Origin of the sequence: Paenibacillus rhizolycopersici, from assembly GCF_014947195.2 — a bacterium.
GTDB classification, from domain to species: Bacteria; Bacillota; Bacilli; order Paenibacillales; family Paenibacillaceae; genus Fontibacillus; species Fontibacillus rhizolycopersici.
In genome coordinates this window covers 1-115,343 of the sequence record NZ_JADCNN020000006.1, presented here as the reverse complement: position 1 = coordinate 115,343, position 115,343 = coordinate 1, and the positions used below count along the sequence as shown (strand labels likewise).

Sequence of the window (115,343 nt, the reverse complement as noted above, 5' to 3'; positions counted from 1 at the left end):
ACCTATGACGGGAACGGCAGCACAGGGGGCACACCTCCCTCATCGACGCCTTATGTGTGCTATAAACAGTTTGTGGTCCCGGATCAAGGTTCGTTAACGAAGGACGGTTATACCTTCAAAGGATGGAATACGATGCCGGATGGAAGCGGGACGAATTACTTCGGCGGCAACTATCCGATTATTTATGGCTTTCCGTACGGGAACTTGACGTTGTATGCCCAGTGGGAGGCGAGTTCCTATCAAGTAACGTTCGATACGAGAGGGGGGACGCCCATCGCGTCCCAAACGGTTGCCTACGGAGAACAAGCAACCGAGCCACCGGTGCCGACGAGGACGGAATATGCCTTTGACGGATGGTATCAGGACATCGTTTACTCGCAGCCTTGGGATTTCGCCCAGGGCACCGTCTTCGGAGATATGACGCTATATGCGAAATGGAAATGGAACGGATCGGCAGCGATCACTTCACTGGAGCTGACGACAGATAACGAGGATGTGACGGGCGGCGATAACCTGACGGTAATCGGCGTGGTGAAAGACGAGAACGACTCGCCTGTTGCGAACGCCGTCGTGAATTTGAATAGTACGATGGGCAAATGGAAACTTACGGATGGCAGCGACGCGTCCGCGACAACGGATGTGAGCGGCAGGTTTACCGCGGAATGGACGGCTCCTTGGGTCACGGATCCTGAATCCGTGACCCTTACGGGGAGCGTAGACGGTACAATCGACGTGATGGACAGCCGGACGCTTCAGGTCGTCCCATCGGAGAAATCCAATGCCCGGTTAAGCGGCTTGTCGCTAGATTCCATGACGCTCAGTCCGGAATTCTCGGGCGACATGTACAATTACACCGTTGCGGACGTCAGCCATGTCGTCACGAGTATCGGCGTGACGGCAAGCACAGCCAGCGATCTGTCCACGCTGAGCATTAACCATATGCCTGCCGCCAGCGGTTCAGCCGTCCGGGTACCGTTGCAAGCCGGGTTGAACTTGATCCCGATCGACGTAACCGCGGGGGACGGACTCCACACGCAGACGTATACGCTGCATGTCCGCAGAGCCGATACGATGACCAGCGGAGATTATACCTACCGTCTGAAAGACGACGGCAGCGGGATTGTGATTACGAGGTACAAAGGAACGGATTCGAATGTGGTCATTCCCGAGACGATCGACGGCTATGTCGTGATGGAGATCGGAGAGGGTGCTTTTGCGAACGAGGAGCTGATGGCGGTGACGCTGCCGGATGGCTTAACTTCCGTAAACAGCCGTGCTTTCGAGAATAATCGGTTAACTTCGATTACGATCCCAAGCGGCGTTACCCAGGTGGATGATTATGCGTTCTATAACAATCTTCTGGAGAATGTAATGTTCGCCGAAGACGGGCTGCAAGAGATTGGGTTCGGCGCGTTCTCCGAGAATCGGTTGTCTTCCATCATTCTGCCGGGGACGACAACTTACTTGGATACGAATGCCTTTAATAATAACAGGCTCACTCAAGTGATCCTGCCTGCGACCTTGAGGCTGGGGGACGAAGTGTTCGGAGGGACGCAGAATGGAGTCAAGCTCATCTTCCCGGCCGTTGGCGACCAAGACATGGTCAATTATGCGACTTCGAACGGGTTCCCTTTTGAATCGAGCGATGTCCGCGTCGAATATGACGGCAACGGGCAAACCGAAGGGGAAGCGCCGGTCGACAATACGCATTACAGTTATTATTCATCGATGGTCATTCAGCCGGGCGGGAGCTTAAAGAGAACGGGATTTACTTTCCAAGGATGGAATACGGGGAACGATGGAAGCGGAAATTTCCATGAGGCGGGTAAAAGCTATAAATTCAAGCTCGTACGCGGAATTGTGAAGCTCTATGCTGAATGGCAACCTGCGCCCGCGCAATATTCCGTTTCGTATGAGACGAACGGGGGAACGGCCATCCCTGCGACGACCGCCAGCGAGGGGGCTAATCTTACTGAGCCGCCGACGCCGGGCAAGGAGGGGTATCGATTTGCCGGTTGGTACAAGGACCCGAGCTATGTGACACCATGGAACTTCGAACAGGATACGGTTGCCGGGGACATGACCTTATACGCCAAGTGGGAGAACAAGCAGCTCGCGATCCAGCTGTTCGCGTTCAGCAATGTGGTGTCAAGCGGCGAGGAAATTCGGGTTACCGGTACGGTTGTAGATGAAGGGAATACGCCTCAAGCGAACGTCTCCGTTCACTTGAGCAGCCCGGACGGAGGCAAGTGGATCCTGTCGGAGACCGACATGGCAACGGTGGTAACCGATGAAAACGGCACTTTCGAAACCATTTGGAAAGCTCCGCAGGTAGCCGAGACAACCATAGTCGAGCTATTGGCGAGCCTTGATGGATCGAGTGCGGAGCCGGCAACGGTATCGATTCGGGTTAAGCCGATGTCTGGCTCAAATCCAAGCTCGGATGCCAACTTAGCGGGCTTGACGCTGAGCGTCGGTGATTTAACGCCTCAGTTCCAAGCGGAGGTTACCAGCTATACGGCCGACGTCGGACATGCGACGAGCAGCGTCACGATCGTGCCTGAAGTATCTGATCTGGCGGCGACTATAACCGTCAACGGGAATATAGTTGAGTCCGGTCATCCTATAGAGGTCCACCTGAATGTGGGCTCCAACCCCGTAACGTTATTCGTAATAGCGGATAATGGAACGACCAAAGCTTACCGGGTTACGATCACGAGGGCTTCGGAACCGATCGTCACGATCCCGGTTTCCAGCATTACGGTGACAAGCGTCACATCTTCCGTTTATGAAGGTGACACGCTGCAAATGACCGTCCGCGTGAATCCGGACGATGCCACGAACAAGCAGGTGTCGTGGTCAATCCAAGGCGGTACCGGTAAGGCGGTCATTGATGAGAATGGATTGCTGAAGGCGGAACATGCCGGTACCGTGACGGTTCAGGCGGCGGCTCAGGATGGCTCCGGGGTCGTCGGAAGCCAAGAAGTCACGATCTACAAGCGTCAATCTGGCGGCGGGGATACCCCAACAACGCCAACGAATCCGACAACGCCGACGAATCCGACAACGCCAACGGGTCCGACAACGCCGACAGCCCCGGCAACACCGACGAGCCCAACGACACCGACGGACCCGACAACGCAGCCGCCAGAGAAGCCTGCGATACTCCATGTCGTTCCCGGCCGACCTCCGATTGACGTGAATGACGCGGGAGCGATTCAGACGATGCTGGCGGCACTTACCGCCAAAATCAACGATCCTCACCATGCGAACGTTCCCGTCTTTCCGGATACGAAAGACCACTGGGCAGCGGACAGCATCCGTTTGTCCGCGAAACTCGGGATTGTTCAAGGATACGACGACGGGACCTTCAAGCCGGACGCCATCATCACGCGAGGAGAATTCGCTTCAATGCTCGTGAGGCTGTTCCCGCTTACCCAAGGTACCGCGGCGACGCCCGGCTTTACCGATCTTGAGGACAGTTGGGCGAGGGATGCAGTCCTTACCCTGGCCAGCAACGGCATCATCAAAGGCTATGAGGACGGCATGTTCCATGCCGATCGAGATATCACGCGTGCCGAGATGATTGCGATCCTCGCAAGGATAATTAATTTGGCGGGGGTGAAGCAAGAGAAGACGGCGAATCTACAGGATCTCGAACATACGTGGGCCAAGGATCAGATTCAGCTTGCCGCGAATGCCGGCATTATCAATGGCCGGAGCGAGAATGTGTTTGACCCGAATAACAGCGCTACCCGAGCCGAAGTTTTGACCGTCCTCTTGCGAGCGATCTCGTTAAGTCCTGAAGTCGAACAACTGTTGGAGGGGATGAACTAAGCCATGGCTGCGAACGAATATTACATGCCGACCCATTGGCGGGTGAAGGGGAACATTTGGGAGATCTATGAGATTTGCTCCGATTTCTTGGACTATCCTCGCTGGTGGCCCGAAGTGTACTTGAAGATTCAATCGGGAGGCACGGACAAAGAGACGGGCAACGAAGTCTATGATATTCTCTCCAGAGGCAAGCTGCCCTACAAGCTTCGCTGGAGGTCATGCAAGACGGCCGAACAAGCGCCGCATTCCATCGCCTTGAAGTCTTCGGGTGACTTGGTCGGTCACGGAACATGGCGGTTCGAGCAAGACGGGGAATACGTGAACGTACGATTCGATTGGTACGTGAACGCCGAGAAGCCCTTGCTCAAACTGTTCTCGCCGGTCTTAAAACCGCTCTTCACCTCGAACCATTTCTGGGCGATGAACCGAGGAAGAGAGAGTCTGGAGAAGGAGCTGATTCGGAGGCGCGAAGCTTGATCTGCCAGATTGCAAAATAGAAAGCAGAACTTTCTCTACTTTCCAAGGTGACTATTGGCTAAGATCACGAATACGATTCCGAAATACCCTTGAACGCATATCGTTCAAGGGTATTTTTCCTAAAAATGCACAGATTAAGGTGGTTGGGGGGGCGACCATCTCAGGAACGGTCAACAATTCAAAGGGCAGCAAAAAGGAGCCCAGTAAAAGAGGAGTCTGTTTAAAAGTGAATTTAAAGTTACAGCTAACCCGCGCCTTTTTTATAAGCCTTCTGAGCGCTTTAGGATTTGGAATCGTAGCCCTGCTGGTATCCGATCAAAAGATAAACCAATTTGACAGCGTAATTACTTCTTTGGTTCAAGGACGAGAAGCACCTGCACTTACGAATATCATGAGATTCTTTACCTTTATCGGCGGAGGAATTCCCGTCGTCGTTCTTACAATAATTGTTCTGTTTTTTCTATATCAAGTTTTACATCACCGTAGAGAGTTGATTTTATTTGCATCTGTCGTCGTCGGTTCAGCTCTTTTAAACGAAACATTAAAGGTTATCTTTCATCGTGCCCGTCCCACATTACATCGAATTGTAAATGCAAACGGGTTTAGTTTTCCCAGCGGACACTCTATGGCTGCTTTTAGTTTGTATGGAATTCTCGCCTATTTACTCTGGCGCCATATATCAACACCCGTTGGCCGTGGATTGTTAATCATAATTAGCATCACGATGATCACCGCAATTGGAGTCAGCCGTATCTATTTAGGCGTACATTATCCAAGTGATGTTCTTGGTGGATTCTTAGCAAGCGGCAGCTGGTTAACGGTTTCCATTTGGTTTTATCAGAGGTATCTGGAAAAAAGGAAACTGAAGGTTTCAGCTGAAAAAACGAGGGAGATAAGGAAATGAGGGTGTTGACGGGAGGGCCTGCAAACCGAAAAAATATCATTGACATAGGGCTGAATATAAAATAACATACGTAATATAACAACTGTTATTTAACGGAAACAAGGAGGAAATCTTATGCCCCCAAAGCCGAAGGTCACGCGGGAAATCGTATTGGATGCGGCGCTGGAGCTGTTGCGTGAAGAGGGAATGGATGCCGTCAATGCGCGAAACGTCGCGAAGAAGCTGGGCACTTCCACGCAGCCGATTTTTAGCCACTTTGCTTCGATGGAAGAATTAAGGGAAGCGATATCCGCCTATGCGGAGCATCTCTACAACACGGCGATGCTGGAGGCGATGCAGGGCGGCGGGAACGGCTTTCTGGAGATGGGTCTCGCGTATATCCGGTTTGCACGGACGGAAAAGAAGCTATTCCAGCTTCTATTTATGTCCAACCGGCTTCAGCAGGAGAAGGTGACCGAGATTGCCGGCTCCACCGAAGGCGACGACCAGGTGATTGCGATGATCGGGAGCATGACCGGACTTTCCCCCGATTTAGCGCGGAGGTTATATGCAGGGATCTGGTATACGACCCACGGGATCGCCTCATTGGTCGCAACGAATAGCAGCACGATGGACGACGCGGAGGCGAGAGACGTATTGGGCAGTGTATTTAAAGGACTGCGAGCTATATTCAAAAAAGAAGGCGAGGAGCTTTAACCATGTCCGAGAAATTCATCACCAAACATCCTTACCTTGCCGCCGTCATCGCGGCCCTGATCTGCACCTTTCTGACCGCTGTCGGCTCTGCGGCAGCCCAAGTCGCCGAATTGGCGGAAGTCCCGTCTTACCTTGTCATGACAGCGTCCGTGGTTTTATCCATCTTGGTGGGCCTGTGGTTGTTGCGCCGTTCCCGGATTTCGGCTGAAGAGATCGGCTTTCGCCGCCCTGCCTCGGGTAGCGTACGCTCCATTTGGTTAGGCGTGCCGTTGTTGCTGTTGGAGGTCATTCCGCTCGTCGCCTACGGTCCCGAAGCGTATACCCGTCCGGGCGCCGAATACGCCGTGCTGGCTCTGTTCACCGTGGTGGTTGGCTTTAACGAGGAGCTTTATTTTCGAGGATTGGCCTTTTCCTTCCTGTCGCGAAGAAGCCGTAAACAGGCCGTGATCGGCTCGTCCGTAGTGTTTGGCGTGCTTCATGCCGCTAACGCCCTAAGCGGAACCACCCCTGTGGAGGTTCTCCTGCAGATCGTCTTTGCTTTTCTCGTCGGAATCGTGCTTGCACTCATCGTCAGTATTACCCGCAGTCTTTGGATCGGTATCGTGTGGCATGCGGTCCATAACTTCCTCTCCTTTAGCACGGAGGTTGTCTTCGACCAAACAGCGTTGGTGGTGGTTTCGGCCCAGGTATTGATTTTGTTGATCTGCGCGGTCGGTTTGTGGAAACGAGGAACGGCCGCAGCCTGACGCGAACTAAGGCGATGCAAGTTACGGTTTATCAAGCACCTTTTTGGGTGCTTTTTTTATTTGTTCAGCAAGAGTAAATGTCTATGCATATGATTTCTTTCTGACATAGGATGTCTTGATATTGATAAGGAGGATGTCTATGGCGGCACATGGGAAGGTAAGTCCTCAATTCAGAAGACTGTGTAACCAATTCGGCAAAATCTTGGGCGGCGAATCCGAGATCGAAGAAGGTCCGGTCTGTTTTGTCACGCGGATGACGAAACTGCGCGAGTCGATCTTGAGAAGAAGAACGCGGTCTCCTTTGGTTCAGATGCAGATGTTTTCGTTTGAATCGCTGGATAAGTCGGGGCGTGCGCTTTGTCTGGGGGAGACGGCCTTGCATCAGAATCAGGTCAACCGTTTGATCACGAACCTCCGGAAGCGGGGGATCAAAGTGACAGCCGTTCATAACCACTGGCTAAAGGAAAATCCACGGTTGATGTATATCCACTGGGAGGCTGTCTCGGATCCTATTGAGTTTGCTAGAAAAACCAAAGCTTCAATTGCCTTTTTGGGTTAGTCCGGCTTTGTCTCGTGATGATGATTATCGGATGAATGGAAAGGATGAATGCAATGGCGGCACAAGTGAAGGCAAGTCCTCGTTTTCGAAGACTGTGTAACGAGTTTTCTAGCATTTTAGGTGGAACGGAGCATGAAATCACCAAAGGGCCCGTTTGTTTTGTCAGCCGAAATCGAAGAATTAATGCTGCAATATTGGGGAGAAAAACGACTTCCCCGTTGATCCGTTATCAACTGTTCTCGTTTGAGTCATTGGATCGCTCAGGTCGTGCCCTTTGTTTGGGGGAAACGGCTCTCTTCCAAAGCCAGGTTAATCGGTTGTTAACCAATTTGCGCAAAAACGGGATTAAAGTAACGGCGGTTCACAATCACTGGCTCTTTGATAGTCCGCGGCTGATGTATGTTCACTGGGAATCCATCGATGATCCGATTGATTTTGCCAAAAAAGTAAAGCGCTCTATCGCATTCTTGGGCTAATTGCACGGCGGCGGATGGTGGATTTCAGTTCCACGGTTCGCCTCTTTTATTTTCGAATCGCCCTAGCCTAAAGTCTAGCTTCCAAACACCACCTAAGACGGTTATATCGCGCCAATACGGTAGTTATAATGGGTTTATAAACTTTGCGCGTGACTGATGAAGGTAAAGGAGTGTTTGAAAGTGAAAGCAGTAGAAGCGACGAATGTGGCGAAAGTGGGGAAGGTGAATTGGGCGCTGTTTAATCCCAAGACCTATGCAACGATGCTCTATCTCTTGCTCTCTCTCCCGTTGGGGATTATTTATTTGACGGTAGCGATCACGGGGCTGGCCCTTTCCATTGCGTTGATTCCGGTGTTTATCGGGATCCCGATGTTTTTTGGAATGGCCAAGCTGTTGAATGGGATTGTGAGCTTTGAGCAAAGTCTGATTCGGCATATTTTAAGGTTGCCGGTTCCGCCCGCGGCGGTTCCAAACTACGCACAAGCAGAGGCTGGACAAAATTGGTTTATGCGTATGGTGAAGGGGTTTGACGGGGAGTTGTTCTTCCGAAATCTGATGCTCGTGATCCTTCGTTTCATCACCGGCATCGTCTTCTTTGCGGTGATGGTTACGGCCCTTGCCCTAGGGATCGGCTTTATTGCCCTTCCCGTCGTGCATATCATTCTGATGAATGAAATGAAGCTGGATATTTTGGAAAACACCCTATTCACGTATTTCCATATCGATTGGACCTATAATCAGCAGTATCTGCTCTCCGAAGGCATTGGCCTGGTGTTGTTCTGGGTCGCGCTTCGCGTCGTGAATGGATTGATGCAGGTTCAACGCAGAATCATGTATGTGGACGAGGCTTATCTGCAGCCGACGCCAGAGCCGGCTCCAACTCAATTCCATGCGCCCGTTCAGCCGCAATATGAGGAGTACCTCGAAGAGCAGCCTACGCAAGAGAAGTTGTGGCTGGCTTAGATATGGCTTGGATATCCCCTTGATACACAAGAAGAGTTATCGGATCACTTCCGATAACTCTTCTTTGTTTATTGATCATCGGCCATTCCCAGACCGCCGTTATCATATAAGGAATATGGATAACGTGGTAGAAGAAGGGGGAAAATACTCAAAGAAAATGGGGGGCTAAATAATGACAAGAGAAAACTATCAGAACAATTTTATTGAAGAAACTTTTGTTGTCGATTGGATGGCTGTTGCAGGATGGATTGCAGCAGGAATTGTTAGCAAATTGGCCGGAGATACGATTGGAGTAGAACTAGAAAAACTACTTGGCATTGAATCATCTACTGATCAATTAATACGAAGTTCGGTTGATGAAATCTGCCAACGGATTGATCAAATCGTAAATCAACAATTTATTGAGGAATGGTCTGCCGATCTTGAGGCCGTAAGAAAAGACATTCTAATGTATTTACCCAAGCAAGATACGGATATGATCAAACAACTTGAAGGAAAGGTTCATATTTTGGCGGAGCGTTTTATCATGGAGGGCACTAAAACTTTAGGACCTTTCATGATCTCTGCAAGTATGGATTTAGTATGTCTAAGATATCTATCGAGTACCAATGGAGCTTTTGTTCAAGATTTGACGAGTCGTGCAAAGGAATACGCAGATTGGGCGGAGGCAAAATCAACGGAGATTATAGAATTGGCAAAAACCTTTGTCTCTTCATCCTGTAGCAGCGGTAGAGGCTTGCCCGTAGGAGATATGGACCCTCAAAATTATGCCTATTACACTTCACAGTGGGGCAAAAAAAAACATAGATGGAGTGGATCTGAGAATTTATCTGTCTATAAGGGAAGATGTGAAGAGAATCGACTGAATCATTACAATAATACTGTGGTTCCGGCCCTGGAAAGACATAACCAGATCATCGATTGTGTTAAATTGTGGAGAAGTATACCCGCAAATACATCGATTGTATTTAGAGATGTGGAAAATTTACTTCAATATAGATGCAAAAACCATTCTTTGGAAAGTGGTGTAATTGTCCAAGGGAATGATCGAGACGGACAGTACAGCAATCCGAGTATCCACTATGATTTAATGAATTTGCCAGAAAATACAACGATCCATTTTTATTCAAAAACTCGGGCGGATAAAGAGATAAATAGAATTGGTGAAATTGTGATATGGGAACTTGGTTCTGAAAATGTTCCTGTTAGTTCAGGTCAATTTAAGGTGTCGATCGATTGGAACGTAAATAAAGTTGTCGCCATAAAGAAAGAATCAAACTCGAACATTAGATGCGAGATCTATTGGCATGATAATGAGGAAGTAAACACAATTGTAGATGTCCAGGAAACGAGAATTGAAATTATTTAGACCCTGGATTTCCCGACAGGGTTTTGTCATTCGTGAAAATGCATGCAGAGCCCTTTTTTTGCTATATAGGAGCGTTCATCCCCCCTTCTATAACCGAATCTATAACCGCAGTTAGATTCGATAGCCGATGAGATCTTTTATAATTTTAGAATGATTATTATTCGGCGAAAGAGAGAAGGAAGGGTTGAACGGAATGAAGCGTTTTTTCATAGGGTTGATGGTACTGTCGTTGGTGTTGGGTGTCCCGCCAATGGCCGTTTTCGCGGATTCGGAAGGATTGGCGATGGCGGGAAACGGGACGGCGGGGGATCCCTTTATCGTCACGACGCTGGATCAGCTTGATGAAGTACGGGGCAACTTGACGGCCCACTATCGGCTTGGCGCGGATATCGATGCGTCGGCGACGGAAGTTTGGGACGGCGGAGCGGGCTGGATGCCGATTGGGGAAAGAGACAGCGGGGACAGCTCCAAGCAGTTCACGGGGGTGTTCGACGGGGCAGGTCATGTCATCCGTAACCTGACGATCAATCGGCCGTCTCAGGATGGGGTGGGGCTGTTTGGAATGATTGGCACGGGAGGCATGGTTCGAGATCTAGGGATGGAGGGCGGTACCATCACGGGCGGCACCTCTACCGGCGCACTGGCAGGGAACAATAACGGGACGATCGAGCAGTCCCATGCCGGGGTCGATGTATGGGGATCTGGAGTGGTTGGGGGGCTGGTTGGTTACGAATACGGCCAGATTCTCGCCTCGTACGCTACGGGGAATGTCAGCGGAACGAATAATGTCGGAGGATTGGTAGGACGCAGCGATGGAACGGTAACGGAATCGTATGCGACCGGTCATGTGGAAGGAAATGACACGGTTGGCGGACTTATCGGGCTGAAGGAAGGGGGGGAGTTAAGTCGATCCTATTTTGCCGGCACGGTTCATGGAAGTGGTAATTACATAGGCGGTTTGGCGGGGTATCTGTCCGGTGGAATCTTAAGCACATCCTATAACATTGGGTCTGTCAGCGGAGACAAAATCGTTGGCGGACTGGTCGGCATGGCGGTAGATGGCTATATCGGTAAGTCCCATGCCTCCGGTCAGGTTACTGCTCCCGCAGGTGATGTCGGCGGCGTGCTTGGTTCCAATAACGGCACCTTTATGGAAGGTAACTACTGGGATGAAGAGACTTCAGGGCAGGCGGACGGGTGCGGCTACTTTAATGATGCTTACGAGAAGGTTTCTTGTGACGCGACAAGCCTAACAACCGCACAAGCGCTGAGCCAGGCGAGCTACACCGGGTTGGATTTCACGGCGGACTGGTTCATGATGGAAGGTTCAACGCGGCCTTTCCTTCGGGCGGAACGGTCACAGGTTGTCGGCAACGCCCATCAACTACAATTGATGGCGATGGATCTGACGGCGGATTATACGCTGGTAAGCGATATGGATTTCGGCACGGTGTTCACGGACGATAGCCGGGCCGATATGTGGGCCACGAGCGACGAGGATGGGGCGGGCTTCGCGCCAATTGGCGATGCGACGCTCGGACCCTTCACCGGGCAGCTCGATGGCCAAGGGCATGCGGTTCGCGGCTTATTCATCAACCGCCCGGGAACCGTCCAGGTCGGGTTGATTGGGAGTCTCGGCGTTGGAGGCCGCGTGCACGGCATTGGGGTAGAGGGCGGCCGCATCAACGGAGGATACTCCAGCGGCGGCTTAATCGGGGATATGAGCGGGGGGACCGTCGAGTTGTCCTATTCGACAGCCAGCGTAAGCGGCATTGAGAAAGTCGGGGGCCTGGTGGGTAATATGTATCCCGGCGTCATCACGAAATCGTTCGCGGGAGGCGATGTCTCCGGCTGGATGGTGGTTGGCGGCCTGGTGGGCCGTGCCGATCTGGGGAGTTTAATTGAAGATGCTTATGCCACCGGTTCCGTTGCGGGGAGCTCCGAAACCGGCGGTCTGATCGGACGACATGTCGGAACGGTCAACCGGGCATATGCCGCAGGGAATGTCCCAGGCTCCGGTTCCGAAATCGGAGGGTTGGTAGGCCGGGATTTCAGCCCGACTTCCAGCGTCACCGCGGGATATTATGATGCTGCAACAACGGGCCATGGAGGCGGGAAGCCGACTGCAGCGATGAAGAGCAAATCCACGTTCGAGACGTGGGATTTTAATGGGACCTGGACGATCGAGGAAGGGAAATCGTATCCGGCCTTGCAAGGCATTGCCGCGAATCTCGGCATTGACACCGCTCCCCCGGCGATCGTGAACCTACGAGTCGAAGCTCCAAATCACCTCGTGGTGACTTTGGATGAAGAGGTAAACCTGCTTGCAACGGGAGGGTTTTTCGTATCCGCAGACGGTGTTGGAATTGGGGTTCTTGATACCGTAAAAACCGGAGCGAAAACCTTAGAGTTGACGGTCGGCGAGGAGCTGCATAGCGGACAGGACATCCAGCTGTCCTATGACGCGAATGTGGGAAATGTCTCCGATCTGGCGGGTCATCCGCTGCTCAGTGTGGCAGATCAACCTTGGCCGCCGGAGATTACGATTACGATGACCACGTCAAATGGGGACGAATATCTAGACGGAACGTGGACGAACCAGCCTGTGACGGTGAGCGCCTCGGTTTATGGAGATTCTGCAGACGTCACCGAGTTTGTTTATTCATTGGATGACGGGGATACCTGGACGGCGTACACGTCGAGCCTTGAGCTTCGGGATGACGGCGTACATGTCCTCGATTTCAAGGCGGTTAATTCGGCGGGGATGGAAACGACGATACGGCGTACGGTGAAAATCAGCGCCAGCGGGCTGACCTTGACCCCGGAGATGGTTCAAGCGGATGGCAGTCCTTATGGGGAAGGGGACTGGACGAACCAGAGCGTTACCGCCAGTGTGTACGCTGCGGCGGGATTCGGCGAGATCGTTTCCTTTACCTATACGATGGATGGCGGGTCGCCGCAAGCGTATGCGAATGGGACGCCAATCGAAATCACCGGGGATGGGGATCATCGAGTTGTTTTCGAAGCGGAGGATGAAGCTGGACATCGTCTGTCCGAAGAGATGAAGGTGAGGATCGATCAAACGCCTCCTACTATCGATTTCTCCCCGAACGGTCGGGAAGTCGCGGAGGGTTCGGCTTCAACCCGGACGACGGTAGGGGATACCGGAAGCGGAGTCGATGCTTCATCGCTCCAATATGTATGGACAACGGATCCCGCTTCGCCAACGGATGGCTGGGTACCGTTCGTTAGTGGCGCTAATTTGACGAAGAGCGGAGCGGACGGCGATTGGTACCTGCATGTGAGAGCGGCAGATCAGACGGGGAACGAGAAGACGGCAACGTCCCAGCGGTTCCGGCTGATCCAGAGAAGCAGTAACCCGGCGCCATCGCCGGGCGGCAATACGTCCTCCAACAGCGGGGCTCCGTCCTTGCCGAATAACGTATATCCGATCGGAGCTGCTGGCGGCACAGCGAAGTTCACTGGAGGGGAAATCCGGTTTCCGGCAGGTGCGCTGGATCGCCCGTTCCAGGTGACGATCGAAGAGATCACAGATACGAGTGCCCTGCCGTTGTCCGATCAGGAACGTCTGGTTAGCCGGGTACTCGATTTTAAGAAGAATGTACCGGGGAAATTCCTTGTCCCTGTGACCATCCAACTGCGTCTGAACGCCGACGTGAAGCAGGAGGATGGCAAACAGATCCTGCTAGTTTGGCTGAACGAGGAGACGGGGGAATGGGTTGCGTTGAACGATCTGCTCGTTGACTACGAAAACGGCATCGTCAGCGGCACAACCGATCATTTTACGAAATTTGCGGCCCTCTCCCGAACGGTTGAGATCCAAGAGCCAGCGGTCGTACTGACGGATATCCAAGGCCACTACGCTGAGGAAACGATCCGGCATCTTACGGAGAGCGGGATCGTCAGCGGGTATCCGGACGGCACCTTCCGGCCGAACCGTCCGATTACGCGGGCAGAGTTCGTTTCGATCTTGAACTCGGCGATGGCATGGAAAGCGGCAGGGGATAAAACGTTTGCCGACACGGAGAAGCATTGGGCACGGTCGGCAATCTCCATCGCCTACGCCAACGGGGTCATCCGGGGGATTGACGACACACTCTTTGCACCGGACCAGCCGATTACGAGGGAGCAGATGGCCGTGATAGCGGCAAACGCCTTGCATTTAGAGAAGCCGAAGAGCGTTCTGTCCTTCGCGGACGGGGAACGGATCTCGAGTTGGGCGAAGGATGCCGTCCAAGCCGTGACGGAGCAGGGGATCTTCTCCGGATATCCAGACCGCACCATACACCCCCAAGACCAGGCAACCCGGGCGGAGGCGGTGATGGTCATTGGTAGAATGATAAAAATGGTAGAAGGATAACCCACACTTGTCGATTCTCCTTCGAATTCCCAGCCTTCATGCAATTTCAAAAGCGAGCGACCTGCAAAGGTCGCTTTTCTGTTTTTAAGAGGGAGGAAGCCCCTAAGAGAAATCGTAATTGACGCTATAATTTTTGTGCTATATGTTATGATGAATATATTATATATAATTGAAATAGGAATATCATTTTGGGAGGGATAAAATTGAAGAATACAACCGCTCGTGCGGATCGGGATTGGGCATCGTACGTCAATACCAATATCGGGACATTGTCCTACAAAACGTGGTCCACGTCTCCAACCGTTCAGCTTCCTCATGGGATGATGGAGATTGATCCGGTCACCACGCCGGGTATCGGAGACAAGTATTTGACGGACAAAAATTTCGGATTCTCCTTCGGACCAGCATCGGTGACGGTTTCCGGCAGCCCTTTGTCCGATCGACTGGAAGCGCTTGCTTCTGCCTTCGATCATGATTTGGAGGAGACTCGGCCTTACAAGTACCGTGTCTTCCTGGAGGATCCTGAGATCAATGCCGAGATGACGGTGGCTCAGCGCAGTGCTTATTTTCGCTTTCACGCCGACGGGCCGCTCCATATCATCCTCAACGGCGGCGAGACGACGCAAATCCATAAACACGATGGCCGTGTGATCGAAGGGCAGCGCGCCAATAAAGGACAGGTTTGCTATTTCAGCTTGGAAATGAGAGAGGCCGCGTTGTCATGTGGCTCCATCAAAAACAGCCCCGCCATCTATTTGACCTATGAGCCGCAGCAACAGGAACAAACGATAGAGTTCAAGGTAGGGATCTCCTATATCAGCTTGGAGCAAGCCCGGAAGAACCAACAGCAGGAGCTGCCGGATTGGGACTTCGAGGCTGCCGTTTCCCGAGCCCGGGACGCTTGGAACCGCGCGCTTTCGGCAATCGAGGTGGAAGGCGGGACGGAGGAAGAGCGGACGATTTTCTATACGGCGATGTACCGTACGCTGCAACGGATGCGGAATATGACGGAAGATGGCCAATATTACAGCGGCTTTGACGGAAAAGTCCACAAGACGGAAGGCCGGGACTTCTACACGCATGACCAGCTTTGGGATACGTATCGCTGTGCCCGTCCTTTGCAGAGCCTTATCGAACCCCGCGTCTTCGAAGATATGGTGTACTCGTTGGTCCGCATGTACGAACAAGGCGGGTTGCTGCCCAAATTCCCTCATCCGGGCGGAGATCACGCGGTGATGATTGGCCATCATGCCGCTTCGCTCATCGCGGATGCCTGTGCGAAAGGGCTGGATGATATTCAGGTCGAGAAGGCCTATGAAGGAATGGTCAAGGATGCCACGGAAATGTCTCTGATCCCTTGGCGGACGGTGCCGGCTACGGAATTGGACCAGGTGTACTACGAAAAAGGCTGGTTCCCTGCGCTCCCTGTTAGGGAGGAGGCGAAAGTCGCCGACCCGGACGAGTGGAGAAAAAAGTTATGGAATCTCGTCATGGAGAAGATGCCAAATCAGATTACCTGGGTGCCTGAAGTTGGCGTTGACGAATGGGTGCCCGAGGTCGATCCTTGGCACCGCCGGCAATCCGTGTCCGTGACTCTGGAGCGGGCTTATGACGATTGGTGCGTCGCCCAAGTGGCCCGTAAACTGGGGCGGGAAGAGGAAGCCGAGCTTTTTCTTCAACGCGCGAGCAACTATCGCCACCTATTCCGCTCGGACCTCGGGCTGATGGCTCCCAGGACGGCGGAAGGGGAATGGGTCGAACCGTTTGATCCGAAGCTGTCCGGCGGATTTGCCGGGGAGGGGTATTTTGCCGAAGTGAACAGCTGGATTTATACCTTCCATGTCCAGCACGATGTGGAGGGATTAATCCGCCTGATGGGCGGGAGAGAGGCTTTCGTTCAAAAGCTCGACGCTTTGTTTACGGAGCAATACACGATGGAGAAGCCATGGTTTCTCGGGCAATTCCCCGATATGTCGGGACTGATCGGGATGTATGCGCATGGCAACGAACCCGGCTTTCATATCCCGTACTTATACAATTATGCCGGAGCCCCTTGGAAAACCCAGCGGCGCGTACGCGATATCCAGCACCTGATGTACAACGCTGGGCCGGCGGGTCTGTGCGGAGACGATGACATCGGTTCGCTTTCTTCCTGGTATGTATTCAGCGCGATGGGCTTCTATCCGGTGTGCCCGGGGCGGCCCGTGTATGATATAGGGAGCCCTATCTTCGAGAAGACGATCCTCCGTGTCGGGGAGGGCCAAACGTTTGTCATTGAAGCGAATCATGTCTCCAAGGCAAACAAGTACATCCAATCCGCCGTCTTGAACGGGCAACCGCATTCGCGGCCTTGGCTGACCCATCAGGAATTGATGAACGGGGGACGGCTTGTGCTGGAGATGGGGCCGCGGCCGAACAAGGAATGGGGAAGCTCCCCGGAGGATGCCCCGCCTTCGATGACTTCGCATTAGGATCCCAGTGAAACGGAGGATTGTGACATGACCCTAGGCAAGCCTATTTATCATTTTACCCCGCCTGCGAATTGGATGAACGATCCGAACGGGCTCGTGGTTCACGAAGGTCAATATCATTTGTTCTATCAATACAACCCATATGGGGATCAGTGGGGGACGATCCACTGGGGGCACGCGGTGAGCACGGATCTGGTGCATTGGCAGCATTTGCCGGTCGCGCTGGCACCGTCCACCGAACTTGGCGAGGTGCATTGCTACTCCGGCTGTGCGGTGATCGATGATCAGGGCGTGCCGACCCTGTTCTATACCAGTGTAGGTGAGGGCGAGCGGAATGCCGAGACCGGCGCGGAGCAATGGATGGCCACCAGCCCCGATGGGCTGCGGACCTGGGTGAAGCCTGAAGAAAACCCGGTGTTAACCTCGGATATTCACGGCAAGGATCTGACCGTAAGGGACTGGCGGGACCCTTATGTATGGAAGGAGGGGGACCGGTGGCTGATGGTGCTGGGAGGAAGCGTCCAAGGCAAAGGCTGCGCACTATTATACGAATCAGCAAACCTGCGGGATTGGTCGTTTCTGCATCTCCTGGATACGGGGGAGGAAAGCCTGTGGGAATGTCCGAACGTATTCCGCCTGAAAGACAAATGGGTCCTGATTTACTCACCAAGCGACAAGGTGAAGTATCTTGTGGGTTCGATGGGAGACGATCTGCAATTTGTGAAGGAGCGGGAGGGCTTCGTGGATCATGGCAGCTGGGAAGGGTATTATGCACCGCAATCCATGTTGGCTCCGGACGGCCGCCGAATTTTGTGGGGCTGGCTCCCCGACAACGCGCGCGGCGAAATGACGGAGATTCAGGGATGGTCGGGGGTGCAGTCGATCCCGAGAACCGTGGAGCTTCACCCAGCCAAGAACACGCTGATCTTCAAACCGGTTGCGGAGCTTCAGATGTTGAGGGAGAACCCATTTGAGCTTCCAAAAACCGTCCTTCCTCAAGGGGAACATGAGCTGGGGATCCAAGGCAAAGCCGTCGAAATCAAAGCGGAGTTTGAGCTGACCGGTTCGGAAACGTTGTTTGGCTTCGAGGTATTCCGTTCGCCGGACGGGAAAGAACAAACCACGCTGAAGTTCGATGTATCGGGAGGACGGATCGTACTGGACCGCTCCCGATCCAGTCAAGCGGCGGGCGTTCATACTTGGGAACTCGTTGCCCCTTACGAAATGCGGCATCTTGACCAGCTTCGAGTTTACCTCTTCATCGACCACTCCATTGTTGAGGTGTTCGTCAATGAAGAGCTTTGCTTGACGGGCCGGGTTTACCCTCTACGGGAGGACAGCGAGGGGATTCGGTTATTTGTACAGGGACCCAGCGTGACGATGAGTTCCCTTTCCGCATGGAATTTACGCGGGATTTAGTGAAGACTTGGCAGCTGACGAGAGGCTCTCGGTTCAGCTGCTTTTTTTCTTAGGTTGATGCTGTCACAGAATGAATCGCCTCGTCGTTATATTTACGTGCTTGATCAAAAAGGGAGGTAGATGAACAATGACGCAACGCATCAATTATATGCAACAATCCCCGGAGTTCTTCAACCGATTGATGGATTTCAGCGGGGCTGAGAAGGGAAGCTCCATTGAGGAGAAGATTCGCCACCTCGTTCACATCCGAGCCTCGCAACTCAATGGATGCGGATTTTGCTTCGATATGCATGTGAAGGAGGCGAAAATCCACGGCGAAAGCGAGCTGCGCCTGTACCACATTTCGATTTGGCGGGAATCAACGCTGTTTAGCCCGCGCGAACGGGCGGCCCTTGCCTGGACCGAGATTCTGACCCATTTACCGGAGCATGGCGTGCCGGATGAGGTCTACAACCGCGTACGCGAGCAATTTTCCGAAAAAGAGGTTTCCGATCTCACGTTCTCGATCATGACGATCAATGCCTGGAACCGAGTTAACGTTGCCTTCAAGACCGTACCGGGTTCGGCCGACGCCGCCTTCGGATTGACGAAAGCCGGACTGAGCTAAGCGATAACCCTCGAAGTAAAAAATACAGAAGCACCAAGAATCCCCTGAGGGCTCTTGGTGCTTCGTTTCATTCCCCGACATGCTGTAATTTATCCGGGTTTCTAACCAGATAGATGTTGCGAATTTGCTGGTTCTCCACATGAAAAATTCCGACGGAATGAATCCCTTCCTCCGATCGAATCCGAAATGCCGGCTGCCCGTTCATCCGAATAACCTCGAAATGGATTCCATCGATCGTGGTGGCTTGCCGGAACGGACCCAGCAAGAATTTGGCAACGAACTCTCTTGTGATGATCGGTTTGGCAGCGGCCAAGACTTTGCCCCCTCCATCGGCGACAAGGACAACCTCTTGATCCAGAATGGATAAGATTTGATCGAGGTTCCCTTGTTTGAGTGCGTTAAGGAATTGGTGGACGAGTTCGGGAGCGGTTCCCTCCTGGGGAACGAGTTGATCCGCAGTCACCCCCATTTTTGCGTGGGCCCGACTGAGCAGTTTGCGACAGTTCACTTCGCTCTTCTCCACCAGTTCGGCGATTTCCGGGTAGTCAAAGCCAAGTGCCTCTCGAAGCACAAAAACGACACGTTCCGTTGGAGATAACCTTTCAAGCAGAACCAGCATTGCATAGGACAGCAGGTCATCGCGGACGACGGCTTCCATCGCATCGTCATGCAGGCTGTGCAGAGGCTCCGGAAGCCATTCCCCATAGTATTGCTCCCGTTTTCGGCGTGCTGATTTATACAAATCTCGGCAACGGTTGGTGACCATCTTGCAAAGATAAGCTTTGGGTTCCGTCAGCTTCTCCGGCGGCACATCGGCGATTTTCAGAAATACGTCCTGCACCACATCCTCCGCATCCGTGACGGATCCGGTCAGTTGATAAGCAAGTTTAAAGAGCAGTCTATGATATTTCTCGTACAGTTCCTTCATGGTTTCACTTCCTATCGTTTCTCGGTTTCATAACCTATTCATACTAGGCCTTAATCATAAGACGAGGTACGGGGTGTTTTTGTGACAAAGGAACGAGGGAAGATTCCGTTGGTTCTCCCTATAGATGTTCGAATTTTGAAAGCCAATGCTCGATTTATGAATGTAGTCATCGCCCTGCTCTCCCTAAAATAGGGATGAAACTCATTTTCCATTAAGGGAGGTTAATTATGAAAGCGCTTCTAAATCTGGCGGTAAGGGGGTGTGTTGGCTGAAGGGCGTTGGTAACGGCGAAAGTATCGTATGAAAACAGAGGAACCACCCAGAACCCATGACCGGTTGAAGGAGGAGAACTTGTTGAAGAGAAGAACGAAGCTGTTCCTGCAATCCTTTATGATGATGTTGATCGGCGTATCCTTGGTGTTTGCGAATGCTCCAGGTTCGTGGACTGAGGTTTCCGCGGCACCGAATCCAGGCAAGCCTGCACCGGGAGACAAGAGCGGGCTGGATGCCCAGGGCAGAATGGCGGCCCCCTTCGGCTCGCCCGTGATTGACGGCGACATCGACAAAGCCTGGAGCAAAGTGCAAACGGTTACACCTAAATTTCCGTCGGATCAAGCGAAGGCTTCCGCCACATTAAAGACTTTGTGGGATGACCGCGCCCTGTATATCCTGGTTGAAGTCAAGGATCAGCATCTTTCTACCGAATCGGTAACTCCTTACATGCAGGATTCCTTGGAGATCTTCCTGGACGAGAATCACGACAAGACGCAGGAATACGGACTAGACGACTTGCATTTTCGCGTCAATGTTGAGAATGCCCAATCCGTGGACAACGGTAAAATCGAGCGGTTCTACACCGCTTCGAAACGAGTGGACGGCGGATATGTCATCGAAGCCCGGGTTGCCCTCCAATCCAAACCCGAGAACGGAAAGGTAATGGGCCTCGAATTGCAAATCAACGACGCGAAGGATGCAAATCGAATCGGGACCTTGAATCTATTCGATTCAACGGGCAGCGCCTGGAACGATACGAGCAAATTCGGCGAAATCGTGCTCATGGGCAAGGCCAAGGGGGATGTCAGCGGAGTTAATCCCTACGACCTTCTGAATCTGATCAAGAGCACGCTGAAGCTGGATTTCACGCTTTATAAAAACTCTGGCGTGGTGACAGATGCTCTGATGAAGGTAGTGGCCGCCAATGTATTGAACGACAAAAAGGCCACTCAACCCCAACTCGATGAGCAATACGCGGCGATCCAGGCTGCGGTTAGCAAGCTGGAGATGACGGAGGAAGCCGCAAACGAGAAATATTTCAAGGAAGTTCCGGACGCCTACCGAACCGAGAGCGCCAAACCGGGGACGATCGAGAGCTTAACGTACAAGACGCCGAACTTAACCGGCGGAATGGATGAGAAGAAGCTGAACGTTTATCTTCCGTACGGTTACGACGCGTCCGATTCCACGAAGCAGTATAATGTGCTTTATCTGATGCACGGCGGCGGGGAAAATGAGAATCTCATCTTCGGCGGCCCCGGCCAAAGCAAGGAATTGAAGAAAATCATCGACCATATGATCGCAAACGGCGACATTGAACCGATGATCGTGGTAACCCCAACCTTCTACGGCGGGAAAAACGATACGGCTCTCTTCCACGAGGAATTAATCCAGACCATTGTGCCGTTGGTGGAAACGAATTATCATACCTATGCGAAATCCGCCAGCTTGGACGATTTGAAGGCCTCCCGCGCGCATCGGGCGTTTGGCGGGTTCTCTATGGGCTCGGTGACGACATGGTATACCTTCATCCATAACCTCGACTATTTCAAGTATTACCTGCCGTTAAGCGGGGATAGCTGGGCGTTGGGCCAAGGAGGCGGAGGCAGCAAACCGAAGGAAACGGCGGAATACCTAGCCAAAGTCGTCAAGGACGCAGGGTATCAACCGCAGGATTACTATATCTTCAGCGCCACGGGCAGTTTGGATATCGCTTATCCGAACTTGAAGCCTCAGATCGATGCGATGAAGCAACTCACCGATACCTTCATTTATTCGTCGGATACGACCAAGGGGAATTTCTACTTTATTGTAGGCGATGGCGGCACGCACGCCTGGAACTGGGTGAACCAGTACATCTACGATATTCTGCCGGACCTGTTCCAATAGATTCCTAACGAAAGGCGTAACTGTTGAGCCAAGAGGCCTCTTGTCCTGGTGTGACAGGAGGCCTCTTGGCCGCATCGTCTAACCTTTTCCCTACTTCCGGTTGTGTTTTCAAATTGTTTGGCTGGGCCATCAATCGATATAATGAAGGTTGTGGGATTCTAAGGCACAAGAAGCGGAGGACCGGACAGTGAAAACGCGGTTGGTGGAGAGCATACGATCTTTAAGTTACGGCAAGCCGAAAAAGCTAGCTTTCAAGATTCCGTTTGCTTATTTTCTCGTGATCTTGTTTACAGTGGGTCTAAGTTATATGGTGCTGGACCAAATGGCAGCCAATTCGGCCCAGAAGAAAATCAATGAAGCCTCGCTGCAAACGGTGACGTCCATAAGGACAAACGTAGATTTAATGATTGAGAACGTCAACAACTATTCGAAAATGATCTTCTCGGATCGCAATTTGCAGAACTTGCTCCGGCAGGGAGACGTATATGCGAACCTGCAAACCCAGTCGAAAGTCAGCTCTTATCTGTACAATCTTATGCAAGCGGTTCCGATCATCGATTCCGTGCACATTTATGACCATGCCGGGCATCGCTTCACCGTCGCAACTCAAGAATTGCCAACGTACATGGAGGTGGATATCAAGGATGCCCCTTGGTATGACCAAGTGGTGAGCAACAAAGGGAAATATATTCTGAGGCTGGATAATCGACGAGGGCCTGCGGACTCCGTCGACGGCAATATCGTCTCTTTTATACGCTTGATTCGCGACATCGACAATACGGCCCCTCTCGGGGTGTTGGTCATAGATATCAAGGACGACGCCTTGGTTCAGGCTTATTCAAATCTCCAAAATGGGAGCTCCTTACAAATCGCCATTTTGGATGAGAACAATCAGACCATTGTGGCGGATGCTACGGACGAGCAAGGCAGCGCCGTTCTGCATGAACTGCTCGATACGAACAAGGCGATGTTGGAGGAACAATTTCAGCAAAAGGACTCAGGCTCCCTATCCATGAATTTGGGTTCCCGGAAATATACCGTGACCTATCTGTCGGGCGGGGCCTATAACTGGAAGTTTGTGAGCATTTCGCCGCATGACAGCATGGAGTCGCGCAACCAATCGCTGGTGGTGTTGACGCTGGTTCTGCTGATTATTAACGGCACCATCTTCTTTGTCAGCTCCTTCGTGATTTCACGCAGTATCATTAAACCGATTCAGAAGCTGCTTCGGGCGATGAATAAAGCGCCTAGCGGCAATTTCATGAAGGTCACTACGGAGCCGAGCAGCTTCGAGCTGGAGCAGCTATATAACGGCTATAATCGGATGATCGAACAGATTGATCAGCTGGTGAAGCGCGTCATTGAAGAGCAGAAGACGATACGCAAAGCAGAGTTAAATGCGCTTCAATCCCAAATCAAGCCCCATTTCTTGTATAACACGCTAGACTCGATCACATCGCTTGCGCTCTCAGGAGAGAACGAACAGGTATGTGAGTTGATCGAGGCGCTGGGGAGCTATTATCGGTTGAGTGTGAGCAAAGGGCAAGACGTCATCACCGTTGGGGAAGAAATCGAGATCGTACGGAATTACTTAATCATCCAGAGCGTGCGTTATCCGGACGTATTTGAGGCCCGGTTCGAGGTGGAGGAGGGTTGCGACCCAATCCCGATTCCGAAGCTGGTGCTTCAGCCGTTGGTAGAGAACTCGCTCTACCATGGCATTCGACCTAAAGGGATGAAAGGAACCATACGGATTACCGCCAAGCAAGTGGAAGAATCTGTGATCCTCTCGATTTCCGACGATGGCATCGGCATGTCGCGGGAGGAGATCGAGCAAATCCTGTTCACGGAAAGACAAGGTCAAATCAAGAGCTTTGGCTTATGGGGAACGATGGAGCGCTTGCGCATTTTTTATGAGGATAAAGACGTATTCCACATCGAAAGTGAACCGGGGTCAGGGACAACGATCACACTAATTCTACCGAATGGAGTAGATGCGCCATGGAAAAGTTGAAGGTTCTCATCGTTGACGACGAGCATTTGATCCGGAATTTGATTCGTATGCGCATGGATTGGGAACAGGAAGGCTTCGAGATCGTTGGGGAAGCTCCGAATGCCCAGGAGGCGATGGAGTTGGTGGAGCAGGTGAAACCGGATGTTATCCTCACTGACATTTATATGCCGAATATCGACGGGATCGAGTTTAGCCGAAGCGTCCTGGAGAAGTACCCGCAGATCAAAATCGTCGTCGTAAGCGGCCATGATGAGTTTGAATATGCGCAGCAGAGCATCAAAATCGGGGTGTTCGATTTCCTGCTCAAACCGATTCGGGCGGCGGACCTGCTGCATGTCACCGGCAAGCTGAAACGGAAGATCGAGGAGGAACGATCCCGGGAAGGGGAACTTGCGAGACTGAAGGAAGAGTTGGCGCGGAATCTACCTTATCTCCGGGAGAAGTTCCTGCTGCAGTGGTTACAGGGGACGCTTTCCCGGGAGGAAATCCGGGAACAGGCCGAGTATTTTCAGCTGCCCGCCTTCCGGCAGGAAGCTCCCTACCAAATTGCCGTTGTCGAAATTACCCCGATAGCGGAGAAACACACCGAGGAGCAGTTGATTTTGCTTGGGATGGCGTGCAAGCGGAAGTTGGAGCTGTTCTTTCAGGGAGATCCCTTCGTTACCATGCTGTTGGATACTCGAAACCAGTTTGTCTTGATTTCTTTTCGTCCAGAGGGAGATCTAGCCGGGATCTGTGAAGCGTTGCTCGACCGATTGATCCATGCTCCGAAAGGCATAGTCAACATTGGAGTCGGGCGGAAGCGCCATAGCTTGCAGGAGGGACATCTGGGATACGCGGAGGCCTGCAACGCGATCCGTTATAAAGCGTTCGTTGGGAATAACCAGGTGATTTGTTATGAGGATATGGTAGATAACAGAGAGGAAACGTACCGATCAAACCCGGAGCTATTGAGGCAACTGCAATTTTACATCAGCGTCGGTTCGTCCGATCGCGCCGTGGAGTTGCTTCAGGCTATCTTTGACGTTTCCTTCTCAAGCGTGTCCCAGTTTCGGATGGCGGCGATGGACGTGATTCATGAATGCCAACACGCGGCGATGGAGCAGCAGCTTGAGGGTGAACAGGGGCTAGACACAGAAACGCTGGTGTCGATCATCACGGCTGATAATTTGCCGGAGTTGGTTCAAGCGTTGGAGCCTTACGTCCTTCATGTTGCCAAGGCGATTTCTACGAAAAGGCAAGCCAAGGAAGGGAACCTGATCTATCAAGTGCAGGCGTATCTGGAACAGAACCTGGGCGATCCCGGGGTCGGATTGGCGAGTACCGCGGCGGCTTTTTTCGTCAGTCCGGGCCATCTGGGCCGGCTCATGAAGAAGGAAACGGGTCAGACCTTCGTAGAGTACTTGACCAACTTGCGAATGAAGAAAGCGGAATGTCTCTTAAAAACCACGGATTTCAAAGGTTACGAGATTGGCGAACGGGTAGGCATCACGGATCCGCATTATTTCAGCATCCTCTTCAAGAAGGCGACCGGACGATCCATGAATGAGTACCGCAACGCATGATGACGAGTGAGGAATGCTTGAATTTTAAAAGGGGATGCAGGTTTTATGAATGGAGGTCCCGGGAGATCTTTCCTAAAATAACGGTAGATGCATCGAATCTAGTTGGGAGGTCAAAGAGATGAAAGCGTTGTTAAAAAGATCCATGAGTATCGTCCTTGCGTTAGGTCTAGCTGGTAGCTTGGCAGCCTGTTCGTCCAATTCTTCCGAAGGGAAGTCTTCGGACGGAAGTGGAAGCGGTTCCATCAAACTGACGCTATGGGACCAATCTGTAGGGAACACGGACCCGTCGGCGAAATTGCTGCCGCAAATCATCGAGAAGTGGAACAGCGAGCATCCCGACGTGCAAATTGAACGGACCGGAACAACCGGCGAACAGTATAAGACAAAAATCAAAACGTCACTGGCGGCTAACGAAGCGCCAGACCTCTTCTACGGCATGGGCGGCGGAAGCTTTATGCAGCCTTATATCGAATCCGAAAACGTGCTGGAAATCTCCAGCTATCTGACCGATGAGATCAAATCGAAGATGGCGCCGGGGATGGCGGAAGCCATTGAAACCGACGGCAAAATCTATACCCTGCCCGTTTACACCCATATTGCCAACCTTTACGTAAACACCGAGTTGTTCGAGAAGGCGGGAGCCAAAATCCCGACGACGTACACGGAGCTGTTGGATGCGGTGGAGAAGCTGAAAGCGGCGGGAATTACGCCGGCGCTGATCGGCGAGAAAGACCGCTGGCCGGGCATGTACTGGTACGACATGATTGCCATGCGCCAGGCCGGACATGACGCGGTGATCGAGGCCTTCAAGGATCCGGCCAAATGGGATTCGCCGGATTTCGTTGCCGCCGCGGCCAAGATGCAGGAACTGGCGAAGGTAGGCGCGTTTAACAGCAGTATGCTGAGCATGAGCTACGATGAGATGCTGGGCGCCTTTAATGCAGGCAGCGGCGCCATGATGTTCCAAGCGAACTGGGTGAATGCCGGGATCGAAGATCCTTCCTCGGCAACCAAAGGCAAGGTTCAAGTCATTCCATTCCCGGTATTTGAAGACGGGAAGGGCAAAGCTACGGAAATCTTCGGCGGGGCCGTAGACGGGTTCTATGTCAGCAGCACGACGAAGCATCCGAAAGAAGCGGTTGATTTCCTGATGTATCTAAGCGAGCAGTTGGGTACGCAGGGTTATCTGGCCGGCGCAGGCCTTCCAAGCTGGAACATCGATGGGCTGGATACCTCGAGCCTGTCCTCGCTGGACCAATCGGCCGCCGACATTATGAAGACCGCAACCTCGTTTATTACCTGGTGGGATAACATTCTTCCGGCCGAGTCTGCGGAAACGCATAAGAACCTGATTGCCTCGCTCCTGGCTGGCGATATTACGCCAGAGGAGTTCTGTAAACAGATGGCGCAGCTCAAACCGACGGAACTTACGCTCTAATCCTTGAATCATCTCAAACCAGACGTGGTCAGGGGAAACCCTGACCACGATCTTTGAGAGGAGAACTTACGATGAATTCAGTGTTTTCGAACAAGACCGCGATTGCGATATTCGTTCTTCCTACCCTTCTCATTTTTTGCGGAATTGTATTGGTTCCGATTTTCGTCTCGAGTTATTACAGCGTGTTGGATTGGAATGGCGTCGGTAAAGGCACTTTTATCGGACTGGATAACTACGTGGAGATGTTCACCGATGCCAGGGCTCTGCATTCCATCCGCAATTCCTTCCTGTTCGCGGCAGCATCCATCTTCATTCAATTGCCGATTTCTCTGCTGCTTGCCTTAATCCTGGCTTCCTCGGTGAAAGGTGAAGGCTTTTATCGGACGGTGTATTTTATTCCGGTGTTGATCTCCACCGTGGTGATCGCGCAATTATGGTCCAAAATCTACAATGCGGATTACGGCCTTTTAAATACATTGCTGGATAACATCGGCCTCTCGGGATTGGCCCAAGATTGGCTAGGTCAGAAAAAAACCGCCCTCGTGGCGTCGTTCATTCCAACCCTGTGGCAATACGTCGGATATCATATGCTACTGATGTATGCCGGGGCGAAGTCGATCTCGCAGGATATTCTCGAAGCGGCCAAAATTGACGGGGCTTCCCGGGTACGGACCGCCTTCTCGATTACCATCCCGCTAATGAAGCCGATTCTCAAAGTCTGTCTCGTTTTCTCGGTCATTGGCGCCTTCAAAGTCTTTGATCTGGTGTATGTCCTCACGGGCGGCGGTCCTTTGTTCGCGACCGAGGTGCCAAGCACCTTGATGTACACGACGATCTTCAATACGTACCGGTATGGTTACGGCAGTGCGGTATCCGTCTTTATTATTCTGGAATGCTTGATCTTCACGGTGCTGATCAATAAATTCTTCAAGACCGAATAGGGGTGAGTTTGATGAATACTGTAGAAGCAAGGTTGCCCAAAAAGCCGTCATTCCTTGGGAAGGTCCTGTTGCAATTGTTTTTGGTCCTCGTGGCGATTGTTCAAGTGTATCCCCTGATTTGGCTCGCGTTCTTCTCCCTGAAAGACAACAGCGAGATCTTCAGCGGCGATGTAGCGGGATTTCCGAAGAAGCTCCTTTGGAGCAACTATGCCAAGGCATTATCGGACGGCAACGTCATGAGCTACTTCGTGAATAGCGTGTGGGTCACGGCGGCTTCCATCATCCTGGTATTGATCTTGTCCTCGATGGCGGCCTATGCCATCACGAGAATGAACTGGAAGCTGAGCAATTTGACGATGACGCTGATCCTCCTCGGGATGATGGTCCCGATTCATGCGGCGCTGTTGCCGTTGTTTATGGTTCTAAAAAACCTGCATTTGCTGAACACCTACTGGTCGTTGATTATTCCTTACGTCGCGTTCGGCATTCCGATGGCCGTATTCATTCTCGGCAGCTTCTTCAAGGGGGTTCCCCGCGAGATGGAGGAATCCGCGGTGATCGACGGATGCGGCATTTACAGAACCTTCTTTCATATCATTCTGCCGTTGATTCGTCCCGCGATCGCTACCGTAGCGATCTTCACCTTCCTCTCCTGTTGGAACGAGCTGATGTTTGCGGTGACCTTCATCAATGACGCGCATTATCAGACGCTGACGGTCGGGATGATGTCGATGGTCGGAACGTACATTACGCAGTGGGGAATCATAGGGGCTGGGCTGATGATCACGACCGTCCCTACGGTGGTCATTTATTTATTGTTGAACAAGCAAGTCCAACAAAGCATGATTGCAGGGGCAGTCAAAGGTTAGAAATGAAGGGAGAACAGAGGATGGTTGCCAAAATCACGGTCAATGCCGATCAATCGGTTGGAACGATCAGCCGCCATATTTACGGGCACTTCGCCGAGCATCTCGGCCGCTGTATCTACGAAGGAATATGGGTGGGCGAGGATTCGCCGATTCCGAACACCCGCGGCATTCGAAACGACGTACTCGCAGCACTGCGGGGACTGAACATCCCGGTGCTGCGCTGGCCGGGCGGCTGTTTTGCTGACGAGTACCATTGGAAGGACGGCGTGGGTCCGCGGGAACAACGCAAACGGATGGTGAATACGCATTGGGGCGGCGTCGTGGAGAATAATCACTTTGGTACGCATGAATTTTTTGATCTCTGCGAGCTGCTGGGCACGGAGCCGTACATTTGCGGGAACGTCGGCAGCGGAACCGTGCAGGAGATGCAGGAATGGGTCGAATACATGACCTTTGACGGCGAATCCCCGATGGCCAACTGGCGGCAGGCGAACGGACGGGAGAAGCCTTGGCGCCTGAAGTATTTCGGTGTCGGCAACGAGAACTGGGGCTGCGGCGGGAACATGCGGGCGGAATATTACGCCGACGAGTACCGCAGATACCAGACGTACGTCCGAAATTACGGCGAGAACCGGCTTTATAAAATCGCCGGCGGCGCCAATGTCGATGACTACCACTGGACGGAGACGCTGATGCGCCAAGCCGGCGCGTACATGGACGGACTCAGCCTGCATAACTACACGGTGCCGGGAGGTTTTGAAGTCAAACGTCCAGCGCTGGGCTTCGATGAAGCGGAGTGGTTCGAGACGATGAAGCTAGCGCTTCATATGGACGAGTTGATTAAGCGGCATTCGGCGATCATGGACCAATACGATCCGCAGAAACGGGTCGGCCTAATCGTGGACGAGTGGGGGAACTGGTTCCAAGTGGAACCGGGGACGAATCCAGGTTTCCTGTATCAGCAAAATTCCATGCGGGATGCGCTGGTTGCCGGTTTGCATTTTCATATCTTCCACCGTCACTGCGACCGCGTCCATATGGCAAATATTGCGCAGACCGTCAACGTGCTGCAGGCGATGATTCTGACCGAAGGCGAGAAGATGCTGTTGACCCCAACCTATCATGTCTTCGAGATGTTTAAGGTTCACCAGGACGCCGAGGCGCTTGCCCTTCATCTGGACGCAGACGTTTACAGCTTGGGCGAGGATTCGATTCCTCAGATCAGCGGTTCGGCTTCAAAACGGGCGAACGGCACGATCGATATTAGCCTGTGCAACGTTGATCCGCAGCAGGAAGCTTCCGTAACTCTGCAATTGCGCGGATTAGCGGCGGGCAAGAAGGTCACCGGGCGAGTGTTGACGCATGCCGATAGGAATGCGCATAATACCTTCGAGCAGCCAGAGACAGTGAAACCGCACGTATTTGAAGGAGTTACGAAGGTAAGTGAAAACGGCTTGTCGGCAACGCTGCCGCCGATGTCTGTCGTCGTGCTGACGCTGGTCTAGGCTAGCTGGCATCTTAAATGAATCGGAGGGGTCTCATGATGGCCAAGGGTTCGTTGGTACACCGGGTGCCGACCGGGGAGAAGGCGGTCGCCTTTACGTTTGACGACGGGCCGCATCCCGTTTATACGGAACAAGTGCTGGAGATTTTTCGGAAGGTGAACGGGAAGGCCACCTTTTGCATGATTGGGCAGGAGATCGATCGGTTTGGAGACATCGCGGCCAAGGTACATGCCGCCGGACATGAGATTGCCAATCACACTTACTCACATCCGGATTTGACCCGTTTGACGCTGGAGGAGGCACGGGCCGAAATCCTGCTGGGAGACGAGCGGATCCGCCAGGTGACCGGAAAGCCGGCATTCAGCTTCCGGCCGCCGTATTTTGCCGTGAATGAGGTTATCTTATCGCTTGCCGAGGAGTTCGGGTATTATTCGATCGGGTGCGTTAACGGTGAGGCAAAGGATTGGGAGCAGCCCCAACCCGGCGTGGATTTTATCTTGGAGCATACGCGCCGGTCGGTGGCGAACGGCAGTATCTTCCTGTTCCATGACGGATATGGTGACCGGGCACAGACGATCGAGGCGGTTCGGGTGCTAACCGAGGAGCTGACTGCCGATGGATATCGGTTGGTGACGGTCAGTGAGCTTATGACGATGACGAATGAACAAGTATCTCATAACACCTAAACCTCCCATGAACTCCCACCCATAAGTCATGCATGCTCAAATTTAAATAAGAGACCCTATATCTTACAACTATTGAATAGATGAGGGTTGCGGTATGAAGGTAGCTATTATGGGGGCGGGGTTATCGGGCCTAGCTTGCGCGATTACGTTGGAGCGTAACGGCATCGAACCGGTCATCTTTGAGAAAAGGAGTCGAGTCGGCGACCGGTTCGTGAATGCGGAGGCGCTTCTTTCGATATTTTCGCGGCCGGTTCAGGATGTCATTGCTAAGTTTTCCGAAGAATACGGACTGTTCCTTCACCCGACTGCGAGCATTGAACAGATGACGATTCAATCCAAGCGGGAGAAGGCTGTCCTGGAGGGACCGTTAGGCTTCCTCAATATCCGCGGGAGAGAAGAAGATTCGTTCGAAGCCCAGCTCAGCCGGCAAGTGAAATCGCCAATCCATTTTCATTCGGAGAAAACCTATGAGCAGCTGCTTGCGGACTATACGCATGTGGTCATGGCCACAGGGGACGCGGGTTACGCGAAAAAAACCCGAAACTTTCGGGAAGACCTCTCTGTATCCTTGATGGGGGCTACCGTCGAAGGTCAATTTGATCGCTACGCAGTCAAGACCTGGTTCGATTACGACCTTGCTCCGAGAGGGTACGGGTATCTCCTTCCTTTTTCGGAGAAAGAAGCGAACCTGGTCATCGGCATCCCCGATATCCCCGCGAATGAGGGAGTCAAACTTCAGGACCTCTGGGAACCGTTCCACCAAACCGTTCGAACCGAACTAGGGCAGACTCTTCCCATGACGGATGAATTTCATATCACGCATTACCTGATGGGGATCTGCGAAAGGGCCCGGATCGGCAACACCTTCTATGTTGGAAATTGCTTTGGCAGCATGATGCCGTTCTTGGGATTTGGGCAATATAGTGCACTTTTGACCGGAGTTTATGCGGCTTACGATCTATGCGGTCTAGGCAAGTATGAGGAGTTGACTGCCCCCCTACGTCAAAGCTATGAGCATTCGCTGGTTCTGCGTCGGGTGATGGAACAGCTCGACAATGCCGATTTGGATCGGATCGTACGGGTGCTGGATGGTCCTCTGGCGAACAAGCTGTATTTTGCCAAACGGATCAATCCCTTGAAAGTAGCCAGTTATTTGATGCGTCCTTATGTGAAAATCAAACAAGGAGTGACCTCCTGATCAAATCCTAGGAGGGGATCAGCGTGATCACCGTATTGAATATGGATGGCCGAGAGCTAACCCCGTGCACGCTGGATCGCGCTTGGCGGGAAGTAAACCGGGAACGGGCTGTCTGGCTGGACGAGCAGACCATCCAATTGCTCTACAACCCGTTCTTATTCCGAGATTATCGGAAGATCGCCCTAAGGCGAGACCGCTACACCTGCTTATGGTGCGGTGCTCCTGCAACGACGGTAGACCATCTCATTCCCTCAAGCAAGGGCGGTTCGGATCTACCCCATAACCTGATTGCCTCGTGCAGCGAATGTAATTCGAGACGGGGGAACCGTGCGGCCTTTAGTTATTTGAGAGAAAACGGGTGGAATGCACCCTATCCCTTCAAGCTCCGTTACCGTATCATCAGAGCGATGATCGGTCCGTACCTTCTGTCCAAACGGAAACGAAGGGGGGAATCGTAAAAAAGGCTTCCGACCGAACCTCCGGTCCGAGGCCTTTTAGGTTTGCGCCCCCTGATCCTATTCATCCTTTCTAGTAAGCTCTAAAAGTCGAGTGGATTCCTCTGAAAGCCGTGTGATTAATTTGTGAAAGTTACAAAGCAAACGATTAGTTTCAACGGATGAGGGTATATTAATTGTGAAGACTTGGTGAAGTAGATTGACGTTGAGAATGGTTCGCATATAATAATTAATATAAATAACAGTCAAACCATAGCCAAAAGGAGAGTTAAATCATGTCATTGATTGGAAAAGAAGTATTGCCTTTTAAAGCTCAAGCTTATCACAACGGGAAATTCATCGATGTTTCCGATGCCGACTTTAAAGGGAAATGGAGCGTTGTGTGCTTCTATCCAGCGGACTTCACGTTCGTATGCCCTACGGAGCTGGAAGACTTGCAGGATCAATATGCTACCTTGAAAGATCTTGGCGTTGAGGTCTACTCTGTATCGACCGACTCCCACTTCGTGCATAAAGCTTGGCACGATAGCTCCGAAGCGATCGGCAAGGTTACTTACATTATGATCGGCGACCCCTCCCACACGATTTCCCGCAACTTCGACGTTCTGATCGAAGAAGAAGGCGTGGCGGATCGGGGTACCTTTATCATCGACCCGAACGGCGTGATCCAAGCTATCGAAATCACGGCTGGCGGGATTGGACGGGATGCAAGCACCCTGATCGACAAGATCAAAGCAGCTCAATACGTTCATAACCATCCAGGTGAAGTTTGCCCGGCGAAATGGAAAGAAGGAGCCGCAACCTTGAAACCAAGCCTTGACTTGGTTGGCAAGATCTAAGGAGAGAGAATCATGAAACTGGATGCAGACATCAAACAACAATTAGAGCAATATCTTCAGCTCCTTGAAGGGAATGTTCTGCTGAAAGTCAGTGCCGGAACCGACTCGGTTTCGAACGATATGCTGGACCTCGTTCACGAGTTGTCCAGCATGTCGGATAAAATTACCGTCGAACAAACGACTTTACCCAGAACCCCTAGCTTCAGCGTGAATCGCGTAGGGGAAGAGACCGGCATCACCTTTGCCGGTGTCCCACTGGGCCATGAGTTTACTTCCCTGGTACTGGCTTTGTTACAAGTCAGCGGAAGACCTCCGAAGGTTGAACAGCATATTATTGATCAAATCAAGGGGATTCGAGGCGAATACCGCTTCGAAACCTACGTCAGCTTGACCTGCCATAACTGCCCGGACGTCGTTCAGGCGTTGAACCTGCTGAGCGTTCTGAATCCTGGCATTTCCCATACGATGATCGACGGCGCGGCTTTCAAGGATGAAGTCGAGAGCAAAGAGATCATGGCGGTGCCAACCGTATTCCTGAACGGGGAGCTGTTCGGTAACGGCCGGATGTCCGTCGAGGACATTCTGGGCAAGCTGGGCTCGTCGGATACGACGGCATTTGAAGGCAAAGAGCCTTACGACGTGCTTGTCGTAGGGGGCGGACCTGCCGGAGCCAGCGCGGCGATTTATGCAGCACGCAAAGGCATTCGTACCGGGATCGTTGCTGAACGCTTCGGCGGACAAGTGAACGACACCCTTGGCATTGAGAACTTAATCGGCGTGAAGTATACGGAAGGGCCTAAGCTTGCGGCCAATCTGGAAGAGCACGCGAAGGAATACAATATCGACATCATGATGTCGCAGCGGGCGAAGGGCCTTCAGAAGAAGGACCTGATCGAAGTGGAGCTGGAGAACGGTGCGGTGCTGAAGAGCAAAACGGTTATCCTGTCCACCGGGGCACGCTGGCGCAACATGAATGTACCGGGCGAAGCGGAATTTAAGAATAAGGGCGTGGCGTATTGCCCGCACTGTGACGGTCCGTTGTTCGCAGGGAAACGTGTCGCTGTCGTCGGGGGAGGCAACTCCGGCGTTGAGGCAGCCATCGACCTGGCGGGCGTGGCATCGCATGTGACCGTACTTGAATTCATGCCTGAGCTGAAAGCCGACTCTGTCTTGCAGGATCGTCTGAACAGCTTGCCGAACACCACCGTAATCAAGAACGCGCAAGTGAAGGAAGTTACGGGGGACAGCAAGGTGAACGGAGTGACCTACATCGAGCGGGAAAGCGGTGAAGAGAAGCATCTCGAGCTGGAAGGCGTATTCGTTCAAATCGGCCTTGTGCCGAATACGGAATGGCTGGAAGGCACGCTGGAACGTACCCGGATGGGCGAGATTATCGTCGACAACCGTGGGGCAACGACTCTTCCAGGCGTATTTGCGGCCGGCGACTGCACCAACTCGGCTTACAAGCAAATCATTATTTCGATGGGTTCAGGCGCGACAGCGGCCTTGGGCGCCTTCGATTACATGATCCGCAATCAATAACATCATAGGTATGACATCAAGCCCGCTCATCGAGAGCGGGCTATTTTTGTGTACAAATCTAAAGTTTGTTGACTATAGTATCAAGTTTATGGTCTGGATGTAAGCGCTGTATTCCCGATAAAATGAGAGTAGACAGAGCAGTACACGCTGAAGGAAAGAGGTGACGGAACATGAAGTCGAAGGAAAACAGAAAGCGCTTACACACGCGTTGGCGCAAACAAGACACGGAGCTGACGTTATTGGCCTTGCCAACGACCCTTTGGTATATTCTGTTCAGTTTCCTGCCGATGTTCGGCATCATTATCGCCTTTAAGAATTTCAAAATAACCGGTGGGTTTCTGAGCAATGTATTCAACAGCCCCTGGGCAGGCCTCAAAAACTTTGAATTCCTCTTCAAGTCGAACGATGCCTGGATCATTATTCGGAACACCATCGGGTACAACTTGATCTTTATCGTCCTTGGGATTGTGATCCCCGTGGCTTTAGCCTTGATGATCGGGATGATCCACAACCGCCGGGCCGGGAAAGCCTATCAAACGATGATGTTCCTGCCCTATTTTCTCTCCTGGGTTGTAGTCTCCGCAGTGGGTTGGGCGTTCTTAAGTTTCGATAAGGGGATTCTCAATCAAATGTTGGTGAATTGGGGAAATGAGCCGGTCAACTGGTACATGGAACCGAAATATTGGCCTTACTTCTTGATCTTCATGAATATCTGGAAGGGGCTAGGTTATGGAATGGTCGTCTATTTGGCGACAATCGCCGGGATTGATAAGACCTACTATGAAGCGGCCGTGATCGATGGCGCTACGCTCTGGCAGCAAACCCGGTTTATCACGCTGCCGCTGATGAAGCTGGTTATCGTGATGATGTTCATCTTAGCGGTGGGACGGATCTTCTACACGGACTTCGGGTTATTCTTCCAAGTTCCGCGGGACTCCAACTCCCTGTTTAATGTAGCCACGACCATTGATGTCTTGGTTTACAAGCAGCTCAAAACGGCAACTGTCGGCATGGCTTCGGCTGCGGCTTTTGTACAATCGGTTCTCGGCTGTCTGATGATTCTAGCGGCGAACTGGACGGTTCGCAAAATCGATTCGGATAGCGCGATGATCTAAGGAGGTGCGTTTATGGCAACAAGAACGGTTTACGAGAGCGGCTTGGATCGCTTTAATCGTCCAAGCAAAGGGGTGAATGTACTCCTCCATCTCCTCTTCTTCTTCCTTGCGGTGATTTGTGTTGTGCCTATGCTGGTGGTCTTATCCATCTCGCTGTCCAGTGAAGACTCGATTCGGGAGAACGGCTATCACCTGATCCCAACGGCCTTCTCGGGGGATGCCTACGGGTATATCGCGAAGCAGGGAACGATGATTTTGCAGGCCTTGGGGATCTCCGTCTTTGTCACGATCGTCGGAACCGTGTTGGGGATTCTGCTCACCACCTCGATGGGGTACGTTCTCTCTCGGCCGAATTATAAGCTGAAGGGGTTCCTGACGTGGGTCGTATTTATTCCAATGGTGTTCAACGGCGGGTTGGTCTCGAGCTACTATATCAATGCCAATTTACTGGGGCTGAAAGATACGGTTTGGTCGCTGATCCTGCCGCTGGCGGTCTCCTCATTTAACGTCATTATTTGTAAGACCTTCTTTAAAAGCACGATTCCGGACGGATTAATCGAATCCGCAGAAATCGATGGAGCCGGCCAGTTGCGCATTTTCTTCTCGATCATTTTACCGATCTCCTTACCGGTCATCGCAACGATAGGTTTGTTCCTATGTTTTGGTTACTGGAATGACTGGTTCCAATCGATGTTGTACATCAACAATCAGGACCTGTATTCGTTGCAGGCACTGTTGAATAACTTGATGAGCAATGTGGACGCGCTGGCAAGGAATGCTTCTAGTCTGGGGATTAGTTACGCGGAGCTGGTTGCCACGATGCCTAAAGAATCCGCCCGCATGGCGGTGGCTGTCGTGATTGTGCTCCCGGTCGCCTTTGCGTATCCCTTCTTCCAGCGATACTTCATCTCCGGCTTGACTGTAGGCGCAGTCAAAGGATAATCCGAAATAAACTGGGCTTGTCTCAGTTTATGTATATTAAGAACACAAAAGGGAGGAAATATCTATGACAAGGTCTTTGAAGCTCATCTCTACCCTATGTATTATGATGCTTCTCATGTCCGTTCTTGCCGCATGCGGTTCGAAGTCGAATTCTTCGTCGGCGAACAACTCGCCAGACTCTTCGACGAACACTTCTACAGAAACACCGACAACTTCGGGGGAGATCCCGACGTTGGTATGGTGGACGATCGGCGGTCAGGTTCCGGATAACTTCGAGAAGGCCATCGAAGCCATGAACGAATACACAGCCGAGAAAATCGGTGTGAAGATCGACATTAAAGTGGCAAGCTGGGGCGATTGGGATACGAAAATTAACACGATCGTAAACACGGGTGAACCTTTCGATATCCTCTTCACCAACGTTTCCAAATACAATCAGCAAGTGACCATCGGGGCGCTCGCAGACATCACCGATTTGGTGCAAAGCGAGACACCGGAACTGTATAAGTTCATTCCAGAGAAGGTATGGGATGGGACGAGAATTGGCGGCAAGCTTTATTCCGTGCCAACCTATAAGGACTCCTCACTAACCCAATATTGGGTGTTCGATCATAAGTATGTTGAGAAATACGGCATTGACTTGAACAACATCAAAACCCTGAAGGATCTGGATAAACCGTTCCACGACATGAAAGCCGGAGAGGGCAAGAGCTTCTATCCATTGCCGATGACGCAAGGTGACGGATTTAACGGATTCTTTAACCGGTATGACGATCTTGCGCTGGGATTCCCTCCGATTGGGGTGTCGGTGGATGACGCTTCCCGCAAGGTGGTATCCGTTCTGGAACAACAGGATGTCATGGACGAATTGAAGATTCTGCACCAATGGTATAAGGATGGCATTATCAATCCCGATGCTCCAACCAAGCCGGAAGCGGACAAAGGCCGCGCGTTCTTCAGTGCTCAAGGCTTCCCAGGGGCGGACATTACTTGGCAAATCAACGAGGGCGTCGAGAAGTACGACATGACGCAGGTTTACGGACCGCTCTACACGACGGCAACGATTCAAGGTTCCCTCAACGGAATCTCGGCCAATTCCAAGTATAAGAAGGAAGCTTTGAAATACCTGGAGCTGGTGAATACCGATCCGAAGCTTCGCAACATGCTGGCCTTTGGTGAAGAGGGCGTCGACTACGTGAAAGTGGACGGCGAGAAAGTCATTGAACGTATTTCCGATACTTGGCCGCTGGCTGGATATACGCAAGGGACCTTCTTCAATATGGCGACAACCAAAGGAGCTCCGGAAGATCAATGGGTACAAGTTCAGAAGCTGAATGAACAAGCGACCGCTTCGTCCTTGCTCGGTTTCTCACTCGACACGACCAATCTGACTACCGAAGTAGCGAACGTGAAAGCGACGTGGGATAAGTACCGTTATGAATTGCTCACAGGCGCATCCGATCCGGAGAAGAGGGTGCCACAGATCATCGAAGAACTGAAAAAGGCCGGAATGGATACCATCATGAAAGCTGCACAAGAGCAGATCGATGCCTTCTTTAAATAAGAGCTAAGGCTTCACTCGATTGGCCCGGACGGTAGATTTATCTACCGTTCGGGCTTTTCAATATGATGGTATAATGAGGACAGAGGATGGCATTGGAATCAGCGCCGTAAGACACAAGGCAAAGGAGGCGCCGAATGGGCTCCTTTTGGCAGATTAAAATATACCGAAGTAAATTCATTGCCTATACGATATCTGTTGTGACCATCGGTTTGGCGCTGGGCATCATGACCTGTGCAGTTCTCATGTATCAGTGGATCGAGGGTGCTCGAGCTGAGGCAATCAGCACGTTTGCTCGAATCGAGAACGAGCTGCAGTATGATACCGATCGAATTGAAGCTTATATGCAGCGAATTTACTCTAATGATCGCCTGATGACGGATGTTCGTTTCTTTCTTGGGAACACCGCGGAAGGTTACCAGACGAGCAGGCTGCAGAATAGCCAATACAATGAACCGCTGGTCTCTTTCCCGGAAGATATGAGGGCTTTCTTACACAGTTCCATGAAGGGAGATCTGACCCAAGTCAGTCTGCATACCGATTCTGATAGCAACGTGGTGCGGTTTGATGACAATGGCAATCCTAGCTTTCTGTTTCGCGTGCCGAACACGGATGAGATCTTTCGCGAGTCTATGGAGAAGGGATTTGTGTACCGTAAGAAATTGTCCGACCCCAACCAGATTTCTCGTCAAATCGGAGAGTTCCGCTTCTTGATCGGCAGCGATCCGTTGTTCAGGAAAGTACAAGGTTATAAGTTGGACATCGCCGCGGCCATTAGCGATTCGGGTGAAGTGTATATGATCTCCGGCATGGACCATGGGACCAAGGAGATGGCGCTCAAAGCCACGGAGGAGAAACGAAGCAGCGGGTATTCCTCCTTAGGGGGGATGAAGAATGTCTTCTTCATGACCTTTACCTCCACCAAGTTTGATTACCGATTTGTGTTTCTCGTGGATTTGTCTCACCTGATGCATCAAAAGGCGGGCATCCTATTTGCTGTCGTAGGTATTGTTCTGTTGGCCATGATTAGCGTATTGCTGCTTATCGCTTACAATATGCGTGACGATGCGAGATTCCTAAGGCACATCATCCACTCCATCAAGCGAGTGAAGACGGCGGATTTCACGTCGAGTTTCCCCGCTCCCTATCGGCGCAACGAATACGGCATGATTGCCCGCGAATTGGATGATATGGTGCATGAGCTCGATAAACATATTCGCACCGAGTATTTGCTGAAATTGAAGCAGCAGGAAACCGAAATGAAAGCGCTTCAGCATCAGATCAACCCCCATTTTCTGTACAATACCCTGGAGTCGATTCGCTCCACGGCTTTGCTTCACCGTGACGTGGATACGGCGGATGCCATTGCGACCTTAGGTTCTCTCTATCGCGATATCGTTCACAAAGACAATATTATTTCGATCGGGGAAGAGCTGGAACTGTTGCAGAAGTTTCTGAGCATTATGGAGCTGAAGTATCCGGGACGGTTCTATTATCAGATCAATGTGGATGAGGCGCTATTGCGTCTCCAGACGGTCAAATTCTGGATGCAACCGCTGGCCGAGAACTTCTTCGTTCATGGGTTCAATTCAAGCAGTGAATTCAATTTACTCGTCGTGAACGGTTGGGAAGAGGACGGACGGTTCATCCTGGAATTTATGGATAACGGGAAATGTATACCCGAAGCGCGTCTGGAAGAAGTGAGGCAACATCTGATCTGTCGTGATGATACGCCTGTACGCAGTATTGGACTGCGTAACGTGCATACCCGGCTGCATTTTTTCTATGGTGAGGCCTTAGCGATGGAAATTGAGAATAATGAGGAAGCGGGAGTCAAGATTACCGTGAGGATCACAAAGGGGTGACTTCAGCATGTATAAGCTTCTGATCGTAGATGACGAACCGCAGATTCTGGAGGGCATGAAGCGAACCTTGGATTGGGGGGAATACGGCTTTCACCAAATCGAAACGAGCGAAACGAAAGAAGACGCGATCGCCAAATCCGTGGATTTATTGCCGGATATCGCCATCTTTGATGTATGTATCGGCCCTGATCTTGGGTATGAGATCATCCATCAGCTCAATGAACTGCGTCTCCCTACCAAATATATTATTATGAGCGGTTACAGTGAATTCGAATATGCCCAAGCGGCGATTCGCTGCGGCGTGAAGGACTATCTGCTAAAGCCCGTTGAGCGTTCCAAGCTGCAGAAGGTGATTGAGAAGATCATTGTGGAGGATTTGCAGGGGACTTTAAATGGGATCAGCAGGAAAGATAACACTACGGATCCGATCCTGGGAATTCCCTATGAGGAGTTATCCAAACTGACCAACCGCATCCTGCTTATGGTGAAGGCGGAGTTTGCCCAGAACATCACGTTGAAATCGGTGGCGGAGCGTTTTCGCATGAATAGTACGTACCTTGGACAGTTGTTCTTAAAAGAAACCCGCATGAAATTTTCGGAATATTTGATGGCGTACCGTATGCTTCTTGCGAAGGAGCGCATTCTCGCTACGAACGAGAAGATCGCCAACATCGCCCAGTCCGTGGGCTACGCGAATTTGAATTACTTTTACACGCATTTTCAAGGATATTATGGCATGTCCCCTTCGGATCTTCGAAAAAAAAGCTAGTGCTCCACAGGCGGAAAGGAGGATGGGATGCAGCGACGTTCGTTGTTCAATCGTGTGGCCCTTTGCTTGGCATTAACCGGCATGTTATCCCTACTTGTCATGGGCTGTTCGCCTTCCTCTGACAAAGGGGAAACGATACCGCGTAAGGACATGGTCAATTTGGTCTACTATACGATCGGGGAGCCGGATCCGGACCTGAAGAAGGTGAATGACAAGATCAATGAAGTATTGGCTAAGAAGATCGGAATCACCATTACTTATATCAAGGTCGGATGGCAGGAATACGATAATCGCCTCAACACGATGTTATCGGCGGGAACGCCCTTCGATATCGCTTATGCCCCGGAGTTCACCACTTACGTGAAGCGTGGAGCTTGGCTGCGGCTGGATGACTATCTGTCCAGTACGGGCAAGGATATGTACGATGTCATTGACCCCATGTTTTGGCAGGGCGTACGGATGGACGATGGGGGGATTTATGGCGTGCCCACCAATAAGGAATTAGCGGTCCGCCAACAGTGGATGTATCCGGAAGAGCTGGTGAAGAAGTATAACATCGATATTACGAAGTACAATACCCTGGAATCGCTGGAACCCTTGATGCAGATGATCAAGCAGAAGGAATTCGATTATTTGCCGATGGAGCTGGACAAGGATTCCCATAACTTCTTCGCTTTATATGGGTACGAGTACGTGATTGATAAGGAACTCCCATTAATGCTGCGGTCTTTAGATTCCCGTTCTCGGGTCGTGAGTATTTTCGAAACCGAGGAGGCTCGGCGGGTGCTGGATACGCTTCGGCGTTATTATCAGGCAGGCTACATCAACGAAGATGCGGCTTTACGGGAGAGTCAGGAGCTGGAGAGAGGGAAGAAAGTGTTCTGGAAGGCCTCAAGCGGCGGTCCCCTCTCCGAGAATAGCTGGAGTAAGGATCGCGGCTACAAGGTCGTTGCGCATCCCGTCACGACGGAGGTGGTCACAACCGAAGATGTGCGGGGAGGCGTCATGGCGGTCAGTTCGGATACGAAGTATCCGGTCGAATGTATCAAGTTCTTGAACCTGCTCAATACCGACCCGGAGGTACGAAACCTATTTAACTATGGGATCGAAGGCGTGCATTACACCTTGGACAAGAAGGGTCAAGTCGTGCTGATCCCTCCGAAGGATGCAGACGGACACCCTGTATCCGACGTTTCGTCCAACTACATTGGAGTTACGTTTACCCAAGGCAACTGGTTTATCTTAAAGACGATGGGCGGCGAGAATCCGGAACCGATAAATAAATGGGAGGAATTTCGCGCTTCCAACGCAAGAGCCGTGAAATCTAGTACGTTTGGGTTTACGCCGGATTTATCCATGATGCCGATCCAGATGCAGAACATCAAGATGGTCTGGCAGAAATATTATCCGAGCCTTATGACCGGCAGCGTGGACGTAGATACCGAACTTCCGAAGTTCAATGAGGAACTGAAGCAGGCGGGCCTCTACGAGGTGCAGGCCGAGGTGCAAAAACAGCTGGATGCTTGGCGTGCTTCGAGTAAGCGATGACGACGGAATAGAAAACGGCGGTGCAGGGAGAATCCCTGTCACCGCCGTTTTTGCTGTTACTTCTTCTTCCCCTTCGGGACTTGGACCGTGGTCTTGGCTGTCGCTTTATTGCCCGCCTTGTCGGTAGCTTCGTAGGTGATCGTGTAAATTCTTCCGTTTCCTTTCCCCGATCGCTCCGCCCGTAGCTGGAACTCTTTATCAGCTGTTCCGATATCGGCGCCTTGAATATCGTTCGCTTTGTCGCCATCGCCCAGCCCGTTGTCGCTTTCGTTGCTGGTGATCGAAACTAACTTAATCGAGGCAATACCGGAATCCTTATCGGAGGCCTTCCATGTGATCCGGATCGGAACCATCTTGTGGTTTGGTGTCGAGAGAACGGCGGGACTGGCGGTAATCTTCAAAACGGGCGGCGTCGTATCGACGTTGCCTTTTCCCGTCAAGGTCAAGATGCCGTAGACAGAGGTGTCTTGATATCCGTTGCCGGTCGTGTCGTTCCAGGCGGCCACGCTTTGGCGCGCGCCGTCTTTGGCATCGTTGATCTGCGTGTCGAAGCCGATTTTTACATTATTCGCCGGTGTAACCGATTGAAACGGAATCTTCATTTCGACCGTATAGTTCGTGCCGTCGACCTTGGTCGCCGATACGAAGCCTGTGGCGAGCTTCTCTGGATTAAAGCTAGCCTCATTCGCATAGTTCACACGGAATTGTCCATCGTCGTCTTGATAGAACGAGGTCTTGGCATTATTCTCGTCCAGGAACACCTCAACCGAATCCTGCTCCCATGCGTTTGGACTGTTCTTATCCAACTGCGCGTCGCTGACTTGAATCAAAACGTACAGGTTATGGTCGTCCCAGAGTGCTTTAGCCGTGCCGGATGCGCCTTGCCAAGCCGTTTGGTAACGCTGGATCGGCATCGCCGGGGTTTTGCTCCAAACGGAATCCGCCGCCCCATCTACGGTAGGCGTACCATAGAAAGCGGTAGACTGGCTCGCTTCCGACACATCCGGCTGGTGTTCTTCAATGAACTTGGCGGGGTTAATCACGCCGTAATAAGCCGGTTTGGCCTGAAGATTCTTGTCAAACAGCAGCGGGTTAGACGAGGAGCGCCAGCTGGTGCCGTCATCCAATCCCCAGAAGGTGACGCGGGCGATGTGGTCGGCATGCGCCTTGAAGATTTGCATCAATTGCGCGTACAAATAACCTTGCGCATTCGCCAGCTTCTCGGACAGCTGGTAGTTGCTGCCGGCTTGAATGTCTAGCTCCGTGATGCTGACTTCCACGCCCAAGGAGATGAATTTCTCCAGGGATAGTCGAACGTTCTCCGGATTCGTGTTAACGCTATAGTGCGCTTGCATGCCGACGCCGTCGATCAGCTTTTTGCCCGGATGGGTCAGCGCATATTTGTCGTTCAACGCTTTGACCATGTTATAGATGGCTTGAGCTTTGTTCTGGTTATCTTCGTTGTAATCGTTGTAATACAACTTGATATCCCATTCCGGATGCCGGTCGAGCACTTCTCTGGCTGCGAGGAACGCCTGCTCAACGTAGTCATCGCCGATCGCGGTCTTCCACGGGGCTTGCCGCAAGGACGCTTGCCAATCCGCCGGGTTCCCCGGGTTATCGTTCATCGCTTCGTTGACAACGTCCCAAGAAATCACCGTGTTGCCGAAATGCTCCATGACGGTTTGAATGTGAGTCCGCAAGTTAGCCAAGGCCTCTTCCCGGCTCAATGGGACCGAGTTTCCTTGCGCATCGGTGGCCGTATTCATCCAAGCCGGCGATTGCTGGTGCCAGACCAAGACATGGCCGTGCATTTGCATCCCTTCTGCCCGGACCTTATCGACCATGGCATCCACCGCGGTAAACGTAAAATTGCCTTTTGTCGGCTGTAGCCCGTCAGGCTTCATGGCGTTGCCGGCTGTGGCGACGTTGTGGTGCATGTCGAGCAGCTCCAATCGTACGCCTTCCAAATCCTCGGCCGAGATGGCGTTACCGATCAAGAAGTCGCTTTGGTAAGCGGTTTTCAGCGGGATCAGATCTTTTTGGATGGCAATTGGGCCGGATCCAGTGCTTTCAAAACTCACGTCGTCGATGTAAAAAGAAGCGGTCGCGTTATTCGAACTTTCCACGTAAATCGTCAAAAATTCGCCGCCCACGCTGTTATAACGGTAGGTTCCTTCAAACTGAACCCAATTGTCCCCGGTACTTAGGGTCTTGGGGGATAGGGCCACGTAATTCGCGCTGCTGCCTTCGCCGATTTGAGTAGACAGCTGGATTTGCGAGCTGGCGGGATCGATCAGCTTGACCCAGGCCGAAATCTTGTATTCGGCGCCTTGGTCCACGTATTTCTCTACGCGCAGCGTTGGCCCGTGCCAGGTGTCGGTACGGCCTTCAACCTTGAGCGCATAGGAACCGCCTGGCGTATGGTTCGCCTCGTTCGTCACGGTCAACGTTTCGGTACCTGCTCGGCCCGCGAAGCCGCCGGATTTTTGATCCTCAAAGGTGATCGTAGAGAAAGGCAATGCCGGGTCTCTAGGCGGCTGCTCACCACCGCCGGAGCTGGCTTGCTCCGTGATGCGAATGTCTCCGATGTAGAAAGGAACCGCAGCACCTGCAGCATTCGAGTTGATGCGCAGCGCCTTGTCTGCGCTTGTATCCACGGTAAACTCCTTCGTTAATGTCACGGCTTGGCCGGCGAGGTATGCCGCTTCGGCATAATTGCCGTAGCTGTCCACGGTTTGAAGGGCAGCTTTGGCGTCAGCGGGTACGCTAACGGCGGCGTCCACGTATACGGTAACTTGGGCCGTATAGGTTTTGCCGTTCACCAAGCCGATGTCGCTAAACCGGAAGTCGGCCGCGTCCCAGTTGTTTACCCGGTTACTGACGTATAATGCGCCGCCGTCCTCGTTGCCGGTAAACGTCTTGCCAGTGACCTGCGTCAGGGTCGCCCCTCCTGATTGGACCGCTTTGCCGATTCCATTTGCGAAGTCCTCATGGTACACCGTGACCGTGCCGTCCGGAGCCGAGGTGTCGGCTTTGGTTACCGAGGCCGGCCATCCTGCAGGCAGCAGCAAGACTGCGGCGATCAGCAGCATGAGGACACGTTTCATCGATTGATTCATTCGATCACTCCCCTTTGATATTGAATATGGCAGTTAAGCGCTTACATTTTGTTGGAAGGCTCCTCCTTTCCTGCCTCAAATGATACCACCCCATTGGGAAGCCTGGCTTTCTCGAAATTAAAGATTCATTCTTGGTTATTATAGGAAATTCGGGGGTACCCTAACCAATCAAGGAGCTACGTCCTTAACCATCATTGTCGTACAGGAGCGTGATATGTAATGAAAGTGGCCAAGTTATGGATCAGCCTGGGGCTCGTGATTGCGATTTCCTTTGCGGTCTTGGGTTATTACGGCGGGGAGATCTACCATTCCATGCCTCCTATTCCGAAGCAAGTGGTATCTACTGACGGCACGGTGCTGATGACCGAACAGGATATTTTGGACGGTCAGAATGTCTGGCAGTCGATGGGCGGCCAGGAAATCGGAAGCGTCTGGGGGCACGGGGCCTATGTCGCTCCCGACTGGTCGGCGGATTGGCTGCACCGGGAATCGGAAATGCTGCTCCATCGATGGGCGCAAACCGAAACCGGAAATTCGTATGACCGCTTGAACGATGATCAACAGGCGCTGCTACTCAGTAGGTTAAAAAAAGAAATGCGCACGAATACATACGATTCCGGTAGCGGGCAAATCACCCTATCGCCGGACCGTGCCCAAACGTTTACCGAGTTAAGCCGGTATTATGCGGGCTTGTTCGGTCATGACCCTCAATTCGACAAGCTGCGTGACGATTACGCCATTCCAAGCAATGCCCTGAAGGATCCCGCCAGAGCTAAGGCGCTGAATGCGTTCTTCTTCTGGGCGGCTTGGTCCTGCGCGGCGGAACGGCCCGGAGAGAACGTCAGCTATACGAACAATTGGCCGCATGAGCCGCTGGTAGGCAATACATTAACCGGCTCCATGGTCATTTGGTCGGTGGTCAGCTTTGTACTGCTGTTGGCGGGCATTGGAGCTCTGGCATGGTATTACGCTACCCAGAAGCATACAGAAGGGGAGGAGCGTTTTCCTGAGAAGGACCCCTTGTTGGCTTTGTCACCTACCCCATCAATGAAAGCGACCTTGAAATACTTCTGGGTGGTCACCGCGTTGGTGGTGGTCCAGGCGGCATTGGGAGCGATCACGGCTCACTACCAGGTAGAGGGGAGCAGCTTCTACGGCATTCCTATAGCAGACTGGATCCCTTACTCGGTGACGCGAACATGGCACACGCAGCTCGGCATCTTCTGGATCGCCACGGCTTGGTTGGCCACCGGACTGTTCGTAGCGCCGGCCGTTTCCGGACATGAACCGAATCTGCAGAGAGCGGGAGTCAACTTCCTGTTCGTCTGCTTGTTAATAATCGTTGTCGGATCGATGGTCGGACAATGGTTCGCGATCCAGCAAAGACTCGGTTTCACGGCGAACTTCTGGTTTGGACATCAGGGGTATGAATATGTCGATCTGGGCCGGTTCTGGCAGATTTTCCTTACCGTCGGATTGTTCCTTTGGCTGTTCCTGATGGCCCGGGCGATCTGGCCCGCGCTGAAAAAAGGCAGTGAAACGCGTAACCTGCTGGTCTTGTTCTTGCTGGCCTCCACCGCGATTCCGCTGTTCTACGTCCCTGGCCTGATGTGGGGGCAGCATACCCATTTGGCGATCGCCGAATATTGGCGCTGGTGGGTTGTCCATCTCTGGGTCGAAGGCTTCTTCGAGGTGTTCGCCACGGTGGTTATGGCCTTCCTGTTCACCCGCATGGGCTTGCTGCGAGTCCGAGTGGCCACCGGTTCGGTACTCTTCTCGACGATCATCTTTCTGTTCGGCGGGATCATCGGCACGTTCCACCATCTATATTTCAGCGGCACGCCCATTGGGGTGCTGGCCTTCGGTGCGGCATTCAGCGCTTTGGAGGTCGTTCCGCTCTGCTTGATTGGATTCGAAGCCTATGAGAACCTGACTTTGACGAGAGCCCGTCCGTGGGTCAAAGCCTACAAATGGCCGATTTACTTCTTCGTGGCCGTGGCTTTCTGGAACCTCGTTGGTGCGGGGCTGTTCGGCTTCTTCATCAACCCGCCGGTGGCCTTGTACTATATGCAGGGCTTGAATACAACGCCAGTGCATGGGCATACCGCTTTGTTCGGCGTGTACGGTACCTTGGGAATCGGGTTGATGTTGTTCTGTTTGCGCGGCTTGACCACCAATTTTGAATGGAAAACGGGGGCGCTCCGCTTCTCCTTCTGGGCCATCAACATCGGGTTGTTGCTGATGGTGCTTCTGAGCCTTCTGCCGATCGGGCTCATGCAGACCTGGGCCAGCGTGGAACATGGTTACTGGTACGCCCGTTCGGCGGAATTCATGACCCGGGGGATCATCCACAATTTCGTCTGGCTGCGAGTCATCGGCGACTCCATTTTCACGTTAGGGCTGCTTGCCCTAGGCTGGTTCATCCTCGGTTTGAAGACGGGATGGTCGCTCAAAGGCGAACGCGTTCCGTATCTATCGGACAAACCGAAGGCCAAAGCAGTTTCTTCGCGGAAGTAAGTGTATAAGATAGCAAACCAATAGCCCGCTCATTTGAGCGGGCTATTCTCGTTATTTCTCGTACACTCGGACCTCGATCAGCTCCGCATGCCGCGACCCGTTTGTCTCTTCCACGACAAGCCGGATGGCTTTGACCGGAACGGCGGTTTCCAGGCGATGTACCTGCTTGCGCCGTCGGTTGCCGGTTTCCGAGACCAGAGCGATCCAATTTCCGGCGGGCTCCTGCGCTTCGAGCCGGTAGCTCTTTACCAACTCAGGGATGATTTCGAACGGTGTGCGGTGATGGTGCAGGTTGATCAAGTCCTCGTTGACGTCGTCGTTAAAAATCACATGAATTTCGCGGACGGTTTGCTCGTTCTCCCAGGCGAGCTCGATCCAAGGTTGGGTATCCTGCGCCATCGGCTTCGACAGCCAAAGATGCGGGCCGCCGTAAGGCCGCTTATAACCGTCCAGGATATGCTCAGGGCGATAGGCGTCGGTGGTGAGGTCTGCGCGGAAGCAGAACGTTTTGCGCGCCAGACGCTTCATGCTCCATTCCACCACCGGCTGGGAATCGTCATGATCCTCGAGATCCTTGGAGACGCGAGCCGCTGCGCCCCGTTCGAAGGCCAGTAGTCCCGTCAGCGGCGTATGGGACAAGTAGAGTCGGATTGATGGATTATTACGGATGATGACAAAAGCGTTCTGCGGCTTTTCCGGCGTCCAGTCAAACCGGACGGGAATCCACTGTCCCTCGCCCTGGGGTATAGCCACGGTCGCCTTGTATTCGAGAGTGGCGGGGACGTAGTTTTCCGGTCTTCCGGTGCTCCACACCTCGACGGTAAGCTCCGTGTCCTGCGCCGCGTCCAGCCGCCATTCGATCGTGCCGGCGAGGCCGGGATCGGCCGGAAGCAGCAGGGCGACATCGCGTTCCAGCGGGTACGTCTCGTCGGCCGATTCCGCCGCCAGGCGGGACAGGAAGGAGGAGGCGCTCAGCTTCGCGCTCCGGGCCAAGTCCGCGGCGTCTTCGTTCGCGACGCCCAGCACGGAGGCATCCTGCCGCAGCAGCGTTTGCCGCAGCAGCGGGGTGTGCTGGCGCGACAGCTCCCGCGGCGTCGCGCCCAGCTCCGCGCATAGCGCCGCGGCGGTCCCAGCGGCTTCGCCGATCGTGGCGCAGGTCGCCATGACCCGCGTCGTGCCGAACGCGACGTGCGTCGCGCTGATGTTGCGGCCCGCGAACAGCAGGTTGGACACGTTCGCGGAGTAGAGCGAGCGGAACGGGATATGGTAGTTCCCGTCCGCGTGCAGATGCTTCGAGCCGCTTTCCTCGGCGTACATCCCTTGCGGCGGATGCAGGTCGATCGACCAGCCGCCAAACGCGACCCGGTCCTCGAACGGCTCCTGCGCCAGAATGTCGTTCTGGGTCAGCGTGTAGTCGCCGAGAAAGCGGCGGTATTCCCGCTTGCCGGGGATCGAGCCGACCCATTCCAGGGTCATGCGGTCGGCGTCGAACTGTCCGGAATTTTTAATGTAATCCCAAATTCCGTAGATAACGGCCGACAACTCGTCGCGGATGCGCTCGTTGTCATGCACGGTGTCCAGCTCGCCGCCCCATTCGATCCACCAGTAATGGCAACCCGAGTCGCCGCTGCGGATAACGCGCCTTAGCGGGATCGGGGTCTGTGTAATATCCTTGGCGAAGGATGGCGGTACGAATTTCACCGGGTGCCCGGCGTCCTTCGTGTAGAACAGCAGCGTGCTGCCGAGCGTGATGTCGTCGGCGACCTCGGGCGCCCAGGCTTCGCCGAATTCGCACCGGGCCTCCCGGCCGAGCCGGTACTTGGCGCCGGCCAGGAACCCGACGAGCCCGTCCCCGGTGCAGTCGAGGAAGATCGGGCTCTCAAAGCGGATGCGCCGCTCCGAGCCCATCATCCAGCCGGTGACGGATCGGATCTGCCGCGCCTCCTCTTCGCCGTCCGCCTCGACCTCGTGCACGTCGGTGTTCAGGTATAACGAGAGGTTCGGCTCAGCCAGTACCGTTTCTAACACGACCATATCCCACAGATAGGGATTGCCGTCGGGATTGCGGTACTGGTTCTCCACGAACATTTCGCCCATGATCCCGGTCTCGCGGGCGTACCGGTTCGTGCCGTGCGCGGTCGCTCCGCAGACCCAGACGCGCACCTCGCTGCTGGAATTTCCGCCGAGCACCGGGCGGTTCTGCACGAGCGCCACCTTGCGCCCGAGCCTGGCCGCCGCCACGGCGGCGCAAACGCCGGCGAGTCCTCCGCCGACGACCGTAATGTCGCTACGTACCGTTTCGTTTCTCATTGGTTTGTAAACCCCTTTCGTTTGACTGAGTGAGTTGAAGGAGATGCCGAATTGATGATTCGGCGAGTCAAAAGTGCGAATGTCGAGCCAGAAATGCGAGTGTCGAGCCAAAAATGCGAGTGGCAAGCAATATAGGCGAAAAACCGAATACAATTCGTCGCTTTTGGCGATTTTGGCGGATTGTATATGAAATTTCATATATAATCAGCGCTCAGGATGTCGGGAGCTGGGAATCTGTATGAAAAATCGAATACAATTCGCATTTTGGCTCTCGTTAGCGACGAATTGTGTTCGAAAAACCGAATACAATTCAGCGTTTGATAGGTAACTAGTGAACTTGTAACAACGCTCCTACCCGTGGGTCGCACCTAAATGCTGCATTTGATGCGACATTCAATTCGACCAGCCGCACGCTTTTACCCCTTCACCGCCGAACTCGATACGCCTTGAATAATGTATTTCTGACCGATCAGGAAGACGAGAATCATCGGGATAATCCCCGCGGTGGCCGCCGCCATCATGCCGTTGTAATCGACGGTATTCTCCAGGATGAAGTTTTGCAGGCCAAGCGGCACCGTGAACAGATCCTGGTCGATCAGGAACACCAGGGCGTTCTCGTAATCGTTCCAGTGCCAGGAGAAGTCGATGATCGCCAGCGTGGCTAGCGCCGGCTTGGCTAGCGGCAGGATTAGCCGGAAGAAGATGCGGAAATGGCCGGCGCCGTCGATAAAGGCGGCTTCGGAGATTTCCTGCGGTACGGTGAGGAAGAACTGCCGCATCATAAACACGCCGAAGATCGTAAACATCCCGGGCAGAATCAGCGCCCAATGCGTGTTGTAAATCCCCGCCCAGTCGAACATGATGAACTTCGGCACAAACAGCACCTGCGGCGGAACCATCATCATCGACAGGTACACCATGAACATCGCGTTCCGCCCCTTGAACTCGATCCGCGAGAACCCGTACGCGGCCAGTGAAGACAGCAACACGGCGCCGGTGACGCTGATCAGCGATATTTTCAGAGAGTTTAAGTAGTAGTGAGTGAAGCTGTTCTTGCCGGTCCACACCTTGATATGATGCTCCCAGTTGAAGTCGGCGGGAATCCACTTGATCGGAAACTGAAATACCTCCGCCGGCGTTTTGAACGAGGTGCTGATCATCCATAGGAACGGAACGATCATAAGTACCCCGAACAAGAGCATGACGCACGTGGTGACGATTTTGGTGACGGAAGTCGATGGCATGCTTTTTTCCTCCTTAAAAGTGCTAGTATTGCTGCTTTTGATCTGGGACCGGAGACACCTTATCAACATAGCGGAACTTTATGGCCTTATTCTCCACAAAGTGGTACGAAATACGGCCAACTCCCGTTGACTCGCCGAAATAGCACCATTTTGTACCCTTATCTCATCGATCCGCCCAGCGATTTTGCCAATAAACTACTCGTTCTAGTAGTGAACCCAGCGTTTTTGGCCGACCCATTGAATCATCGTGAAGATCAGGATGACCAGGAACAGCGCCCAGGAAATCGCCGAAGCGTAGCCCATCTCGTAATAACGGAAGGCGTTCTGGTAGATGAACAGCGACAGGACGGTTGTGCTGTTCCCGGGTCCGCCCTGCGTGATCGCCTGGATGATCCCAAACTGCTTGATCGACATGATCAAGCCGGTGACGAGCAGCAGGAAGGTGGTCGGACTGACGAGCGGCCAGACGACGCTACGGATCGTTTGCCAGGTGCGGGCCCCGTCGATCTTGGCGGCTTCCAGGAGCTCCCCGGAGATTTCCTGCAGGGCGGCCAGGTAGATGATCATGTTATAGCCGAGCATAAACCAGATCCAGATGATGTCGATGGCGTACATCGACGTCTCCGTGGTCGACAGCCATCCCGGCGGGTTGGCGATGCCAATCGCCCGCAGCAGTCCGTTGATTGGCCCGTTCGTCGGCTGGAACAACAACATCCACACGAAAGCGACGGCGACGCCGCTGGTGATGTAAGGCATGAAGTATAAGGCGCGCAGCAGCTTTTTCATATGCACGGAGCGGTTCAAGACCACCGCCACGACAAAAGCCAACCCGATCGACACCGGCACTGATAGCAGGAAGATCAGGGTGTTTTTTAGCGCGATATAGAAGACTTCGTCCCCCAGCATGCGTTGGATATTGGCGAGTCCGATGAACCGGGTGCCCGGCTTCATGAACTTGTAATCCGTGAACATCAGGTAAAACGAATAAATGGCCGGTAAAATAAAAAACAGCAGCACGCCGATCATGTTCGGTCCGATAAACACGTATCCCAGCAATTGCTGCCTTTTCATCCACGATGTTTTCACATGGCTCCACTCCTCTTGGGCTTGAAAGTTCGGTTATGTCCTCAGCATAGCAGGAGGGGGCGGGCCGTTATAAGGAACAAAACCACCGACCTCATGCTACAGAAATACGCATTTCTCAGGCGGTCTGCAGGACGGCGTGGGGGAGATGTAGATATGTTCTATTTCGCAAAAAAAGAAAAGCCCGGCTGCACCCAGCCGGACCTTCTCTAAACTTGCTATTTGTTTTGTTTCAGGTACTCATTATGACGTTTGACCATCGCCTGCACCGTTTGCTCGGCGGTTTGGTTGTCGAGGAAGAATTTCTCGTATTCCTGCGAGCGCATGTCCACCATTTCCTGTGGAAGCTTGCGGACGAAGGTTGGAGTTTGGTTTCCGTATAGGACGAATTCCAGCGATTCCTGGTCATAGGTGTCCGCATATTCGCCGAGCAGGCTTTGGATCGCGGCGTCTTGATCGACCGCGGACGAGGCAGGCAACCGTCCTCCGGCAGCCATCGGCATCATGCCTTCGTCGGCGTACCATTTGAGGAACTCCCAAGCCGCTTCCGTGTTCTTCGAGTTGGCATTAATTGAGATAAAGTCGCCTACACCGCCGCTGGTGATGAAATCGGCTTCGTTCTCCGCCAGTCGGGGGACGGGAGCAAACGCGATTTTGAAGTCGCGAGGGAAGTCCTTCATGTTATTGGAGCTGCGCAGCAGCCATTCTCCGATGTTGATCATCGCGGCTTCACCGCCGAGGAACATGTTTTCCACCGGCATTTTGGACGTCAGTTGCTCGCCAAGCGGCGGCGTGGTTTGGTCGTCCTTCATCATGGCGTTCATCGTTTCCAGCCATTTCAGCACGAGCGGGTGGTCCATGTTGGAGCCGCCGTCCTCTTTGACGTAGCCGTTCTTCTCCAGAACCGAATCCATCGGATCGGCGAACGGTTCCATATGCTGCACCAGCCCGTATTTAAAGCCGGCAGCTTTCAGCTTTTTGGCGTATTCCCGGGCTTCGTCCCAGGTCCAAGCTTTCGGCACCGTGAGTCCCGCAGCGTCCAATGCATCCTTGTTTAAAGCGAAGAACTGAACGTTTTTCTTAGTGGGGATGCCGTAATACTTGCCGTCGATTTTCCAGGTGGCTGCGTTGGAGCCAATCTTCTCGTCAATATTGTAGTCGGAAAAAGAGCTCAAATCGAGCACCGTGCCGGACTCGACCCGTTTGGCCGCCTGCGTCACCGAGTAGTTCACGTAGAGATCGACCGCTTGCCCCGTGGCGAGCGCGGTATCGAGCTTCAGGTTCCCGTCGTCGTCATTCACGAACCGTACGTATTCGACCTGCACGTCGGGGTGCGCGGCGTTCCACGCGTCTACTACAGCTTGCGGACCGGCTTCCGGCGGAACCCCGCCCCACATCGTCAGTTTGATCGGTTCGCCCGATGAAGGCGCTTTCGAATCTGGGGTTGCCGCTCCCGAATTTCCCTTCGCCCCATTACTGTTATTGCCGCCGCAGCCAGCCAGCAGGCCGATCAGCAGCGTGCAGAGCAGCAGTGCGGCCCATCCTTTTTTGTTTCTCACGGGTAAAGACCTCCCTATATCGTTGATGGTTGAATCCCCCTCATCGTAGCAGGGGACGGGAGCGGAATTGAACCTACATATCCCTTCAGTTCACGGAACAAAACGATGCAATTGCGCGTCCGGAAACGGGGGATTTGCGCCATCGATTTCTTCTATTCGGCGGTTTTGTTCCATTGCCGGTATTTGCTGGGCGTCTGCTGGGTGAGGCGTTTGAAGATCTTGATGAAGTAGTTGTCATTGATGAAGCCCACCCGTTGACCAATCTCGTGAACGGGCAGATCGGTGTGCAGCAGATATTCCTGCGCTTTCTCCACCCGGATGCGGTGCAGGTAGTGGATCAGCGTTTGTCCGGTTTTTTTCTTGAACAAGGCGCTAACGTAGTTCTCGCCCATCATGACGTATTGGGCCATCGATTTGACCGTGATGTCCTGCGCGTAATGCTCGGCGATGTAATCGATAATTTTGCACACCTCGGGATGGGAGATGCTTACTGCGGTTCCGGCCAGACTGAGGTTTGAAGCGGCCGAAGCAGATGCCGCTGCCAATTCCATTGCAGATGCCGATACCGCCTGCGGATTCGCCTCGCCGATCTCCTGAGTTGCCGGCTCCGCGCCGCCGTCCCTAGCGAGTTCCGTGCTCACTTTGCGCAGCGTATCCCGCAGCGAGTTAACGCTCATCGACAGCTTCAGAATATAATTGGAAGCGCCGTATTCCATCGCCTGCCGTACATATTCAAATTCGCCGATGCAGGTCAGCATGATGAAGCGAGAATGATAACCCTCTTCCCGAGTGCGGCGGAGCAGCTCTACGCCGTCCATCTCCGGCATGACGATGTCTGCGAGCACCAGATCAGGCGGGTCGCGCCGGATCATCTCGAGCGCCTCACCGCCGTTGCCGGCTTCACCTGCCACCGTAAATCCGAGCTCTTCCCAAGCGATGATTTCACGAACCGATTCGCGAACGAACACTTCGTCTTCGACCAGCAGCACTTTCCACATGTTATTGACCTCCTCTCGGATCGTTGGCCGCGGCATCCCCCGGCGGCAGCGTCAGGGGATGTCCTTCCTTCGCCAGCGCTGCTTCTTGGTGGCTTTTCGCATAAGGCGTTGATAGCAATAAAGGAATCGTAAACCGAACCCGCGTCCCTTGATCCGAGGACGCCACATCCATGCGCCCTTCTTCCTTAAACAGCAGCCGCAGCCGCTCCCGAACGTTGTCCAGGCCGATGCCCGGCCGCTTCCGCGTCTTCTTGATTTGGGCCGAACGCGCCATACCGATCCCGTTATCTTCGATTTCGACGGTCAGTTGGGCTAGCCCCTCGCGTCGGACGCGAATCTCAATCCGGCCCGGACCGGTCAGATGGCTAACTCCGTGCATGATGGCGTTCTCGACGAGCGGCTGCAGGCTCAGCTTCGGCACCAGCGCAAAGACGACTTCGTCCTCCAACGTGTAAGCAACCTCGAACCGGTGATTGTAGCGAACCTGCTGAATATGCACATAGGCCTGTACCAGCTCGATTTCGTCCTGGAGATGGACTAGGTCTTTTTCCGAATTCAGACTGGCTTCCAGTAACTTACCTAAGGATAGGGTGATCTCAGTAATGTCTTCGTTTCCCTGGCGAATAGCACTCCATTTGATCGTATTTAACGTATTCAGCAGGAAGTGCGGGTTCATCTGCGCCAGCAGCATATGAAAATGAACGGCCTCCTTCTGCCGCTCCTCCGTCTTCAGGCGTTGGATCAACGCGTCCATATCATCGAGCATCGTATTGAAGGTCCGGGTTAAGTCCAGGATCTCCCCGCGGAATTTTTGTTCCGGCAGCCGGATTTTCAAATTTTTGCGGACGACCGCCATCATTTTGTTCTGCAAATGGGACAACGGACGGGTGATCGTCGCAGCGATCGCGAAGGTCATGACCAGAAAAGCCCCCATCAGCATGAAAAACGTCGTGAAATACTGCCGTTTCAACGCGTCAATCTCATTAAACAGGATCGGCAGCGGAATCCGGTTCACGATGTACCAGTCTAATGATTCCACATAGATGTAATTGACCAGGGAGTTGGAGTCCTTGTCGATGAAGTATTGCCGGTCCGGCTGCTTGGCGATTTCCGCCATCACCTTCTCGGGCAGCACCGCATCCGGCACCGACTTGGAGATTTCCTCTCCTGCGCGCGTAATCAGGAAATACTGTTGCTGCAGATCCGATTGATTATGGACGGAGCGCAGCCAAGAGGAATAGTCGATGCTGATGCGGGCCATGCCGTAAGGCCGGTTCGGGTTATCGCCTAAATAGGCGTATAAGGACAGCAAATAGGTGCTGGTCGAGACGTCCCGCAGCACATAGTTCGGGTCGTTTGGGACCCAATGGTACGCGTTGGCGTTCATCGCCTGCCGGTCGAAGCCGGGGTGTTCTCTAAGCTTGTCGTAGACCAGGGCATCCCGGGGCGGGTAAGAAGTGTATACGCTTTCATTCATATCCAAAATCATGAAGTAGACGGAAGGGTTGTACAAGAAGAAGCTGTTGTTCAGGTTCATGAAAATATTCTCCATGATCCGTTTATTTTCCATCCCGTCGTGTTGCTCCGGATTTCGAAGCACGGATTTCACGGAGTCGTCCTGCTTCAGAAAGATTAGCGTCTTGAAGGCGATGCCCATCTGGTCCTCCAAGGTCCGGTACATCTGCTCCAATTGGGAGTGGCTTTGCTGGCTGATTTTTTGCTGAACCAGGGTCTCGATGCGCTGGTAGTTGTACAAATTCAAGGCGCAGAAGGGTAGAAGAATCAAGCAAACAAACGCCATGAACAGGCGATATTTCAACTTCTGGGGGATCAGGTAACGCGTAAATCCAGCCATGCGGCATGCCTCCTGTGCGGTCGCAGGTGTCTTTTCCTCAAATTATAGCATAGGACCAAAGTCCGCAGAGGCGTTGCCGGAAAATGCGTGGATTTGTTGCAAAAGGGCGGCTTTGGGGGAGGGGATGTGTAGATTTGTTCTATTCCTCTTTTGGTGCTCCATTCCTTTTCCATGTGAATGAACTAGAGAAGTAATGTGTTAAAGTCATCTTGACTTTCCAAATCCGAATCGCTACGATGTTCTGGTTGTTAAGATAGAGATGTGGTGGAGAGAGGATTAGAGTAGAGATGAAGAAGAGAATTGCGGATATCGCTATTATTATTGTGGGGGCCTTTCTGTTTGCGCTGGCCGTCAATTTGTTTATTATTCCGAACGACTTCGGCGAGGGGGGCGTCACGGGGGTCACGATTATTTTGTACTACCTGTATCAGTGGTCGCCGTCGGTGGTCAATATCGTGATTAATGGCGTGCTGCTTATCGTCGGGTATAAATTTCTGGATCGGCGGACGACGATTTATACGGTGATTGCCGTCGCTTTTAACTCGTTGTTCCTGCATTTGACGGAAAACTGGCGGATCGATTCGAACGAGCCGACCATCAATGCGGTGTTCGCCGGCGTGATCGTGGGGGTTGGCATCGGTCTGATCGTACGGGTTGGCGGGACGACAGCAGGAACCGTCATCCTGGCCCGGATCGCCAATAAATATCTCGATTGGAATATCAGCTATGCGCTGCTGTTTTTCGATCTGATCGTAGCATTCTCCTCCTATTTCATCATTGGCGCGGAGAAGCTGATGCTGACGATCGTAATCTTATATGTAGGCACGAAAGTGATGGACTTCATGATCGAGGGTCTGAATCCCAAGAAAGCCGTCACGATTATCTCCGAGAAGCAAAACGACATCGCCGAGAGGGTCATCACCCAAATGGACCGCGGCGTAACCGTCTTGTCGGGCCACGGCTACTATACGAAGAACCCGAAGGAAGTCCTGTACATCGTCATCAGCAAGCAAGAGGTGTCCACGCTAAAAAGAATCGTCCGCTCCATCGACCAAGCCGCGTTCCTTACGATCCATGATGTGCGGGATGTATTTGGGGAGGGGTTTTTGGATATTTCGAAGTGAGGGGGCAATCGATTTCTACGATCACAAACGATTGCCCATCTGCTCCTAGCCTTATCCCTTGAGTGACTTGACCGTGTCACGCAGGACGAGGCTGGTGGGTAACATGACTTTCTTATTCCCGTAGGATGTCCCTTCGGTAATTTCAAACAGCAACTTGGCACTCTCGTAACCAATGGTATCGAAGTATTGCTTAACGGTGCTCAAGGCAACCTTGGCGAATTTGGAGCTCTCAAAATCGTCAAATCCCATGAGGGACACTTGTTCTGGGATACGAATGCCAAGCAATGTAAGCTGCTCAAGGGCTTCAAGTGCTCGCTTGTCATTGGCGCAGAACAGGGCGGTCATTTCCCCGTTTCGGATGAGACTCGCCATCATTGTGTAGTCTATATCTTTATTCAGGAATAAGAGGGATTCGGGAATCGGAAGGGATGCATTTGTCATGGCATTCCGATAACCGTGATATCTGTCAACCTCGGGGCTAAGATAGTAATCGTAAGCTGCAAATCCAATACGTCGATGCCCCTGCTTAATCAAGTATTCGACGGCTTCATAGGCTCCATCGTGGTTGTTGCAGGTGACGACGTTCACCGGATAGCCGGAAGGGGAGCGGTCCAACATGACGAACGGAATTCCCCTTTTCCGAATTTCCCCAAGGTAGCCCTTCGCAGCTTCCGGATCGGAGGAATAAATCAAAATCCCTCTTAGCTCCGTCTGAATTAACCCCAGGATAAGTTCCCGTTCTTGTTCGAAATCATTCTCCACAAATTCGATAATCAGCTTGCAGCCTTGCTTGCCTAGAAAAGACTGGATCCCTCTCATGATTTGCAAATACGAACTATCGTACAGTTCAATGCCGGAAATGACGAAGGCAACCAGATTGGAGGTCTTGTCTGGAACGGCTGCTGCTTGGCTGGCGACAAAGCTTCCCTTCCCTCTGACACGATAGATGACCCCCTCGTTTACCAACTCTGAAAGAGCCTTTCGGACTGTAATCGAGCTGACATCCAACAGCTTGGAGAATTCGGACTCGCTTGGAATCCGTTCATCCTCCGTAAATTCCTGGTTTTCGATTTGGGATAAGACATAGTCTTTCACCATTTGGTACTTTGGCAGGGCCAGGTCCTTCTTGCTCAATTAGGTTCACCTCATATCAGCATTTCTTTAATTATAGCCCAATCCGTTTTAAAAAGTATACGTACTTAAACTGAAACAACTGAAGATTCTTGTCGAATCTAAGCGTAAATTTAAGAAATCTAGCTAGATTCCAGCAAATTCTTAGAGAAGGATTGAATTTACAGAAGGTTTATATTACGATGTGGTCGTATAAAGGTATGTGTTTTGATTTACTTATTATAATAACTTTCGGAGAGGTGGATTTGCAATAGTGGATGGTATTGTCTTTACCATGTTATAAAAAAAGCCGCTGGCATAACCAGCAGCTTAAGGATGGGGAAATTCATTTAGAAGGTTATGATGGCGCCTTCCTTTTCGAAGGGGTAGTCGATCACGATGCGGGCGGCTTCGGTGTCCCCGATGCCGCTGTACAAATTGACCTTACCGTCTGGACGCATTTCGATCCCTGCGGTAAATGCACAGTCGGTGAGATGCGGCTTCTTGGCGGGGCCTTCGGGATAGCATGGACGTGTGCCGATGATTTTTAGGTCCGAAAATTGATTCGTCTGCGGATCTAGAACAAACGCCATGTTCATATAGGTGGATCGGTCCTCCTGAGCATAGCAGATATGGCCGATTACGCCGATCTTCCCGCTCTCAAGCAAGTACGCCTGATTGCAACCGCCCCACTCATCCTTTTGAAACAACCCGCTGATATTCTCGGCGCTCTCGATAACTTCCGGAGACAGTTCGTCGAGGTGGTTAATGATCGTGAATCCCACTAAGGATTCGCTCCCGAACTGCTTACGTACCTTTTCGCTGCGCGGACGCGAGAAGACGCCAATCCTTCCGTCCTGAAGCTCCACCAGCCGAATATCCTTCATGTATTCAGGGCCCGTCGTGAAATAGAAGAGATCATGCAGGTCATAGCCCTTATAGAAATAACCGTAAAAGGTATCGAGACGTCCTTGCTTGTAACGAACGTGCGTACCGCCTAATACGAGCTGTTTATGGATCACGCTGATATAAGGATCTTCAAGTTGATAAATCATCGTATCCGGCACAACCGTCCATTCGTCCGGGCCGCTTTCTTCAAACAGGCGAACCCATGACCTCGCCCACTCGTGACGCTTCTCCATGCGTCCAAAAATATAACGCTTGCCATTCCACTCAAATGGAATGGAAGGATTATAGACATCGTAACCTTGAACGCCGTGGAAGATCAGTTTGGCGCTCTCAAAGACGCGCTTGGTAGCTTCGAATTGCTTACGCAGATCTAATAAATTCATCTGAGAAATTCTCCTTCCGGGGTTTCGATAACAACTTTATCCTAATCGAAAGTTTGGCGCTAAATCTTGCTCCATTTTGGATTGTTTTATGGTGTTTTGACATCAGAGGGTTAAGTCAGGGTCCATATTGATAGATGAACAAGGGGGAGTTCATAATGCTAAAGCTTCTGGCGGTAGACGGTATTGATGCTGAAATTCAGGCGCATTATCGATTGATTGCATCGGTGAAAGATACCATCGGGATGCATACTCATGACTTCTTTGAGCTGTTTCTGATCCTGAAGGGAAGCGTTGTACACGTTATTAACGGCAACCGACAGTTGCTGCAGGAGAATACTCTCGTCTTCATACGCGATCGGGATGTTCATTACTATGAGCAAACGGATGGCGATTGCCAGTTTATCAATTTGTCGTTTCACCGGGAGGTGCTGGACGAACTGATCGCCTTTTTGGGAGAAGGGTTTCCCAGCGATTGGCTGCTTGTGCCTGACATGCCGCCTTCGACCTTGCTGTCCAAGACAGAGAAGGAATATGTGCGATATCGGCTCGATCAGCTCAGTTTGATCCCGCAGGAAAAGAAGCTGTCCGTCAAGGCGGAAGTCAGAGCCATATTGACTGACCTGTTCTCCAGGTACATCAAGGCCAAAGATGATCCCGTTGATTTAACCGGACAACCGGAATGGTTTAGGACCCTATGCAAAGAAGCCAGAAAGAAGGAGCACTTCACTCGGGGAACGGCGGCCCTTGTTCAATTGTCCGGGAAGTCGCATGCCTATGTATGCCGAATGTTCAAGCAATGTCTCGGCATGTCTCCGACCCAGTATATCAATGAATTAAGATTGTCCTACGCCGAGAATTTACTCCTTAACACGGATATGGACATTTTGGAGATCAGCATGGAGATCGGGCTCGATAATGTCAGTTACTTCTACGACTTGTTTAAACGAAAGCATGGCCTCACGCCCCATAGGTATCGCCAGTTTGGATCAGCACATAGATAACATACTAACTTTGGTAAATGTATAATAAATACTTTTGTTGACGTGTTAAATAGTATGTGTTATTTTCTACTTAGCATAATAACTTATTCTCTTAATGATAGTCATATCTGTGGGGAAGAAGCCGGTAACCTAGGCATCTTGCCGTTATTGGCTATCTAAGGGTTTGCTCTGGGGGTGAAATGTATGCGCTTACAAATGGGGAGATATAGGCGATTCGGTTTACGTTTCTCGGTGAGACTTCATCAACGCACTATCTGTCACAACATTTTAACAGTCAGGAGGTGTTCGTTGTGCAGACAATCAATAACAGGCTGATGTCCAGGATCATAAAGCACCGGTATCTCTACCTTATGGTGCTTCCAGGCTTTCTGACGCTGTTAATCTTTCACTATTTTCCGTTGTACGGAATTCTAATCGCTTTCAAGGACTTTAATGCTTCTAAAGGAATTTGGGGAAGTGAGTGGGTGGGGTTTAAATACTTCACATCCTTTTTTAATGACCCCATGGCTTTCCGGGTATTAAAGAATACCTTACTTCTCGGTTTGTATACGTTATTTTGGTCGTTTCCAGCACCGATTATATTGGCTTTGCTGTTTAACGAACTAAAGAAAAAGGGATTTAAGAAGTTTGTACAGACGGTATCTTATTTCCCTCACTTTATTTCGGTTGTTATTGTAGCGGGAATGCTAAAGGAATTTACGGCAAGGGATGGCTTGTTTAACCATATTTTGACCTTTTTTGGTGGAGATCCGGTGATGTTTCTTCTGGAGCCGGACTATTTTCGAACCATATTTATCTCTTCCGGCATATGGCAAGGCGTAGGCTTTGGCACAATTATCTACCTTGCTGCATTAAGCGGCATTGATCCAACCCTCTATGACGTAGCCGAGGTAGATGGGGCTGGGCGTTGGAAGAAGGTCGTGCATATCACTTGGCCTTCGCTGAAACCAACGACGATTATCCTATTGATTTTTGCCGTGGGCGGGATTCTCGGGAGCGATTTTCAGAAGATCATTTTACTTTACTCACCCGAGACGTACGAAGTCGCGGATGTTATTGGATCCTATGTTTATCGCCAAGGGATCTTGGGGGCTCAGTATGAATACACGACGGCCATTGGGTTATTCATGTCGCTGATCTCGTTCATTATTCTTTATTTTACCAATTGGTTCAGCCGGAAGATGTCAGAGACGAGTTTGTTCTAGGTGGTGGGAAAATGAAAAAGGTTAGCTTCGGTTCAAGAGCTTTCGATGTGATCAATATCGTTATCATGCTGTTCATTTTAATTGTCGTGTTGTACCCGATTTTACATATCATCGCAACCTCGCTAAGCAGCACGCGATTTATTTCTTCCGGAAGCGTCACCGTTTGGCCTAAAGGATTTAATCTGGAGGCTTACTCGACCGTATTTCAAGATCCGTACATTTTCAAAGGATATTTGAACTCGATCATCTACGCAGCTGGTTCTACGGGCATTATGCTGTTGTTTACGGCGTTGATGGCATATCCTCTCACGATTCCCGGGTTTGCCGGTAAGAAGTCTCTTACACTGTTCCTCATGGTTACGATGTTCTTCGGCGGCGGCCTGATCCCGACCTATCTGCTGATGCGGAGTCTAAATCTGCTGGATACGATATGGGTCATGATACTTCCTGGTGCGGTCAGCGCCTACAACGTGTTTCTATTTCGCACCTTCTTTTTGAACATCCCGTCGGAACTGAAAGACTCAGCTTATATCGATGGGGCTAATGACGTGGTTGTCCTATTCAGAATCATCCTGCCGCTGTCCAAGGCGCTCATCGCAACCTTTGCGCTGTTTGGTCTGGTGGGAAGCTGGAACAGCTGGTTCGAAGCCTTGATCTATCTGCGAGACCAAGATAAGTATCCTTTGCAGATGGTATTAAGAAACTATTTGTTTACGTTAGATACCACCGCCATTCAGGGACGGGTGGGGGGCGGTGCAGTTGCCATCAATGCCCCAGGGGAAGCGCTTGATCCGAAGGCGGTACGTATGAGCGTCATCATCATCACGATGTTTCCGATCATGTGTATTTACCCGATCTTCCAGAAGCATTTTACCAAAGGGATTTTCGTGGGTTCCATTAAGGGTTAAGCGGTCTATTTGTCAAATTAGGGGGAAATCAAATGAGTAAATGGATGAAAGTAATGGTTCTTGGATTGGTTACGCTGCTGGCTTTGTCCGGATGTTCAAGTGGTTCCAAAAATGTTGCTACCAACGAAGACGAGCAAGAGGTGATGCGATTCTCGGTAACGTTGCCGTCGAACGGCGTAGATAATCCCAACAGTATGGTGGGCAAAGAATGGCATAAACGGATGGAAGCTTATATGGGCAAGAAGGTAGAGATCGACTATAACTATATTCCGTCTTCCGAGTATGACGAGAAGGTCAAACTCATGATCGCAAGCGATGATCTGACGGACTTCTTCGTAACACCTTTATTCTATGACACTACTGAGATGGCCAAACAAGGCCAGCTTCTGGAGTTAGCTCAATATAAAGACTTAATGCCAAACTATATGAACTACATTAGCAAAGTAAAGAACGGGATGAAGCGGGTAACGGATGCCGAAGGCAAGATGTATACCTTTAAGGAAACCTCCACCCCCCGTTTCCCGGAGGATCGCGGCATGCTGATTCAGAATACGTCCGCTTATCGCTACGACGTGTTTAAGGAAAATAATATCAAAATCCCGGAAACCCTGGATGAATTTTATGACGCGGCCAAGAAGCTCAAAGCGCTTTACCCCGACAAATTTCCCGTCGCTACAAAATGGAATAGCTTGAGATCTCTCTTCTCGGCGAATCACATTCGGGACGACATCTTCTGGGATGGCGAGAAATATGTATACGGAGTTTTGGATGAAGGCTATAAAGAAGCGCTCCAATATGCGAATAAGCTGTATTCAGAAAAGCTGTTGGATCCGGAGTACACGATTGATACGGACGATACGTTGAAAAGAAAAGCATTGAACGGCGACAACCTCATGTGGCTGACCCAATGGTTCACCACCCCAGGCGAGTACACCAGAACTGCCAATGACGGCAAGATTTTTGCTGTGTCGATCTACCCTGAAAATCCGAAATACGGAAAAGCCTGGCAGGAGGTCGTCAACGGCAATTCCCCGGATTTGGGCTGGGGAGCTTACGGTGTAAGTTCGAAAGTGAAAAATCCGGAGGAATTGATCAAATTCATTGATTATCAATATACGGATGAAATGATTGAACTGATCACTTGGGGGATTAAAGGCACGACCTATACCATTGGGGAAGACGGTGTTCCGACCTTTGTCGATTCGTTGAAAACGGCCAAGGACCCTTGGTTAGAGGGAGATAAATACGGCATGCGGGCAAGTCGAAATTATAACCCTGGTTTGCAAATGGTGAGCGACGCAAGGGCGTTCGTGGACTTTGCCGCGACGGATTATACGGTATTTGACGGCAAATACGAAGAGGTGCCTATCGAGAAGGCTAAGTTTCTGACAAGTCTGCCAATGCCTGAGAACGAGTATGTTCCTTCTTGGCTGAGTGAGCCGTCGATTCAACTTACGAGTGACGAAAGTCAGCGAATCTCGGAGATCATGAACCCGGTCAAAACGTTCGTAACGGAAGAACAGGCCAAATTTGTAGCAGGGAAGAACAGTTTCGACAATTGGCAGGCGTTCATCGATAAGATTCATAAAATGGGCAACATCGATGAGGTGCTACAAATCTATAACGATGCCGCTAAAAGAGCCATTTCCAACTAAGCGATCTTACTACAGAAACCATAGGATGTGAGAAGAAACATGAGTGACAAGAAAGAGATTTTATTTCATGTTGAAAAGCTTTTGAATAAAAAGGATCAATTTATGATCACGAAGGTCTCGCCCATCGATTTTTCCGGTTTTACGACGAGAGAACAGTTGTTCATTCATGAGATGGACGGACAACCGTTCCAGAGTATGGACACGGGCCAACGTTGGGGAGATAACTGGGAATATGGATGGTTTCGAGGAACCGCCGTTGTTCCTAAGGAAGCGGAAGGTAAACGGCTAGTGGCCATGTTTGATTTTGGTTCCGAAGCGACCGTGTATATAAACGGGATTGTTAGCGGTGCTAAGGACTTGAACCATCATTACGTTACATTGACGCGTTCGGCGAAAGCGGGGGAGTGCTTCGATATTGTTGCAGAAGCCTATGCCGGCCATTCGGATACGCAGCCTGTGTTCGGAGAGTCGCAGCTCTGTATTTTTGAAGAGGAAGTGTATCAATTTTTTATCGATTTGGAGTGCTTATATGATCTGCGCAATCATCTCGATGCCAAATCCCTTCGCGTAGCGGAAATCGACCGTTGCCTAACCCGGGTGTTTGCCACAATCGATCTCACTTTACGTCAAGAATCGCTGGAAGAGAATGCAAAGCAGTGCCGGCAAATCATGAAGCCGCTCTTGGCCTGCGTGAACGGTTCAACGGTGCCTACCCTATACCTTATGGGTCAGTCCCACTTAGATGTCGCCTGGTTATGGCCGATAGAAGAGACGAAACGGAAGATTGCACGAACGATGTCCAATCAGCTTGCGCTCATCGACGAATATCCGGAATATCGATACACCCAGAGTCAGCCGTATTTATTCCAGTTGGTCAAGACGTTATATCCGGAGTTGTATGCGCGCATCAAACAAGCGGTGAAGGAAGGGAAGATCATCCCCGAGGGTTCCATGTGGGTAGAGCCCGATACGAATTTGCCTGGCGGGGAAAGCTTGATCCGCCAGGCCATGCACGGAAAGCGCTTCTTTAAGGAAGAGTTTGGCGTGGATAATGAGATGCTATGGCTGCCTGACGTGTTCGGCTATTCCGGGAATCTGCCGCAAATTATGAAGGGCTGCGGAATCAAGTATTTCGGCTCCGTGAAATTGTTCGGTACCTATGATAATGTTGCGGATCCGTTCCCGCATAATACGTTCCTGTGGGAAGGGATTGACGGTTCTCAAGTCCTGACGCATTTGCTTAACTACGGCGACGACTACCCGATTCGGATCAAGCCGTCTTTCTTAATCCATCAGTGGAGCGATCGCGTCCAGCTTGAAGGGATCTCTACTCGGCTCACCCAGTTCGGACACGGGGATGGAGGCGGCGGCTCCAATCGGGACGATCTCGAGTTTATGCGCAGGCTGGGCAACTTGGAAGGCGTTCCCAAGACGAAACACGGATCACCGATCGAATATTTCGAGGATCAGATCGAGAAAGGCATCCCTGACGTCAAATACGTCGGTGAACTCTATTATCCTGCTCACCGCGGGACTTATACGACTCAAGCGATCATCAAGAAGCTGAACCGGAAGGCGGAAATCGGCTTCCGCGAAGCGGAGTTATGGGGGGTGGCAGGGGAGCTGCTTCAGAAGAGGGCTTACCCTCAAGGGGATCTGGCTCAATTGTGGAAGATTCTTCTGCTGCACCAATTCCACGATATTCTACCGGGATCATCCATTCATCGCGTCCATGAAGAGGCGCAGCTTGCTCTGACGGAACTGAATACGAACGTGTACGGATTGGCTTCAACGGCAAGAGAGGCGATTACGGACGACGATGCTTCCCGGGTTACCGTCTTTAACTCGCTATCTTGGCCCAGAAGGGACCTGGTCGCATTGCCCGCCGGCGTCCATGGATTATCGGACGGGAACGGAGCCGCTCTGCCGGTCCAATCGTACGAAGGCGCATGGTATGCCGAGGTGGAGGCTCCTTCCATGGGATGGTCGACGTACCAGGTCGAAACGGAAGCGGCGGAAGCGCCTGCAGCGCCTGCAGTCATTGCGACGGAATCGCATCTGGAGAACGAATGGATCGCGCTCGAAATGAACGAACAGGGCGAGATCACGCGTATTTTTGACAAAGAGACCGGGACGGATTGGGCGGCGGAAAACTGTAATGTCATGCGGATGTATCGGGATCAGAATTCGGATTTCGATGCTTGGGAGATTGATCGGCGCTACCGCTTGGCACCGATCGAGTTAAATCAAAATGCCAAGGTATCCGTTACCGCGAACGGCCCGCTCTTCGCGAATATCCGGGTGGAACGCCAAATAAACCAATCGACCCTGATCCAAGATATCCGGCTGCGCGCCGGCAGCCGCCGGGTTGAATTCCATACGACGGTCCATTGGCAAGAGAAGAATAAGCTGCTGAAAGTCGACTTCCCGGTTCGAGTTCATGCGAATGAGTCGCTGCAGGAAATTCAATTCGGATACGTCAAGAGACCCAATCATGCTTCGCGTCCACATGATGCAGACCGTTATGAGGTCGTCCAGCATAAGTGGTCGGCGCTTGCAGAGGCGAACCGCGGCTTTGCACTGTTGAACGACTGCAAATACGGGATATCCGTCGACGATAACACCATGAGTTTAACGCTGCTTCGGGCTCCGACCTGGCCGGATGAGACGTCCGATCAAGGGGTACATCAATTTACTTACGGATTCACCTTCTGGAATGGTCCGTTCCTCGATGGCCCCGTGGTAAAGGAAGCCTACGAGTTAAATTTTCCGGTTAGTCTCGTGGCCGGAGGATGCCATGAAACGCAGTCCTTGCTCGCCATCGATAAGGCAAATGTGGTCGCAGAAACGGTGAAGCTTGCCGAAGACGGTTCGGGCGACTGGATCGTGCGCCTATACGAGAGCAAGGGGGCTTCTGTAGCGTGCGGGCTTCGCTTCGGGCTGCCCATTGCGGCGGTATATGAGACAAATATGCTGGAGGAGAAATTGGCGGATTTACCGCACGAGGGCGAAGAGGTATCGCTTCAGTTCCGTCCTTTCGAGGTGAAGACGATCAGGGTCCGGCCGAATGGGAGGAAGAAAGGATAAAGACGCCATGAACAAACTCAAATACGTGAACCCGCTGCAGGGGGCGGCCTCGACCTTCTCGTATTCAAGCGGCAATACGCTGCCGCTCATCACGCGCCCGTTCGGGATGGCGTCGTGGAGCCCGCAGACGAATGAAGCATCGGGCGGCTGGTTTTTTCATCCGGATCATCGCACTTTCGAAGGGCTTAGGCTGACGCATCAACCGAGTCCCTGGATCGGCGACTACGGCCATCTCGCGGTCATGCCGCAGTCCGGGCCGCTCTATCTGGCGGCGGATCGCCGCGCATCCTCTTTTCGTCCGGAAGATCGGATCGTGAAACCGGACTATGTCCGGTACGAGCTTTTGAGGTACGGAATCGAGTTGGAGTTGACGCCAGCGATTCGGGGCGCCTGTATGCGGCTGCGATTCAAGCGAAAGGAGGAAGCGGCAAGGCTGATCCTTGCGCCGTTCAACCGCGAGTCCCGGATGGAGATCCTTCCGGAGAAGAGACGCATTGTCGGCTTTACAAGGGGTAACGTCGGCGGCGCGCCGGACAACTTCGCCATGTACTTTGTCATCGATTTCGACTGTTCCATCGATGAAACTCAGAGCGGCGTGTTCGACGGTTCCTACACGTCGTATGAGGAATTGACCCGAATCGGTGAACGGACAGGTGCATTCGTTGGTCTGGAACTGCCTGAATCTGGAACGGTGAATGTAAAAATAGGTACTTCCTTTATCAGCGTGGAGCAAGCGATCCGCAATTTGCGTATCGAGATCGCCGCGAAGTCGTTCGAGGAAATTCGCGACGAAGCGACAGCGGAATGGGAGCGTTATTTGGGCCGGATCGAGGTCGAAGACGAGGATGAGGAGAAACTGCGTACGTTCTACTCCTGCTTGTACCGTACTGGTCTGTTCCCGCGAATCTGGCATGAGTTTGATGAAGAAGGGCGTAAGGTTCACTACAGTCCTTACACAGGGAAAGTTCACGAGGGACCGATGTATTCGGATAACGGCTTCTGGGATACGTACAGAACGGAGTACCCTCTGCTCGCGCTACTAGCCCCGACGATTCTGAGCGAAATCCTTCAGTCCTGGGTGAATGTATACCGGGAGAGCGGTTGGATGCCGAAGTGGGTGTCTCCGGGCGAGCGGAGCGGGATGCCGGGGACGTTAATCGATGCCGTCTTTGCCGATGCCTTCGTGAAGGGAATTCGGAATTTCGATGTGGAACTTGCCTATGAAGGCCTTCGCAAGCATGCATTGGAGCAAGCGCCGCAGCCGCATCTAGGGCGTAAAGGCTTCTCGGACTACGCGGCGCTTGGGTATCTCCCGAGCGACCGATACCACGAGAGCGTGAACAATACACTGGATTACATTTACGGCGATTTTTGCATCGCGCAGATGGCGCGGGGGCTGGGCAAACAGGAGGATTATAAGCTTCTGATGGCGCGCGCGCGCGGATATTCGAAGCTGTTCGACCCGACCGTTGGCTTTATGCGCCCGCTGAAGGAAGACGGGAGTCGCGAGGAGCCGTTCGACCCGCTCGCATGGGGCGGCGCTTATTGCGAAGGAGGTCCTTGGCAATGCAGCTGGGCGGTTCAGCATGATGTTCTGGGGCTTGCGCAGGCGGCGGGCGGACGAGAGCTGTTCAAGGCCAAGCTGGATGAATTGATGACGATGGCGCCAACATTCCGGATCGGCTCTTATCCGATAGAAATCCATGAAATGTCGGAGATGGCTGCGGTCGACTTTGGTCAGTTCGCCATCAGCAACCAACCGAGCTTCCACATTCCGTATTTGTATACGGCCATCGGCTATCCGGCTGAAGCCCAATACTGGGTGAGGAGAGCTGCGGAGGAACTGTTCAGCGCAAAGCCGGACGGCTTCCCGGGCGACGAGGACAACGGAAGCATGGGCGCATGGTATGTTTTTGCCGCGTTGGGTCTTTATCCGTTATGTCCGGGCGTGCCGGAATATGTACTGGGTAGCCCTATGTTCACGCGGGCAACGCTACATCTGGAGAATGGCAACAATATCTCGCTTCGAACAGAAGGTCATCAACCGGCGAACCGGTACGTTAAGAAGTTGCTGTTGAACGGTGAGCCGATCAGCAGGCTATATGTAACGCATCAGGAGCTAACCCGCGGTGCGGAGTTGAGGTTCGTCATGAGTGGCGATCCTGCCGCCAAGGCTCATTATGACGAAACGGACCTGCCCTATTCGCTCAGCGGCGTGGCGCGGTATCAATAAGCAGGGAGGTGATGTGTGGGGAAAGTACGTGATCAGAGGTAAGTACAGATGATATTCGACAGCGTGGCGATTTCATTCTATCAAATCGACAAAGGTCGGGAGGTAAACGAAATGAAATTGAGACCGTGGAAAAGTGCGGGAATATGGGCATGCGTCATGTTGATGGTTATGACGGCACCGGGTGCCGCGATGGCAATGCAGGCGGGGGATAGCAGCGCCGATCTAAATGTGAGCAGCAAAAAGAAAATGGTCCAGGAGCCGTTCATGATCAAGGTCGTGGATGCCGAGACCGGCCGGGGCATTCCTCTTGTCCAACTGAAGACGACGAACAATGTGCTGTATTACACGGACAGTGCTGGTGTCGTGGCATTCGATGAGCCCGGGCTAATGGATCAGACGGTATTCTTCCATCTATCGAGTGACGGCTACGACATCCCAGCCGACATGTTCGGTAACCGGGGGTATGCCGTACAGATTGCACCCGGGGGCATGATGACGGTCGAGATGAATCGGGTTAACATCGCCGAACGCCTGTACCGGATTACGGGCCAAGGCATCTATCGCGACAGCGTACTGCTTGGTCAGGAGGCACCGATTCAGGAGCCGCTGATCAACGGCCTGGTCATGGGGCAGGATTCCGTGCAAACTATCGAGTATAACGATAAGCTGTACTGGTTCTGGGGCGATACCGACAGACCGGCTTATCCGCTGGGGAACTTCCGCGTGACGGGAGCGACTTCCGAACTGCCGCATAAGGGCGGATTGGATCCGGATGTCGGCGTGAATCTGAACTATTTTACGAAAGAGGACGGTTTCGTCAAAAGCTTGGTGCCACAACTTCCCGATGGCGCAGGTATAGCCTGGGTATTCGGTCTGATGACTGCCAAGGACAGCACCGGACAGGAGCGTCTGCTCGCCGGCTATAGCACGCACAATCCCGAGCTCAGCGCTTTCGGCATTCTTGCCTTTAACGACACGAAGAAGGAGTTCGAACAGGTCGTCCAATTCCCCTCCAAAGACGATTGGCGCCATCCGGGCGGCCAGGCGAGCTATTACGAGGAGGACGGGAAGGGATACTGGCTCTTTACCGAGCACCGGATGCCGAATTTGCGCGTTGCGGCCAGCTATGACGCCATCATCGATTACACTCAATACGAATCATTTACATGCCTTACGCCAGGAACGACTTACAAAGGGGCTCAAACCTCGCTCGAACGCGACGAGAACGGCAACCTGGTATGGGGCTGGAAAAAGGATACCCCGCCGCTCACCCAGGATCAAGAGAAGGAATTGACCCAGCTTGGACTGCTCAAAGCTGACGATCCGCAATATTATCAACTGAAAGATGCCGATACTGGCGAAGCGGTTCGAATCGCCTCAAGCTCCATCGAATGGAACGATTACCGGCAGCGTTATGTGATGATCGGGCAACAGATCGAAGGCAAGACATCGGTACTCGGGGAAATCTGGTATGCGGAAGCTCCATCGCCCCAAGGCCCTTGGACCAAGGCCAAGAAAATCGTAACGCATAACAACTATACTTTTTATAACGTGGCTCAGCATAAATACTTCAACAAGGACGGCGGCCGGGTCATTTACTTCGAAGGGACTTATACGAATACCTTCACAGATCATGTACCAACACCACGGTATAACTACAATCAAGTGATGTACAAGCTTGATTTGGCAAATCCGAAGCTCGGGCTTGAGCCTGTACAAGGAACGGCCCATCATCCAGAGTGAGCGCATAATTGTTGATAACGGAACAAGGACCTTTCCGATAAAAGCCCATGGGGCTTCCGGAGAGGTCCTCTTCGGCTTGGGCGGCAATATCTTTACCAGGAACTTCTAGCTTCGACATCCCCATGAATTTCCCGGAACTGCTTTGGAGTAAGGTTTGTGAACTTCTTGAATACGGCGAAAAAATGTCCTTTAGAGATGAATCCGCATTGATCTGCGATCTCCAGCACCGAGAGTTGGCTGGATACCAGCTTCTCTTTCACTCTCTCAATTCGTTCTTGGAGGATATACTCGGACAAGGACACGTTATTAATCTCCTTAAATAGTTGTCGTATATAACTTACGGAGAAAGAGAAATTATCGGCGACCTGCTCGATCGATAATTGCGTATCTTGCAGGTGGTTATCCACGTATTCCTTGATCTCCAAGACGATTTCTTCTTTGCGGCTCGAAGATTTCGGAGCTATGGTCTCGGACGCCAGCATTGTGACGATGCTTTCCAGCCAAGCTTGATACTCGGACAACGTACTGAAACGTTCGAGCAATTGATGGATGCTGCTAATCTCATGCAGAACGCTGAACTTGTTGAAATTTTTGAGCAGATCATAGGTAAAATAGGTCAGATAAAGCTTACAGTCGCGATAGGGCAGCTCATGAATGTGCTTCATCTGCCGGTGAAGCATCGCAACAGCGGTCTCAGGACGGCCGCAGCGGATCGACTTGATGATCTCATTTGTTTCTAGCGCCTCGGTCGCCGAAGGATACCCTGCCATAAACTCTTCATAATCGCTCTCTAGGAAAATCTGTCTTTCCCCATTAAGAAATCGCAGCATCGTCAATTCGTAGATATGATCGTATACGTTTCGGAAATTAGCGCCGAAGTCATAGGCATTGCTGACCGCAACGGTTGTATCGATGCTGAGAATGCGCGCGACCTGATGTTGCGTCTCCTCCAGAAGGCGTTGCAGATGAAATTCGCCCCGCTCATGACCGCCGATAATCAAGATGAGATGGTCGCCGCCCATATCCAAGCCCTCGGCCGCATAAGGGCCGTTACAGATCACTTCTTCGCTGATGTTGCGGATGGCGTATTTTATTAATTTACGGGAAGGGAAATCGTAACGTTCACAGAAGGCCTTATAGGCTTCGATCCGTAGAACGGCCATAAACAGAACTTCGCAGGAAGTCAGTTTGGTCCGGGACCGAATATATTCATAGCTCCTGGTGCCTGGCGAGCCGTGCAGCACCCACTGAGCTAGGAACTCCGTTCGGACGAGCTCGGATTGGTTTCGCATGGAGGCATGGAGCTGCTCCACGTTGTTCAGCAGCAAATCGATACCGTCGTTGATCCATTGGATATCGGCTTTAGCGTCTGACGCGGGGTTCGCGAATGCAACCTTCTTCTTCAACTTTTCCGACAAAAAGGTGATGGAACGCAAGGAGCGATGCGAGCTCCAGAAGAACAAAGACGAGACGATTCCTAATAGCAGCAATGTATACGCTATCAATTTTTGCTGGAACAAAGCGATATGGCGGGTCAAGATGTGATACTCGGTTGAATAGTAGACCGACCAATCTTCAGTCGTCAGTTTGGCGGTATTGACGTACCATCTCTGATTCGGAAGCCGGACTTGAAAACTGTTGTCCTGATGATCCTGCTTCGCTTGAAAAAGCTGTTCGTTCAACGCAGCCGAATTGGACGTGCCCAATAGGACGAACCCATTCTCGTCGAGGATTCGAATGTCTTGCTCCGAGGTGACTGTTTCGCCGAAGATCAGCTTGTTCAACAGCGGTTTATCGATCAGAAGCACGAGATAGAAGTCAGACGGCTTCTCCGGAGTTGCTGGCAGAACAAGGGCCAGGCAGTTCGAACCATCCAGCGAATGGCTGAAGAAGCGCAAGTATTGGCTTTGAAATGATTTCACCCGCTCCAGCATGTCCTGGTCGGCAAAGGAGTCATTACGTACGATTCCGGCTTTGGAATCGACGACAAGACCGTGCTTTACATTCATCAGATAAGATCGCTGGATGAGGGGTTCGGTCGACATGAAGTTGGATTGGGCGACAAGTGCAGCATGGTCGATAAGTGGATCTTGGCTTGTATTGAAGAACCAGTTCTGAATGTTTTGATCGGCGTACATGCTGAGCCCGTACGCTTTCAAGTTGCCAAGAATCATGTCGGCTTTCGAAGCTAGGTTGTTGACTTCATTTTGCGAATTGCTGCGCACCTCTAGCATGGTGTACTTCGAGAATTCCGCAGATAGGAAGTAGACAAATGGAATCATGGAGCAGATCAGAACAGTGGTTAGCAATAGAAAAGTACGAAAATAGGTCTTCTGCAAAAAGGGTTTGATCTTCATCTCATTCCTGCACCCCGTGACTCATAAGTTGACTGTTAACTGTTCCTTCATCATAGCCGTAACCCGACTTCCGTGTGAAGTCCTCATTTTGACACAGTACGAATTAAGATGATTCACGAAGCCGAATGACCGTACGATACTTAAATTCAACACCCTTTGTGACGCAATGAGGACTATGCTTTGGAACTCCCCTCCGCTCATAATTAACACTGTCAGGATATGGCCACATCGGACAGACCAGCTAGAATGGAGTGATACTACCAATTGAGCATGTTGAAGGAGCTTGTGAAGAACCGGAACTTGTATACGATGGCGATACCGGGCCTCGTCTTTCTCGTCGTTTTCTCCTATATTCCTCTGGCTGGACATCTGCTGGCGTTCAAGGACTTTCAGATCAGCAAAGGCATATGGGGCAGCGATTGGGTGGGGCTGGACAACTTCCGCTTTTTTTTCTCCAATCGGGATTGGATCCAAGTTACGGTCAATACGTTGTATTTGAATGCGTTGTTCATTATTTGCGAGATGGTCTTTGCAATGCTCATCGCGCTCTTCTTGAATGAGATTCGCTTGAGATGGTTTAAACGTACGATCCAATCCGTTGTTTTTCTGCCTTATTTTATCTCATGGGTCGTCGTAGGTTATATGACATTCATTCTTTTTAACAATACGGATGGTCTATTTAACCGCATTCTTAGTGCCGGTGGGCTTCAACCCGTCGACTGGTACCAAACCCCGTGGGTGTGGCCGATCATTTTGACTTTAACTCGAATTTGGAAAAGCGCCGGGTACTACTCCATTATTCTGATTGCGGCCATTACCGGTTTCTCGGCCGATTATTATGAGAGTGCCCGGCTGGACGGAGCTACCCGGATGCAGCAGATGAGGTACATTACGCTGCCCTTGCTGAAGCCGCAAATCATCATCCTTGTCCTTTTGGGAGTCGGACGGATTTTCTACGGGGATTTCGGCATGATCTACGGGATTATCGGGGACAACGGCATTCTATTCCCTACGACGGATGTCATCGATACTTATTCTTATCGGGCGCTAAGGCAGCTTGGCAATTTCAGCATGTCGTCGGCCGTCGTATTTTATCAGTCTATCATGGGACTTATCGCTGTTGTTTCGTTTAATGCGCTTATCCGGAAGATCGATAAGGACTCCAGGTTATTTTAGTTTTTTTGAGCACAGACTTTTATTCTCGATTTTGAGGGAGGTGAACTTCATATGAATCGCCCGGTTGCTTTGGTCCGGTCCGCCCAAGTCCGGCGGATAAGCGGTATCTCCGACAAAATTGCGTTAGGACTGTTTGGGTTGTTTTTGACCCTATTTGCACTGGTTTGTTTGTTCCCCTTCTGGCTGATGGTCGTTAATTCGTTCGCCAGCACCCGAAGCTTGGCTCTGAACGGATACGCCGTATGGCCGAACGAGTTCACTTTGGAATCCTATCGTTTCCTGCTTCAAGGCAAGCAAATGTTCACCAGTTATGGCATCACGTTTACCGTGACGGCGATCGGAACGGTGATTGGCCTCGTCGTCACCATGCTTTATGCTTACGTTCTGGCCCATCCGAAGAACCGGTATGGCGGATTTCTCTCGTTCATGACCTACGTGCCGATGGTATTCGGCTCAGGGCTCGTCGGCTTCTATCTTCTGGTCGTTCAGTGGCTGCACCTGAAAGATACGCTGTGGGCGCTAGTGCTTCCCTATGTCATGAATCCGTTCTTTGCGTTTATCTTGGTCTCGTTCTATCGCTCGTTGCCTTATGAGTTGAACGAATCGGCTACCATCGACGGTGCGGGAGAGTGGACGATCTTCTTCAAAATTATCCGGCCGATCTCAACGCCGGTGATTGCGACGATCAGCTTATTCTACGCCCTGCAATATTGGAACGATTGGTGGCTGTCGCTTTTGTTCATTGATAACAGCGATATGTATCCGCTTCAGTTGCTTCTGCGGCAGCTCATGTCGCAGATGCAGCTTTCGTCGCTGAACCACGGCAATGTACTGACGCTGCCGCCGGCAGAGGGGGTCAAGCTGGCTACCGTTTGCCTGACGATCGGCCCGATTATTTTGGTGTATCCGATGGTCCAGAAATATTTCGTCAAAGGCTTGACCCTCGGCTCGGTAAAAGGCTAGTGGGCTTGCCTGCGAAAATATAAGATAAGTTAGAAGGGAGTTATTTATATGGCTGCAAAACGCAAATTTTGGGGGACGGCGCTGCTCGGACTAGCCCTCGCTTTATCCGGGTGTTCCGGATCCGGCGGGAACGCATCCGCACCGGAAAGTTCAGGGGGAACCAACGCTTCATCCCTTGACCCGGTCACTCTGGAGGTTGTCGTTCCGGGGGCGAAGGGAGCCAACTTTGATGAGGTGCTGACGGAAGTCAACAAACGGTTAAAAGCCGAGTTAAACACACAGGTTAAATTTACAGTCATCGATTTCGCCGATCTTAGCCAGAAGACCAACGTCATGTTGGCTTCGGGAGAGAGCGTGGATCTGATCTTCGATGCTCCCTGGCTGCATCTGGACACGATGGCTTCTCAGGGATTTTACGAGGAATTGAGCGGACTTCTGGACGAATACGGCCCGAATGTACTAAAGACGAGACCGCAGCAAATGTGGGATGCGAACAAAATCAACGACAAAATCTACGGCGTCCCCTTAGGCAGCGCCTACACCCAGCAAAGATCGGTCTTCATCCGAAAAGACTTACGAGAGCAATTAAACCTGCCGCCCGTGAAGACGTATGAGGATCTGAAAGCTTATCTCTACGCCGTTCGCGACAATATGCCCGATATCACGCCGTTGCTCGCAGGTGCGGACGACGTCACCTACAGCTGGGTGAACTGGCTGATTCGGGACGATACCAGCGTGAATATTCGCCCGACGAATTTTGCAGGTGCCAGCTTGATGTTGTATTACAAGGGTAACGATGGGAAAGTCTACAATTTCTTTGAAACCAAGGAACCAAAGATTTGGTCCAATATCCAGGATGTCCGCAAGTTGTTCGTTGACAAGGTTATGTCGCAGGATGTCTTGACAAATAAAAGCGGCCCGATGGAAATGCAGCTCCAGAACAAAGTCGCGGCTACGCCCCAAATGGTCTTTGGTGTTCCCGAATCGTTCAATGACCAGTTGAAGCAGGTCGTGCCCAACGGCGAGTTGGAAGCGGTTCGCCTGTTTGACCTCACTCCGGGGAAGAACATATCCAATTTTAAGATGGATAACTTCATCTGTATTGTAAAGACAAGTAAGCATAAGGACCGTGCGATGATGTTTCTGGACTGGGCGAATCGGCAGGAGAATTACGACCTGTTGGAGCGCGGCATTGAAGGCGTGAACTGGAAAGCCGTCGGCGAGCATCAATACGAAACTTTGAACAATGATGGCGGTATTGTTTCGTTTCAGCTCATGCTGAACCCGACGTTAGAGCGGGAGTGGGCCGGCACGGACGATGAGAATTTGAAGTACAATCAATTTATTACTCAGGCCGACAATTTCACCAAGGACGTCCTAACCGGATTTACTTTCGATCCGACTCCTGTGAAGAACGAAGTGGCCCAGTTTTCGACCATTCAAGCGAAATATTATAACGGTTTGTTTAACGGCGCGCTTGATCCGGACGAATACTTCGCCAAGTTTAAAGAGGAGGGCGAAGCGGTGCTGGGGAAAATCCAGAATGAACTGCAGAAGCAGGTCGACGCTTTCTTGGCGAAGAATTAAGTGGAGTATCAGGGGCTGCCTTCCGGCAGCCCCATTGCATAATCAATATGAAACCGCTTACTTATCTGGAAAGGGAGCAGTGCCATGGACAAAATTGATCGCCTGCGGTGTGAGTATACGAACAACCCCGTTGGTGTGCAAACAAAATGGCCACGCTTTAGTTGGGAGATCAGCGCCTCTAAACGCAACCGAAGACAGATGGCCTATCAGATTATCGTGTCGGAAGAGGAAAGACACGTGCTTACCGGGATCGGGGAATTATGGGACTCCGGCAAAGTCGAATCCGTGGATACCTATCACATTGCCTATGCAGGCAAGCCGCTGGTCAGCGGACAACGCTGTTACTGGACCGTCAGATGCTGGGATCAAGATGGAGGGCAATACGAGGCTGACGCGGTTGCTTTTTTTGAAATGGGGATTCTTAGCCCGGATGAATGGACCGCTCAGTGGATCGGGGCCGACGAGACGTTCGCGGCTCCGTTATTTAGAAAAACTTTTCCAATTGAGAAGACGGTGAAGCACGCTGTTCTGGCTATATCCGGCCTTGGCTATTTTGAGCTTTATCTGAATGGCAATCCGATAGGGGAGCATGTCCTTGTCCCCAATTGGACGAATTATGACGACCGGCATATCGAAGGTTTGCTGTATCCTTTCGATGATCAAACTTCCAAACGGGTCCATTATATTCAGCATTCCTTGACCGGCCATCTTCGGCAGGGAGAAAATACGATTGGCGTCATGCTGGGGAACGGGTTCTACAACCAGACGGAGAGAACCGTTGAAGGAAACATGAGGTATGGCGCTCCCAAGTTGATTTTGCAGCTGGTCATCACGTATGAGGATGGTGCAGTGGACTGCATTCGGACCGACAATAGTTGGAAATGCAGCTTCGGGCCGATTGTGTTCAATAACGTCTTCTATGGAGAGATCTATGATGCTCGGCTTGAACAGCCTGGTTGGACGGGAAACAGCTTCGATGATTCTTCGTGGGACCCTGCCCGCTTGGTTCGTTCGCCGATCGGGCAGTTGATGGCTCAATTGTCTCCCCCGGATCAAAAAATCGGTACGATCGCCCCTGTCTCCCGCGTCGAAGTACAGCCTAATGTATATGTATTTGATTTCGGTCAAAACATCTCGGGATGGGTACGCATTCGCATGCAAGGAAACGCCGGGCAGCGGATCACGATGAGATTTGCTGAAAACCATGGGGCTGACGGTGCACTTGATATGGGGAGCTGCGGAGGCGACGGACAAATACAGGCCGATACCTACATTATGAACGGACAAGGAACGGAGCAATATGAGCCTCGATTCGTTTGGCATGGCTTTCGTTACGTGGAGATATCCGGATATCCCGGTGTACCGGATTTATCGGATCTCGAAGGCGTTGTCGTGCATGCGTCTGTCGAGCACATCGGTCAGTTCACCTGCTCTGAACCGTTGCTGAATCAGGTGCAAGATGCTTATCATTGGTCACAGCTGACCAATCTGCACGGCGGCGTGCCTAGCGATTGTCCGCATCGCGAGCGGCTTGGATACACAGGGGATGGCCATGTAGCCGCCCAAGCGGCGGTTTACAATTTTGATATGGCTGCTTTCTATGCCAAGTGGATCAGCGATATTGGCGATTCTCAGAATAAAAGCACGGGTTTTGTCCCGCACACGGCCCCGTTCAATGGGGGCGGAGGCGGGGTTGCCTGGGGTTCCGCTTATGTGATCATACCGTGGATCATGTACCGAATATATGGGGATCGGCGACTGTTGGCCGAACATTATGAAGGCATGAGAAGCTGGATTGATTATTTGGGTACTCGTAATCGGGGAGGTCATCTGGTTGAATTCGAAGAGCCGGGCAGTTGGTTTTTGGGGGACTGGGGCGTCCCGGGAGAGAACGAACTTCCTCCCGAACTGGTGAGCACCTTCTATTATGCCTATACGGCAGGCATGATGTCCAAGGTTGCCGGGGTCCTCGGTTATGAAGAGGATCGCAAGCGGTTTGCGGAGCTGTATCGTCTCGTGTGCGAATCGTTTAACGAGGCGTTTTTCAGTCCTGAAACGGCTAGTTATTCCATCGGACGGCAAGGCGCGGATTTGTTTCCGTTCGTTCTAGGCTGCGTCCCCGACGGCTATGCCGATCAAGTATGGCAGCGAGTATTGCGGCATTATCGGGATCACCTGAGCGGGCACCTAGACACCGGCATATTCGGCACTTCCTTTTTGTTCGACCTGCTCAGTGAACGGGGAGAGACGGAGTTAGCTTTAGAAATGGTGTTATCAAAAGAATGTCCCGGTTACGGGTATATGATCAACAATGGCGCTACTACGCTGTGGGAATCCTGGGACGGACACGATTCCCATAATCACCCGATGTTCGGTAGCGTTAGCGCCTGGTTCTACAAGCATGTGGCCGGGATCTCTCCGCATCCTGAAGCTATTGCCTTCGGGCAAGCTGTCTTCAAGCCGTTTCGCGCAGGGGGCCTGAGCCATGCGTCTGCTACGACTCATACGATTCGCGGGCCGTATGCAGTACGTTGGTCCAAGGAAAATAGCGTAACCTGGGAATGCGAGATTCAGATACCACCCAATTGCAGCGCAGAAGTGTATTTTCCATTACAAAGTCAGGATGCCCTTTTATCTTCGATTTCCGAGCAAAGAAACAATCAGATCCTCTGGCCTCGTTCCGACGGGGAGCCTCTATCTGATTCACTCCAATTAAGGAAGGATATTCATGATTTGGTTGTTGTTCTTGGTTCGGGAAGTTACGAGTTTAAAGTGGCCGTTAGGCCGAAGTAATTTGTACATCTTCGATATGTGGACTCAAGATCAAGAGGAAAAAGAGACAGCCCCCTCCTATGAACCTAATGAGAGCGGCTGTCTTTTTTCAAAGAGTCCCTTTTTGCCGATTGTTGATGTTGCTACTATCTGCGGGAATTTGGACGAGGCAAGGAACAAATCTCATTGATTGTTCCGGCTAACTGTTCGGCCATCTGCCGATGCTTCTTGACGGAAGGATGCCCGCAGCCTCCCATACCGTCTTCCGGCCGTTTGATCAACGGAAACTCCACGAAGTGAATATTCTCGTCGCCTTCTTCGTTGAGACTTTCTACAAGCGCCTTCAAATAGGGACTTGGACCAAGGGTCATCGGACCGATGGCGCAGAACAATGGAGCAGAGTGATATCTGCCCCGAATAAAACCGACCAGTTTGCGATATTGTTCGATGTAATCCGAAGGCTCGATAGGTGCCGACCAATCGTTGGTCCCGAGATTAACGACGATCATTTCCGGATCAAAGGGATCCATGGCTTCTTGATCGAGATAAGGACAGATGGTTTCCATAAAATAATCCGACATGCGGCCTTCTTTGGCACCGCCGAAATTCTGGTAGCAGCCCGTACCGGAAGCGCCGACGATTAAAGTTTCGGCATTCAATAGTTGACCGGTCAGCGAGCTGTAAGCAAGCGCGATATTTTCGCGCGAAGCATCGCAATCGCAGGGAATCTGTGCCTCGTTGCCGAAACCGCACGTGATCGAATCGCCGATGATGAGCATCCGGTGGGGGAGAGGGGCCGGTGGGCTCAGAAAAGTTCCTTTCTCTGTTGTCAAATCGGTAAATTTGATGCTGCCGAATGCCGCCTCCGTACGTTTCTGCAGCGTTAAGGTATGAGGTATGTCCTCCAGGTCGTCCGCAAGCTGGTACAGTCGGTTATCCGGATCTATTCTCATCACCCGAACCGGGAGATCGTCGATATAGACGTTAACCCAGCTTTTTCCCTCTCCGTTGACATCCTCAATTTCGGCGGTAATTTCCCGTCCTTGAAATCGCACGGTTATCGCGCTACCGGGAAGAAAACAGGAGATTCCATCCTGCTCTTGATGGAAGAGCCCGTGTCGAAGGCTCAAGTTCAAAAAGTCGAATTTCATATCGCATGACTTCCTTTCAAGGATCTATTTGAGTTAAGCATTATGCGTAAGGGTTCTCGCTGGTAGACTCCCGGATCACCAGAGTGACACCTGACAATATCTTCGTGTTGCTGCTATGAGTTTTGCCTCGAATAACCTGGTTCAGTAAATTTGCGGCGTTTCTGCCGATTTCTTCGAAGTTTTGCCGGACGGTAGACAACCCGATGGACAGGTTGCTGGAATGGTCCCAATCGTCGAATCCGATAATGGAAACATCCTGCGGGATTTTGAGGCCGCGGCCGGTCAGTTGTCCGATGATCTCAATGGCAATCTTGTCATTGGAGCAAAACAAAGCGGTAACCTCCCGCTTCAAAATACTGTCGGCCAGTCCATCATAATCAATGCGGGTCAATAAATCTTCGTCGGTTACCGTTAGCCCAGCCTGACGCATGGCGCTGCAATAGCCGGCGAATCGCTCCTGCTCGGAATGAAGGAAGAAGTGGTAGCTCGCGAATTTTATTTTGGTGTGCTTCAGGCGGATCAGTTCCCGGGTAGCCAGGATCGCCCCGTCGTAATTGTCGCATCCGGAAAAATAGCTGGGATGATCCACGTTGTACCGGTCTACCAACAGGTAGGGGATGCTGTTTTGTTCGATGAGCTGATAGTTATCCTTGCTTCGGACCGGATCGAACGGATAAATCAGAAAGCCGTCGACCTTCCGGTCCAGCATTTTTTGAATGGATGCTTGTTCGACGGCCAAATTTTCGTTACTCCATTCCACGATTAAGGAGTAATTAAATTCGGCTGCCGCTTGTTGCGCGCCTTTGATGATCTTCATATACGATACGTCGAAGTTGTCTTCTGCCGATAAAATGAACGCGATCAAATGGCTCGAATGGTCCGCGGGTTGAGTTCCGTTTACAAAAGAGCCCTTTCTTTTGATCCGCGTGATCACGCCCTCGTCGGCCAGTTCCGTCAGCGCTTTTCGTATCGTTATTCCGCTTACCTTAAATTGTTTCATAAGATCTTCTTCATGCGGCAGTTTATCGCCGGGTTGTAGTTTGCCGGCTTGAATCTGTTGCTGCAGCGCTTGTTTTACCGTTTCGTACTTTGGCTCGGTCACAAAAATTCTCCTCTTTTACAGCCTCCTGAATGATTCTTGGCATGATGTTAATTTAATAAAAGTATACTTTAATATTACAGCATATTCAAGCATCTGTATCTAGAATACATGTTATATGTATATGATATAACAGGATATCTGGTTTTTAATTGACCGAACGAATATAAAATGATACTATAAATATAGTTTTATTACATAATAAAGTATACTTTATTTTGAATGGTAATACGTTAAGGGGATTCGATAATTCTATGCTAAAACTAAAGGGGGAGTTACTTTGGAGTTTAGCTTTACCCAATATGCCAGACTGATGGGGAGATTTGATCTTGCCAAGAAAGAAAACCCGAAATGCGGATGGGTCAACAGCGCCGTTTTTGTTGCCTTCCGTGGTACGGCCATCTCGATGACGGCTGAGGATTCCGACGGCCAGGATTACGTTGAAATCGTAGTGGACGGCGTCGCCCGGAATTGGATCAATCTGAAGAAGGGGATCCATAACTACGTAATTGAACAGGGGCTGCCGGAGGGCGAGCACACTTTAGAGATCCATAAGCGGACGGGAATTCTGACTGGAAGTATTGTGTTTCACCATTTTTCTTTGCCTGATGGCGGAAGCTTCCTTGCTCCACCCACGGCCAAACCGCTCCGGCTTGAATACTTTGGCGATTCCATCACGGATGGAGCGGGAATCGGGCATCCGCATGAGGTCGGTGATGCTCCGGACCTGGACGACGGATACATGTCCTATGTCGGAATCAGTGCCAGAATGTTGAACGCGGAATATCATACGATGGCCATTTGCGGGATTGGCGCTTGGCAGGATGCGATAGGGAACAAGCAAGGCTTGCCGGAACATTTTTACGGGACGCTCGGCAAAGGGACGGCGCCATGGGACTTTTCCCTGTATATTCCCGAAGGAGTCGTCATTAATTTGGGCCAAAACGATTATTCTACGCCCATTAATGATGAAGAGTATATTACGGCTTATATCGGATTCATCCGGGCGATCCTGGAGAAATATAACGACCCCTATGTCTTTTGCTGTGTCGGAACCATGAATAACAACTATCTGGCCAGCGTGAATAAGGTAGTGTCCCATTTCAATGAGAACGGAAACGCTAAAGTATTTGTGGTGGATCTGGGATTGATTCATCCCGAGGTGGAAGGATGGGGCGGACGGTATCATCCTGGCTATCAGACGCACTACCGGATGGGCTTAGAGCTAGCCTCTTTTATCAGCACCAAAACCGGCTGGGAATTGCTTAAGCGTCCGACGATCGCCACGGAATGCGTGTTCTGAAATCAATTGACGCATGCTTAAAGAACCGAAGGAACATTTAGAATCATGTGAATGGATTCCTTATGTTCCTTCGTTTATGAATTGACGTATCTCTCCCCAAATTTGTACCTAGGTCACTTACTCGAATATCACTTCTTTATTCTTATTATAGATTTGAACCGACAACCTTCCTTGGTCTGCCTCATCATAGTCTCCTAGCACAATATAGTTCCTTCTTGAAGAATCCATTTTGATTCTATGCCAATTGTCTTGATTGAAAGAAGCCTGAATAAAGCTGCCATCCTGAAGAAGCTGATCATCATGGATTCGAATCATGAGGTAAGGATAACCAGTTTGAATGCCGAACACCTGAACAGGCTTGCGGTCATCCTCGTTAAGCATGAGATCCATGTCATAATCCAGCTTCTGATTAATTACTCTAACGGCACACGCCCCTATTTTAACGCCTCTTTTGTAAAAAACATAAGCAAACGGCTTGTCCACTTCATTATTCATCTTAACGTCCAGGATTTCGATATTCTCTTTTTCTTGCAGTTGCTGAATATGGAGGTCGGATATTGGGCTGTAGAATTCTCGCTGAGTAAGGTAGACCAGAAGAGTAAGCGATAACAGAAGAAGTAGTAAGAGTCCGCGGATAAGCCATGTCTTATGGATCATAGATATACCTCGCATTTTCACAACTTTCTCACTATGGGGAGACTAATTATCTTTTTGTGTATTATAACAAAGTTATTGAATTACTAGGGCAAGTTTTCTGAAATTCATAATGATGATTGAACATGTCGACGATTAAATCTTCACCTGCCTTTTGGTCCATGATAAAGCTAGAGCCGTTCAGCCGCAAAAAGATAGCCAGGGCGGTAAATGCGGTTCTTTTGTTTGCGTTATGAAGAGGCTAAAAGGGGAGGATTGAGGGCGAAATACCGCTGACTCCAATTGGCCTCTAATTTTGCTATGCTTTTGGTAAAAAGAAGGCGAACCCATGCGGGTTTAAATTGGGGGTAGGATTCTTGATCGAAGTTCTCATTGGGAGCGGGCCGGAGGGGGGGGGGCATGAACCCAAGGCAACGACCGGCCGAGTAAAGCAAGGCATCGCAATAGGAAACCTCGCTACAACAAGATTTATTTCCGATGATCTTCCTTTGGATCACCCCAAGCATTTCCCCAGCGCAACCCCATAAGCTACCATTAGTAGCTCAGTTACTTCACTTTCCTACCACAGCCCCTCCCTAAAACACCCTCAAAACCACCCACAACCCCACCAACGTCGCAAACAAAATCGGGATCGTGAGCACGATGCCGACCTTGAAGTACGTCCCCCAGGAGATGCGGACGCCCTTCTTGGCGAGGACGTGGAGCCAGACGAGGGTGGCGAGCGAGCCGATCGGCGTAATCTTCGGGCCGAGGTCGGCGCCGATGACATTGGCGTAGATCAGCGATTCGCGGACCGTGCCGGAAGTGGCGGTTTCGGCGATGCCGAGCACGCCGGTCATGACGGCCGGGAGGTTGTTCATGATCGACGACAGGAACGCCGAGATATAGCCCATGGCCATCGTGGACACGAACAGGCCTTGATCCGCCGCCGCTTGGATGAGATCCGCCAAAACATCGGTCAGCCCGGCATTGCCGAGGCCATACACAACGACGTACATCCCGATCGAAAAAACGACGATGTTCCACGGAGCGCCTTTCATGACGGCCTTCGTGTCGACCGCTTGGCTCCGGCGGGCAATCCCCCAGAAGATCAGGGCTACCGCATCGGCAAGCAAGGACACTGGGAGGTGAAGAAACTCGCTCACCAGGTATCCGACCAGCAGGATCCCCATCACCACCCAGGACAAGCGGAATAAGCGCGGGTCTTTGATCGCCTCAGCCGGTGCTTTAAGCTTGGACGGGTCATAGGTACGAGGGATGCTTTTGCGAAAATAAAGCAGCAGCACGGCGATCGTCGCCGCCAGCGAGAACAGATTCGGTAGAATCATCCGGGCGGCATACTGCGCGAAGCCAATCCCGAAATAGTCCGCCGATACGATGTTCACCAGGTTGCTCACGACCAGCGGCAGCGAGGTGGTGTCCGCGATAAACCCGCTCGCCATGATGAACGGGAAGATCATTTTCTCCTCGAAATTTAAATGCCGGACCATCGCCAGCACAATCGGCGTGAGGATCAAGGCCGCCCCATCATTGGCAAAAAATGCTGAAACAACCGCCCCCAGCAAACTGACGTAAACGAACATGCGGATACCGCTGCGTTGTGCGGCCCGGGCCATGTGCAGCGCCGCCCATTCAAATAGGCCGATCTCGTCCAAGATCAGCGAAATGATAATGATCGCGATAAACGTTAAGGTGGCGTTCCACGTGATTTGTACGACTTCCCCTACGTCGCTGAAACCGACGACGCCGGCCAGCAAGGCCAGTACCGCACCACCGCAGGCGGACCACCCAATATTCAGCCCCTTCGGCTGCCATATAACAAAAGTTAAAGTAATCACAAAAATCAACGATGCCGCTAAGATGTCAAATTCCATCGGATTCTCTTTTTCCCCCAAACATTCTCTATAAATCTCTTTCTATTAACAAGCCGTTTATCATTGTCTCACTGCTTGCTTTGTTTGTACATAAATTTAAATATTCCTTTACAGGAATATTCTTAATAGTGTATATTGTTATCATAAAACCTAAATCTCTAATCCCAATGAGGAGGATTTGTCGATGTCGAATCAAACGATGGTTCACCGCGTGGAAAATGAAACGGTACTGGTACTGGAACGGGTGTTTAACGCGCCGAAAGAGCTGGTGTTCTCCATGTTTAAAGAAGCGGAGCATCTGAAACACTGGTGGGGACCGAGGGGATTTGAGGTTACGGTGTGCACGGTCGATTTCCGGCCAGGCGGCATCTGGCATTACTGTATGAAGTGCATGGACCCGCAGATGGGGGATTTTTACGGAACGGAATCCTGGGGCAAAGCCGTATACAAGGAAATTGACGAGCCAGACGGGTTCGTTTATACCGATTACTTCTCGGATGCCGAGGGGAACGTCAACGCTTCGTTGCCAGCCACCGTCATTACAATGGAGTTCATTGATCTGGGCGGCGGCCAAACGAAGCTAGTCAGCCGGGGGGAATACGTTTCTTCGGAATCGCTCAAAACCGTTATGGATATGGGCATGCTGCAAGGCATTACCGAAACGTGGGATCGCCTGGAAGAGCGCCTGAGCGAAGTGAAATAAGCAAGAATCAAGAACAGCTGTCGGCTTGAAGTGCCGGCGGCTGTTTTCTTTTTGCCTAAGAAGCCTAAAGGCGCTAACTAATGAATCCATCCAAACGTAATTCCGATAGTACGGAACCTTGTGAAAGGTGGCCTCAAAAAAGAACCAAGGAAGGCGGATCTACAGGATGGATTCAAAGTTTGATCGAAGACGGGGCATCAACCTCAGCCAAGCCAGAACAAGCCGTTGGCTGCAGGCTCTCTTTTACTTGTTATTTAGCGCATATGGTTTATTCACGCTTCAGGTGATTTTGTTTAAGACGGTTCCTTTTGCGGCGATTTTCTACCATGCGGGAGAGCGGTCGATAAGAAGCATCAATTGGATTCCTTTTTATACGATCGCAGAGTTCTTCACGAGCCCCAATATGGGTATGGGAAGAGCATTGCTTAATGTAGGGGGGAATATCGCGTTGTTCGTCCCTTTGGGGATCTTGGCGGCCCATGCAGGGAAAGGAAGGTCTATTCGTCTGCAATCGCTCTGGCTGCTGGTTACCTCGCTCCTGCTTGAGATCATTCAATATGTCCTGGCTTTGGGCAGCAGCGATATCGACGATATTCTATTGAATACTTTGGGTGGGGTGATCGGGATCGGGATCTATCGTTGGTTCCGAAAAAAAACCTCTTCGACGAATCGCCTCCTGACGGTCTTGATTGTCCTCTTTATGCTGGTTGGCTTAGCCGGAGTCGCTTCCGCCAGAATGCTGGGTTATGACAGCCTTTTGCCATTCTCCAATACAAGGGTTGGTTTTGTCGACGAGAATAAAGAGGTGATGGCAGGTTGGGATGAAGCTCGGGCCGATGTGTTTGGGAGTTTGACCGCTGTGGGAACACAAGAAGTGACGGTGCAGATGAACCTGAAACATAGGGGAACTTCGGCTCCAGAAGAAGCGGAGGGCGAGGAGGTTCGGTTCCCAATCACAGACGCAACGCAATTCTTCGTCAGCCACATCCGTTCCCATCAACATACCGTGATCAGCAACTATCAGAAGGCATCCAGATCCGAAGTCGTTTCTTTGTTGGAAACGAGGGAGATGGCTCCCCCAGTGAAAGTCTGGCTATCCGATGAGGATCGGCAAGCGGCCGAAACGGTGTTGGTTAGCGTGGTTGAGTAAAGCGTACAGGAATGCTGCATGCTTCGTTGGAGCGATCTGTACGCACGGAAATAAGGGTAAAAAAGGGCCTTATTTTCCTCCCGATTGGCGGTTGACTCGAAATAGCGGACTTTTTTGGCCTTATTTTGCATGGATAGGCCGGGAAGATGCGGTTTTGGCCGGCGCCCGGATCGATAAGGCCATAAAAGTCCCTTATTTTCGGCGAAAGAGCCAAATTAACAAAAATAAGGCCCCAAAAGGGCCTTATTTGCATGCGTGGAGCTGCAGAGGGAGGAGGCTACGAGGCTACAAGAAGTGACGAGGCGAGGCTCATCCGCTATTCCCCTGGTCACAACAAGAGCCAAGCGACCAACGGCGCCAGCACGGAGCCGAACACAGCGCTAAAGGTCAGAGCCACCGTGCTGGTCGAGACGACGGTCGGTCCGAACTCCGCGGCTTTGCCCGTGCCTAGCGCATGGGAGGCGGCCCCGAAGCCAATGCCCCTCCCGTTGTCGTTAGTAATCCCAAAGCATTTGAAGACGATAGGGCCCAGAATGACACCCGTAAGCCCCGCGAGCATCACCAGGGCGGAGGTAATGGATGCGTTCCCTCCCAAGCTGCTGGAGATTTCCATCGCAACCGGTGTTGTAATCGATTTGGGCAAGATGGACACGATCAGTTCACGGGGATACCCTGCCCATAGGGCAAATCCGATGCCGCTGATCATTCCAGCCGCAATGCCGACGATCGTGCCGGCGAGGACCGCTCTCCATTCTCTGAGCAACGCGTCGAGTTCTTTGTACATCGGGTAGGCGAGCGCGACGACGGCGGGACCAAGACCGTATTGTAGCCAACGTCCGCCTCTCATGAAATCGCCGTAGGAAGTCCCCGTCGTCATCAACAAGCCGATCACGAGTGCGGAACAGGTGAGGACCGGAACGAGAATGGCCCATTTCAACTTGCGATACAATCCGCTCATCAGGAGGTATAAGAGGACTACGCCCAGCACTATGCCTGCTTCGTAAAGGATTTCACGCATGGGATCGCCTCCTCTTGAGGTTTCGAGGTCCGTTGGGCTACCCATTGCGTAGTCAACCCTGCCAATATCATGGTTAAAAGCGTGCTGAGCACAACGATTAGAATCAGCCATTGTCCGCCCGCAGTGAACACCTGGAAATAGTCCATGACGCCAACCGTGGCCGGTACCAGGAATAACGGGATCAACTTTTGCATAAATCCGGCCCCTTGTTCCATCCACCTCGCAGGAACAATCCGCAGTTTAAGAGCCAGGAACAACAGCACGAGGCCGAAGATGCTCCCGGGAATCGGTGCCTTGCTTACCGTCTGAAGCAACAACCCTGCACCGTAAAACCCCGTGAGCAGGGCAATCTGGAAGAAGAAATGAATGACTTTCATAGATGTGGAAGAGTGTCCTCTTCATTGCGCCTCCTTGCTGCCGAAAAATGTCAAAGTAATCTTATCCCTTCCGGAACGCACTTTACAAGGGCGAAAATCCGAACAAATCATCCGCCTCCGATTTAATAAACTTCACCATTTCCATTAATCCAGCGCAAACAGTCAAAACCTATACTCTACTTGGGTCGGAATCAACAGAAATACATAGCGAACCCACAATAATCCACAGGGAGTGCATGAAAACCATGAAATTCGGGTTAAAGAAGCAATTCACGCTGGGTCTGGTTTTATCCTTGTTTGTATTGATGCTTGCGGCATGTGGTGCGGGAGGCAACGGCGGCAACGCGGCCGCAACGGACACGAGCCAGGCGGCGCAGGCCGAGGAGCTCTCGCTGGCCGATCTGGAAGCGAAGGCGAAAGAGGAAGGTTCCGTCGTGAGCGTCGGCATGCCGGATACGTGGGCGAACTGGAAAGATACATGGGCGGATCTGAAAACGAAGTATTCGCTGGACCACACGGATACGGATATGTCGAGTGCCGATGAAATCGCCAAATTCGAAGCGGAGAAGGATAAACCAACCGCAGACATCGGCGACGTGGGAATCGCGTTTGGTCCGGTTGCAGTCGACAAGGGCGTGACCCAACCGTTCAAAACCTCATATTGGGACGAGATCCCGGGTTGGGCCAAGGATAAGGACGGCCACTGGATCGTAGGGTACCAAGGGTCCATTGCCTTTTTCACGAACACGGAGCTGGTCCAACAGCCGCCGCAAAGCTGGGAAGATCTGAAGAACGGCGACTATAAAATCATCGTCGGCGACGTGACCAAAGCCGCGCAAGCGCAAATGGCCGTCTTGGCCGCCGCCATCGCTTACGGCGGGGACGAAACGAACATCGAGCCGGGGATCGCATACTTTGAGGATTTGGCGAAAAAAGGCCGCTTGTCCAGTGCGGAAGCCTCGCTAGCGAACATCGAGAAAGGCGAAGTGCAAGTGACCTTGTTCTGGGACTTCAATGCCCTGAACTACCGCGATCAATTGGGTGGCGCGGAGAAGTTTAACGTGGCGATTCCGAAGGAAGGCAGCGTGGTCAGCGGTTACGCCACGATCATCAACAAATACGCGCCGCATCCGCATGCAGCCAAGCTGGCGCGCGAGTACATCTTGAGCGATGCCGGCCAAATCAACCTGGCGAAGGGTTATGCCCGTCCAATCCGCGAAAGCGTGCAGCTTCCCGAGGAGGTTGCCTCCAAGCTGTTGCCCGCCGAAGCGTATGCCAACGTGAAGCCGGTCGGCGACTACAAGGCCTGGGAAGAAACGACGAAGAAGCTGCCGCAGCTGTGGCAGGAGCGCGTGCTTGTTCATATGAACTAATCGGTCGAATCACGAGTCCGAGTTCAACCATTTGAAGCGGTGCGTCAGACGTCTTGGACGGAGGGCGCCCCTTTTTTCCAATAAGGAGGATGTGGCGTGAAGCGGAAAAATCGCTGGTATTTGCTTGGGCTGCTTCCTTTCGTCGTCATGGTTGCCCTGTTCCAGCTGGTGCCGATCGTGTCGATGTTAACGGGAAGCGTCCGTCCGGAGGACGGCGCCGGTATGACGTTCGGGTATTACGCCCGAATTTTTCAAAGCGATTATTATCTTAAAGCCATTCAGAACAGCTTGCTGATTTCGGTCTTCTCGAGCGTGATCGGGATCGTCGTCGGATTGGCGTGCGCCTACTCCGTGACTCGGTTCGCGCCGAGGATGCGGGACCGTTTGATCATGGTGTCCAATATGACCTCGAATTTCGCCGGCGTGCCGCTCGCCTTCGCATACATTATCCTTCTGGGCAGCAACGGGGTTTTTACCTTGCTCTTTAAGCAGTGGGGCTGGGACGTGTTCGCCGGTTTCAACTTATATAGCTGGTCGGGGCTGGTCCTGGTGTATGTGTATTTTCAGGTTCCCCTGGCTTTGTTGCTGCTGTACCCTTCGTTTTACGGGATTCGGGAGCAGTGGAAGGAAGCGGCGTCCCTGCTGGGCGCGAGCCATTGGCAGTTTTGGAGAACGATCGGGATTCCGGTGCTGATGCCGGCCGTGTTCGGTACGCTGGGGATTTTATTCGCCAATGCGATGGGCGCTTACGCAACGGCTTATGCCCTCGTCGGCAGCAATTTCAACTTGCTTGCCGTGCGGATCGGGAACTTGGTCTCGGGCGACGTCGTGACCGAGCCGCAGTTGGGGAATGCGCTGGCGGTCATTCTAGGCCTGTCGACGCTGCTGGCGGTGTACCTGAACCATAAGATGACCCAGCGTTTGCACCGGTTCCAACCCGGCTCGGTGGAGCGGAAGGTCCGCGGCCGGCGGAAATGGCCGAAGCTGAAGTCGCCTGCGCTGAAGGAGGAATTGTGATGCAGACGCCAAGCAAGAAGGCGGGCTGGGCTCCGCGTTCCCTGATGCTGCTGATGATGGTTTACTTGCTGCTTCCTCTGCTGGCGACGATGATTTACGCGTTCGCGAAGGAGTGGCAAGCCACGATTTTGCCGGAGAGCTGGACGCTGGAATGGTTCGGCGGGATGTTTCAGGATGCGCGTTTTCTGGACGCGTTGTGGAAATCGCTGTACCTTTGCGCGATCAGCATCGTGCTTAGCCTGGCCGTCATGCTGCCGGCCGTATTCATCATCACCGTCTATTTGCCCCGGCTGGAGAGCTTCATGAAAGGGATCGTCGTGCTCCCTTATGCCGTGCCCGGCGTCGTTGCTGCGGTGGGGTTGATCCGCACATATTCCACCGGTCCAATCAACATTTCGGGCACCGCCTATATTTTGATCGGCGCGTATTTCATCATCGTGCTGCCTTATATGTACCAGGGCATCCGCAACAGCCTGTTGACCGTATCGGCGCCGGAGCTGCTGAATGCCGCGGAAATGCTGGGTGCCGGCCGCATGAAAGCGTTCGTGACCGTGATTTTGCCGAACATTTGGCCGGGCGTGGTGACGTCGACGCTGTTGTCTTTTTCCGTGCTATTCGGGGAATTCGTCATGACCAATATGCTGGTTGGGGGACATATTCAGACCATCCAAGTGTACTTGTCCCGGCGCATGAATGAAAGCGGGCATTTGGCCAGCGCGATCGCGATTTCGTATTTCTTGTTTATCCTGGCGTTGTCCATGATCTTGATGAAACTCGGCAAAAAAGTAAACAGGGGGATTTCAGAATGAAGCCATATCTGAAGCTGGAAGGGATCCGTAAGCAATTCGGAACGACGACGGTGCTGAATCAGGTGAATTTGGACATTCGCGAGGGGGAACTCGTCACGCTGTTAGGTCCATCCGGATGTGGAAAAAGCACGCTTCTGCGCTGCATTGCCGGTCTGACGGAGATCAACGAAGGGCGGATTTGGCTGGATGACAAGGACATCGTCAACCTGCCCCCTCGCAGCCGAGAGATCGGCATGGTGTTCCAATCGTACGCTTTGTTCCCGAATCTGACGGTCAGCGAGAATATCGAATACGGGATGCGGATGCGCGGGATGACCAAGGAAGCCCGTCGCCAAAGATCCAACGAACTCTTGGAGCTCATTGACTTGACCGATAAGCGGGAAGCCTATCCCGCACAACTGTCGGGAGGCCAGCAGCAGCGGGTGGCGCTCGCCCGTTCGCTTGCCGTCCGGCCCAAGGTGCTTCTGCTGGATGAGCCGCTGAGCGCGCTGGATGCGAAAATCCGCAAAAACCTGCGGACGGAAATCCGCGAGATTCAAAAGCAATTCAACATGACCACGATCTTCGTCACGCATGATCAGGAAGAAGCGCTAACTTTATCCGACCGGGTCTGCCTGATGAATCAAGGGAATATCGTACAACAAGGGACGCCGGAGGAATTGTACGGCAAGCCTGTCACCGAGTTCGTCGCGCGGTTCATGGGCAGCTACAACGTGCTGACGCGGGCTGAAGCGATGCGGCTGTTCGGCACGGTCCCCGGCGACGGGGAGAGTTATGCCATCCGGCCGGAGGCGCTTTCGCTGGTCGGCGAACAGGATCAAGAGATTGACCTGATCCATGCGGGCAAACCGATCGTGGAAGGAACCGTTCATTCGGCGTCGATCCTCGGCAACGTGATCCGTTACGCCATCGATGCCGCCGGCATCCGGCTGACGGTAGATGCCTTAAATGACGGGCGAAGCCGTCGGTTGGAGGAGGACCGCAAGGTCGCCCTGGCTTTGGATCGCGCGCAATTGCTGCAGCTAGAGAAGGAAGGGGCCTAAGCAAGTTGTCCATTTCATCCGAGGAACGCAAACGATTCATCATGGAGCAGTTGAAGCAGGAGGGACAGGTGAAGGTACCGGAGCTCTCGCAACGCTTCACCGTATCGGAAGAGACCGTACGCCGCGACTTGATCCTGCTGGAGAAAGAAGGTTTGGCCAAAAGAGTGTACGGCGGCGCGGTCCTGACTAAGCTGACCAGCTACGAACCGCCGTATTTGCAGCGTCAGAAGGTCAAGGCGGAGGAGAAGGAGCGAATCGGCCGCGCTGCCGCCGAGCTGATCGAATCCGGCGATACGATCGCCATCGATATCGGCACGACGACACTGGAGATGGCCAAGGCGATTGCCGGGCGGGAGCGGCTTACGATCCTGACGAACTCGCTGGCCGTGGCGTATCACTTGATGGAATCGCTGAACGGCGGGAGGTTTTCCGGGAAGATATTTGTGGTAGGCGGGGAATTAAATCCGGAGCAACAGTCGATGTCGGGAACGATCGGCGAAAGCATATTGTCGCAGTTTCGGGTCGATAAGGCGTTTATCTCCATCGGGGGGATCTCCTTGGAACGCGGAATCAGCGATTACGATGTTGACGAGACGGGGATGTCGCGCCGGATGATCGAAGCGGCGTCCCGCACGATCGTGCTGGCCGATGCGTCCAAGCTGGGCAAGGAAGCTTTCGTGGAGATCGCGCCGCTTGGGCAGGTTCACGCCATTGTCAGCGACGCCGCCGCACCAAAGGAGTGGATGCAGACGCTCCGCAGTCATCGGATCCAATGGATGGAAGCCACCAATTAAAGGGGGAGAAACGAATGTCATCAGCAGAAGCCAAGAAGCTCGTCGTGGTAGTACTGGACGGGTTAAGATATGATGCTGCCCGCAAGTATCTCGGGTACATGGAGCATCTCGTGGAGCAGGGGGAGGTTACCTGTTATCAAGTGCAGTCGCAACTTCCGAGCTTGTCGCGCCCGCTCTACGAAGTGCTGTTGACCGGTACGCCCGTTGCGAGAAACGGCATCACGGCGAATCACATTGCGCGGCTCAGCCGGGAGCAAAGCGTGTTCCATCTCGCCGTAGCCGCGGGACTAAGAACGGCCGCCGCTGCGTATCATTGGGTCGGCGAACTGTATAACCGGGCACCGTTTAATCCGGTCACCGACCGGCATCAGCATGAGGAAAACCAGCCGATTCAGCACGGAATCTTTTACTTTGAAGACCACTATCCGGATAGCCATCTGTTCCTTGATGCGGAGCATTTGCGAACGACGTACGATCCGAGCTTCCTTTATATCCACTCGATGAACATCGACGATATGGGGCATAAGCACGGCGGGGAAAGCAAGCAGTACGAAGGCGCCGTCCGCGCGGTGGATGGGATGCTGGCTACCCTTGTGCCGCTGTGGCGGTCGCAAGGGTATGAGATTATCGTCACCTCCGATCACGGGATGAATGCGGCGGGACAACATGGAGGAACCGAGCCAGAGGAGCGAAACGTTCCGCTGTATGTATTTGGCGAGTTACCGATTCCGTCGCCGAAGCTCCAGGGCGATCAGGGATTGTCCCAACTCTATTTGGCTCCGCTGATGTGCCATTATCTCGGGATCAAGCCTTCCGGGGCCATGGTGAAATGGGAGTAGACAAGGAGGGAGTTTGCGGGTGAAGGTTGACATGCATTTTCATCTGGAAGAAGGCCCGTATTCTTTGCGCTGGCTATCGCGTACCTTACAAGGATTGGCTGCGACCGAGCCGGGGCCGGATCCAGCGCTGGGGCATCACACGATCGAGTATGCCGAAGAAATGAAACAGCTGTTGTCTCGGCGTATGGAGCAGGGAGCCTATAGCGAAGAATGGTTGGATCGCTACTTGATTCGGGGGCGCGAACGCGGCATTCAGGAGTTTGGCGTCGTCGATCATCTGTACCGGTTCCGGGAATGCCGCCCGTATTACGAGAAACATATGCTGTTGGATGACAGTCGGGTTGGCAAGCTGCAGCGGACCTGGTTGGACCAAGTATGCGTGGCATCGATCGCGGATTTCGTGAACTTCGTCACGGAGGCGAAGAAGACTCGGCCGGATTTGGCCCTCGGCATCGAGGCGGATTTCTTCCCCGGGTGCGAAGCGGAATTGGGTGAGATTTTGTCCGGCTATGATTGGGATTACGTGATCGGCTCGGTACATTTTCTGGAAGGCTGGGGTTTCGACAATCCGGAGGCGAAGACCGGCTTTGACGGCCGGGATCCCGTGCAAACCTACGCGGATTATTACGAATTGCTGCGACAGGCTAGCGTCTCGGGGTTGTTCCAGATTATCGCCCATCCGGACAACCTGAAGGTGTTTGGCTTCCGGCCGGCTAATGAGAAGAAGCTGCTGCCGTATTACCGGAGCATCGCCAAGGAAATGGCCCGTAGCGGCGTCGCTACGGAGATCAATACCGGCCTCGCCTACCGCTATCCCATCGCCGAGAGCTGCCCGAGTCCTTTGTTCCTGTCGGTATTGGCCCATTACCGGGTTCCGCTGACGTTATCCTCCGATGCTCACTTTCCGGACGATATCGGCACCCTGCTCGATACGGCCTTGGCCGACATGGTCAAGCTCGGATATAAGGAGCTGGCGGTGTTTCGGGACGGGGAGCGGCGGATGGTGCCGATTTTTAAGAATAACCATGCGGCAGCGAAGTAAAGTTTATGGCCCCGCTGCTGCATATAACGACTCCTTTCCGCGCAAAGTTATCTTAAAACTAGGGAGGAGTGTAGCGTTATGCAACAAGATTACGAATTCACGGATTTGGAGGACCGGGCGTCGCTGGTTCAGGAGATTCGGAGGCTCGAGGAGAAGATCGAGCAAACCCTCGGGGAGAAGGTCAACCTGATCGCGTACTCCGAGAAAAAGGAAGACTCTGACCAATAAACCGTGTATGCGCCCCTTTGGGGGCGTTTTTATTTTTGCCATTCCTTCATCGCCGACATTGAAACCAACGGATCGGATTTGATGTATTATGAAGTAAATAACGGATCTGAAGGAGGGATGAGAAGTGGGAATCTTAGCGAGGTTTCGGGACGTGATGCGGTCCAATCTCTCAGCATTATTGAAGAGTTCACCGGATCCGGCGGCGGCGGTGGATGCCTACATGCGCCAATTGAGGCTGGATGCAGGGCAAGTGAAGGCGGAGGCGACGGCGGTACAGGTGGAGGAAGACCGGGCGAAGCGCGCGCTGGATGAATGCGCCGAGGAGGTTCGGAAGCTGCAGCGGTATGCGGAGAAAGCGGTGGAATCGGGAGACGAGTCTTCCGCGCTGAAGTTTCTGGAGCGGAAGGCGAAGCTGGCGGAGCGGCTGAATGGACTGCAGGCAGCCTACGAGCAAGCCGCGGACAATTCGTCCAAAATGAAGCAGATGCAGGATAAGCTGGGTTCCGAACTGCAGGGGCTGGAGATGCGGCAAGCCGAGCTGAAGCGCAAACTGGCGGAGGCCGAAACGCTGAGCCGGACACAGGCTTCCGGTGGAAAGGAGACTCTTCGCGAGCTGGAGGCGAAGGCCGATCAAGCGCTGAACGAAGCGCTGGCATTGGCCGAGCTGCGAGCTGGGACGCGGGAAGACGATCTGGATGCTATCTTCGCGGAGCTGGAGAAGGGCAACAACACGGCCAGAGAGGAGTCGGGTACTCTTACGGTAACTACTCCGGAGGACGAACTCGCGGCGCTTAAAGCGAAAATAAACAAGCAAAATTCCTGAATTCTTATTCGGATGGATCGAGGTGAACGATTTGCCGGTCATTGAATACAAATGTCCGAGCTGCGGCAGCGGCATGACTTTCGATAGTACGACGGGCATGTTATCTTGCCCAAGCTGCGGCCGCAAAGACAATATCGAGCAAATTCCCGACCCGTTAAAGCAGGAGGTATTCGCGGAGGATGAGGTCCGGGAGTATCACTGCGAAAGCTGCGGCGCGGTGATCGTGACGGAACCGGAGACCAGTGCGACGACCTGCAGCTTCTGCGGCTCCGCCGTGGTGTTGAGCGATCGCCTGACCGGAAAGCTGGCCCCGCAACAGGTGATCCCTTTTGCGATCAGCAAGGAAGAAGCGATGGCGGCCTTCAAGAAATGGTGTCGGAAAGGGCTGCTCACGCCCCGCGGCTTCATGACCGCGGACCGCATCCAGAACATCACCGGGATGTACGTGCCGTTCTGGTTGTACGACTTACTTCATAATGTGGATGTCCGCGGCCAAGGGACCCAGGTGAGAAGCTATCGGAGAGGCGATTACCAATACACGGAAACGGATTATTACGAGTTCTACCGGAGAATCCGTCTCAATTATGTGCGGCTGCCGATCGATGCCTCGGCGAAAATGGACGATCAACTGATGGATAAGCTGGAGCCTTTTCCCTACGATCAATTGAAGACGTTTAAGACGCCTTATCTCGCAGGCTATATCGCCGAAAAGTATAACTTTAACAGCGAGCAACTCACCCCGAGAGCTCGGGAGAAAACCATGCCTTATATCGAATCCTATATATCTTCGACTGTTGCTGAATATGCTACGGTAAGTTATTCCGACAAGCAAATCGATACGACCGTCAAGCAGTCCGATTATACGCTGCTTCCGGTGTGGATGGTTTATTACAACTACAAGGGGAAACAATACACGTTTGCGATGAACGGGCAGACGGGGAAAGTGGTAGGGAAACCGCCGCTTAGCAAGGGGAAAATGGCGGCATGGTTCGCCGGCGTTTCGGCTGTATCTTTCCTGGGGCTCAAAATCGTGGCCTGGATGTTGGGAGGCGGCTTCATATGAACAAGCGAGGGGTAACCACGTTTTTGTTGCTAACGCTGGTCGCGTTATGGATGCTGACTCCGTTGACGGCTTGGGCAGAACAAACACCAACCGAGAAGAAGCTGATTTACGACGAAGCCGATATCCTGTATCCGGAATATATCGAGGATTTGAACGCATTGGCTAATGAATATGGGCCGAAGCGGGAGACGGACTTTATCGTCTTTACGACGGATAATCCCGAAGATGAGGACGTCGTCAAGTTGACGGAGGATTTCTATGACGAGCGAGCTCCGGGGTACGACAAAGCCCATGGCAATGCCGTGATTTTGACGTTGGATATGCGCAACCGGGATTTATATTTGGCGGGTTTCTATAAAGGTGAGAAATACCTGGATGACAGCCGTTTGGATAAGATTCGCAATAAGATTGCCCCGCTCCTAACGGCAGGCGATTATCATGGCGCCTTCGCAGAATACATACGCACATCCTACCGGTATATGGGGTTCCGACCGGGAGTGAATCCGGATAACCTCCTGTTCAATACCGCCATTCAACTCGTGATCGCACTCGTCATCGGGGGAGTGGTTGTCGGTATAATGGCGTTCCGGAGCGGTGGCAGGGTCACGGTGAACAATCGTACCTACGAGGATTCAGGTGACTCCGGCGTTATATGGCGGCAAGACAACTATCTCCGTACCACGGTAACGAAAACGAAGATCGAGAGCAGCAGCAGTGGGGGCGGAGGCGGCAGCAGTGGCGGTGGAGGCGGAGGAACGACCGGCGGCGGACACTCGCATAGCGGGAGCCGGGGATCATTTTAACGGAAGGGGCCGGGGAGCCTATGAGTTTTTTCAAGAGCCAATTTGCCAATGTCGTGGAATGGGAAGAGTTCCGGGACGACATGATTTTCTGGAAATGGAATAACCGAGAGATCAAAAAAGGGAGTAAGCTGATCATCCGCTCGGGGCAGGATGCCGTCTTTATCAATAACGGGAAAATCGAGGGGATTTTCAAGGAGGAAGGCGAATATAACGTTGCCTCGGAAATCGTGCCGTTCCTGTCTACGCTGAAAGGGTTTAAGTTCGGTTTCAACAGCGGCATGCGGGTTGAGGTGTTGTTCGTGAACACGAAGGAGTTTACGGTCCGGTGGGGCACGCAAAATCCGGTGTTAATTCCGACGCCCCAGCTCCCCGGCGGGATGCCGATTCGTGCGAACGGTACGTTTAATTTCAAGGTCAATGACTATGTGACGTTAATTGATAAGGTTGCGGGAGTCAAGCAAAGTTATTTGGTGGAGGACGTCAGACTTCGCATTACCTCCGTACTCGACCAATTGCTGATGAAGTGGATTAGCCGAGAGGGCAAAGACATGTTTAATCTGCAGGCCAACGCCGTGGATATCGCACGCGGCATTAAAGAAGATCTAGATATGCAGGTGATGGACGACGGTCTGGCGATTACGGGATTCCAGGTCATGAGCTTCAGCTATCCGAAGGAAATCCAGGATATGATCACCAAGACCGCGTCGCATGAAATGATCGGCAATCTGCCGAAATACCAGCAGGTCAGCATGACCGACGGTCTCGCCTCGGGCAAGGTGCAAGGCGGCGGGGCCGCTTCGGACATGGCGGGCATGATGATGGGCATGAACCTGGCCAAGGAAATGATGAAGAACCTGAATTCGGAACCAGACCACGGGAAGGATCATTCGCAGCCGCAGTCGCCGAACCCAGGGACGAGTCAGCCGCCGCAACCCTCGGCGCCTTCCGCCGCAGGAGCAGGTTCCAAGCGCCCTAATTTCTGCCCGAACTGCGGGGCCAAGAACGATGGCGCGAATTTCTGCCCGAATTGCGGGCAGAAGCTGGCGTAAGGGATTCTGTTCTAACCATTGCTAGCTTCGCGAGTATTCGACAGATGGAAAACAAACACCGTTCACTACCGAAAAGGTAGAACGGTGTTTGTTTTTGTTTAGAGTCAGTTGAAACAGGGTTGATTAACTTGTTAATTAACATAACGAAAAACCGAATCCGGGAGTGAATTTTGATTGAATAACGAAATACATGTCATTATACCTAACATAAAAACGTGAATATTGACTTTATTCTCAAATGAAATGCCAAAAATAAATTTTCTTTGTAATATAAGTTGACATAAAAGTTGGGTGGTGCTACTATTTTGAATAACAAATTAAATAGATAGTTAATTATTTTTAATCAACTAATTAAATGCATAGTGTGGTGATGAGGATTGACTTACATCAAGGTGAGCGATGTCAGTAAATGGTTTAAGCGCCGGGGTCATATGACCGAAGCACTGCGGGACATTCATCTGGAGTTGGAACAAGGCACGTTCGTCAGTCTGATCGGTCCAAGCGGATGCGGCAAGTCAACCCTGCTCCGCATCGTAGGCGGACTTGCCGAGGTGGATCGGGGCGAGGTTACGATCGGGGGGCTGAGCCCGCTCGACGCGCAGAGCCGGAAGCAATTCGGTTTCGTTCCTCAATCTCCGGCTTTGTTTCCTTGGCGAACCGTCTTGGAGAACATGAATCTTCCGTTTGAGGTGAACGTAAGGGGAACCGCCGCCGTTAAGGTGGTAGAACGGGAAGATCCTGTAGAATTGCTGAAATCCGTCGGGCTTGGCGATTTCGTGAATGCCTACGCGAAGGAATTGTCCGGGGGCATGCAGCAAAGGGTAGGAATCGCCAGGGCGTTCGGCTCCGGAGCGCCTATTCTTCTCATGGATGAACCTTTTTCTGCTTTGGATGAGATCACTCGGGAGAAAATTAGCTATCAATTGCTAGACATCTGGGAATCGCATCAGAAAACGGTGCTGTTTGTGACGCACAGCTTGAGGGAAGCCGTTTTATTGTCCGACAAGGTGGTGGTGATGTCGGCTAGACCGGGGCGTATAGCGGCGGTAATCGACATTGGCTTGCCAAGGCCGAGACGTGGCCCGGTTGAGGACACAGAAGAGTTCCATCGGTATGTTGCCGAGATCCGGGGTTACTTGCGGGATGAATGGAAGTCGAATTGATAGATCTAGAAAGGAAGTGGTTCTGTCATGAGAAGTGCTGCTAGAGAAGGCGTAATCAGGGTCGCTTCGAAGCCGGGGAAACAGAAAGAGGCGTCCGTCCTAAGCAGAGTAAAGTCCCGGGTGGTTTCCTCACCATACTTACCGCCCCTTGCCGCGTTCGTTGCCTTGTTTCTGGCTTGGGAACTTGCGGTGCGCCTGTTCAAGATTCAGCCGGTCACCTTGCCGGCCCCGTCATCGGTGTTATATGAGTTTGCAACTTCCATTGGATTTTATTTGCCTCACGCCGGGGTGACGTTATTCGAAGCTTTGGCAGGATTCTTCCTAGGTATGGCGGTCGCGATTGTTGCCGGGATATTTATGGCCCATTCCCCTTTGCTGGAGCGAACCCTGCTGCCGATCGCGGTTCTTGCCAACGTCACGCCGATTATAGCCATTGCCCCTTTGTTTATCCTCTGGTTCGGTTTCGATGCGCTGCCGAAAATACTCATCGCTGCGATTATCACGTTTTTCCCGATGTTGATTAATTCGATCACGGGATTTCGCTCGATTGATGGAAATCACTTGGAATACATTCAATCTCTTCATGCGAGTAAATGGGAAATATTCTTCAAGCTGCGTTTGCCGAATAGCTTGCCGTATCTGTTCTCGGCAGCGAGAACCTGCGTCAGCCTTAGTGTAATGGGGGCTGTAGTAGGGGAATGGAGTGGATCGACGGAAGGTCTCGGCAACGTCATCATGATGTCCAGCAACTATTTGCAGACCGAGCGAATGTTTTCGGCAATCTTCATGCTGGCGATCATGGGAATTCTGTTGACGAACGTCGTGCGGTTTATCGAACGGAAGGTGTTGTTCTGGCACGCGATGGGCGGCGACCGAGACTAATTGAATGAGGCCGGACCAGCCACGGGCTGACCGCATAGATGAGAGATATTGGATAGGGAGATGGAGGAGCATGGAGATGGAGAAAAGCAAAAAAATACCGTTGTTATTGGTACTAATGATGTTGACTGCCATGATGTTGTCGGCCTGCGGTAGTTCAGGCAAGGCGCCAACTCCTGCGGCGAATGCCGCTGCGGATCATGGAGCCGGAGAACCGTCCAACTCGGTTGAATCGGCGAACGGCTCTGCGGAGGACGGACCTGTCGATTGGGAAGCGAGAAAGAAGCTCAATGAAGAGGCCGGAGAAATTACGTACATCACAGGTTATTATTACGCGGCATCTCCGCCGGATATCGAGGTTGTGATGGCCCAGGAGCTGGGTTATTTCAAGGAGTTGGGGCTTAACGTAAAGATCATGCCCGGGCTCGATTCGGAGGGCATGAAGTTCCTGGCGGCAGGTCAGGCGCAAATTGCCAGCGCGGGCACGCCGAGCCTCGTGATCCAATCCGTCTCGAACGGCGCGGACATCAAGGGGATCGCTACGTTCGGCTCCACGGGCACTAGCGCCATTATGGTCATGAGTGATTCCGGCCTGAAGGAGCCCAAGGACCTGGTTGGCAAAATGCTTGGCTACCACGGAGCCATGCCGGCGAACGTCGTCGCGATGTTCAAGAATTCGGGGGTGGACCCGGCGGAAGTCAAAGGGGTTTCCGTAGGATACGATCCAACGGTGTTGAGTTCTGGCCAAGTGGACGCATTAACGGTATACAAGTCGAACGAGCCTTATTTGATGCAGCAAATGGGTGTTGAGGTTTCGATTATCGATCCCGGCCAGTTCGGAGCGGAAACCTCCTTTGGCGTCTTGACGGTGAACAACAAGTTCGCCGAGGCACACCCTACAGCGGTGGAAGATTTCCTGAGAGCTGTATCCCGGGCGCACGACTATGCGGTGTCGCATGGCGAGGAAGCCTTAAAGGTGATGGCATCCAAGTCCGATTCCGTATACGACCTGCCGACGGAGACGAACCGTTGGTCGGTCGAGAGCAATCTGGTAAGGCAATCCCGTATCCCAGGCCACGGCGTAGCCTGGCAGGCAGAAGAGCAGTGGTCGCGCGAAATCGAGATGCTGTCCTTAGCCGGCGTCATCAAGGAGCAGCTCCCCGTCGATCAAGTGATGAACAATGCCTATATCGATTCGATTTATGACGGTGAAATGTTAATTTGGCCGGAATAAGCCTATGAATTTCATTAAATACAAGGAGTGACGAACCGATGACGACGATCGATTACAACAAAGTGGATTTCGGGGTATTTTTGCCGGTGACCAACGGAGGCTGGATCATTTCCGAAACCTCCCCGCGGTTGGACGGGAGTTATGCCATCAATAGAAAAGCGGCGGTCATCGCCGAGGATTTGGGTTTGGATTTCATCATGTCGATGGCGAAATGGAAAGGATACGGCGGTACGACAAACCATTGGGGGACGTCCCTGGAATCGATGACGATGATGGCCGGGCTGTCGGAAGCGACGACCCGGGTGAAAATCTATGCGACGGTGCATACGCTCCTGTTCAATCCAGCGGTAGCCGCCAAAATGTTTGCCACATTGGACCAAATCAGCGGCGGACGGGTTGGCATGAACGTCGTTTCCGGTTCTTTCGCCGGGGAATTTCAGCAAATGGGCATGTGGCCGGAGGAGCTGAGCCACGATCAGCGCTACGATTTGGCGAAGGAATGGATGCAGGTCGTGAAGAGGCTGTGGAGCGAGGAGAAGGTCACCCATCAGGGACAATACTTCCACCTGGAAGAATGCGAGTCTTTGCCAAAGCCGCTGCAAACGCCGAGACCGGAAATCATTTGTGCCGGCCAATCGGAGAAAGGCATGGGCTTTACGATTGACGAAGGGGATGCTTGCTTTATCGGCGGCCGGGATTTGGAAGAACTCGCCGCAGTAAGCAAACGCGCTAAGGAGATGGCGGCCGAGCGCAACAAGACGATCAAAACCTACGCGATGTTTACCATAGTGCCCGGGGATACGGACGAGCACGCGGAGGAGCGGATCAAAATGTACCAGGAAGGGGCGGACTTCGGCGCGATCAAAGGCATGCTCCGCAGCTATGGTCTTGAGCCCGACGGTCGGGAGAATTCGATGGTGCACCGTGCCAAGAGCGCCTTCATGACGGAGACGATCGCGGGCAGCGTGGACACGATCCAAGGCAGAATCCAGGAAATCATCGAGACAACGAACATCGACGGAATGATGTTGACCTTCCCCGACTACGTGGAAGACCTGACGATCTTCGGCAAAGAGGTGCTGCCGAGACTGAGAGGAACCCTCGCCGTCAAATAGGCAAGGCTTTAGAAAGGATGGATGCGCAATGGGGATGGGGCTGAATGATCATGCGGCTTTGTTGATTGTGGACGTGCAGCGGGATTTCTGCGGGACGGACGGAAAAATGGCGGACTTCGGCGCCGATTTGTCAGCGGTCGATCCTGCCGTCGATCGCATCGAGGAACTCATTCAGGGGGCGCATGATCATCGGGTTCCGGTCATCTTCATCCGTCTGGTCACGGATGCGGAGACCGATTCCCGGGCCATGAAAGCCTGGTATGCGCTGCAGGGGTTCGATCCGGAAGAAGCGGTTGCGGTTTGCCGGCGGGGGACCCCAGGCAGCGAGGATTACCGGATCGCTCCCGGCCCCGGGGATTATGCGGTCGAGAAACAGCGTTACAGCGCGTTTGTGGGCACTCGCCTAGAGTTGCTGCTGCAGCAGCTGGACGTTCACAAACTGGTGGTTACAGGCGTCACGACCGAATGCTGCGTGGACTCCACGATTCGGGACGGATTCATGAAAGACTATGGGATCTTCGTCGTTGAGGACGCCTGCGCGGCGTATGATCAGAACATGCATGACATGTCCATCCGAATTCTGGGGATGAATTTCGCAACCGTGCTTTCCGCGGAGCAGGTTCTCTCCGATTGGAAGGGGGCGTAGGTAGAATGAGCCTATTGAAAGGGCAAACATTGACAGACCGCGATCGTGAGGTTATGCAGCTCATCCGCAGCCACATCGACGGAGAAGAACTAACCCGGCTCCTGCTGGAGCTTGGCAATATCCGCAGCCTTGCGGGTTATGAGAAGGAAGCGGGAGATTATGTATACAACTGGTTAAAGGAGGAAGGTTTCAATCCGCGTAAAGCGGGGATGGTCGAGAATCGCTTTAACGTGATTGGGACTTTCGGCGGAGCGGCGCCGGGAGAAGGCAAAAACCTGTTGCTCACCAGTCATTTGGATACGGAAGCCCCGCAATATAACGAACGCGATCAGTGGCGTTACCGGCCGGAAACTGTGGAACGCCCGGAATGGCTGGAGGCAAAGTTCGAAGACGGCGTGTTCTCGGGCAGGCCGGTCGAGAACGATCGCGGGCCGATGACCTGCACGCTAATGGCTGCCAAAGCGTTGAAAAAAGCAGGGCTCTCTCTCAAAGGACGCTTGTACGTTACGGCTTGTCCAGGGGAGATCGGTCCCGAGCAGGTGGAGGAATTCCGCGGTAGCGAGTTTCTGGGGAAAGAGATCGGGGCCCAGTATTTGTTGTCTCATGGCGGCGTTGCCCCAGATTACGCGATTGCGGCGGAAGGTACCGACTTCGGCATGACTTGGATGTCTTGTGGTCATGCGCTCTACCGGATTGATCTATACGGCGAAGAAGTGTTTACGCCGCTATTGGAGCATTCTTCGGAGCTGGTAAGGCATCCGAATCCGCTGGTGAAGGCGGCGGTGCTGATCGGTAAAATCCAGGAGTGGGCGATGGCTTACGAGAAGGAGAACACCTACAGCGCGAACGGAGGGACCTCGGTCCCGAAAGCGCAAATCTCCGCGATCCGTGGCGGCGACCCTCATATTATGGGGGCTGGCAGCGAGGTTTGTTCAATCTATATCGAAGTCAATCTCACGGCAAAGCAATCGATCGGGCCGATTCAGCGAGGGCTCGAACGACTCCTTCATGAGGCTAACCTGCTGGGCCAAGTTCTGCCCCTTGTGTATCGGCAAGGGTACGAGGCGAATGATGAGGAGATTGCCCCATTGGCCGAAGCCATCGAGGCGGGGAGCCAAGCCGCCGGCCGTGGCCGGTTACCGATTGCGCATCCAGCCTACTCCAGTATGTGGCGGGACCATAATGTGTTCAACATGTACGGTATCCCGTCGGCCACCTTCGGTCCTGCTCGATTTAGACCGACGCTTGACGATATGGTGGACGCTGCGGCGATTTATGCCTTTACCGCATGGAAAATATGTAACGGGCCGAGTTAAAGCGGCCCGGCGAACGGAGGAAGCGAAAATGGATCCGATGGTTTGGAGAAATACGATGGGGCAATTTGCCACGGGGGTCACGGTCATCACGACGTTGGACCAAGAGGGGAATCCGCTGGGCATGACGGCAAACGCTTTTACTTCCTTGTCACTTGACCCACCGATGGTGTTGATCTGCGTTGACCGCCATAGCGCCACACTAACGGAGTTGGCGGCAACGGGGAAGTATTGCGTGAATATCCTGGAGAAATCCCAGGAATCGATTTCCCGGCAATTCGCCAAGAAAGGCGGTAACGAGAAGTTTTTGGGGATTGCCTATCATGCCGGGGAGACCGGCCTACCGGTGCTGGAAGGCTGCTTGACGAGCGTGGAATGCGTTGTCGAGGACGTGCTGGAAGGCGGGGATCATTTGGTCCTGCTGGGCCGGGGACTCCATATCCATACCCCGGGAGGGGCGGCGGAACCGCTGCTATTTTATCGCGGGAAATATGCGGCATTGGATAAGGCGGGTGCGTAACCATGCAAATCACGACGATTGTAGGCAATCCGAAGCCCCGCTCGAAAACCTTTGCTTTCGCCGAACAAACGGCCGAGCTGCTTCGTGATATACTTAAGCGGCATATTTCCACAGAGGTGACGCATGAAGTCATCGATTTGGCGGAATATGCATCTGCTCTAGTACAATGGGATCAGGAGACAATCCAATCGCTGCAAGCCCGAGTGGAAGCGTCCACTTATCTTGTAGTGGCAAGCCCTACGTACAAAGCGACCTACACCGGACTGCTTAAACTATTCATGGACTTGCTCCCGATGAACGCCCTGTCGGGGAAACTGGCTTATCCGCTGATGGTCGGGGCGGGGTATCAGCATCAATTGGCGGTCGAGCTTCACTTGAAGCCTTTACTTGCGGAATTGGGAGCGATTTGTCCGGGGCGAGGACTGTATGTCCTCGATACCGAGGGGGATCGCGGCCGCAATGCGATCGAGGAATGGATAAGGAGTACTGAGCCTGTCATGAAATCCCTGCTGTAAGCTTTCTTCGGAGGAGTATTCTTGACGGAAGCGCCCAGTAGCTCCAACTCGAATATTCTTCCAAGTTAGAAAGGTGGACATGATATGTCTCAAATGACGAAATCGGATGAGCAGAAGACCAACGTGCAGGAACGGATTCTAAACTGTGCGGAGGAGCTGTTTGCAAACAGCAGTTACTCCGCAACGCGCATCAGCGATATCGCCGCGAAGGCCGGAGTCAACCAGGCACTCGTACACTACTATTTCGACACCAAAGAGAAGTTGTACCAGGCTGTGTTGATGCGCCTGTTTAGCCAATGGGAAAGCTATGTTGAAGGACAATCGTGGGAGAACGTTCATCCGGAACTTGTCTTGAAACAATATATCAAGGCGCATTTTGACATTAAATGCAAAATTCCAAATTTGTATAAAATCTTTCATAAAGAATCCCTGGAGGGTGGAAAACTGTTCGACCGGTATGCTTCCTCCAAGTGGTTTCAGGACTTCTTCGACAAGAACGAAATGTTCAAGGAGTGGAAGCGGGCCGGTATCCTCAATCCGCACGTTAACGTTCAGGTCGTTCTGTTTTGTCTCTGGGGGATGATGAATCAATTCTATTATCGTGATACGGATTCCCTTGCGATGATTACGGGATATACGGGTACGAAGGAAGAACTGCAGGAAGTCATTGCCGATCAAATGATCGGAATCGCGCAGCACGGCCTGCTGATGCACAATCCGGTCAAGGAGGAAAATGACGCCTCCGACGGGAAGGGCCGCAATATTTGCGTATTCTTCGATCCAGCCGCCGGCGAGGCGGAACAGGATGGAGAGCTTTCCGCCATCCTTGAGGCGATGCAGGGATGGAACGGTTGTACCGTAAACGTTATCCGCAGCTTGGAGGGATGGCGGGACCGGGATGGGAGCGAGGATTTTCTCTTTGTGGCGGTTTCCAGCAAATACGGCGAGTTATCGGAAGATATCGTACATTTGCTGCGCTATTGGGAGACCAACTCCGGGGCCATTGCCGACCGGTTCGTGGGGATCTGGACGAAGAGGGAAGGGGCGGCATCCGATGCCGTGCAGCGAGTGCTGGAGGAACAGATCAATCGTTATGGAGGTTTTGCGGTATCGCGAATTTCGGAACATACCGTGCACGGTTATCTGAACCGCTGCGCGAAAATGGCCGGCATTTGACGTACCTAGCGTAATGAAGCGGGTGATGGTGGAATGGAAAGCAGATTTGGGGGGCTTACGGCCAGGCGGTTTCATTGGCTGTTTGCCGGACTCCTGTTAAGCATACTTTTAACGCAATTGGATCAAACGATCGTTTCTACCGCATTGCCGACGATTGTGACTCAATTGGAAGGATTTACTCAGATGTCCTGGGTATTTACGATATACATGCTGACTTCGACTGCGATGACTCCCATCGCCGGCAAACTATCCGACCTATACGGACGAAAGGTGTTCCTGGTGTTGGGGTTGACGATATTCGTGATCGGGTCCGTGCTTTGCGGGTCGGCCCAGTCGATGCTGCAGCTCATCATTTTCCGCGGCATTAAAGGAATCGGTGCAGGGCTTCTGATGCCGATCACCTTCACGGTGGTCTTCAGCCTGATGCCGCGAAACGGCAACAGTGTATACCAGACTCTATACATGAGCGTGTTCGCCCTCTCCTCGGTGATCGGGCCGACGGTCGGCGCGCTGATTACGTCGCTGTTGAGCTGGAGATATATATTCTACATCAATCTGCCGCTGGGACTGGTCATCTTCGTGATTATATTGAAGCTGCTCCCTCGAAACGCGGCAATGCCGAAGCCGGACGCATCGATCGGTTATGTCGGTCCCGGTTTGCTGATTCTGGGTACTCTATCGTTGCTGCTCGCCTTGAAGACGGGCGGCGTACAATATGCTTGGAGCTCCCTGCCAATCCTCGGCTTGCTAATCGTCGGAGGAATCGCCACGGCGTGGTTCGTCCTTAGTCAATTACGAGAGAAGGAGCCGGTTATTCCTTTTCGCTTGTTCCGAAACCGAGTGATGGCGAGCACCTATGTCGCGACCCTAATGCAGGGAATCATGATGTACGGGGCGCTGGTGTATATCCCGTTATTCGTGCAGGGCAGTCTAGGCGGCGGCGTGACCGGGACGGGCGGCGCATTAACCCCGCTCATGTTATGCGTCATGTTTGGTGCAACTTTGTGCGGAGCGCTCATTCAACGCTTCACTTGGCGCTTTAATATCGCTTTGTCAATGTTGTTGTCAGGTACAGGATTCCTGATGATGATTTTCCTCCCGGTTAACGTGAGCTATGTCGTCTTATGCCTGGTGATGATGCTCATCGGCCTCGGCATCGGCATGATGATGATGGTGGGGCAAACCGCGGTCAGCATGGGGGTAGACGATTCGGTTAGAGGAGCCGCGACTTCGTCCGTTAGTTTCTTTCGCTCCATCGGCGGCGTTTTCGGCACAGCGGTACTAACCTCTCTAATCAACGCGAGGCTGTCCGTCCTGTTGGAGCGCCACTCGGGGGATTTGTCGGGAGTGGCTGGCGAGCTGGGGGTCGTCACCGACCCGTTGGCCGCATTGAACTCCCATGCCGGTTTACCGGCGGAGCAACTGGAGTTGATGCGTCAAATGCTGGGGGATGCCGTGCAATATGGTTTCTGGCTCATGGCAGGCGCAGCCGCGATCGGCTTCATCGCGGCGTTTTGGGCAGGGTCGTCAAGGCAAGAGGTTTTGCCTCCGCCGCTGGAAGCAGCGCCGGCCAAAGCTGACGCGATAACCATCCGTTAGCCAAGTTGCAAGAATCCGTCATTCGAAGAAAGCCCGAGCCGCAACGCTTCAGTTGCGGCTCGGGCTTTGATGCTTCGGTTGGAGTTACTTCTCCTCCAATGCTCTTTGCTTCAGCAAATCGCGGATTTCGGCCAGCAGCTCTTCCTCTTTGGAAGGGGCGGGTGGGGCTTCAGACTTCGGCTCCTCTTTCTCTTTGCGTTTCAGTTTGTTAATTCCCTTGACGAACAGGAAGATGGAGAAGGAGACGATAAAGAAGTCGATGACGGTTTGCAGAAACGCACCATATTTCAGTATGGTGTCGCCATATTGAAACTGCATCTCTTTCAGATCGATGCCGCCAACCAACAAACCGACGACGGGCATCAGGATATCGTTGACCAAAGAGGTCACAATCCCTCCGAAGGCTGCGCCGATAATCACCCCGATGGCGAGATCAAGCACATTTCCTTTGAGCGCAAAGGCTCTGAATTCTTTCCACATGATGGGTACCTCGCTTTCGGCATATTAGTAGCAGTATAACATGAGTGAGCCTAGGGTAGTCCATCGTGAGGATATGTCATGAGCCGGACTTGTCTAACGGACACCAGAGACGCTAATGGGAGACGAGCGGATGCATCGTGACCGTAACGGACGGAGAGGACGCTATTTCCAGAAAATCACCGTGACATGCAGCTCCGCAGGCCGTATAAGACCCGTGGAGTCCGTTACGCTGGGAAATACCCGGGAAATAGGCTGATAAGATCATTACGGTCCGTTACAGCTCGTCCGCCAAGCCGAGCAGCGCAATCCCTGCCAGAACAAGCACAACGACGGCGTATTGCAGCCGGCTGAGCCGTTCCTTGAGGAACAGGCGGGACAAAATTACCGAGAATACGCTGTACGAAGCGATCAGCGGCGCGGCCACGATGGCATTGCTAGCCATGGCGAATACGTAGAAGAACTGGCCCGCCGTCTCGAAGATCGCGGCAACGCCTTTGACGCGCTCTCCCCAGAAGTTGAACCGTTGTTTTTTGACCGCGACCAAATAGATAAAGACGACCGCAGCGCATAGGAAGAAGGTGAACTCGTAAGCCAGCAGCGCGGCGTCCTCCCCGATCAGCTTCAGCTCGTCCAAATAAATCCCGTCGGCAAACGTACCTAATCCGTCAAGTAGACAGTAGAGCAGCGGAAAGGTAATCGCCATTACGCCGATTTGATATTTCGCATCGATACGCTCTGTTCCCGATTTGAGAGCGACCCGTTCGCCCTGCTTCTCCAGAACCGCCAGCCCCACTACGCCGAGGGTGATGATCGTTACCCCCGCAATTTCGACCCAGCCGAGGTCATGGGGAAAGAACAGATACAGCAGGATCGCCGTCACGGCCCCGGACGAGTTCTGTACCGGCGAAGCGATGGAAAGCTCGATATACCGGAGCCCGAAATAACCAATCGCCATCGATAGGATATAAAGCGCAGAGACCGGCAAGTATCGGATCATATCCATCGGATCAAAGGAAAGCCCCTTAATTAGCAGGTAAGCCGTAGCGTGAATCCCCATCACAAGCCCAACCATCACCACGATTTTCAGATGACTGTATCGATCGTGGCTGTCGCTGCCTTTTTTATAGAAAAGATCTGCGCCCCCCCACGCCAAAGACGTAAGTAGTGCGAATAAAAACCACATGTCGTTGCTCCTTCCGTGTAAATGGCAATCTTTTTGATTATACAAAACAGAACGCCGGGAATGTCTATGACAAAATTTACCGGAGGGAAAATCACCAAGCTCGGAAATAAAGCGAAAAAATCCCCCTCTGCCCATAAAGAGAGCCAAGGGGGATTCCAGCCTTATCCTTCGATCTTCACCACCGGCGTGCACAAGAATGTTAATTGCAGTTCCGGCGGGACGCACTGGTTCTGATACCACTCGTAGTTCGGCCGCGTCGGATCGGCCCTCCAGCCGCTGTCCGGGAGCCATTCCTGGATCCAGCGATCCCAGGTCGGGCCGATTTCCTCGGACGAGCCGAAATGGACCGTCACGGCGTACAAGCCTGCAGGTATCACGTATTCTATCAACCCATAGCCGGCTTCATTCTGAAAGTCCGCGTCAACGGCGATGGCGGCATAAGACCGTTTCTCCGGCATCGGGATATGGTCCGCATGGTCAGGAAATACCGACATCCATTCTTGGGCTTGCGGGTACTGTTGATGCTCTTTCAGGATGGTGTGGAGCTTCTCCCAGGCTTTGGGCAATCCCCAGTAATCTCCTACGTTCTCCACACCCACAATTCGTTTGGCGTCAAAAGCGACGATTTTCGTATCCATTCGATTCACTCCTTCGGGATTGAGGTAGAACCAATGGGATGGCTGGCTTTCGTTGTAGTGCAGACCAACGGAGGAAAACACAGCGCCTTCCCACCCCGGCAGCTTCCGGGCATCGGTCGGGGTCAGCCCGTAGATGCGCTTGAACGCCTTGGTGAACGCCTCCGGCGTTTCGTATCCGGAATCCAGCGCGATCTCCAGCACTCCCCTGTCAGTGTTCCGCAGGAGGTGCATCGCCTTTTCCATACGCAGCCGTTTGAGGCATTCGTGCACGTTCTCCCCGGTCAGCTCTCGAAACTTCCGGTGGAAATGATACGGGGACGAATGGAGCTCGCTGGAGATTTGCCGGAAATTCAGCGGTTCATCTAGCGCACCCAGGATGCGTATAATCGCATCTTCAACTTTTCGGTGCCAGTCGATCTTGGTATTGGTTCTCATAACAACCTCATCTTAATCCCGGAAGGGAGGTTTTGACCTGTTCGCGGTTGCGTTTTTGTGGGGTAACCGGTAGATTCCTTTATATTTTCGACTCGGTTGACCCCGGAACCTCCCTGCAAAAATGCAAACGCTCTCTACTTATGTTAAAATGCTTCTAACATGAAATCATAGATTCGATAAATAAGAGGCGGGAGTGTCGCTATATGAGAGGATACAACTTGTGGCGTCCGATATTTTTGATTTTAATCGCGCTGCTGACAAATGGCTTGGTCACCAACCTTTGCATCTTGTTTGGAATGACGCCTGAAGCCGCGGGGAACATCGGGTTTGTGGCGATGATGCTTGCCGCCTTGATCGTGTATACCCGGTTCGCGAAGAACCGCCGCAAGTAGGTAAGGAAGAGACGCGCCCGGCGTCTCTTTTTTGTTATGGCTTTAGCCAGTTGAGCTCGCGAAGCGTGCGAAACAAAAAACCACCCGCTATGCG

The 115,343-nt window shown here is 52.3% G+C and carries 90 protein-coding genes (1 of these 90 running past the window's edge); 70 read left to right on the top strand and 20 right to left on the bottom strand.

The genetic code is table 11. The features are described 5' to 3' along the window. The 13 genes from IM700_RS08735 to IM700_RS08675 all read left to right on the top strand — a co-directional run. A protein-coding gene (locus IM700_RS08735) for a leucine-rich repeat protein (RefSeq protein WP_193417236.1) crosses the window boundary here: on the top strand, positions 1 to 3,837 show its 3' portion. It extends 927 nt beyond the left edge of the window; 3,837 of the gene's 4,764 nt are visible here — the last part of the coding sequence; its start codon lies beyond the left edge, outside the window; the stop codon is at positions 3,835 to 3,837. A 3-nt stretch (positions 3,838 to 3,840) separates the two neighbouring features. Further along, positions 3,841 to 4,314 carry an SRPBCC family protein gene (locus tag IM700_RS08730; RefSeq protein ID WP_193417235.1) on the top strand — a complete coding sequence of 158 codons (474 nt, stop codon included), beginning with the start codon at positions 3,841 to 3,843 and terminating at the stop codon, positions 4,312 to 4,314. 226 nt (positions 4,315 to 4,540) lie between these two features. Then, complete coding sequence (locus tag IM700_RS08725) at positions 4,541 to 5,218, top strand: phosphatase PAP2 family protein (protein WP_193417234.1); 678 nt, start codon at positions 4,541 to 4,543, stop codon at positions 5,216 to 5,218. Positions 5,219 to 5,332: 114 nt separating this feature from the next. Beyond that, positions 5,333 to 5,914, top strand: coding sequence for a TetR/AcrR family transcriptional regulator (locus tag IM700_RS08720; RefSeq protein ID WP_193417233.1), 582 nt, complete (start codon positions 5,333 to 5,335; stop codon positions 5,912 to 5,914). Between the two features lie 2 nt (positions 5,915 to 5,916). After that, a complete protein-coding gene (locus IM700_RS08715) occupies positions 5,917 to 6,660 on the top strand; it encodes a CPBP family intramembrane glutamic endopeptidase (RefSeq protein ID WP_193417232.1) in 744 nt (247 codons plus the stop codon). A 139-nt stretch (positions 6,661 to 6,799) separates the two neighbouring features. Further along, on the top strand, positions 6,800 to 7,219 hold the full coding sequence (locus IM700_RS08710; RefSeq protein ID WP_193417231.1) for a DUF1259 domain-containing protein: 420 nt from the start codon (positions 6,800 to 6,802) through the stop codon (positions 7,217 to 7,219). Between the two features lie 53 nt (positions 7,220 to 7,272). Then, the gene (locus IM700_RS08705) at positions 7,273 to 7,695 is read left to right on the top strand and encodes a DUF1259 domain-containing protein (RefSeq protein ID WP_418888770.1); all 423 of its coding nucleotides are present in this window, start codon (positions 7,273 to 7,275) and stop codon (positions 7,693 to 7,695) included. A gap of 180 nt (positions 7,696 to 7,875) precedes the next feature. Then, entirely contained in the window at positions 7,876 to 8,658 is a 783-nt protein-coding gene (locus tag IM700_RS08700; RefSeq protein ID WP_193417229.1) for a sensor domain-containing protein, read from the top strand. A gap of 172 nt (positions 8,659 to 8,830) precedes the next feature. Further along, positions 8,831 to 10,027, top strand: a complete 1,197-nt coding sequence (locus tag IM700_RS08695; protein WP_193417228.1) for a hypothetical protein — start codon at positions 8,831 to 8,833, stop codon at positions 10,025 to 10,027. Between the two features lie 193 nt (positions 10,028 to 10,220). After that, positions 10,221 to 14,408 carry an S-layer homology domain-containing protein gene (locus IM700_RS08690; protein WP_193417227.1) on the top strand — a complete coding sequence of 1,396 codons (4,188 nt, stop codon included), beginning with the start codon at positions 10,221 to 10,223 and terminating at the stop codon, positions 14,406 to 14,408. 203 nt (positions 14,409 to 14,611) lie between these two features. Next, positions 14,612 to 16,879 carry a GH92 family glycosyl hydrolase gene (locus IM700_RS08685; RefSeq protein ID WP_193417226.1) on the top strand — a complete coding sequence of 756 codons (2,268 nt, stop codon included), beginning with the start codon at positions 14,612 to 14,614 and terminating at the stop codon, positions 16,877 to 16,879. Between the two features lie 27 nt (positions 16,880 to 16,906). Beyond that, the gene (locus IM700_RS08680; protein WP_193417225.1) at positions 16,907 to 18,298 is read left to right on the top strand and encodes a glycoside hydrolase family 32 protein; all 1,392 of its coding nucleotides are present in this window, start codon (positions 16,907 to 16,909) and stop codon (positions 18,296 to 18,298) included. A gap of 127 nt (positions 18,299 to 18,425) precedes the next feature. After that, positions 18,426 to 18,905, top strand: a complete 480-nt coding sequence (locus IM700_RS08675; RefSeq protein WP_193417224.1) for a carboxymuconolactone decarboxylase family protein — start codon at positions 18,426 to 18,428, stop codon at positions 18,903 to 18,905. A gap of 67 nt (positions 18,906 to 18,972) precedes the next feature. On the opposite strand, the gene IM700_RS08670 is transcribed toward IM700_RS08675, so the two are convergent. After that, the gene (locus tag IM700_RS08670; protein ID WP_193417223.1) at positions 18,973 to 19,833 is read right to left on the bottom strand and encodes an RNA polymerase sigma-70 factor; all 861 of its coding nucleotides are present in this window, start codon (positions 19,831 to 19,833) and stop codon (positions 18,973 to 18,975) included. A 354-nt stretch (positions 19,834 to 20,187) separates the two neighbouring features. Between IM700_RS08670 and IM700_RS08665 the strand changes: the two genes are divergently transcribed. From IM700_RS08665 to IM700_RS08580, 18 genes are all read left to right on the top strand, one after another. Next, on the top strand, positions 20,188 to 21,996 hold the full coding sequence (locus IM700_RS08665; RefSeq protein WP_239483715.1) for a sugar-binding protein: 1,809 nt from the start codon (positions 20,188 to 20,190) through the stop codon (positions 21,994 to 21,996). 187 nt (positions 21,997 to 22,183) lie between these two features. After that, positions 22,184 to 24,010, top strand: coding sequence for a histidine kinase (locus IM700_RS08660; RefSeq protein ID WP_193417221.1), 1,827 nt, complete (start codon positions 22,184 to 22,186; stop codon positions 24,008 to 24,010). Beyond that, positions 23,998 to 25,575, top strand: coding sequence for a response regulator (locus tag IM700_RS08655; RefSeq protein ID WP_193417220.1), 1,578 nt, complete (start codon positions 23,998 to 24,000; stop codon positions 25,573 to 25,575). The genes IM700_RS08660 and IM700_RS08655 overlap by 13 nt, the downstream gene beginning before the upstream one ends. A gap of 118 nt (positions 25,576 to 25,693) precedes the next feature. Next, a complete protein-coding gene (locus IM700_RS08650) occupies positions 25,694 to 27,013 on the top strand; it encodes an extracellular solute-binding protein (RefSeq protein ID WP_193417219.1) in 1,320 nt (439 codons plus the stop codon). Between the two features lie 71 nt (positions 27,014 to 27,084). Next, entirely contained in the window at positions 27,085 to 27,954 is an 870-nt protein-coding gene (locus tag IM700_RS08645) for a carbohydrate ABC transporter permease (protein WP_155607002.1), read from the top strand. 11 nt (positions 27,955 to 27,965) lie between these two features. Next, on the top strand, positions 27,966 to 28,823 hold the full coding sequence (locus IM700_RS08640; RefSeq protein ID WP_193417218.1) for a carbohydrate ABC transporter permease: 858 nt from the start codon (positions 27,966 to 27,968) through the stop codon (positions 28,821 to 28,823). A 20-nt stretch (positions 28,824 to 28,843) separates the two neighbouring features. Beyond that, on the top strand, positions 28,844 to 30,328 hold the full coding sequence (locus tag IM700_RS08635; RefSeq protein WP_193417217.1) for an alpha-N-arabinofuranosidase: 1,485 nt from the start codon (positions 28,844 to 28,846) through the stop codon (positions 30,326 to 30,328). A gap of 38 nt (positions 30,329 to 30,366) precedes the next feature. Then, positions 30,367 to 31,014, top strand: a complete 648-nt coding sequence (locus IM700_RS08630; protein WP_193417313.1) for a polysaccharide deacetylase family protein — start codon at positions 30,367 to 30,369, stop codon at positions 31,012 to 31,014. Positions 31,015 to 31,108: 94 nt separating this feature from the next. Next, positions 31,109 to 32,212 carry an NAD(P)-binding protein gene (locus tag IM700_RS08625; protein ID WP_193417216.1) on the top strand — a complete coding sequence of 368 codons (1,104 nt, stop codon included), beginning with the start codon at positions 31,109 to 31,111 and terminating at the stop codon, positions 32,210 to 32,212. Between the two features lie 23 nt (positions 32,213 to 32,235). Further along, positions 32,236 to 32,670, top strand: a complete 435-nt coding sequence (locus IM700_RS08620) for an HNH endonuclease (RefSeq protein WP_336244887.1) — start codon at positions 32,236 to 32,238, stop codon at positions 32,668 to 32,670. A gap of 272 nt (positions 32,671 to 32,942) precedes the next feature. Beyond that, positions 32,943 to 33,506: an alkyl hydroperoxide reductase subunit C gene (gene ahpC, locus IM700_RS08615; RefSeq protein ID WP_193417215.1), complete on the top strand. Its 564-nt coding sequence runs from the start codon at positions 32,943 to 32,945 to the stop codon at positions 33,504 to 33,506. Between the two features lie 12 nt (positions 33,507 to 33,518). After that, the gene (ahpF, locus tag IM700_RS08610) at positions 33,519 to 35,048 is read left to right on the top strand and encodes an alkyl hydroperoxide reductase subunit F (RefSeq protein ID WP_193417214.1); all 1,530 of its coding nucleotides are present in this window, start codon (positions 33,519 to 33,521) and stop codon (positions 35,046 to 35,048) included. Between the two features lie 170 nt (positions 35,049 to 35,218). After that, positions 35,219 to 36,163: an ABC transporter permease gene (locus tag IM700_RS08605; RefSeq protein ID WP_193417213.1), complete on the top strand. Its 945-nt coding sequence runs from the start codon at positions 35,219 to 35,221 to the stop codon at positions 36,161 to 36,163. Between the two features lie 12 nt (positions 36,164 to 36,175). Beyond that, complete coding sequence (locus IM700_RS08600) at positions 36,176 to 37,105, top strand: carbohydrate ABC transporter permease (protein ID WP_155607009.1); 930 nt, start codon at positions 36,176 to 36,178, stop codon at positions 37,103 to 37,105. A 64-nt stretch (positions 37,106 to 37,169) separates the two neighbouring features. Next, the gene (locus IM700_RS08595; protein WP_193417212.1) at positions 37,170 to 38,669 is read left to right on the top strand and encodes an ABC transporter substrate-binding protein; all 1,500 of its coding nucleotides are present in this window, start codon (positions 37,170 to 37,172) and stop codon (positions 38,667 to 38,669) included. Positions 38,670 to 38,803: 134 nt separating this feature from the next. Continuing rightward, entirely contained in the window at positions 38,804 to 40,531 is a 1,728-nt protein-coding gene (locus IM700_RS08590; protein ID WP_193417211.1) for a sensor histidine kinase, read from the top strand. Between the two features lie 7 nt (positions 40,532 to 40,538). Further along, positions 40,539 to 41,300, top strand: a complete 762-nt coding sequence (locus IM700_RS08585) for a response regulator transcription factor (protein ID WP_155607012.1) — start codon at positions 40,539 to 40,541, stop codon at positions 41,298 to 41,300. Positions 41,301 to 41,327: 27 nt separating this feature from the next. Beyond that, entirely contained in the window at positions 41,328 to 42,848 is a 1,521-nt protein-coding gene (locus IM700_RS08580) for an ABC transporter substrate-binding protein (protein WP_155607013.1), read from the top strand. 56 nt (positions 42,849 to 42,904) lie between these two features. Here the strand turns inward: IM700_RS08580 and IM700_RS08575 are convergent, their stop codons facing one another. Next, positions 42,905 to 45,970, bottom strand: a complete 3,066-nt coding sequence (locus IM700_RS08575) for an endo-1,4-beta-xylanase (protein WP_193417210.1) — start codon at positions 45,968 to 45,970, stop codon at positions 42,905 to 42,907. A 219-nt stretch (positions 45,971 to 46,189) separates the two neighbouring features. Between IM700_RS08575 and IM700_RS08570 the strand changes: the two genes are divergently transcribed. Then, positions 46,190 to 48,487, top strand: a complete 2,298-nt coding sequence (locus IM700_RS08570) for a nitric-oxide reductase large subunit (RefSeq protein WP_193417209.1) — start codon at positions 46,190 to 46,192, stop codon at positions 48,485 to 48,487. 51 nt (positions 48,488 to 48,538) lie between these two features. On the opposite strand, the gene IM700_RS08565 is transcribed toward IM700_RS08570, so the two are convergent. From IM700_RS08565 to IM700_RS08540, 6 genes are all read right to left on the bottom strand, one after another. Continuing rightward, on the bottom strand, positions 48,539 to 50,797 hold the full coding sequence (locus IM700_RS08565; RefSeq protein WP_193417208.1) for an FAD-dependent oxidoreductase: 2,259 nt from the start codon (positions 50,795 to 50,797) through the stop codon (positions 48,539 to 48,541). A 416-nt stretch (positions 50,798 to 51,213) separates the two neighbouring features. Beyond that, a complete protein-coding gene (locus tag IM700_RS08560) occupies positions 51,214 to 52,041 on the bottom strand; it encodes a carbohydrate ABC transporter permease (protein WP_193417207.1) in 828 nt (275 codons plus the stop codon). 204 nt (positions 52,042 to 52,245) lie between these two features. Continuing rightward, entirely contained in the window at positions 52,246 to 53,127 is an 882-nt protein-coding gene (locus IM700_RS08555) for a carbohydrate ABC transporter permease (protein WP_193417206.1), read from the bottom strand. A 215-nt stretch (positions 53,128 to 53,342) separates the two neighbouring features. Next, on the bottom strand, positions 53,343 to 54,683 hold the full coding sequence (locus IM700_RS08550) for an extracellular solute-binding protein (RefSeq protein WP_193417205.1): 1,341 nt from the start codon (positions 54,681 to 54,683) through the stop codon (positions 53,343 to 53,345). A gap of 152 nt (positions 54,684 to 54,835) precedes the next feature. After that, positions 54,836 to 55,681 carry a response regulator gene (locus tag IM700_RS08545; protein ID WP_193417204.1) on the bottom strand — a complete coding sequence of 282 codons (846 nt, stop codon included), beginning with the start codon at positions 55,679 to 55,681 and terminating at the stop codon, positions 54,836 to 54,838. A 1-nt stretch (position 55,682) separates the two neighbouring features. Beyond that, positions 55,683 to 57,536, bottom strand: a complete 1,854-nt coding sequence (locus IM700_RS08540; protein ID WP_193417203.1) for a cache domain-containing sensor histidine kinase — start codon at positions 57,534 to 57,536, stop codon at positions 55,683 to 55,685. A 287-nt stretch (positions 57,537 to 57,823) separates the two neighbouring features. On the opposite strand from IM700_RS08540, the gene IM700_RS08535 reads away from it, so the two are divergent. Beyond that, a complete protein-coding gene (locus IM700_RS08535) occupies positions 57,824 to 58,660 on the top strand; it encodes a YitT family protein (RefSeq protein WP_193417202.1) in 837 nt (278 codons plus the stop codon). 51 nt (positions 58,661 to 58,711) lie between these two features. On the opposite strand, the gene IM700_RS08530 is transcribed toward IM700_RS08535, so the two are convergent. Both IM700_RS08530 and IM700_RS08525 read right to left on the bottom strand, forming a co-directional pair. Continuing rightward, a complete protein-coding gene (locus IM700_RS08530) occupies positions 58,712 to 59,794 on the bottom strand; it encodes a substrate-binding domain-containing protein (RefSeq protein ID WP_193417201.1) in 1,083 nt (360 codons plus the stop codon). 326 nt (positions 59,795 to 60,120) lie between these two features. Beyond that, complete coding sequence (locus tag IM700_RS08525; RefSeq protein ID WP_193417200.1) at positions 60,121 to 61,062, bottom strand: MTP-1 family protein; 942 nt, start codon at positions 61,060 to 61,062, stop codon at positions 60,121 to 60,123. Positions 61,063 to 61,217: 155 nt separating this feature from the next. Between IM700_RS08525 and IM700_RS08520 the strand changes: the two genes are divergently transcribed. The 7 genes from IM700_RS08520 to IM700_RS08490 all read left to right on the top strand — a co-directional run bounded on the left by IM700_RS08520 (position 61,218) and on the right by IM700_RS08490 (position 72,894). Next, a complete protein-coding gene (locus IM700_RS08520) occupies positions 61,218 to 62,063 on the top strand; it encodes a helix-turn-helix transcriptional regulator (protein WP_193417199.1) in 846 nt (281 codons plus the stop codon). A 290-nt stretch (positions 62,064 to 62,353) separates the two neighbouring features. Next, a complete protein-coding gene (locus IM700_RS08515) occupies positions 62,354 to 63,268 on the top strand; it encodes an ABC transporter permease subunit (RefSeq protein WP_193417198.1) in 915 nt (304 codons plus the stop codon). Between the two features lie 11 nt (positions 63,269 to 63,279). Then, the gene (locus tag IM700_RS08510; RefSeq protein WP_193417197.1) at positions 63,280 to 64,176 is read left to right on the top strand and encodes a carbohydrate ABC transporter permease; all 897 of its coding nucleotides are present in this window, start codon (positions 63,280 to 63,282) and stop codon (positions 64,174 to 64,176) included. 32 nt (positions 64,177 to 64,208) lie between these two features. Next, on the top strand, positions 64,209 to 65,831 hold the full coding sequence (locus IM700_RS08505; protein ID WP_193417196.1) for an ABC transporter substrate-binding protein: 1,623 nt from the start codon (positions 64,209 to 64,211) through the stop codon (positions 65,829 to 65,831). A 39-nt stretch (positions 65,832 to 65,870) separates the two neighbouring features. Further along, a complete protein-coding gene (locus tag IM700_RS08500) occupies positions 65,871 to 68,918 on the top strand; it encodes an alpha-mannosidase (RefSeq protein WP_193417195.1) in 3,048 nt (1,015 codons plus the stop codon). Positions 68,919 to 68,925: 7 nt separating this feature from the next. Beyond that, complete coding sequence (locus IM700_RS08495; RefSeq protein ID WP_193417194.1) at positions 68,926 to 71,151, top strand: GH92 family glycosyl hydrolase; 2,226 nt, start codon at positions 68,926 to 68,928, stop codon at positions 71,149 to 71,151. Between the two features lie 111 nt (positions 71,152 to 71,262). Then, a complete protein-coding gene (locus IM700_RS08490; RefSeq protein ID WP_193417193.1) occupies positions 71,263 to 72,894 on the top strand; it encodes a hypothetical protein in 1,632 nt (543 codons plus the stop codon). Positions 72,895 to 72,986: 92 nt separating this feature from the next. On the opposite strand, the gene IM700_RS08485 is transcribed toward IM700_RS08490, so the two are convergent. After that, the gene (locus IM700_RS08485) at positions 72,987 to 75,251 is read right to left on the bottom strand and encodes a helix-turn-helix domain-containing protein (RefSeq protein ID WP_193417192.1); all 2,265 of its coding nucleotides are present in this window, start codon (positions 75,249 to 75,251) and stop codon (positions 72,987 to 72,989) included. 270 nt (positions 75,252 to 75,521) lie between these two features. Between IM700_RS08485 and IM700_RS08480 the strand changes: the two genes are divergently transcribed. The 4 genes from IM700_RS08480 (at position 75,522) to IM700_RS08465 (ending at position 81,770) form a co-directional block, all read left to right on the top strand. Then, positions 75,522 to 76,427, top strand: a complete 906-nt coding sequence (locus IM700_RS08480; RefSeq protein WP_336244889.1) for an ABC transporter permease — start codon at positions 75,522 to 75,524, stop codon at positions 76,425 to 76,427. 51 nt (positions 76,428 to 76,478) lie between these two features. Further along, the gene (locus IM700_RS08475) at positions 76,479 to 77,390 is read left to right on the top strand and encodes a carbohydrate ABC transporter permease (protein WP_193417190.1); all 912 of its coding nucleotides are present in this window, start codon (positions 76,479 to 76,481) and stop codon (positions 77,388 to 77,390) included. A gap of 48 nt (positions 77,391 to 77,438) precedes the next feature. Then, the gene (locus IM700_RS08470; RefSeq protein ID WP_193417189.1) at positions 77,439 to 78,977 is read left to right on the top strand and encodes an extracellular solute-binding protein; all 1,539 of its coding nucleotides are present in this window, start codon (positions 77,439 to 77,441) and stop codon (positions 78,975 to 78,977) included. An 84-nt stretch (positions 78,978 to 79,061) separates the two neighbouring features. After that, on the top strand, positions 79,062 to 81,770 hold the full coding sequence (locus IM700_RS08465; RefSeq protein ID WP_193417188.1) for an alpha-L-rhamnosidase: 2,709 nt from the start codon (positions 79,062 to 79,064) through the stop codon (positions 81,768 to 81,770). Positions 81,771 to 81,895: 125 nt separating this feature from the next. On the opposite strand, the gene IM700_RS08460 is transcribed toward IM700_RS08465, so the two are convergent. Together IM700_RS08460 and IM700_RS08455 are read right to left on the bottom strand one after the other, a co-directional pair. Beyond that, positions 81,896 to 82,900 carry an SGNH/GDSL hydrolase family protein gene (locus tag IM700_RS08460; protein ID WP_193417187.1) on the bottom strand — a complete coding sequence of 335 codons (1,005 nt, stop codon included), beginning with the start codon at positions 82,898 to 82,900 and terminating at the stop codon, positions 81,896 to 81,898. A gap of 40 nt (positions 82,901 to 82,940) precedes the next feature. After that, on the bottom strand, positions 82,941 to 84,002 hold the full coding sequence (locus tag IM700_RS08455) for a substrate-binding domain-containing protein (protein ID WP_193417186.1): 1,062 nt from the start codon (positions 84,000 to 84,002) through the stop codon (positions 82,941 to 82,943). A gap of 277 nt (positions 84,003 to 84,279) precedes the next feature. Between IM700_RS08455 and IM700_RS08450 the strand changes: the two genes are divergently transcribed. Beyond that, on the top strand, positions 84,280 to 85,302 hold the full coding sequence (locus tag IM700_RS08450) for an SGNH/GDSL hydrolase family protein (RefSeq protein ID WP_239483714.1): 1,023 nt from the start codon (positions 84,280 to 84,282) through the stop codon (positions 85,300 to 85,302). Positions 85,303 to 85,419: 117 nt separating this feature from the next. Here IM700_RS08450 and IM700_RS08445 read toward each other — a convergent pair whose 3' ends face one another. Then, positions 85,420 to 85,959 (bottom strand): hypothetical protein, encoded by a 540-nt coding sequence (locus IM700_RS08445; protein ID WP_193417185.1) that lies wholly within the window; start codon positions 85,957 to 85,959, stop codon positions 85,420 to 85,422. A gap of 572 nt (positions 85,960 to 86,531) precedes the next feature. Continuing rightward, positions 86,532 to 87,830: an arsenic transporter gene (locus IM700_RS08440; protein WP_239483713.1), complete on the bottom strand. Its 1,299-nt coding sequence runs from the start codon at positions 87,828 to 87,830 to the stop codon at positions 86,532 to 86,534. A gap of 184 nt (positions 87,831 to 88,014) precedes the next feature. Between IM700_RS08440 and IM700_RS08435 the strand changes: the two genes are divergently transcribed. Both IM700_RS08435 and IM700_RS08430 read left to right on the top strand, forming a co-directional pair. Beyond that, on the top strand, positions 88,015 to 88,533 hold the full coding sequence (locus IM700_RS08435; RefSeq protein ID WP_193417184.1) for an SRPBCC domain-containing protein: 519 nt from the start codon (positions 88,015 to 88,017) through the stop codon (positions 88,531 to 88,533). 166 nt (positions 88,534 to 88,699) lie between these two features. Continuing rightward, positions 88,700 to 89,683 (top strand): VanZ family protein, encoded by a 984-nt coding sequence (locus IM700_RS08430; protein ID WP_193417183.1) that lies wholly within the window; start codon positions 88,700 to 88,702, stop codon positions 89,681 to 89,683. A 328-nt stretch (positions 89,684 to 90,011) separates the two neighbouring features. Here the strand turns inward: IM700_RS08430 and IM700_RS08425 are convergent, their stop codons facing one another. Next, a complete protein-coding gene (locus tag IM700_RS08425) occupies positions 90,012 to 90,701 on the bottom strand; it encodes an LrgB family protein (RefSeq protein WP_193417182.1) in 690 nt (229 codons plus the stop codon). Then, a complete protein-coding gene (locus IM700_RS08420; RefSeq protein WP_155606878.1) occupies positions 90,671 to 91,078 on the bottom strand; it encodes a CidA/LrgA family protein in 408 nt (135 codons plus the stop codon). Before IM700_RS08420 ends, IM700_RS08425 begins: the two co-directional genes overlap by 31 nt. Before the next feature lie 245 nt (positions 91,079 to 91,323). Here IM700_RS08420 and IM700_RS08415 point away from each other — a divergent pair, with 245 nt between their 5' ends. The 22 genes from IM700_RS08415 (at position 91,324) to IM700_RS08310 (ending at position 112,121) form a co-directional block, all read left to right on the top strand. Then, positions 91,324 to 92,451: an ABC transporter substrate-binding protein gene (locus IM700_RS08415; protein ID WP_193417181.1), complete on the top strand. Its 1,128-nt coding sequence runs from the start codon at positions 91,324 to 91,326 to the stop codon at positions 92,449 to 92,451. Positions 92,452 to 92,547: 96 nt separating this feature from the next. Beyond that, positions 92,548 to 93,468 carry an ABC transporter permease subunit gene (locus IM700_RS08410; RefSeq protein WP_193417180.1) on the top strand — a complete coding sequence of 307 codons (921 nt, stop codon included), beginning with the start codon at positions 92,548 to 92,550 and terminating at the stop codon, positions 93,466 to 93,468. Beyond that, the gene (locus tag IM700_RS08405) at positions 93,468 to 94,277 is read left to right on the top strand and encodes an ABC transporter permease (RefSeq protein ID WP_193417179.1); all 810 of its coding nucleotides are present in this window, start codon (positions 93,468 to 93,470) and stop codon (positions 94,275 to 94,277) included. The genes IM700_RS08410 and IM700_RS08405 overlap by 1 nt, the downstream gene beginning before the upstream one ends. Beyond that, complete coding sequence (locus IM700_RS08400) at positions 94,274 to 95,320, top strand: ABC transporter ATP-binding protein (RefSeq protein ID WP_193417178.1); 1,047 nt, start codon at positions 94,274 to 94,276, stop codon at positions 95,318 to 95,320. The genes IM700_RS08405 and IM700_RS08400 overlap by 4 nt, the downstream gene beginning before the upstream one ends. Positions 95,321 to 95,325: 5 nt before the next feature. Then, entirely contained in the window at positions 95,326 to 96,114 is a 789-nt protein-coding gene (locus tag IM700_RS08395; RefSeq protein WP_193417177.1) for a DeoR/GlpR family DNA-binding transcription regulator, read from the top strand. A 14-nt stretch (positions 96,115 to 96,128) separates the two neighbouring features. Further along, entirely contained in the window at positions 96,129 to 96,953 is an 825-nt protein-coding gene (locus IM700_RS08390) for an alkaline phosphatase family protein (protein WP_193417176.1), read from the top strand. Between the two features lie 19 nt (positions 96,954 to 96,972). Then, positions 96,973 to 97,995, top strand: coding sequence for a PHP domain-containing protein (locus IM700_RS08385; RefSeq protein WP_193417175.1), 1,023 nt, complete (start codon positions 96,973 to 96,975; stop codon positions 97,993 to 97,995). Between the two features lie 78 nt (positions 97,996 to 98,073). Further along, the gene (locus tag IM700_RS08380; RefSeq protein ID WP_193417174.1) at positions 98,074 to 98,223 is read left to right on the top strand and encodes a hypothetical protein; all 150 of its coding nucleotides are present in this window, start codon (positions 98,074 to 98,076) and stop codon (positions 98,221 to 98,223) included. Between the two features lie 124 nt (positions 98,224 to 98,347). Continuing rightward, entirely contained in the window at positions 98,348 to 99,046 is a 699-nt protein-coding gene (locus IM700_RS08375) for a PspA/IM30 family protein (RefSeq protein ID WP_193417173.1), read from the top strand. A 31-nt stretch (positions 99,047 to 99,077) separates the two neighbouring features. Beyond that, a complete protein-coding gene (locus IM700_RS08370; protein WP_193417309.1) occupies positions 99,078 to 100,109 on the top strand; it encodes a TFIIB-type zinc ribbon-containing protein in 1,032 nt (343 codons plus the stop codon). Then, positions 100,106 to 100,912, top strand: coding sequence for a TPM domain-containing protein (locus tag IM700_RS08365; protein ID WP_193417172.1), 807 nt, complete (start codon positions 100,106 to 100,108; stop codon positions 100,910 to 100,912). Before IM700_RS08370 ends, IM700_RS08365 begins: the two co-directional genes overlap by 4 nt. Before the next feature lie 20 nt (positions 100,913 to 100,932). Further along, on the top strand, positions 100,933 to 101,961 hold the full coding sequence (locus IM700_RS08360; RefSeq protein ID WP_193417171.1) for an SPFH domain-containing protein: 1,029 nt from the start codon (positions 100,933 to 100,935) through the stop codon (positions 101,959 to 101,961). A 377-nt stretch (positions 101,962 to 102,338) separates the two neighbouring features. Beyond that, positions 102,339 to 103,124, top strand: a complete 786-nt coding sequence (locus IM700_RS08355; protein WP_193417170.1) for an ABC transporter ATP-binding protein — start codon at positions 102,339 to 102,341, stop codon at positions 103,122 to 103,124. 27 nt (positions 103,125 to 103,151) lie between these two features. Then, a complete protein-coding gene (locus IM700_RS08350; RefSeq protein WP_193417169.1) occupies positions 103,152 to 104,006 on the top strand; it encodes an ABC transporter permease in 855 nt (284 codons plus the stop codon). 76 nt (positions 104,007 to 104,082) lie between these two features. Continuing rightward, positions 104,083 to 105,237: an ABC transporter substrate-binding protein gene (locus IM700_RS08345; protein WP_193417168.1), complete on the top strand. Its 1,155-nt coding sequence runs from the start codon at positions 104,083 to 104,085 to the stop codon at positions 105,235 to 105,237. Between the two features lie 38 nt (positions 105,238 to 105,275). After that, entirely contained in the window at positions 105,276 to 106,352 is a 1,077-nt protein-coding gene (locus IM700_RS08340) for an LLM class flavin-dependent oxidoreductase (protein WP_193417167.1), read from the top strand. Positions 106,353 to 106,380: 28 nt separating this feature from the next. Beyond that, positions 106,381 to 106,998: a cysteine hydrolase family protein gene (locus IM700_RS08335; protein ID WP_193417166.1), complete on the top strand. Its 618-nt coding sequence runs from the start codon at positions 106,381 to 106,383 to the stop codon at positions 106,996 to 106,998. A 5-nt stretch (positions 106,999 to 107,003) separates the two neighbouring features. After that, entirely contained in the window at positions 107,004 to 108,314 is a 1,311-nt protein-coding gene (locus IM700_RS08330) for a zinc-binding metallopeptidase family protein (RefSeq protein ID WP_204801132.1), read from the top strand. 28 nt (positions 108,315 to 108,342) lie between these two features. Next, entirely contained in the window at positions 108,343 to 108,831 is a 489-nt protein-coding gene (locus IM700_RS08325) for a flavin reductase family protein (protein WP_193417165.1), read from the top strand. Positions 108,832 to 108,833: 2 nt separating this feature from the next. Then, positions 108,834 to 109,346 carry an NAD(P)H-dependent oxidoreductase gene (locus IM700_RS08320; protein WP_193417164.1) on the top strand — a complete coding sequence of 171 codons (513 nt, stop codon included), beginning with the start codon at positions 108,834 to 108,836 and terminating at the stop codon, positions 109,344 to 109,346. 84 nt (positions 109,347 to 109,430) lie between these two features. Then, positions 109,431 to 110,522: a TetR/AcrR family transcriptional regulator gene (locus tag IM700_RS08315; protein ID WP_193417163.1), complete on the top strand. Its 1,092-nt coding sequence runs from the start codon at positions 109,431 to 109,433 to the stop codon at positions 110,520 to 110,522. 33 nt (positions 110,523 to 110,555) lie between these two features. Then, a complete protein-coding gene (locus tag IM700_RS08310) occupies positions 110,556 to 112,121 on the top strand; it encodes an MFS transporter (protein ID WP_193417162.1) in 1,566 nt (521 codons plus the stop codon). Between the two features lie 84 nt (positions 112,122 to 112,205). Here IM700_RS08310 and mscL read toward each other — a convergent pair whose 3' ends face one another. The 3 genes from mscL to IM700_RS08295 form a co-directional block, all read right to left on the bottom strand. Next, positions 112,206 to 112,601, bottom strand: a complete 396-nt coding sequence (gene mscL, locus IM700_RS08305) for a large conductance mechanosensitive channel protein MscL (RefSeq protein WP_193417161.1) — start codon at positions 112,599 to 112,601, stop codon at positions 112,206 to 112,208. Between the two features lie 274 nt (positions 112,602 to 112,875). Beyond that, positions 112,876 to 113,784, bottom strand: coding sequence for an EamA family transporter (locus tag IM700_RS08300; RefSeq protein WP_193417160.1), 909 nt, complete (start codon positions 113,782 to 113,784; stop codon positions 112,876 to 112,878). 161 nt (positions 113,785 to 113,945) lie between these two features. Beyond that, complete coding sequence (locus tag IM700_RS08295) at positions 113,946 to 114,857, bottom strand: AraC family transcriptional regulator (RefSeq protein WP_193417159.1); 912 nt, start codon at positions 114,855 to 114,857, stop codon at positions 113,946 to 113,948. A gap of 203 nt (positions 114,858 to 115,060) precedes the next feature. Between IM700_RS08295 and IM700_RS08290 the strand changes: the two genes are divergently transcribed. Continuing rightward, on the top strand, positions 115,061 to 115,249 hold the full coding sequence (locus tag IM700_RS08290; RefSeq protein WP_155606867.1) for a hypothetical protein: 189 nt from the start codon (positions 115,061 to 115,063) through the stop codon (positions 115,247 to 115,249). Positions 115,250 to 115,343: the final 94 nt, after the last annotated feature.

What these genes read in the sequence shown, in the direction of transcription:
- IM700_RS08345 (WP_193417168.1), top strand. Translation starts at nt 104,083, where the DNA reads ATGGAGAAAAGCAAAAAAATACCGTTGTTATTGGTACTAATGATGTTG.
- IM700_RS08540 (WP_193417203.1), bottom strand. Translation starts at nt 57,536, where the DNA reads ATGGCTGGATTTACGCGTTACCTGATCCCCCAGAAGTTGAAATATCGC.
- IM700_RS08315 (WP_193417163.1), top strand. Translation starts at nt 109,431, where the DNA reads ATGTCTCAAATGACGAAATCGGATGAGCAGAAGACCAACGTGCAGGAA.
- IM700_RS08295 (WP_193417159.1), bottom strand. Translation starts at nt 114,857, where the DNA reads ATGAGAACCAATACCAAGATCGACTGGCACCGAAAAGTTGAAGATGCG.
- IM700_RS08500 (WP_193417195.1), top strand. Translation starts at nt 65,871, where the DNA reads ATGAGTGACAAGAAAGAGATTTTATTTCATGTTGAAAAGCTTTTGAAT.
- IM700_RS08675 (WP_193417224.1), top strand. Translation starts at nt 18,426, where the DNA reads ATGACGCAACGCATCAATTATATGCAACAATCCCCGGAGTTCTTCAAC.
- IM700_RS08560 (WP_193417207.1), bottom strand. Translation starts at nt 52,041, where the DNA reads ATGCCATCGACTTCCGTCACCAAAATCGTCACCACGTGCGTCATGCTC.
- IM700_RS08460 (WP_193417187.1), bottom strand. Translation starts at nt 82,900, where the DNA reads ATGAAATTCGACTTTTTGAACTTGAGCCTTCGACACGGGCTCTTCCAT.
- IM700_RS08405 (WP_193417179.1), top strand. Translation starts at nt 93,468, where the DNA reads ATGCAGACGCCAAGCAAGAAGGCGGGCTGGGCTCCGCGTTCCCTGATG.
- IM700_RS08465 (WP_193417188.1), top strand. Translation starts at nt 79,062, where the DNA reads ATGGACAAAATTGATCGCCTGCGGTGTGAGTATACGAACAACCCCGTT.
- IM700_RS08690 (WP_193417227.1), top strand. Translation starts at nt 10,221, where the DNA reads ATGAAGCGTTTTTTCATAGGGTTGATGGTACTGTCGTTGGTGTTGGGT.
- IM700_RS08495 (WP_193417194.1), top strand. Translation starts at nt 68,926, where the DNA reads ATGAACAAACTCAAATACGTGAACCCGCTGCAGGGGGCGGCCTCGACC.
- IM700_RS08445 (WP_193417185.1), bottom strand. Translation starts at nt 85,959, where the DNA reads ATGATCCATAAGACATGGCTTATCCGCGGACTCTTACTACTTCTTCTG.
- ahpF (WP_193417214.1), top strand. Translation starts at nt 33,519, where the DNA reads ATGAAACTGGATGCAGACATCAAACAACAATTAGAGCAATATCTTCAG.
- IM700_RS08330 (WP_204801132.1), top strand. Translation starts at nt 107,004, where the DNA reads ATGAGCCTATTGAAAGGGCAAACATTGACAGACCGCGATCGTGAGGTT.
- IM700_RS08715 (WP_193417232.1), top strand. Translation starts at nt 5,917, where the DNA reads ATGTCCGAGAAATTCATCACCAAACATCCTTACCTTGCCGCCGTCATC.
- IM700_RS08635 (WP_193417217.1), top strand. Translation starts at nt 28,844, where the DNA reads ATGGTTGCCAAAATCACGGTCAATGCCGATCAATCGGTTGGAACGATC.
- IM700_RS08605 (WP_193417213.1), top strand. Translation starts at nt 35,219, where the DNA reads ATGAAGTCGAAGGAAAACAGAAAGCGCTTACACACGCGTTGGCGCAAA.
- IM700_RS08640 (WP_193417218.1), top strand. Translation starts at nt 27,966, where the DNA reads ATGAATACTGTAGAAGCAAGGTTGCCCAAAAAGCCGTCATTCCTTGGG.
- IM700_RS08325 (WP_193417165.1), top strand. Translation starts at nt 108,343, where the DNA reads ATGGATCCGATGGTTTGGAGAAATACGATGGGGCAATTTGCCACGGGG.
- IM700_RS08625 (WP_193417216.1), top strand. Translation starts at nt 31,109, where the DNA reads ATGAAGGTAGCTATTATGGGGGCGGGGTTATCGGGCCTAGCTTGCGCG.
- IM700_RS08490 (WP_193417193.1), top strand. Translation starts at nt 71,263, where the DNA reads ATGAAATTGAGACCGTGGAAAAGTGCGGGAATATGGGCATGCGTCATG.
- IM700_RS08670 (WP_193417223.1), bottom strand. Translation starts at nt 19,833, where the DNA reads ATGAAGGAACTGTACGAGAAATATCATAGACTGCTCTTTAAACTTGCT.
- IM700_RS08365 (WP_193417172.1), top strand. Translation starts at nt 100,106, where the DNA reads ATGAACAAGCGAGGGGTAACCACGTTTTTGTTGCTAACGCTGGTCGCG.
- IM700_RS08300 (WP_193417160.1), bottom strand. Translation starts at nt 113,784, where the DNA reads ATGTGGTTTTTATTCGCACTACTTACGTCTTTGGCGTGGGGGGGCGCA.
- IM700_RS08565 (WP_193417208.1), bottom strand. Translation starts at nt 50,797, where the DNA reads ATGAGAAACGAAACGGTACGTAGCGACATTACGGTCGTCGGCGGAGGA.
- IM700_RS08545 (WP_193417204.1), bottom strand. Translation starts at nt 55,681, where the DNA reads ATGTGGAAAGTGCTGCTGGTCGAAGACGAAGTGTTCGTTCGCGAATCG.
- IM700_RS08390 (WP_193417176.1), top strand. Translation starts at nt 96,129, where the DNA reads ATGTCATCAGCAGAAGCCAAGAAGCTCGTCGTGGTAGTACTGGACGGG.
- IM700_RS08470 (WP_193417189.1), top strand. Translation starts at nt 77,439, where the DNA reads ATGGCTGCAAAACGCAAATTTTGGGGGACGGCGCTGCTCGGACTAGCC.
- IM700_RS08350 (WP_193417169.1), top strand. Translation starts at nt 103,152, where the DNA reads ATGAGAAGTGCTGCTAGAGAAGGCGTAATCAGGGTCGCTTCGAAGCCG.
- ahpC (WP_193417215.1), top strand. Translation starts at nt 32,943, where the DNA reads ATGTCATTGATTGGAAAAGAAGTATTGCCTTTTAAAGCTCAAGCTTAT.
- IM700_RS08590 (WP_193417211.1), top strand. Translation starts at nt 38,804, where the DNA reads ATGGGCTCCTTTTGGCAGATTAAAATATACCGAAGTAAATTCATTGCC.
- IM700_RS08290 (WP_155606867.1), top strand. Translation starts at nt 115,061, where the DNA reads ATGAGAGGATACAACTTGTGGCGTCCGATATTTTTGATTTTAATCGCG.
- IM700_RS08435 (WP_193417184.1), top strand. Translation starts at nt 88,015, where the DNA reads ATGTCGAATCAAACGATGGTTCACCGCGTGGAAAATGAAACGGTACTG.
- IM700_RS08485 (WP_193417192.1), bottom strand. Translation starts at nt 75,251, where the DNA reads ATGAAGATCAAACCCTTTTTGCAGAAGACCTATTTTCGTACTTTTCTA.
- IM700_RS08400 (WP_193417178.1), top strand. Translation starts at nt 94,274, where the DNA reads ATGAAGCCATATCTGAAGCTGGAAGGGATCCGTAAGCAATTCGGAACG.
- IM700_RS08705 (WP_418888770.1), top strand. Translation starts at nt 7,273, where the DNA reads ATGGCGGCACAAGTGAAGGCAAGTCCTCGTTTTCGAAGACTGTGTAAC.
- IM700_RS08650 (WP_193417219.1), top strand. Translation starts at nt 25,694, where the DNA reads ATGAAAGCGTTGTTAAAAAGATCCATGAGTATCGTCCTTGCGTTAGGT.
- mscL (WP_193417161.1), bottom strand. Translation starts at nt 112,601, where the DNA reads ATGTGGAAAGAATTCAGAGCCTTTGCGCTCAAAGGAAATGTGCTTGAT.
- IM700_RS08425 (WP_193417182.1), bottom strand. Translation starts at nt 90,701, where the DNA reads ATGCGTGAAATCCTTTACGAAGCAGGCATAGTGCTGGGCGTAGTCCTC.
- IM700_RS08310 (WP_193417162.1), top strand. Translation starts at nt 110,556, where the DNA reads ATGGAAAGCAGATTTGGGGGGCTTACGGCCAGGCGGTTTCATTGGCTG.
- IM700_RS08630 (WP_193417313.1), top strand. Translation starts at nt 30,367, where the DNA reads ATGGCCAAGGGTTCGTTGGTACACCGGGTGCCGACCGGGGAGAAGGCG.
- IM700_RS08380 (WP_193417174.1), top strand. Translation starts at nt 98,074, where the DNA reads ATGCAACAAGATTACGAATTCACGGATTTGGAGGACCGGGCGTCGCTG.
- IM700_RS08570 (WP_193417209.1), top strand. Translation starts at nt 46,190, where the DNA reads ATGAAAGTGGCCAAGTTATGGATCAGCCTGGGGCTCGTGATTGCGATT.
- IM700_RS08430 (WP_193417183.1), top strand. Translation starts at nt 88,700, where the DNA reads ATGGATTCAAAGTTTGATCGAAGACGGGGCATCAACCTCAGCCAAGCC.
- IM700_RS08580 (WP_155607013.1), top strand. Translation starts at nt 41,328, where the DNA reads ATGCAGCGACGTTCGTTGTTCAATCGTGTGGCCCTTTGCTTGGCATTA.
- IM700_RS08525 (WP_193417200.1), bottom strand. Translation starts at nt 61,062, where the DNA reads ATGAATTTATTAGATCTGCGTAAGCAATTCGAAGCTACCAAGCGCGTC.
- IM700_RS08360 (WP_193417171.1), top strand. Translation starts at nt 100,933, where the DNA reads ATGAGTTTTTTCAAGAGCCAATTTGCCAATGTCGTGGAATGGGAAGAG.
- IM700_RS08695 (WP_193417228.1), top strand. Translation starts at nt 8,831, where the DNA reads ATGACAAGAGAAAACTATCAGAACAATTTTATTGAAGAAACTTTTGTT.
- IM700_RS08655 (WP_193417220.1), top strand. Translation starts at nt 23,998, where the DNA reads ATGGAAAAGTTGAAGGTTCTCATCGTTGACGACGAGCATTTGATCCGG.
- IM700_RS08505 (WP_193417196.1), top strand. Translation starts at nt 64,209, where the DNA reads ATGAGTAAATGGATGAAAGTAATGGTTCTTGGATTGGTTACGCTGCTG.
- IM700_RS08720 (WP_193417233.1), top strand. Translation starts at nt 5,333, where the DNA reads ATGCCCCCAAAGCCGAAGGTCACGCGGGAAATCGTATTGGATGCGGCG.
- IM700_RS08520 (WP_193417199.1), top strand. Translation starts at nt 61,218, where the DNA reads ATGCTAAAGCTTCTGGCGGTAGACGGTATTGATGCTGAAATTCAGGCG.
- IM700_RS08595 (WP_193417212.1), top strand. Translation starts at nt 37,170, where the DNA reads ATGACAAGGTCTTTGAAGCTCATCTCTACCCTATGTATTATGATGCTT.
- IM700_RS08335 (WP_193417166.1), top strand. Translation starts at nt 106,381, where the DNA reads ATGGGGATGGGGCTGAATGATCATGCGGCTTTGTTGATTGTGGACGTG.
- IM700_RS08440 (WP_239483713.1), bottom strand. Translation starts at nt 87,830, where the DNA reads ATGGAATTTGACATCTTAGCGGCATCGTTGATTTTTGTGATTACTTTA.
- IM700_RS08340 (WP_193417167.1), top strand. Translation starts at nt 105,276, where the DNA reads ATGACGACGATCGATTACAACAAAGTGGATTTCGGGGTATTTTTGCCG.
- IM700_RS08320 (WP_193417164.1), top strand. Translation starts at nt 108,834, where the DNA reads ATGCAAATCACGACGATTGTAGGCAATCCGAAGCCCCGCTCGAAAACC.
- IM700_RS08535 (WP_193417202.1), top strand. Translation starts at nt 57,824, where the DNA reads ATGAAGAAGAGAATTGCGGATATCGCTATTATTATTGTGGGGGCCTTT.
- IM700_RS08480 (WP_336244889.1), top strand. Translation starts at nt 75,522, where the DNA reads ATGTTGAAGGAGCTTGTGAAGAACCGGAACTTGTATACGATGGCGATA.
- IM700_RS08730 (WP_193417235.1), top strand. Translation starts at nt 3,841, where the DNA reads ATGGCTGCGAACGAATATTACATGCCGACCCATTGGCGGGTGAAGGGG.
- IM700_RS08475 (WP_193417190.1), top strand. Translation starts at nt 76,479, where the DNA reads ATGAATCGCCCGGTTGCTTTGGTCCGGTCCGCCCAAGTCCGGCGGATA.
- IM700_RS08420 (WP_155606878.1), bottom strand. Translation starts at nt 91,078, where the DNA reads ATGAAAGTCATTCATTTCTTCTTCCAGATTGCCCTGCTCACGGGGTTT.
- IM700_RS08575 (WP_193417210.1), bottom strand. Translation starts at nt 45,970, where the DNA reads ATGAATCAATCGATGAAACGTGTCCTCATGCTGCTGATCGCCGCAGTC.
- IM700_RS08415 (WP_193417181.1), top strand. Translation starts at nt 91,324, where the DNA reads ATGAAATTCGGGTTAAAGAAGCAATTCACGCTGGGTCTGGTTTTATCC.
- IM700_RS08710 (WP_193417231.1), top strand. Translation starts at nt 6,800, where the DNA reads ATGGCGGCACATGGGAAGGTAAGTCCTCAATTCAGAAGACTGTGTAAC.
- IM700_RS08585 (WP_155607012.1), top strand. Translation starts at nt 40,539, where the DNA reads ATGTATAAGCTTCTGATCGTAGATGACGAACCGCAGATTCTGGAGGGC.
- IM700_RS08680 (WP_193417225.1), top strand. Translation starts at nt 16,907, where the DNA reads ATGACCCTAGGCAAGCCTATTTATCATTTTACCCCGCCTGCGAATTGG.
- IM700_RS08600 (WP_155607009.1), top strand. Translation starts at nt 36,176, where the DNA reads ATGGCAACAAGAACGGTTTACGAGAGCGGCTTGGATCGCTTTAATCGT.
- IM700_RS08510 (WP_193417197.1), top strand. Translation starts at nt 63,280, where the DNA reads ATGAAAAAGGTTAGCTTCGGTTCAAGAGCTTTCGATGTGATCAATATC.
- IM700_RS08645 (WP_155607002.1), top strand. Translation starts at nt 27,085, where the DNA reads ATGAATTCAGTGTTTTCGAACAAGACCGCGATTGCGATATTCGTTCTT.